Origin of the sequence: Rhizobium sp. 768_B6_N1_8 (assembly GCF_051811225.1) — a bacterium.
Classification (GTDB): Bacteria; Pseudomonadota; Alphaproteobacteria; order Rhizobiales; family Rhizobiaceae; genus Rhizobium.
This window is the reverse complement of sequence record NZ_JBPWPV010000003.1, coordinates 172860-288202: the sequence shown is the minus strand read 5'-3', so window position 1 is coordinate 288202 and position 115343 is coordinate 172860. Positions and strand designations below refer to the sequence as shown.

The window sequence follows — 115343 nt, the reverse complement described above, 5'->3', positions numbered from 1 at the left end:
GATCTCCCGCACGATCCTACCCGTGACCTACCAGAACGACGTCGCCGGACCATCCGGATCGCAATTCGGCCTCGGCGACGTCGTTCAGAGCTTCTTCCTGTCGCCTGCCAAGCCTACCGATGGCGGTCTCATCTGGGGTGCCGGACCCGTCTTCCTGATCCCAACCGCGACCGACGATCTGCTCGGCGGCGAAAAATGGGGCGCAGGGCCGACCATCGTCGCGCTGAAGCAGGACGGCCCCTGGACCTACGGCATCCTCGCCAACCACATCTGGTCGTTCGCCGGCAACGAGGACCGCAACGACATCAATAGCACGTACATGCAGCCCTTCCTTTCCTACACGACGCCGGCGGCATGGACGTTCGCGCTGAACACGGAATCCACATACGACTGGACGGCGCATGATTGGTCGGTGCCGATAAACCTGACCGTCTCGAAGCTGGTCAAGGTGAAGGAGCAGCCCATCAGCTTGGCTGCGGGGCTTCGATATTGGGCGGCGGCTCCGGACGACGGCCCAGAAGGGCTGGGCGTCCGTGTGGGGCTGACGTTCCTGTTTCCAAAATAGGCGTAAAGAGCCGCGGAGACGTCTACGGCGCCTCCTCACGGATCGACGCACAACTTCTTCTGCTACTTCCGCGTACCCTCACCACACGCGGCGAACCGAAAGGATGTTCAAATGCTTACGAAACGTAATTTGCTTCGATCTGCAGCCATGGCAGCGCTCGTCGCGACGACGGCGAAGGCCGCCGACCTCACCTCCCCTTTGATCATTGATCAGGACAATTCCGATTGGCCTAGGCTGTTGGAGGCCAAGGACATCGCTGAGGAAGGCTTCATCTACGGTCTGCCCCTCGTGATGAATTATGCGGTTATGCAGGAATATGCCGTGGACAATAACTCCGGGCAGTTCAAGGCGCCGTTCAACGAAATCAAAAATCTGCACCATGTCGCCACGCCAGAGGATACGGCCGTTATCACACCGAACAGCGACACCCCTTACTCTGTGCTCTGGCTGGATTTGCGCACTGAACCGATGGTTGTCTCGGTGCCTGCGATCGAAAGGGAGCGCTACTACTCGGTCATGCTCATCGACGGAAATACCTACAATTATGGTTATATAGGCACGCGGGCGACTGGGAGCGAGCCTGGCGACTATCTGGTAGTCGGCCCCGATTGGAAGGGTGAATTGCCCAAAGGGGTCAAGAAGGTGTTCCAATCGACCACGCCGTTTACATTGGCGGTCATCCGCACTCAACTCTTCAACTCTGACGACATGCCGAACGTCGAGAAAGTTCAGGCAGGTTACCAGGCACGGCCCCTCTCTGCATTCCTGAAGCAACCCGCACCTTCTGCCGCTCCCAAGGTCGAATTCGTCCCTGCCACAACCGCCGGGATCAAGGATAACTTCTTCGAGTATCTCGACGCGGCCCTGCAGTTCGTGCCCGAGACGGGGAAGGACAAGGCGATCCGTGCGAAACTTGCGAGAATTGGCATCGGGCCCGGCAAGACGTTCGTGTTGAAGGATCTGTCGCTCGAACACAAAGCCGAGATCCTGCTGGGCATGAAGGAGGGTAACGACAAGGTCGACAAATGGCTGGCCAGCGGCAATAAGAGCATCAACGGCTGGAACGTCGGCTCGTTCTTTGGCGACGAGGCCTTCTATAACGGCGATTGGCTGATGCGCGCGGGGGCCGCAAAGGGCGGTATCTATGGCAACGATGCCGTCGAAGCCATGTACCCCTATACCCGAACGGATGCCGCCGGCGAGGCGCTCGACGGCAGCAAGCATAAATACACCATTACCTTCCCATCCGGCCAGTTGCCGCCTGTGAATTCATTTTGGTCCCTTACAATGTACGACGGCAAGAGCCAGCTCCTGGTTAAGAACCCAATCAATCGCTACCTCATAAACTCCCCGATGTTGCCGGGGATGAACAAGAACGCGGACGGCTCACTGACACTGTACATCCAGAAGGGTAGCCCCGGTGCGGACAAGGAATCCAATTGGCTTCCGGCACCGGACGACAAGATCTATCTCGTGATGCGCCTGTACTGGCCGAAGACGGAGGCGCCTTCGATCCTGCCGGCAGGAGAAGGGGCGTGGCAGCCACCCGGCGTGAAGCGGGTCTCGTAGGAGGCGCCGAACGCCGACGGAAAATCTCCCGCAAGCCCACCGGTTCCAACATGTGCAAAGGACGCGCCAGATGGCCCCGACGAAGACGAAGCGGTAGCGTCGCCTTAACTTTGGAGGGGCAGGATTGGCCATGATGGGGCCGGTTTATGCTGCAGTCGACAGGCTGGCCATGCAATTGGAAACACTCTTTGACGTGTCCACACCAACTCGAATAATTTGTTCCACGGACGGCCTCCCTCGATTGAGCTTTCAACGAACTCATTCTGGCACATCGCGATGCCGTTGGGAGCCGTCCACCCCAACAGGCGACACCGAGCCCGATCTTGAAGTCGACCCCTCTCACCTTGCGAAGCCGATGCCAAGACCGGCTGAGACCTGCGCGTCCTTTTCCTTTAGGACTTGAACCATCGTCTCATCGCCATGAATGAGTTCCGGTCACTATAGCGGTGGATGCGCCGCCAAGCGGCGTTCCGCTTGTGGCTGGTCAGTCGGCTACAGTCGTGATCAAGTGATGTGCGCTCAAGGCTGCGCGTGTGTGGCGGCTATGCGGCTGCAAAGGCTGCTGTGAACAGTCTCACCCGGACATGGGCTCTTGAGCTCGCCGAATCCGGTATCACGGTCAACGCGGTTGCGCCGGGTCCGATTGAGATGGAGATGTTCCGTCGCAATAGTCCGGCCGGCAGTGAAGCGGAAGCTCGGTTTCTGTCGATGATCCCCATGCGTCCTCTGGGAAGGCCGGAAGAGATCGCGGCCGCGATCGCGTTCCTGCTCTTAGAGGATGCCGGCTTCATCACCGGGCAGATCCTGTTTGCCGACGGTGGCGGCTCTGTCGGCCGATCGTCCATCTGATGTCTATCCCGTCGAAAGTGAACATCATGAGGCTCCATACCGCACTAAACGCCGCGCGGGCTGCTATCCCAATGACCGCGCTCCTCACGCTGCACCGCCGACGGACGGCTTGGGGAGCGCTGTTTATCTCGCTTCGGGACCACTATTGCAACCTCCAATCAGTTGGTGTTGCGACGACCGCTTGATCTGCCCTATAGTCCCGACTTCAATCCTATCGAAAACGCATTCTCCAAACGGCAAGCTATGTGCGCGCGATGAATGAAATAGTGATGGCATATCGAGTCGATCTTCAGCTTCACGCGATGTGGTCGGAACAGGGTTGTATGTTCAACGCGCGTGAGCTGTCCAATCCTCGACGCGTAAGCCAGGCACGCGATCAAATTCGCGCCTATTATTGGTGACGAGTATCAGTCCCCGCGAACGCGCGTGACCGGCGATCAATTGATCGTACGGTCCGATAGGAGTTCCGCCGCGCGCAAGTTCGGCGCGCAACTGACCGCTATGGCTGGCTGCCATTTGGTCGTATGCCAGCACCTCAAGCCGAGCGGCAAAGCCTTCGATGACAGCTAAGTTCTTTTCTGGAGCCGCCGACTTTTCTGCGCCGTAGATCAGTTCCATCAAGCTGACGGAGCTAATGCAGAGTTGGCCATGGTGGCGGTTGAAGGCCTCTCTCACCTGCTGCGGCCGGTTCTTCACCGTGAAAATACAGATGTTAGTATCCAGCATGTATTTCAGCATTTAAAACGCCTCGCGCTCCTGCGAGGCTGGCTGATCACGCTCATTCATAAAATCCGATGTCGCAGCGTCGCCTTCAAACCAGCTATCCCAAACTTCTCCGGCAGGGGCGATAATCCTCGTGCGTCCGACCGCAACGATGTCCACCCGTTTTACGTCGTCCGGTAAGGCGACGGCTTTTGGTAGCCTAATCGCTTGGCTACGGTTGCTTTGAAACACTGCGCCCTGCTCCATCTTTTTGTCCTCAGCCATATACGGATGCCATATCCCATTTAGGGCGAGCATCGGGATATGTCAATGGGATATACTGTGCAAAATAAGCGGTACTCAATGGACTCGCCTCTCAGACTTATTTGCCTCGACGGGAGCAGAACGTGAGCCAACCCGCCATTGGACGTCTGGCGCAGTCATGGAAGTGAACCAGAAACTCCTTGCCATTCCTTCATCGCGCGAATAGATACTCCAATATGCGCCTGCTCCCTGTCTTGATCGCGACCGACGGGGGACAGTGCCACCGAGGTGCCATCGACATCATGCTCTCGACGGTGATCGGAAACACCAAGTTCTAAACTCTCTGCGCGTTACCGATCGGCATAATGCTCTGCGGCTGTTTACCCGGCTGACCTTCGAGCTGCTGCGCATCAGGCTCCGGAATGGCATCCTTCGCAACCCGCATCACTTTCCCCTCGATCACCTCGTAGCCCGTGAACGGGAAGGCCGGTCTTTGGTCTTGATGGGAGTCGAACCGACGGCACCTAAAATTGCATAATGTTTATGGAAGCCAGGGGTTAATTACTTTCAACCCAGCGGCCTCGGGCGGCATTGCGCAGAACAGCACGGGCTTCAGTGCTCTTGCTTTCCCTTTCGGCGGACCGGATCAGGGAGAAGAGCATCGCCATGTTATTCTTGACGCGGTGATTGAGCTCGTCGAGGAACACCTTCTGGTTCGTTTCGGCGAGTTTCCGATCGCTGATGTCCACCAGCATGTTCAAGATTGCATTCCAATCCCCAATGCCCAAGTTACTCATGGGAATAATATTCTAGTGGATGGCGCAAGAGGCGGTAATCCGGGTCGGCTCATCGTAGCTGCGCCTTGGTGTCAGGTCCCTTCTACTCGGCCGCAATCCTACCAAGCCGGCTCGCCGATTGAATCGTCTCCAAATCATGGAGCTGGACGCTTGGGCAAACCTTCTTGGCGATCTCGGTCAGGTGCTGATGATGCGTCAGATAGATTACCTGCCCACGCCCGGCCATCTCGGTGAACAAACGGAAGGCCTCCTCGGCACGGAAGTCATCGAAGGTTTCCATGATGTCGTCGGCGATGAACGGAATGGGTGCGCGATTGGCAACGAACTCGTGATATCCCGCCACCCGAAGCGCGAGATAGAGCTGGAACCGTGCGCCCTTGGACAGCTCGTCGGCGATCTTCGAACCGCCGTTCGCCGAGACCGCGATCAGGACTTCTCCATCCTTGCCGGGCTGGGCGGCGACACCCGTGTAGGCACCGCGACTGATGGTCCTGAACGCATCCGACGCCCTTGTCATCATCCCGCTTCGATGCCGATCTCGAAAGAGCTTCAGCGCCTGCTCGGCGGCGGTTATCCCCGCGCGAAGTTCGAGGTAGCGCCCGGCGCGTTCTTCGATCTCCAGCAAAATGGTGCGCCGCTGCTCCTCGATTTCCGCGACGACGGAATCGCCGCCTATGGCGTCGAGCGCTTTCTGCATGGTGGAGCGCTCATGGAAGACGTCGTGACATTTTCTGTCCTGGTCTTCGAGGATTGGCGTCAGCAAAGCTAGCTGGCCCTCCAATTCTTCTCTATTCGCCGACGCGAGCCTCTCCTCGACGTCACCGATATCGTTCGCACCACTGATCTCGATGAGTTCTTGCTCGACGTCAGAAATGGAAGTCCGCAGCACCTGCCGCTTCGAGGAAAGCTCGATAAAGGTCTCGACCTCATCCAGCGTGGTACACTCGAAGAACGCTGCCATCTTTCCTATTTGGAGATCGAGTACCTCCTTGGTGACAAGGTATTCGCGCTCTTCTTCTCGCTTCTTGTCGAGATCGCGTCCCAGCTTCTCCCGTTGCTCCCTGCCCCGCTCTGCAACCATGAGACGGTCGGTGATCGTCCGCGTAAGCTCCGTGAGAGAGGCGGATTTCGGGATTTCCAGGCTGTCGCACAATTCGAACACCGAAGCTTCGAACAGAGCGCTATCCTTTTCCATCTTCTGGATTCGATCGACGAGGCTGTCTTTGGCTTCGATTGCCGAAGCTAGTTTTTCGAGAACGTCGAGGATCCCGTTGACTGCATCTACGTCTGGGAGGATCGACGCCTCCCCTAACCAGCAACCGTTGCAGAGCTCGAACCATCTGGCGTCCCATTCCTGCGCGGCTTTCAACGCATCGGTCATCGCACGGGCACGCGCGGCGTTATCCTCCTTCAGTCGCACCAGACGGTCTGCCTGATCCATGGCGAGGTTGAAGGCATCGAGGCCCTCTTCGGCGGCTGCGAACAGCGTTGCCAGATCGGCGTCGCCGCGGGCGGCCAGGCCCGTTGCCTTGATAGCCGCAAGCAACTGTTCCTTCGATTGCTGGGTCCTGTCATGGATTTCCGCGACTTCCTGGTCGATGGCCGATAGATCGTCACGTGCCCTTAGGGCAACGGTCCTTCTACGCAGCCATTCTTCCAGTTCTGAGGGATCAACACCAAATTCGGCACCGGACGAAATCGATGCCAACGTTAGGGACATCTCTGCCCGTAGTTCCGCGAGGGAACGTGCGGCCGCTTCAATGCGCTCGCGGGCAGTTTCGATATCGGAACCTGCGGATGCTCGGCTCAACATCAACTGCGCCAGCTTGCTGGCCTCTGCGAAATGCAGGAGCCGTTGCGAAACGAGGTGATCGTCCGCTCTCATGGCATGCTCAAAAGCGTCAGCCGATTGCGCGTCCATTGCCTGACGATGTGCAACCCATGCCTTTTCACGGGCGGCTCTGCTAGCCGCGACCGAAGGTTCGTCGATCTCCCCTGCCCGAGCGCGGAGGACTTGGATCTCCGCGTCCATCCGTCTGGCGTCCGGCTCAAGGCGCTCAAGTTCGGCGCGCGTTGTCTTCGTCCGCTCCCGACCGTCCTGGTATCGAGTCTTCCAATCGTTCAGCTTTGCGGCCGACGGCACGCTCATTGCCGCCAGGTCGGCCGGACTGCCGCCCCAGGGAGCCAGATGCGCGAGGCTTTCCGACAATACGCCATCCGCGTTCTCGCGCCGCCGCATCAGGGAACGGAACGCGACCTCGTCGCCGGCTTTCGGCAGAGCTTTAACCGTGGCCGCAAGTACTTCGAAAGCCCTGATCCGTGCAGGATCGCGAAACTCCTCGAAGAGCGAAATCCGGTTGCCCTCATCCTGAAGGGCGCGTTCCGAACGGATAAGCTCTTCCTCCGCTGAAGCGCGACGAGCTTCGACCCCGGACCTGGCGCTGATGAGCGATCTGAGTTTGCCGACGGTCGCCGCATCCAGAACCAACCGCGCAGGCGTTTTCTCGTCGGCTTTGCCTAGCTGCAGAAGGAGCGTTTCGACAGAGAGTTCAGCGACCCGGCCAGTAAGCTTCGGGATGTCGACCTGCGCCGTCAGGTATCTGGGTTCGAATGTTTTCGTGAGATCGGCGACGCGGGCCGCGAGGCCAAGAGCGACAGCGTCATCGGCCATCCCGTCAATCTCGTTCTCGATCTCCGCAATAGTACGGGCAACCTCGTCCAGCTTGACGCGGATTTCGATTTCACCCTTGCGGATTGCCGGGAGTTCGATCTTCCACGATTCCGGTGGATCGGACACCGTCTCGAGGGCATCGAGCTGGCCTCGAAGCCCGGTAAGCCTGCGCATCGTCGGAAGCGCTCGTAGGACACGGTTGATCTCGTCAGCCTGGCGCTGGGTGTTCGCACGCTCGGTCAAAGCCTGATTGTAGAGACCGTCGAGGCGCTGCAGTTCAGCCAACCTCTTACGATACTCGGTGGCCTGGAGGTCGAGTTCTTCGCGTTTTTGCTTCAGCTCCGTCAACCGCAGCTTGAGCTCACTCAGTTGGCTGCTGCGTCCCCGAAATTTATAGAAGGTGTCCGCATCCCCGCGGATCGTCAGGAGCTGGCGGCTGAGATCGGAAAGCCCGGCGCTGGCGGAGAAAAGCAATTCGCCCAGGTCTCCCTTGCTTGCCAGAATACTCTCACCACCTTTTTCGAGTGTGATGTCGTCCAGCGAAAACATTGTCGAGAACGCGTCACGATCTATTCCGCCAAGGTCGGCCCGGATCTCCGTATCGGCGAGGCTGCGTTCTTCACGATCGAGCAAACTGTTCTGGGGCCGCTTGATACGGACGAAGTCTCTGTCCTGACCTCCCACATGAACGTTCGTCCCTAAGCGCATCGTATTATAGGGGTGCTGGAACCCGTATTTGGTCGTATTGCCGATCCCGAAGATCAGATCGAGGATGGCGTCGAGCGTGGTCGATTTTCCAGCCTCATTCGGACCGTAAATGACATGGAGGTCTGGAGATCCGACGGGACGCGATCCGAAATCGATGACGGCATCGGTGAACTTCCCGTAACGCGTCAGGTCGAGACGGTTGATGCGCACGCTATTCTCCCTCGCCGCCGCGCAGACGCGCCAAGACCTGCGACGCACCGTCCTTGGCAAATTGCGCCAACAAGTTCTCGAAAGACGCCTCGTCCTTGCCGAAGATCTCGCGGAGCTCGGCCGGGAGCTGGGCCCGCAGTTCGTCGGCGATCGAGCGAACCTCGTCGCGATATTCGGTCGAGCTATGGATCTCGCTGTCGATAATCGCTGCAAGTTCGTCGAGCGCGCTCGGCCGTGCATCTTGCTGTTTGGGCGCAACCGACGACGTCACGACCTTCTCGATCCAGACATTCCCGATCGTCGCACCGCGTGTCTCGAGTTCGGTCCGGAGAAGGTCGGCGTCTCGCCGGATGCGCCACGCGAGTTCGGTGGCTCCGGTTATTTCGACGCGGGCAACCAGTTGGTCGGCGGACACCGCTGAAGAAAGGCTTTCCAGTTTGCCTTTCGCCTCCAGAACCACATCTTTCCAATCAGTCGCCCTGGAGATATCGACGACCAGTCTCTCGAACTGGGCGATGGCGGTTTGGCGTTCTTCGACGACGACGGAGCGGTCATCCCCTATCGTGACGAGGGAGACGGACTTGGGGCCGTCCTCGTTTATGTCGCGCCCTTGAGGGATGCCGGGCATAACGATCGCGGACGATAAATCCTCGACCGCCAACCTTTTGTGAATGTGGCCGAGTGCCCAGTATCGAAAACCCATTTGGCGGAGGTCGGCGACGCTACATGGAGCGTACAGATCGTGCCCCGCCGAGCCGCCAAGGCTGGTGTGCATAATGCCGATGTTCACGGCATCCGGAACAGGCAGCGCATAATGTCGAAGGAGGCTTTCGGGCGCTTGCGGCTTGGCAAAGCTCAGTCCGTGTATCGCAACTGCGAACCGGCCGGGAGCTCGGTCTATGGCAATGGTTTCGGCCACGGAACCGAACAGTTTGACGGAGTCCGGCATAACTAGCTCCGTCGTGATCTTGGAGAGCGCATCGTGGTTGCCGCGAATGATGAACGCGCTGATGCCGGCTTCATGCAGACGCGCAAGCTGCTCGGCCAGAAATCGGGCGGTCTTCATCGACGTCTGATCGCCATCGTAGAGATCGCCGGCGATGACCAACGCGTCTACCCGTTCTTCAAGGCATAGATCGATGATGCGGACAAATGACCGTCGGGTCGCCAATCCAATCAGCTCGGAAAGCTCGGCATTGCGCAGGGCCAGCGTCCGCAGCGGGGAGTCGAGATGAATGTCGGCGGTGTGAATGAATCGATAGACCAAAAGCAGAGCCTCATCTGTTGGTCGATCTTCCTAGCCCTTACAATTTGCCCGCGCCAGCCTTTATTCTCGGTTTGTTCTGGCAATCCCCAAAAAAGCGGGGTGCTATGACGGATGCTCGCACGGCCTCTGCCATCTGGGCCTTGACCTGCTCCATGACTTTTTGTTCGACACCTCTACGCCGATGGCGCGTGAGCATCCTTCACGAGTTCGGCCTTAAGGCATGCGGTTTCCAAACCGAGTTCGATGAACTGGCGAGCATGTCGGGCCAAAGCAACATTGTCGTCCCAAAGGTTTCGCCAGATAGCCGTCTTCAAAGACAGATCTTTGTCAACGATGGCCGTTGAGAAGGATTCGAACGTGACGTAGTCGTCCCATCCGATGGCGACCAGAGCGTCGAAGATGGCGGCAAAATCGATGTTGCCCGTTCCGAGATAACCACGATGGCTTTCGCCGATGTGGACATAGCCGATCTTGTGGGCGGCATTGCGTATTGCCAGTCCGACATCTGCTTCCTCGATATTCATGTGGAAGGTGTCGAGATGCAGGAAGACGTTCGAGGCACCTGTGTCCTTGATGTACGCTAGACCTTGGGCTGCCGTATTGAGCATGTTGCTCTCGAAGCGGTTGACGATTTCGAGATTGAGAGTGACACCGGCTGCCTTCGCACGATCGGCGACCCGTGACAGCGTGGTAACACTCGTTTCCCATCCCTTGCGGGACAACGCATGCTCCTGCTTTCCATGCGAGGAACTCAGTATACCGCCGAGCTTCGTGCCACCTAGATCGCGAACCAACGCAACGGCTCTGTCGAGTATGGCCTCACCGTTGGCGACCACCGACGGATCATCACTGGAGATGTCACCATCGGTCGGAAGACCCATGCTCACCGCGACGTCGAGGCCCAGTTCCCTGATGCGGGATGCGAGCCATTTCACGTCGACCAGCTTTGGATCGAGATAGGAAAATTCCACCAGCTTAAAGCCAAGTTCATGCGATCTGGTAAGTGTACGCTCAAGCTCATCGCGAGACGAGCCAGCACTCCAGACGAACGAGTGGACGCCGATTTTGGACATGACACTAATATCCTGAATTTCATTGAAGCGAAGGCTCGCCGGGCCCGAAGGCGCCGGCGAGCTCCTGGGAGGAAACGTTAGCGGGCTGCGGTCCAGCCCTTGTAATCCTTGACGTTGTCAGCAGTGATCAGCTTCGGGTCGAGCAGGACAGTGTTCTCCGCCGGCTTCTTGCCGTTCAGAACATCGACAGCCATCTTGAGGGCGTCGCCGGCCATGACGTAGGGGTCCTGGGAAGCCGAGGCCTTGATCATGGAATTGCCGCTTGCGAGCGACTTTTCGATATCTGGGGCACCGTCGACGGCAGTGATGAAGAACTCGTTGCGGTTCAGCTGCTTGGCGGCAAGCTCGGCACCGATGCCCGTCGGGTCATTGATGGCAAAGACGGCGTCGATCTTGTCGAAGCGCGTCAGCAGGCCCTGCATGACTGAGAGGCCGCCATCACGCGAGCCCTGACCGTTCTGGTCGTCCGACAGGATCTTGATGTCCGGGCTCTTCGTGAGCACGTTCTTGCAACCCTGCACGCGGTCGAGGATCGAGGACGAAGCAGGGCCGTTGATGATCACGACGTCGCCTTTGCCCTTGAGCTGATCGACGATGTACTGGCACGCCTCTTCACCTGCCTTGATGTTGTTCGTCATGACCGTGACGTCAGCGCCCGGAGCCGAAACGTCGAAGGCGGCAACGATAACGCCTGCAGCCTGGGCCTTCTTGACGGCCGGAGCAATCGCCTTAGCGTCGACGGCGTTCAGCATGATGATGTCAACGCCTGCGGCGATGAAGCTGTCGATCTGCGAAACTTGCTTGTTGAGGTCGTAGTCTGCCGAAACCGAGGTGACCTGTACGTTCGGATTGATTTCCTTGGCGCGATCCTCGATGCCCTTGATGGTCGCAACGAAGAACGGATTGCCAAGCAGACCGACGGAAATGCCGATCTTTTCCAGGTCTTTGGCGGCTGCCGGCAGTGCGATGGCTGCGGCCAGAGCGGTCGCTGCGAGCAGTTTCGAAATCATGCGCATATTTTCCTCCTTATGGCGCTTCCTGCGCCCCGTTATCCGGCAACCCCGGTTCCTCCAGCCGCACGTCAGGTGCGGCTAAGTCCTTTGAGCCTGTAGCGGTCGAGCGCCACGGCCACGATGATGACAAGTCCCTTGACGATGTACTGCCAAATGTCGGAAACGCCGACGAGGATGAGGCCGTTGGACAGCACCGCGATGATGAGTGCGCCGATCAGCGTCCCCCAGATCGACCCGACACCGCCGACGAAGCTGGTTCCGCCGAGAATGACGGCTGCGATCGCGTCGAGCTCGTAGGATTGGCCAAGCTGCAGGCCGTTCGCGGCATACAGACGGGCTGCGGACATCACGCCGCCAAGCCCCGAAAGCAGGCCCGACATCGAGTAGACAAAGAGCAGCACCAGTGGGACCTTGATCCCGGTGAGGCGCGCTGCCTCGACGTTTCCGCCAACAGCGTAGATCCAAGTCCCCAATACCGTGCGCTTCAGGATGAACCATGAGATCAGGATCGTCGCCAGCGCAATGATCGCCAGCCATGGCACGCCGAGGAAACTGCCGTTTCCGATGAAGTCGAATGGCAGGTCGGGATTGAAAACCGTCGTGTCGCCACCGAGCAGTCGGGCGATGCCGCGCATCGCGGTCAGCGAGCCGAGAGTGACGATAAAGGGCGGAAGCTTTAGTGCCGAAATGATCGTGCCGTTAACGACACCACAGGCAAGTCCCACGCCGATCGCAGCCGGAATACCCAGCATGCCGACATCCGGCCAGAGTGACACGATCACGCCAACCATGGCCGAGGCCGCAAGGATAGAACCCACTGACAAGTCAATGCCGCCTGTCAGGATCACAAACGTCATCCCGGCAGCCAAAACCGTATTGATCGATGCCTGCTGCATGACGATCGACAGGTTGTTGACGCTTAGAAAGCGCCCGCTCAACAGATGAAAGCCGATAGCCAGGATGACGAGCACCGGCAACATACCGAGCGCGGTGAGCGTCGATCTGAATCTTGCCTTGCCTGCATTCGACTGGTCGGTTGATGTCGAGGTCATATCTTTATCCCGTCGTCTTTGTTGTCCGGCTTCAGGCGACTTTCGATGCCGATCCGGTGGAGAAGGCCATGATGGCTTCCTGGCTGATTGGCTGATCCGACGTCGCCAGAACTTCGCCCGTGATGCGTCCTTCGCGCATGACCAGGACGCGATCGGCGATGCCGATGATTTCCGGCAAGTCACTCGAAATCACGACTATCGCGATGCCCGCCTGCGCGAGTTCATCGATGATCCGATAAATCTCGGACTTGGCACCCACATCGACGCCGCGGGTCGGCTCGTCGAAAATGATAACCTTGGGCTTCGTCTCGAGGAGACGGGCAATCAGTGCCTTCTGCTGGTTGCCACCCGACAAAGCGCCGACATTGATGCTGGCGCTCGACGTGCGAATGGAGAGTGATTTGATGGCGCGGGCGGCACGCTCCCTGGCGGTGGCAAAATTCAGGATGCCTCCCGGGCCGGCATCCCTGCTGATAACGCCGATATTGATGTTTTCATTGATCGTCATGTCGAGGAAAAGGCCGAGACCCTTCCGGTCCTCTGTGAGATACGCGATCCCTGCATCCATCGCGTCCCGCGGTCCGGCAATAGCCAGTTCCCGGCCCTCCAAAGACACCGTGCCGGCCGTTTTGGGGTCCGCGCCGAAAACGAGGCGCGCTAGTTCCGTCCGACCGGACCCAACCAGGCCCGCGATGCCGAGGACCTCGCCTGCCCTTGCGTCGAACGAGCATCCGTGAACTCGGCGGCCGTCGCCAACATCTTTCACTGAAAGAACCGTCTTGGCCGCCTGCACAGGTGCCCGATGTTCCTTTTTGTAGAAAGTGGAGAGATCGCGACCGACCATCATCGAGACCAGCCGGTCGGCGGACAGTTCTTCGCGCTCGAGCGTGCCGACGTAGGCGCTATCGCGCAAAACGCTGACACGGTCTGCGAGCGTGTAGATCTCTTCCATTCTATGGCTGATGTAGATCACCGCGATGCCACGCGCCTTCAGGCCTGCGATCACTTCGAAAAGCCGTTCTGTCTCCCTGGAGGTCAGCGAGGTCGTCGGCTCGTCCATGACGATGATCCTCGCGTTGGTGGTCAGGGCACGCGCGATCTCCACCATCTGACGTTCGCCCAACGAGAGTGTGGCCACGAGCTGCGACGGTCCGAAGTTTATTCCCAGCTGTTTGAGGATTGGCTCGACACGGGCGCGTGCCGCAGCCTTGTCGACGACACCATAGCGCGACGGCTCGGCACCCAGGAACATGTTCTGTGCAACCGTCAGGTTCGGCGCGAGCGACAGTTCCTGATAAATGACCGCGATGCCATTTGCCTTGGCCTTGATCGGATCGCCGGACACGATCGGCTTTCCCTCGACGAGGACAGCGCCGCCAGGATCCGCAACATAGGCGCCGGACAGAACCTTCATCAGCGTCGACTTCCCGGCGCCGTTTTCACCCATCAAGGCATGGACTTCGCCGGGATAGACGGTCAGCGAGACGTTTGTAAGAGCCTTGGTGCTTGCGAACGTCTTGCTGATATTGCGCATCTGCAGGACGGGTGCTTGCGTTTCGGTGTTTGCCGCGCTCATGCGTGGAACTCCTTCCTTGGATGCGTCGCCTCCGGCCTGTCGATCTCAGCTAGCGTTCGCCACGTGTCGCGGTATGCTTCAAGACCAAAGATCTGCGCCGGCGCTACCTGACTGGTCTCATTTGCGAACGGCTCTAGGCCCATCGTGCCGAAAACAAGAGCCGCGGCACCAAAGGCACTGCCTTCGGCCGTCGCGCTGGTGAAGATCGGCTGGGCGGGCCGCAGCTGGGCGAGTATTTCGGCAAACAACCCGGTCTTGACCAGGCCACCGTCTATGACGATCGCGTTATCGGAGCGTATGAGATCGAGGGACAGACTGGTCATGAGAACGACGTATAGAAGCGCGGCGGCCGCCCTCTCCTCGCCTTCCACCTCCGGTCCCACGAACCGGCCTTCGAAGCCCTGCATCGGGCCGCCGAGCGCGAACGACGGCAATGCGAACACGCCTTTTGCGATTACCCGAGACAGTGCCTCAAGACTCACAGGCTTGTTCCAGCCGCCACTGGCGCGATCGTACTCTCTGCCGCCCATGAAACGGATCGTCGGCGCCGGCTTCCCATCGACCGTAACGTTCGCGAGCATATCCCTATCTTCGTCCAGCGCTTCGAGCGGGCATGCCGAATTGAAGATCACGACCCACGTCCCGGTAGACACGAGGGTGAAGTCCTGGAATCCAACCGAACGATAGTAGTAGAGGGCCGAATTGCTGTCGTGAACGCCATTGTGGACATTGACGGAGCGCGCCTCACCCGTTCCGTCTGTGAGATTCCAATTGCCCAAAACAGCGCCTGCTTTTTCGAAAGCGGGCATCTTCTCACGCCAACCTCGACTATCGACCAGACTGCTGAAATCACCGCGCAGCGGTGCCCAAAGGTGAGAGTGGCAGCCGATGTAAGATACCTCGGACACCTTGCGGCCAGAGAATTTCCACGACCAGAACTGGGGATAGGGAAGAACAGCATCGGCGTGGCTCAGCGCCTCGGGCTTGACGGCCTCCAGCCAAAGCATGTGCCGCCCGTAGTTGAAACCCAGCGGCAGCCTTGGAGAATATGTCTCGGAGAAAGCCGGGATCGACATGTCGATGCGATCCCCCAGCGACGGAGGAGGTTCCTGTTCATAGTCGAGGATCGGATGCACCAGGTGATCCTCCTCAACGAGCGCAAATGTACAGCCATGACCGGAAAAGATGACGTGTCCGACCGAGTGGTCTTCAATCGCACGCGTCAGTGCGGTCTTCATCCATTCGAACAGAGCGGCGTCGTCGAGCACGCGAAAACCTTCGTACTCGCCCCATGACGGCTTCGTTCGCGTCTCCGAAAGTAACGAGCCATCGGCCCCGAACACGAAGAGTTTCGAGTTGGTCTTGCCGAGATCGAAGACCGCGATCGCGTTTGGTGGCGTCATGACTGACCTCCGACCGTCGCGATCACTATCGTAACCCCCGCATCCTCAAGCATTTTTGCTCCGACGTCCGACAATCCGTCGTCGATGACGATCGTGCCGATACGGGAAAGCGGGAGAACGACATTGCGCGGTTGAATCGAGAGTTTGCGGCTATCTGCCAGAAGCACGATTTCGTCCGCACAACCGCTCAACTCCCCAATCGCCTTTGTCAACAACGGGTGCGATTCCAGAAGTCCCTCGCTGCTGATGCCCTGGGTGCCAAGGAAGAACCGGGAGGCGAAGAAGTCGGGCGCGCCGGCCGACGCATCGTGGATAATTCCGGGCTCTCGATACAGCACCCCGCCCGCCAAGGTCAGATGGCAAGTCCCGTGCTCGCCGACATATGCGGCCAAGGGCATGGAGTTCGTGTAGAGGCGGACGTTGCGACGAGCCAATTGCAGACCGAGTTGATAGCAGGTCGATCCTGCATGGACGATTATCGAGTCCCCGTCTCGCACCAGACCCGCGGCCATCTCAGCGATCGCACGCTTTGCATCAACAGCAATGTCGCGGTTTTCGTCATATGGCCGAGCAGAAAGACGCGCCACGGTCGATGACTCGTTAGCGGATATCCCGCCGTAGACCTTTCGAGCAACTCCGATGTCGTGAAGCTTATCGATATCTCTTCGGATTGTCGCAGGGGAAACGCCAAGCCGCTTCTGCAGGTCACGCACGGACGCGAAGGGCCGCTCGCGAAGCATTTCCGCAATCAGGCGATGGCGATCGGAATCGTTCAAGACAGTCCTCCACTGACGCTTCTCCCTGAGCGCTTATGACGAACTATAATCACATCATGTATAGGATCGCAACACGAGAGACGCAAAATCTTCATCGTTGACGATCTGCAATCACATTTATAGGATCGCGCAAAAGTTCGCTCATGAGCCAGCCGAACCGGAAGGCGAGTATCAACGCAGCAGGAGGGAAGATGATATGACCCAACCGGACCCCAGGAATACGAAGCTATTCAAGAGTTTTCTCGGGCTTTCCAGCCAGATTGGCAGCGACATCCTCAAGACGCAGGGCGCAGGCGGCAATACGTCGATCAAGAGCGACGGCGTGATGTGGGTGAAGGCATCGGGCACGTGGCTTTCCAAGGCGGATATTGAAGACATCATGGTCCCAGTTGTCGTCGATCCGCTGGTTGCAGCGCTTCGCAATGGCGACGTACGGGCCGAGAAGTCCACCGATTTCGTTGTTTCCGAACTGAATTCCAGCGGCCTTCGGCCATCGATCGAAACCAGTTTTCACGCGGCACTCAAAAGTCCGGTGGTCGCGCATTATCATTGCGTGAACGCAATTGCTCGGGCCGTTCTTGAAGACCGCGAGGCCATGCTGGCTGAATGCATGAGTGCCGTCTCCGATCTCAGATGGGTGACGATACCGTATAGGCGTCCAGGGACCCCGCTCGCCAGGGAGATCGAAAAAGCCGCCGCTTCGATGCCTGATGTCCTGATCCTGTTCAACCACGGGATCATCGTTTGCGGTGACACGGTTGAGGAAGTCGCCGGTCGTATCCAGCGTGTCTCGAAGGCCCTTTCACGCGAAACCCGGAACAGCGGTCTGGCCGACGTCGATGCGCTGGAACGGATTGCGAAGAATTCCGGCTATCATCCGGCACGCGACAGTGAAAGCCACGCCGTCGCGCTTTCGAATGTCAATCGAGGAATTGCACTTGGCGGCTCGCTTTATCCGGACCACGTCATTTTCCTTGGAACGAAGATAGGCGTGCTTTCAGAGGGGCAAAGCGCGGCCGACCTCGAGGCCGCATCTCACCGCGAAGGTCGTGAAGCTCCGAAAATGCTGATCGTCCCGGACAAGGGAGTACTCTTGTCCAGCACCCTCACTGCAGGTGGCGAGGTTATGGCCCGTTGCCTCTCGGAGGTGGTGGGCCGCATCCCTGAAGAGGCGTCGGTAGTGTATCTTTCGAACGACGACGAATATGAATTGACGCACTGGGAAGCGGAGCAATATCGACAAGCGCTCGACCGAGGTTCGGAAAGGCGGAACGCGTGAGCGCCAAAAATAGCCAACCAGTTGCACTCGGAATCGATATCGGCACGTCCGGCGCTCGGGCCTCGGCTATCGACCGTGCGGGCAATCCGGTCGGCTTCGCCTCCGCACCGTTCCGGTCGCCCGACGAAATGCGTCAACCAGCATGCTGGTGGAATAGGGTGGCAGAGGCAATCGAGCGTCTTGCCCACAAAACAGATCTCTACTCTGTCGAAGGCGTCGCCGTCGACGGAACGTCCGGGACCGTCCTCTCGCTCGATCATGCCGGCGAGCCGACAGGTCAGGTCCTCATGTACAACGATCCCTGCCCTGATCCTGCAATCATCGAAAGCATAGCAAATGAGGCTCCAGCGACCAGCACGGCAGTCGGCGCGAATTCGGGCCTTGCCCGAGCCATCTATTTGTCGCGCCAGGACCGTGCTCACGCCATCGTTCATCAGGCCGACTGGATCCTGATGAAATTGGGTTGCCCAGGGCGGGTCAGTGACGAAAACAACGCACTCAAGACGGGTTTCGATCTGGGAACGGAACGCTGGCCGGATTGGATCGAAGCGGCGGGAGTGGACGTATCCAAGCTGCCCATGGTCTATCGTGCGGGCCAAAAGGTCGCCCCGGTCGAGAGATACCTGCGGGAACTCGGTCTGCCCAAATCCGCTTGGTTCCATGCGGGAACGACCGACGGCTGCGCTTCGTTTCTTGCTACGGGAGCATCGGCCATTGGCGACGCGGTAACCGCCCTCGGATCCACGATTGTGCTCAAGCTTGCATCGGACGCTCCGATCAGCGCGCCCGAATATGGCATATACTCGCACCGTGTCGGGCGGTTTTGGCTTGTTGGTGGCGCTTCGAACAGCGGTGGAAACGTCGTGCGCGCCCTATTCGGCGATGACCGTCTGGACGAACTCACCCAAAAGATCGACCCGGACCGCCAGCTGGATCTGGATTACTATCCGCTTCTGCGACCCGGCGAGCGTTTTCCGATCAACGATCCTCATTACCCGCCCCGGCTCACGCCGCGTCCCGCCGAAGATCACGCATACTTTCAGGCAATCCTTGAAGGCATGACCGAGATCGAGAGGTTGGGTTATCAGCGGTTAAGCGAGTTGGGAGCGCCTGCCGTGACAAGCCTTCGAACGGTTGGGGGCGGAGCGCGAAATCCCGTTTGGACCGCCATGAGGGCGCAGGCTATGGGGGTGGACACTTTGCCTGCGAAATCGGTCGAGGCAGCCGTCGGTACAGCTGCGCTGGTGCTTTCCCGATTGGATGGCGGAAATGCCTGAACCAACGCAGATCACTCTACCTCAACTGACGCCGGCATATGACGTTTTCTTCGTCGACCAGTTCGGGGTACTGAGGGACGACGCCGGTCCCTATGAGGGTGCAATCGCTGCCCTGTCCAAGCTCGCATCGGCGGGCCGGAAGGTCGTTATCCTATCCAATTCAGGCAGAAGCGGCGAATACAATTCCGAGCGGCTCGTTAAGCTCGGCTTCGCCCCTGCAAGCTTCGACTTCTTTGTCACATCGGGAGACGTGGCATTCGATATCCTCTCTCGACCTGAAAACGCCATCCCGAAAAATGCTCGATGCTTGACGATATCCAGCGGTGGAGACACCAATCTCGCCGAACGGCTTGGGCTCATCTCCGCACAAGACGCCGCCGGCGCCGAAATTGTCATCATCTCCGGCAGCGAAACCGAACGGATACCGATGGATGACTACCGCGAAATGCTGCGTCCGGCGGCCGAGAACGGAGTCCCCTGTTACTGTACCAATCCGGACATCCATAAATTGAGCAACGGCTCCATAGCGCCGGGCGCAGGCACCATCGCCAAGCTCTACGAGGGGATGGGCGGTCACGTCACCTGGCTTGGAAAACCGTATCCCGAAATCTACGAACACGCATTGAAGCTCGTAGGCGTCACCGACCGTCGTCGCGTGGTCTGCATCGGCGATAGCATCGATCACGATATTCTTGGTGCGAAGTCGGCTGGATTGGATTCCGTGCTGGTGCGTACCGGGATTCTTGCTGATGTCAGCGATGAGCAGTTAGAAAAACTCTGCGAAAATGCGCGTGCCTACCCAAGGTATATCCTCCAGCATTTTGCATTTTAGTCCCGGACATTGGCGCTGGATTTGCGGCCTTGGAAGGATTGGCGTAGTCCCGAAGGCCGCGCCGCCAGTCCCGCTAACAATTGCTTCGCCGGGCGTTAATGCGGAGGGATTGCGGTTTCGGCGCAACGAGCACCGAAACCATCGCGGCTATACGCGAGGAAGCTTAGAGGGCCAGTTTCCAGTGAACCCGTTGCCGACCTTCAGAAGGCGTGGCAAACCATACCGGGTGCGGACGATATTTGAACGGAGAACAAGATGGCGCGAAACGCACGAGACCCGATCGATGCGGTCGTTGGCGGAAATCTGGCACGTATCCGGAAGACGAAGGGATTAAGCCAATCCGCCATCGCCGAGGCTTTGGGGATTTCGTTTCAGCAGGTGCAAAAGTACGAGAAGGGTTCAAATCGCGTCAGTGCCAGCGTTCTTTACCATCTGTCGCAAGCTCTCAGCGTTTCCATGGACGACTTCTTTAAAGGTGCCGAAACCATCGAGCGGGATACGATCTCGCTACAGGCGACAGGTCGCGCGTACGTCTCCAGCGACCTTGACCGGGTGAAGAATGCTGGCGTCAGGAAAGCCCTGGCTAGCCTCATCAAATCCGTTTCTACAGAATTGGACGACGATCCAGATCGATCCGCATCCGCTTCTCAGTGAGCCCGTCGCCTCTGGTACGGCAAGGCTCGTGCTATGAAACCTCCTCGGCACTATGGCGCGAAAGGCACGAGATGGTCCCACTAGACGTCTGTTCCCAATTCTTTGATCAGCACCTGATTATCCCGTGCAGCATCAATGACGATCCATCCGAGCCGCTCGCATCATCTCGTAGCGTCGAGAAATTGGTCGTAACGCTGCGAGAGATGCTGTTGGATTCTATCGGGCGTAGAAATATTCAAATCCCCTTCCGATGGGCCATTGATCGAAGGGTCCCGCCTGGCTGGTCAGCGGCGAGACCAACCAGTGGCAACCGGACCTCTACCGTATACCACGCGGGTCTATCCCTATCTGAACAACCCCACTTACAACCGGACTACGGACATGGCGGACGACGCCATCAACTATCTCAACCAACTCAACCAGCTCGATCCCACGAAGCCTTTTGCCCTATCGGGAACCTTGGAACGGAGGCTCCGATCCCGAAAGACATCGTCAACGGCGTGACCTGGGAGTTGTTCGACCTGTCCAAGGACTGGACGCAAAACAACGATCTGGCGGCTGCCAATCCCGGCAAGCTAAAGGAGTTGCAGGATTTGTTCTGGATCGAGGCCGCAGAGCACCAGGTCCTGCCTTTGGATGCCTCGGCCTTGACGCGGTTCATTCTCCCGCGACCGAGCATCGTCGCCGGACGCAATGACTTCATCTATACGAAACCGATCGTGGGCGTGCCTCTTGGGACGGCACCGAGCATCCTCAACAAGTACTTTAAGATCACGGCCGATATCGATGTGCCCGCTGGCGGCGGAAACGGCATGCTGGTGACTGCCGGCGGACGCTTCGGGGGATGGGGCTTCTATCTGCTCAAAGGGAAGCCAATCTTTGTCTATGACCTGTTGGACCTCGCCCGGCCAAGGGTTGAGGGCGCAGCCGCAGTGACGCCTGGAAAGCATAAACTAGTCTTCTAGACAGGAAGCCCGCTTCTGCGATTCACGCGTCTTAATTCCCCTTCCCTGATCGGCAAAGTCGTCAAAGGGCCCGATGCGGTGCCTTTTATGGACGAAGATCAGTTTCTGCGGTAGGTTACAAAAGAGATAGTTAATAAAATCTCCGGTGGTCCCGCCCCCCCTCAAAGGCGGGTGAGGAGCAAGTTGTCGTGCAGGATACATTGCCAGCAAGGCGCGATATCGCGCCGGATTCGACGCGCCCACCTCCGGCTCACGATGATGTTCGAGCTCAGCTAAAGCGAATCATCACCAGCCCGCAATTTCCGCATATCGGTCGGAGTGCCGCATTTCTTACCTATGCGGTGGAGGAAACGCTTGCAGGCCGGGCAGACCGGATCAAGGGTTATTCTGTCGCCATTGAGGTCTTCAAGCGCCCCAACGATTTCACGCAGGATGATCCGGTTGTGCGGATCGAGGCCGGAAGGCTCAGGCAGGTGCTTGAGCGCTACTATCTTACCGCAGGTCAACACGATCCGATCCGAATAGACATTCCGAAAGGCGGTTACGTGCCGACCTTTGCCTGGACTTATCCGAGTGCTGACAATTCTGATGCTGAAGACCAAAGTTTGCTGACGGAGCGCGCCGAGTCCCCTTTTCCCGGCTCAAGACGGCATATGTGGGCAGTGGCCCTTGGATTGATCGTGATCGTGGGCGGCGCTGTAGCCCCGGCTGGCTTGACCTCTATTCGATTTGGCTCGATCTGGCCCTTCGCGACTGCTGACATAACCGGAACCGATGGACCGACATTGGTGATCGCTCCTTTTGCCAATCTGGGTGATGGTCCTCAGGCACAACTCTACGCGACGGGCCTGACCGAGGAGCTTCTCGCTGCCCTTCCCCGCTTCAAGGAGATCAAGGTTTTCGGTCGCGAAACGTCCAAATCCTTGCCTCCAGAGGTGGGGACATCGCGGATTCGCGGGGAACTTGGCGCGCGCTTCCTGCTGGCAGGCGGTGTCCGTGTCTCCGGAAGCCGCGTGCGTGTGACGGCACGTCTGCTCGACACGCAGACCGATGAGATCCTCTGGTCGCAGACCTACGACGACGACATCGGCGTCCGCGACCTGTTCACCATTCAGTCCGACGTCGCAAACAAGGTTGCGAGCGCCGTGGCACAGCCCTATGGCATCATGGCGCAGGCCGATGTCTCCAACCCGCCGCCTGATGATCTTGGCATCTACGGCTGCACGCTGAGCTTTTATGCTTACCGTGCTGACTTGAGCGTCGAGCGGCACGGACGGGTTCGAGACTGCCTCGAAAGTGCTGTCGCCCGTTATCCAACCTTTGCGACGGCCTGGGCGATGTTGTCCATCCTCTATCTCGATGAGGATCGTTTCAGGTTCAACCGGAAGCCCATTTCGTCCGCGCCGATAGATCGCAGCTTCCAGGCCGCCCGCCGCGCCGTTCAACTGGATCCCGGTAACACCCGCGCCCTTCAGGCGCTGATGACGACGTTGTTTTTCAGCCAGCGGGTTCCCGAGGCACTTCAGATAGGCGAACGGGCACTGGCGACCAATCCGAACGACACCGAATTGCTAGGAGAGTTTGGTACCCGGCTGGCGATGAGCGGGCAGTGGCAGCGCGGGGCGGCACTGATGGATCGTGCCATTGCTCTCAACCCTGCCGGCGGCGGCTATTATCGCGGAATGCGTGCCCTCGCAGCCTACATGTTGCACGACGACAAGACCGCAGTCATCGAGATCAGGCAGGCGGACCTGCAGACGTTCCCGCTATTCCATGCGGTAGCTGCCGTCATCTACGTCGACGCCGGAATGATCGAAGACGCCCGCAGCGAGGCCGCGCGGTTTAACGAAATGAGACCCGATTTCATTGCGAACATCGTGGCCGAACTCAAGATGCGTAATATTCAGCCACAGGACCGGGCACGGGTGATCGCCGATCTGCGAACGGCCGGACTGCCTGCGATGGGCGAGTTGCAGGCGACGATGTCGCTGCCGATCGACGGCTCCACGGCTCTTCAACCGAGGTAGCGCTGGAGATACCGCCGTCAGGGCAACAGGCACAGAACATACCCGATGTTACACGCGCACGCCGCCGTCACCGTGTAGGTTGGGGTCGCTGATTATCGTTCTTTGATACTCGAGACCCAGCGAGCGACCTCAGTTGTCCGACCAAACCATTTAGAAGGGATTTGTCGATGACCAAAGCACCCCAGCGAGCCTTGCACCCTGCCGTGGCGGCGGCGTCCTCGGCAGCACTCGGCTTGATGATCATCTTGGGATGTGGATCCGTTGCACGTGCCGACGACGCAGACGCCAAGAAGCTCGTTAAAACCATGTCCGACTATCTGGCCGCAGAAAAGGCGATCTCATTTTCGTATGACACCAACCTGGAGGTCGTCACCAGCGACCATCAGAAGTTTCTGCTAGCAAGTTCCGGCAAGATTGAAATGGGCCGGCCGGATAAACTCCGGGTTACCCGGTTTGGTGGGTTCGCCAACGTTGAGTTCACATTCGACGGCAAGACGCTCTGGCTGCTTGGCAAGGACGCCAACCTCTATGCCCAGGCAGAGGTTCCAGGCACGATCGATCACCTGATCGATGAATTGCGGGACAAGCTCCAAAGACCCGTTCCGGGTGCCGATCTTCTGCTCCCGGATGCCTATGAGGAACTGATGCGCGACGTGGTCGACGTCAAGGACCTCGGCAGTGGTGTGATCGGCGGCGTCGAATGCGACCACCTTGCATTCCGCACCAAGGAGGTCGACTGGCAGATATGGATCGCTCAGGGCGATCATCCCTATCCGTGTCGCTATGTCATCACCGCAAGTCAGGTGGATCAGGGCCCGCAATACAGCATCCAGATCAGTGACTGGAAGACAGGTATCGATGTCGTTGCCGACGATTTCGGCTTCAAAAACACCACGAATGCAAAGAAAGTCGACCTGACGAAGCTTGCCGATATTGATGAGCTTCCTGATCACTTTGCCATGGGAGGCACCAAATGACCGTCGCAAGAAAACTGAAACTCCTGCTGTTCGCTGCAGCGATCGCCATGTCTGGCCTCGAACTCGGAAACGGGCTTGCGATTCCGGGACTGAATGGCGTCTTCACGCCAGCAGAGGCCAGGGTCGGCCGCCCGCTGACGCCTGTGAGCGTGGCTGGAGCTGCGCGCCGCACGGTCCGGCGCTGCGCCGTCGGCGTCTATAACTGCTAAAAAACAGGCCCGGCGAACGCATTCGACAAGTGGGAAGCAAAAGCAACTCGGGGAATAGGGTCGATAGTTGCCGGCTATGTTCAGTGGATTCTGCGGTGCGCATTGATCATCGCCCTGTCTGGGTGCGGCGGACATCCGAAGAATGTGATGACGCCCTCCTTAATATCCGCGTTTACCTTGGCGACCTCGATTGAAAAAACGTCGACGACGCATGGGGCGACGTCCCCGTCATCCAGATCCTTGAGATAAGCGTAGCGGCCGACCGGCTTTGCAAACGGAATCGCGAATGCCTGCCTCTTCCCAGGTTTCGATCGCAGCAGCCTCGTATGGTTTCTTTCGCGTCATCGGCCACCCCTTCGGAATGAACAATCTGCCGCTGTCGCGCGAAGTGATGACCAGTATCTCGATCGCGCCTTCAGTCCGCCGAAAACAGAGAGCACCGTATTGTTGTCGGAACGCGGCCGTGAACAGCTTGTCCGGCAAAGTCGCGAGCTTTTGAAGCAAGGTTACAGTCGCGGAGGCTGCCCGGACGTCCTGCCAGACAAGCCGCATCAGGTCGCCGGCGGGTACAACCTCCCCGGCGCGGTCTGTCAAACAGATGAGAATGTCTAACGCTCGTCCCCCAAGGGGAACCGGTACTCCGTCCTTGGTAAGCAAGCGCTGCGAGGCCACGAGGCAATATGGCCCAAAGCGGATTTGACTGTCGTCTGCCCGCTTTACCACAGTCATCAAACTGCTCCGCTACGCGCCAACGAGATTGTTTGCATTCTAGTCCTCAAGCCGAGATTAACCAGCATGCTGTTCTTACCAAAGGTCGATGGCGGCAAAAACCCTCGCCGGCTCACTGGACAGGCCCGTTCTTTGAAAGGATCTGTCGGGCCGCGACGAGGTCAGATGTATCGAACCCTTCCTTGAATTTGGCGTAGACGCGACCGAGCAATTCCTTGGCGTTGCTTTCTCTTCCCATGCATCGCCATAGCCTGGCAAGCGATATGGCCGACCTCAACTCCCAACTGTTGGCAGACTGCCGAACGGACTCCTCCATCGACAGCACCAAAAAAGCTTCGGCCTGCACGAGATCCGGGTCCGGCTGGGCGAGCAGGATCTCTGCTCTTGTCCGATAGATGTCGGGAAGCCAAACGATTTCGCCGATCGCACCGGCAAGCCGGTGGGCTTCCTCAGCAATGGTCTGGGCTTCCGCGAAACGACCGAGATCAGCCAGACCCTTCGCGAGGAAACAGGATACCGACGAGGAAACGATGTTGTAGTTCTCTGCTTTCAACGCCTCAAGAGAGGCTCGCAGCAACACTATTCCTTGCTCGCTCCGCCCAGTCTCCACCATGATCTGGCCGTTTAGGGCAGCCCCGAGTGTCTTGAACGCCTGAAGCGAATATTTATCCGCCTGCGCCAGAAGTATCTCAACGGCGGCAGATGCTTCGTCGAAGTTACCGCACCAACAGAAAACCGGGATGGAATAGGTCAGGGCCACACAATAGGACACATGATGGCTGTATCTGGAAATTTCCCTGATCGTCTGTCGAGCGACCTGCAGGGACTGGTCTGGGTACCCGACGAGCCACAGCGACCGGGCCAGCATGAAGCGCCCGCGCGCTTCCGTGAGCAGGTCGAGTTGAATTGGTGCGGCCTGTGCAGCCAGTTTAAAACCATGCCGGCAGTGCCTGAGAGCGCCCGCTTGGTCGCCCGCCTGATGACACGCCACTCCGAGCATGAGCTCGGCGGCTATCTCGTCCTCTACAACTCCGATTTTCTGGGCGATGACGGCCGCTCGGTTGGCCGCATCGACCGCCGCGCCCGCGTCTCCCCGTCTTGTAAAGAAGATGTTCAGGTCGGTCAAAAGATTCAACTGCCGCCGGTTGTCGCCCAACCGCTCCGCGAGGTTTAGAGCCGTCTCGATCAGGAACTTCGTTTCGTCGCGGTTACCCAGTGTGTACATCGCCGATCGGGCAAGTGCTTCGGACAGGCGCAAGTCCAGTGGCGTGCCCTTTGCATTCGGTTCGATGATAGCGAGTGCCCGCGAACACCACCTTTGACACTCGCCGTACTGCGAGAGGTCCATCAACAGAACCGCGGCGCTGGCGGAAAGATCAACGGCTATAAGTGCGTCCCCACTATCGGAAAAGCACCATGCAAGCGCTTTTCTGATGTTTCCCAAATGTGGGATGAAGGACGACATGGTCCTGGCATCGTGGATCGCACTTTCGACGGAAAGCGACTTCAGGAAATGCCTGAAATAGTTTGCGTGTCTGTGTGAAATGACGTTGACGTCCTCCCGCGACGCAAGTTTGCTTCCCGCGTAAGAGCGAGTGGTGTCGAGCAACCTGTAAAACAGGTAGCCACCGATGGGCGACACGAAAATCAGCGACTTCTCGACCAGCGAGGTGATTACGAGGCTGGTCTGACCAACGGTCCATCCATCCTCGGCTGCTACTCCGTGCGCTGCCTCAACGCTGAACGGACCCGCGAAGACAGACAACCTGAACAGCATCGTCCTCTCGACATCGGAGAGGAGGTTGATGCTCCAGTCAAGCATCGCCTGCAAGGTCTGATGCCTGGGCAATGCGCTACGCCGACCCCGCAGATGAAGTTCGGCACCGTTTGCCAGAAGCTCGGCCGTCCCGCCGATACCAAAGGTGCCAACACGGCTTGCCACAAGCTCAACTGCAAGCGCGATGCCGTCCAAACGGCGGCACATGTCGGAGACTTTCAACACCTCGTCATCCGTTAGCTCGCTGTCGTGGCCACTCGCACTGGCACGTTCCAGGAACAATTGAACCGCAGGAAAACGAACGACTTCTTGTCTGGAGAGGTTTCCTTCCGGCGGAACCTCGAGCGGCCCCAGCAAAAAGATCGTCTCGCCGTCGGCCCGCAGGGCTTCCCGGGAGGTGGCGAGTACATAGACCATCGGCGCATAGGCGTGTATGCGGTCGGCGATCTGCGCGACCGCGACAATCAAGTGCTCGCAACTGTCGAGTACGACCAGGCAATTCTTGGAGGCCACGAACGCGAGGATCGCCGGTTCGGCGTTCGGTCCCTGAACGGCGCACCCGAGAGACGACGCTATCGCGCTCGGCACGTCCGCCTCCTCGGCAACCGAACTGAGATCGACAAAGAAGACGTGATCCTCCCCATATTCTTGCCTCATTTGGTCGGCGACAGCGACCGCAACACTGGACTTCCCGATCCCACCGGCACCTACAATGCTCACGAAGCGCCGCTCCTTGAGACGCTGCCTGACGCTGGTGACGGTCTCTTCTCGTCCGATGAGGGTTTCCAGAGGCGCGGGAAGTTCATGGCGCGTGCCCGGCCGCGATGATGCAACCGGCAACGGGATCGCAACCCTTGCCATTCGGATGAGAGGGGCTACGAAGCAGTAGCCTTGTCCTGCAACGTTGACGATATACCTGTTGCCGCCCTCTCCGTCCGCTAGAGCCCTTCGCAAGATCGAAAGCTGCGTGCGCAAATTGGCCTCTTCGACGACTACGCCCCTCCAGACGAGCTTCATGAGTTCGTGGCGGCTGACAACCTCACCGGCCCGCTCGATCAAACTAATCAAGATGTCCAAGGCGCGAGAACCGAGCCGAATGTCTTCGGCGTTCCTTGTCAGGATTCTCTCATGGATGTTCAGCTCGAACGGCCCGAAACGTACGATGCCGCCCTGGTCGGAGTTCATCACTTCGCGCAAACCCTATGCATCGATTTACAACTATTAACATAGCACGACTCTCAGAAGTGGCGGAGTCGCGCGATGGTGTTCAAAAATCAAAGCGTTTCCGCCAAGAGACGCCAAAACGAGGTATGACATGCCGAGAACAGTTGTTGACGGAGCATCCGTTGAACGGAGTGAGAAGAGTGTTTTCGGCTTTGAATGAGGAAGACAGCCATGATTGAGGAGGTCTCTCCAGCAACGGGGTACCCGCATCGGTCAGCAACCGCCATCAAACCGTCGCACAGTTAGCCCGATGTTCAAACCATCCGAAATCGCGGAGGAACTGCCTGCGCTGGCCATAATCTTGGACCACGAAGGGCAGGCGATCTACTTGAACAGGCACTGGGCACGCGTTACGGGCGAGCACGGTTCCTCCCTGCTCGGCGACCGCTGGAAGTCGTTCCTGCACACAGCTGAGGTTTCCGTTCTCGCGGGCTTGCCCTCCGGTGATGATGACCAAGCGGTCGTACGCGTGCGTACTGTGAAAGGCGAATTTCGTTCTCATCTCTTCAGAGCGTCAAATGTCCACCAGGGTCGCCTCCTTGTCGGAATGGAGGCTCATAGCGTTATCGTATCGAAAATCGCCGGCGAGGAAACGGCCGCCGATTTTGAGCGGACACTCGACCAGGTACCCGCGATGATTTGGCGCGCGAGGCCTGACGGCTTCCTCGACTACGCCAACAAACGATGGCTTGATTTCTGCGGCCTGACCCTCGCTGAGGCCATCGGTTGGGGTTGGCGCGACGGGGTGCATCCCGACGACCGGGAGGGCATAGAGACCTACTGGCGGCGGATGCTCGTCAGCGGCACCGAGGGAAGCTACGAAGCCCGCGTCGGCAATGACAAGATCGGATACCGCTGGTGCCTCAGCATCGGAACGCCTCGATACGACGAGAACGGCGCTATCTCCGCCTGGTACGGAGCGATTTTCGACATCGAGGAGAGAAAGGCGGCAGAGACGTCGCTGCAACTGAGCGAGGCCTATCTCGCGAAGGGGCAGGTACTCAGCAAGATCGGCACCTTCGGCTTCGAGATTTCCACTGAAAGGTTGTTCTGGTCTGACGAAACCTACCGGATACTCGAGTATCACCCGCAAACCCGACCGTCGCTGTCCCTCCTGGTATCGCGTATTCACGAAGACGACCTTTCTGAGTTCGAGCAGTTCCGCGCGGAACTACGCGAGCGCAGGGCGAAGATCGAAGCGACTTTCCGTCTTTCGTTCGATGACGGCAGGATCAAGCATATCCGGGTGCTCGGACAGCTCACCTCCGCCGGGGGAGCCGCCTACACCGCCGTGATCATGGACGTCACCGCCGAGGTCCAGAGCGCCGAGCGCCTCAAGCAGAGCGAGGCGGAGATCGCTCATGTCGCCCGCGTCGCGATGGCCGGAGAACTCACGGCCTCGATCGCGCACGAGGTTAACCAACCTCTCGGCGCTCTGGTCGCCAGCGGCGGAGCGCTGCTACGCTGGATCGAACGCGATGAGCCGGATGTCGAAAAGGCTAAGGCGAACGCCAGACGGATGGTCGGCTATGCCCGACGGGCAAGTGACATCATCGCGCGTGTCCGAACGCTTTTCGAAAAGGGCGGATCGACGTTCGGTAAGGTAGACTGCGTCGAACTCCTATCAGGGGCGCTGTCCTATGTCGAAGCTCCGGCCCGTCGAAGCAAGGTCGAGGTTGATATCGACCTCGCGCACGATTTGCCCAACATCAACGGCGATCCCGTTCAGCTTCAGCAGGTCATCATCAATCTGATAATGAATGCAATACAGGCGCTTTCCCACGACGATTTCAGCAGCCGGATCGTCCGCGTGTCGGCGCGCCTTGACGACGATGAGGTCGTCATTTCGTGCAGCGACAACGGACCCGGCTTTTCCGGCGATGGCGAAGCATTCTTCAAGCCCTTTTACACGACGAAGGAACACGGAATGGGAATGGGTCTCGCCATCTGCAGATCAATCGTCGAGGCGCACAACGGGAAGATAACCGCCAGCCAGAACCCGGCGGGCGGCGCGACTTTCTTTGTCCACCTGCCGATCGTTTCCTCACACTAGGAAAGAAGACTTTCATGGACGCCATACACGGCGAACGTCAGCGCGACAGGCGCACGGTACGGACGGTCAGGACGGATGACGGGCTACCGAACCTCACGCCCTGGCGATGCAAGGCCCTCCGGCAGCAAACACGGCGCAACAATCCTCGAACAACGTTTTGCCGGCGGCTACGCGGCGTGCTTCGAGAACGCAGTCTTACGGGCAGCCCGCGAGGGCGGACACCATCTTTCGGACGACGGTGTTAAAGCCCTCTCCTGGGAGTTTGTATTCCGGCCAGGACGTATAGATCTCCGGAGTAAACATTATGTATAAAATAGATAATATTAAAGCTATGCCAACCTGTACAAGGGTATATACTGGCGAATACAATTGTATTATATCGGTATATTCTTAGAGATTTATATTTAATGCGTCATCTAGGAAGGATGACAATCATCGTATACTTGTGCAACCAAGTGACGTGCGTAGTTACACTTGCGCGTCCATCGAGAGGAATTCAGAAATGAACCGTCTTGCCCACATTGCTATAATCGTCGCCGTTTCAACCATCGGCTTCAGTGGTGTCAGCCACGCCGACAGCCTTACAATGAACGGCGATCCGGAGATCGAGAAAACCTTGCTCACCTACAGCAAGCCTTTCTCGATCATGTATCTCGAAGACTACGACAACTCGAAGTTCGACAATACTTCCGGCACCGACGCCGAAGCTCCGCGCAGCACCGGCGGCATTGAGCATATCCAGGCTTCGATTGCCGCAAACAAGGGGCTCGTCGAACGCCTCCAGAAGCGCGGCGTCCACGTGAGGGATATCGTCAACGCTGAACAGGCGGCCGACGGCAGCATCATGTTCACCGTAAACTGATTTCGACGAATGGCCCGGACGCCAGCACCCGCCCGGGCCATTGTCTTTGATAGGCACGCGCGCAGCTTTGCTCGGCAATTTCTGCAAAGCGCTCCCCGCCGAGCGGTATCTTACACTCGGCGGCCGTTCTCTTTCATAAAAGGCGCCTCGCGATGGATCAGCACACCATTGTTAATTCCGACACCTTGTTTCGCCCTATAAATCTCAACGGTCTCACCTTAAAGAACAGGATTGTCATGGCCCCCATGACGCGCAAGTTCAGTCCGGGTGGCGTTCCGGGTGCCAATGTCGCCGAATACTATCGGCGTCGAGCGGAGGGCGGTGTCGGCCTGATTATCACCGAAGGGACGACGATTGGCCGATTGGCGGCTTCGAATGATGCGGGCATTCCTAATTTTCATGCGCAAGAGAGCCTTGAAGGCTGGGCCCGCGTCGTCTCAGCGGTCCACGCGGCAGGTGGCCGCATTGCACCGCAACTCTGGCATCAGGGCCTTACGCGCAAGCCGGGCACCGGTCCCAACCCGGAAGCACTGTCTGAAGGTCCAACAGGAACTGCTCCGGACACCAGGACGATGAACGATTCTGATATCGCAGATACGATTGATGCTTTTGCGAGCGCTGCTGCCGCTGCCCGTCAGATCGGCTTCGATGCAGTGGAACTTCACGGTGCGCACGGCTATCTGATCGACCAATTTCTTTGGGCAAGCACAAACAAGCGGAAGGACGCCTATGGCGGCGATGCTGTTGAACGGACGCGCTTTGCCGTGGAGGTGGTACGGGGCGTTCGCGCGGCCATAGGGCCGGACTTCCCTTTGATCTTTCGGTATTCGCAATGGAAGATACAGGATTATTCAGCGCGGCTCGCCGAAACGCCGCAGGCGTTGGAGGCGCTTCTTGCTCCCATAGCCGCAGCGGGTATCGACGTGTTCCACGCCTCGACGCGCCGCTTTTACGAGCCGGAATTTCCCGGGTCCGATCTCAACCTCGCGAGTTGGACCAGCAAACTGACTGGGCTCAAAACGATTAGCGTCGGTTCTGTCAGTCTCGCAGGCGAAGACTTCTCCGCGCAATTGCTGGGAAAATCCCAGTTCGCGCCGGTCTCCGGTCTGGAGGAACTCATTCGCCGTATGAACGCCAATGAGTTTGACCTGATTGCAGTCGGTCGTGCGTTGATCGCAAACGCGGACTGGGCAACTCTCGTACGCAGCAACGGACAGAATTGTCTGAACCCCTTCGACAAGAAAATGCTGTCCACGCTCGACTGACGCGGACGCGAAAAATTTCACCACTCGATCCGAAGCAAGGAATACGATCATGAAAACCTATCTCATAAACCATCTTCGCATCCCCAACGATATTCCCAACGAGGCTGGCTTGTCCTACCTGGATCAAGTTGAAGCCACCGTCGCCCCTTTCGGCGGCAGGTGGCTGGCGCAGGGGGCGGCTGAAGTGGTCGAAGGCACATGGCCGGGTTCGGTCGTTCTGATGGAATTTCCAAGCCGAGAGGCCGCGACGTCTTGGTACCGGTCAGAAGAATATCAGGCTATACTTCCGCTGCGGAAGAGCAATGCAATTTCAGACATCATTCTAATCGATGAGATGCCCGAAGATTTTACGATCAAGGGCTTCGTCGCCGGCATTCGTGAAGCGCAGCGGACGGGCTGACTCATTTAGTTCCAGGTCGGTCGATCCGAGGGACAGAAGTCGATCTTATAAGTGTCACCGTTGAGGATGATTGGACATCGATCGTCGGTCAAAGCTCAGGTGGTTTCGATGATGTCCGAGAGGTGGTGTAGCTCGTTCGATCGTCGAGCTTTCCGGTCACGGCCGGGAGCAGGTCAACTTGCGGTGGGCAAGTTGATGAGCGGATCATCGAGGAAAGCTATGTGAACCGCACCGGGTTTGCCGGAGGCCGTTTCGTTTGAGCTATGCGACCATGACTGCTTCGTCTAGCATGGCGTGGTACCGCTATTCGGCTTCGGCTGGCGGTATATTCCCGATGGGCTCCAGAAGTCGTCGGTGGTTGAACATGGGGTAATCGCGGTGTGATCCCCCTGTGACAACCAATGTTCATTGCGGGGTGGTTGCTCCCCGATAAGACAACTTCGCTGTCGTTCTCATCTGCCATTGAAGATCCGGACAACTTCAAACGATCTCGCTCCGTGGGTGCCTGGCTTGGGTTGACAACGAGACGGTATCAATCCGGAGAGATCGATTACGACGGGCATATCTCTCGCCGCGGAGAGAGCCACTTGCGAAGCCTTCTGTACGAGGCGGCAATGGTGATGCTCACGCGACCAAATCCCGAAATGACAGCTGCCTCAAAGATTGGGGCTCAAGCTTCGAGAGCGTCTTGGCATCAAGCGTGCAGCCGTTGCAGTGGCGCGTAAGTTGGCCGTCATCATGCACAGCATGCTAAGCTGTGGCACCCTTCGCGATGGACAAACCGATTTGGTACCGGACCTTTGAATCCGATCGCTTCAGTCAATGTCGAACAAGTCCCGGAACCTGCTAGGCTGCGATCGCAGATATTGCCGTGGAGCGCGCACCTTTGCACCCAGTTGGACGGCCGCGTGCCAAGGCCAGTTCGGTTCGAAGAGAATGGTTCTAGCGAGGGCAATCAAGTCGGCATCGCCGGTGCCAACGATGGCCTCTGCCTGTTGGATCCCGGAAATGAGACCAACCGCGACCACCGGGATGTCTACCGCCGTTTTCACGGCCCGAGCAAAGGGCACTTGATAGCTCGGGCCGGTCGCGATGCGTTGATCCGGGTGCAAGCCGCCGCTGCTGACGTGGATCGCGTCGCAACCGCGTTTTTCGAGCTCCTCGGCGAAGAACAGCGTCTGCTCAAGGTCCCAGCCACCTTCAACCCAATCCGTAGCAGAGACTCGAACCGAGACAGCTCTGTCCGGCGGCATTGCTAGCCTGACCGCGTCGAACACTTCCAGTGGGAATCGGGTTCGGGCGACCAGAGAGCCCCCATATATGTCAGTCCGGTGATTTGAGAGGGGCGATAGGAATTGATGCAGAAGGTACCCATGGGCAGCATGCAGTTGGACGAGATCGAGGCCTAGTTTCGCCGCGCGTTTTGCGGCCGCCACAAATGCGTCACGCACTCGGGCGAGGCCCTGCTTGTCTAGCGCTGCAGGCGGAATAATGTCGGCCATGAAGGGGATCGCAGAGGGTGCTTTCGTCTGCCACCCCAGACCATGGGTTGGAGCGAATTGCCCTCCGCCTAGCCAAGGCACTTCGGTTGACGCTTTCCGACCCGCATGGCTCAATTGAATTCCGATCGGCATATCCGACCAGCGGCGAATACTCTCAAGTGTCAAGCTCATTGCTGCATAGGTCTGCTCGTTCCAGAGGCCGACATCGGCATATGTGATGCGACCTTCGGGAAGGACGGCCGTCGCCTCAATGATAAGCAATGCCGCGCCGGAGAGGGCGAGCTTTCCGAGATGGATGAGATGCCAGTCATTCATACAGCCCTCTTCGGCGGAATACTGGCACATCGGAGCGATGACGATCCGATTTCTCAACAATAGGTTACGTATCGCGAGTGGCTCGAAAAGCGCTGCATTGGCCATTGCTCTAATCTCCACGCTTCTATTCGCACCATTCGCATTTAAACGCATGTCAAGACATCCCGCCGCTTACGACGACTTTGAGCCTACTTGCCGGAAACTTCTGTTGAGACGAGCCGCCGCAAAAGCAACCAATGGCGCGACGCCGAAGACATAGGCCATATCGCGTTCGTCGCTGCAGGGATTGCGACACCAAGATCGGCCAGGAATGGGTTCATGGTCCCATGCTGGCAGACGCGGAGGCCCCAACGCAGAAGCTGCCGAGTGGGAACGCGAACCGCGTGAAGCCGCTCCTGCCACGATCGACGGCATTGCTCCAGTACAGCTCCACAATCGCACACCGAGTTTAATAGGCTTTGGCGAACATGATCACTCCTTTCGGTGCGATAATCGCGCTCCAGTTCCGGGACGGTGGACGGTCGGATCAGGCTCCTTTGCTATGCGACATCAACCGCGGTCACCGTCAACGGCAGCCTGTCGGCAAGATCGCCGACGCGTGCGAGGTAGTTCTGAAAGTGCGGGCTGGCCTTATGGGCCGCGACCGATTTTTGGTCCCGATAGAGTTCATCAAGCAAGAAGCGGGCGGGGTTTTCACTGTCCTGCCAGAGATCGTAGCGAACATTTCCTTCCGCTGACCGCGAGAGCGAGACCATCTCCCGAAGCAGGTCTGCCAGCTCCAGTGTGCGCCCCTCTTTCGCAGTGAGAACGCCATAAACCTTGACGGTTGACATAATCAATTCCTTCCATCCGCACTCGTATGGCCAGCCGTCGTCCGATTCAGGCCCACAATTTGTGCGTAAGGATAAAGAAGCACCACGAGGATGGCGCGCAAAATGCTGTCAAATTCAGTGAAATCAGCGACCTAATCCGGGCGTCGAGCGCTTATGGTTGCTTGATGAACAGTAGAAGATGAATAATCGGCGGACCCGTGTCGCCGCAGACATCGGGAACGGTCAGCCGATCACAACCTCAAATGCCAACCGTTTGAATTAACACGGACGGAATGTGAGGTTGGCTGTCCCTGCACTGCGCCTTCCGTGTCGTATATAGATAGTCCTTTGCGAGCATCAGTCTTGCATTAGAGAGCGACTTGAGGCGCCCCGCTTGACACTTGTCACTTTTCGTACGGCGGTTCATAGTGCCGCGACTTGATCAATCAAGGAAGCCCCTGCGTTTCCGATGCATCGGGCGAGCGCGGACGGCAAGCACGGGAGCTATCTTTCCCACATCACCCGAAGGCGAAGACCATGATGGCAAACGGCTCGAACGGCAGCGTCTTCGGATTTGGACCTTACTCCCTCGACGTCGGCGGCAGAACGCTGAACCGCGGCAACGCGGAGGTCATGCTGGGAAGCCGGGCATTCGATCTGCTCACGGCACTTGTACAGCGCCCCGGCGAGGTGATCTCGCGTCGCGAACTCATGTCTGTCGCCTGGTCAGGCCTGAATGTCGAAGAGTCCAACCTTCGTGTCCAGATGGCACATCTGAGACGGAAACTTGGCTGTGGGGTTGAGGGCACGCGCTACATAACCAGTGTCGCCGGCCGGGGTTATTGTTTCGTCGCGCCTGTCATGGTCAAGTCGGAGCAGATAGATAGCGGAATTGACACAGCTCGAGAGCCTCCAATCGCTCCCCAGCTTGTTGTGGCGGACTCGCCGTTCTTCCGGCCGCAGCGACTGCCGCGTCTCGTCGAGCGCCTCTTCGGACGCGAAGAGAACGGTGCAGAGCTGGAAAAGGCCATCAAGTCCTGGCGGTTTGTGACTGTGGTCGGACCTGGAGGGGTAGGTAAGACTTCGCTGGCTCTTGCCGTAGCCCAGAAGCTCACAGGCTTCGAAACGGTCCATTTTGTCGATCTGAGCACGGTCTTGACACAGGATAGAGTGATCGACGCGGTTGCCGCAGTTGGCGGCCTTAATGTTGTTCCAGGTGTTTCCCCACTGGAGCGCTTCGTCGAGCATGTTGCGAAGCAGCGCAGCCTAGTTGTTCTCGATAATTGCGAGCACGTCATCGATGCGGTTGCCGGCATTATAGAATTCGTCAGAGAACGGGCAGAGGGCACCCATCTCCTCGTCACGAGCCGTGAGGCATTGCGTCTCCCCGGTGAAGCGATCTATCTGTTGCGGCCACTTGGCGTCCCACCGAACGCTGGCCGTCTAACCCCTGAGCAGGCGATCGCATGGCCCTCGGTTGAGCTCTTCATGGATCGAGCGGCCCGAGGCGGATTCCTTGATGCTCTCGATGATCGGAACGCGGCCGTGATCGGGACAATTTGCCGAAGGCTCGATGGCAATCCTCTCGCTATCGAATTGGCTGCAAGTCGTGTGGGATCATATGGGTTGGAGAAGGTCGCCGCCCTGATCGACAATCAGCTTGTCCTTCAATGGAGAGCCAAACGGAATGCCGAGCGACGCCACCAAACGGTCGAAGCGATGCTCGACTGGAGCTATGACCTGTTGACCGAGACAAGTAAGCTCTTCCTGCAACGGCTCTCGGTATTCGCCGGGGACTTCTCTCTCCATGCAGCCCTTGCCGTAGCCAAGGCGAATGACTCGTCGCCCTCAGAGGCGAGCCAAATGATCGACGATCTCGTGGAAAAATCGCTGGTTTCGGCTTTTTCGCCGGAAGGCTCATCGCGCCTAAGACTTCTTGAGATCACGAAGACCTATGCCACGGCGAAGCTCGGCGAAACAGGGACCGGACGCGGAGTTCGCAGAATACACGCGGTCTATTACGTTGAGTGTCTGCGCAAGCTGGCCAGTGATAGAAGCGTTCGGACTGACGCGGAGACTGGCTTCGACGTCCAGTTCGACGTCGACAACGTACTGGCCGCGCTTGATTGGGCCTTCTCGGAGGACGGAGAGCTGCCACTCGCTTTGGAGCTGTGCAAGTTTTCGATACCGATGTTCATGGACCAATGGCGCATGGTCGAATGCACGAAATGGTGCAGGCGGGCTCTTTCGGCCATTCCCGAAAGGCTAACCGGCTCGGACTTGGAACTGCGGCTGCTGGAGGGGTTCGCCACTTCCTCTTTCTATACAAGCCATAATGTCACCGAAACGGACGCCGCCTTCCAAACCGGAATAGAGCTCAGCAAACGGCTTAAGGACCACAGAACCGAATTCCACCTGCGCGCCGGACAGCATTTTCTAGCGTTGAAATCCGGCAGCTATCCGAAGATGCTCGACCTGGCCAAACGCTACGCAGCGGACGCCGAAATAAAAGGAGGGCCGATCGAGCGTGTTGTGGCGCAGTGGCTGCTGGGTTCGTCCTATCAGATGTGCGGCGACCAGAAGCTGTCGCAGGAAGCCTACGATGTCGGTTTCCTGGAGGAGGCGGCACTCGGCCTCGCGCCGCTGGGTCAACTCGATATCGCTCAAAAGGCAGTTGCAAGAATTCTGCATGCACGGATGGTCTGGTTGAGGGGGTCACATAATCGCAGTCTCCAGTTCGTTGAAGAGGCGATCCGCGACGCGCGTCAAGATGTTGGTCCACTGTGCGTCACGCTTGTCGTCGGCGTGGAGGTACTCCTCCTTTGCGGCAAGTTCGATGAGGCGCGACCATATGTGCAGCGGCTGAACACTTTAACACGGCGCTACTCGTTGGCTGGGTTGCACGAAGCTGGTTTGACGATGCGCGATCAGCTTCGCCTTTTCCAAGGACATACGGACCGTGCCATCGATTTATTGAGGGCGCATCTGGATGCCGTGCTCGGCGGCCGCCTCGTGGCGTCTACACTTACTGCCTTGGGCGCGCTTGCCCAAGGCTTGAACAAATTAGGAGCCCACGAAGAAGCCATGACCGCAATAAATGCGGCCTTGGCCGTAGACGAAAACGCCGGCGGCAGTTTCAGGCAGCCAGAGCTTCTGCGGATAAAGGCTATAGTCCTCGCCGATGCGCCCAAACCCCGTCTGGATAAGGCGAACTCGTTGCTGAAGCGGGCCTTGTGCTTGGCGCGGGAACATTCGTCCCTTAGTTGGGAACTTCGGATCGCCACGGACATTGCACGCCTGGGCAAGAGAACGGGGGAAGAGGAGGCCAAACAATCACTCCATGCTCTCCGGGAAATCTTGACTCGGTTCGACGGTGGAGAAGTCAGCGCTGACGTTTCCGCGGCAAGAAATCTGCTCGACGGCAAGGCTTCTGAAGAGGAAAGTGCAGTGGCTCGACCCTCTGCCGAACACGCTCCCCGGCATTAGCCGTCGGCGACGACAGATGTCCGGCTGGGTTGGGCCGCGGCGCGACCGTAGCCCGCACCAAAAGAATAGTACTACAAGTGTAGCGAAAATGCTCCGTAGGCGCGACAAACCGGCAATCTGATCCGTTTCTATGGCCTCTTCTGGAGGCCCATATGTCGACAAGAAAACAGCTCAACGCCACACCTCAAATCCGGCATCCGCAGCTTGTCTCATTGATGGATGAGACGATCGCGCACTCAAAAGAGCCGGAGGCGATACCCTCGTCATCTGTTGAACAGTATGTACTCCGGGATCTGTTGTGCGGACTTGCGCTCATGGGGGCGGCCTTGCACGCCTCGCATGAGGCAATTGCAATGCAGTCGCACATACTGGCATCCGCCGGAGGCAAAAAACCCATACGTGCGGAATTTCTGGGTGGGAGATGGCGGTGGTTGATCCGCTCGAAATTATCCCAACGTTTGTGCCGGAAAAAGAAGACAGTCCCATCCGTGAGCCGGAACCGGCTTGGTGAGATCTCGCGCTGGCGCCAGACGGAAATGCTGCGCGAGGACCGGAGGTCGCGAAGCAGGCGCCGATCCGCCGGCAGGGGTCCATTGCTGTGCGCCCCGGCCGGCGGTCCAAAAATCATAAAATGCCCAAACTTCAATGTGTTCAATGTCGGTCTCTGCGAATGTGACTGAACCAGATTCGGTCCTTTGCTCCTGTCTGAATGCGGCGTCAGCGGCGTCAGCCACTTCACCGCCGCCATCGCAGCCATCCCGTGGCGTCGCAAAGCTTGCCAGAACGAGTTTGCTTTTGGCGACTGCGGTTTTGGAATTGCATTGGCCGAAGTCGCTGTCCCGAAATCAGGCCGAAACATTTGTCCGATTGGGTAGAGCAAGCTGGTGCAGGATGCATCGCATAACAGATATGCACGATGCCACCGGCGGTGCGCCGGCGCGCTTGCCGATGTCCGCCTGTCTTTGTTTCTACACACAAAATTGGGCAGCGGGAGCCCTTCAGCGTGCTGCAGATCGAATGGGTGCCGCAGCTAGCGCGCCGCGGAGGATGGGAAGTTGCTGCCCCGGCAGCAACTTCGGCTGCTGCCGGGGCAGCGTCACGTCAGAACTTCAGCACAGATCGTCCGACGATCTCGTTCTTTCTCAATCGATCGAGATAGGGATTGATTTCCTCGAAGGAGAAGGTCTCGATCGTATGGCGGATCTTGTTCTTGGCGGCCAAAGCCATCACCTCGGCGAGATCGGTGTTGTTGCCCCAGAACGAACCTTGAATGGTCTGTTCACGGGAGACGCGCGGGAAGAGGGGAATGTCGATGCGATCGGCGATGAAGCCGACGTCGACATAGTGACCACTAATCGCAAGTAGTCCGGTTGCGATCTCCACGGTCTCCTTGGCACCCGCGCAATCAATTGCCGCGTCGATATCGCCCTGCCCCGTCGCCGCCTTGAGCTCAGCAACTATATCACCAATGGATTTCCCGTTAATATTGATGATGTCATCAGCCCCGTATTCCTTGGCAAGTGACAGCTTCTCTGGATTACGTGCAAAGGCAACCACCCTCGCCCCGCTCCCAAGCAGCTTTGCATATTGTACCGCATAAGCACCGAGACCGCCAACGCCAAAGACGCCGATAACCCTGTCGGGGCCAAGGACACCGGCGTTGCGAAGCTTCTTGATGGCGCGGTATGGTGTCAATCCAGCGTCGGTGAGCGGCGCTATTTCCTCGAACTTGAGACGCTTGTCGACCTTAATTACGTAGCGGGCGGGAACTGGGATGGATTCTGCGAATCCTCCATATGCACCAAAGCCCGGCCAGCGCACATTGGCGCAGATCTGGGTATTGCCAACAAGGCAATGCCGGCAGGTGCCATCACCCCAGCCGGGCGCCACGACGACGTGATCGCCTTCCTTGATCGCTGACTTCGGCACCAGGCTGCCGACCCTGTCGATGATACCGGTGATCTCGTGTCCCGGAGTGATGGGCCGCGGAATGTCGGCATAGGTGGTGAAGAAACCGTCCACGAGCAGAACGTCTGATCGGCACATTCCGCAGGCCTTGATACTGACCAGAACCTCGTCCGGCTGAATGTCGGGAACCGGCACCTCCTCGAGGACGAGGGGCTTGTTGTATTCGTATAGGCGGGCCGCTTTCATGTCTTTCTCCTCTTAGGTTGGTGGATGTGCATCGGAAGGATTTTTGTCTGGACCTCACGCGATTGCGGCAATGGCGGCTTCGGCAACAGCAATGTCCTGTTCGACGGATCCAGCGCTTGCGCCAACGGCGCCGATGATCCTGTTGTCGCGCACTACAGGGATGCCGCCCCCGAAAATGATCACGTTTCCTCGGTTTGTCTGATGGATGCCGTAGAGCGGCTGCCCGGGCTGGGCGAGCGTTGCGAGATAGGCTGTCGTCTTGTCAAAGAGGCGTGCCGTGACTGCCTTGTTGATCGCCAGCTCGATGCTGCCGATCAGCGCCTCATCCTGACGGACGAAGGCGACCAGATGGCCGCCGGCATCGACGACGGCGATGTTATAGGCGATGCCGAAAGAAACAGCCTTCGCCTCGGCAGCGCGCAGCATCCGCTTCGCCTCTTCAAGTCTGATCGATGCGTTTGTCAGTGGCATCTGGTCCTCGCTTCAAATTCAATGATGTCGAACCTGTCCTAGGAGGGGATGCCGCCGGCGGCGGAGGCACGAAACTCACGGATGACATTGGCAAAAGGCTAACATCCCGGCGCTGTCGCCACCTGTTAAACCTTGAGAATTGAAGGGAATTGTCCTTGGCCTTACCGGAATGAGTTGCAGCAAATTCAAATACTTGCGCCTAACTATGCGTTGCGGCAGGAGAAGCCTCGGCAACACAGATGAGTGCAAATGTCCTAGGTGAAGGAGCCAACCGGCTGTCATGCTTAACCAGCTGGCTCAAATATTTTCCGGTGTTCAGGTTGCTGGCTGGCGAGAATAGCCCCGATAAACCGACCTTATCTCGTCGCGGAAGCTTCTGTTGATGCGATTCACTCCCTTGCCGCGTGCCCCGCCAAGAGGTGTCGCAAAAGCTTCACGCCATGTTCGCTTGCGAAGTGGTCCAGCTCCCGGCGGGTCGAATGTTTACAGCTCCGAAGGACAAGGGGAAAAGACGCCAAACTCGCGAAAGGCGTTTCGGGAAGAAGTGCGGGTGCATTGCGCACAGCCACAAGATGTAGGTCGTTGGTCAGGACGGGTTCCGGATTGAATCTGCTGATCGACGAACTGTCATAGATGACCGCTAGGTCCAGCCTGCCATCACTCAGCCACTCCAGGAGGTGTCCCTGTTGATCCCTCGACGATTTGCATCTGCGTCCCGGGAAAGTCAGTTCGCAATCGCGACATCAACGGAACGGTCAACAACAGTGCAGTCGACGGCATGATGCCCACCGTAATCGCCTTGCCGACGACCCCACTCATTGCTTCCAGTCTAGCGTGCACGCTTGCCAAGGTCGCGGTCACCGACCGTGCAGCTTCAAGTACGACCGCGCCTTCATCGGTTAGGACCACGCCGCGTCCATCGCGATGGAAGATCACAGCGCCGAGTTCGGACTCAATCTCGCGCACAGCCCGGCTGAGGGTCGACTGTGTAACGCCAAGGACGATTGCCGCACTGGAGAGGCTCCCGTGCTCTGCAATCCTGATCAGATACAAACAGGATACGAGATTCATCGGCTAGGTTCCAATCGGTTTATGCTGGTCCCGAATTTAGGGCGCGGAGCTGAGTCCTGTCACGGCGGCGAGCGGACGCGAAATCGCAACGCCAGCACCCCGCCGAAAGGGCGCTGTCCGATCGAATGATCAGCGGATGTCGCGAATGCCTACTTCACCCGATTACATTCTCCGCCACCGGCGTCGCCTGAAAGGTTAATAACAAGCGCCGATCTTAGCACCCATGCGATCGCCACCGGCCGGCATGTCCGAATGGGACTGCGTTTCGAATATCCACTAGAGACGCCGGTCTATCGAGTAAACCGGCTTAAACTTAGCGAATTCTTCCGTCGGCGGGTCGCTAATTCACGCACCGGCCCTGATTGGACGGCGTCGATCTGAGTCTGCATTTGCAATCATCAACGCCGTCTACGGGTCCAGAATATGACTGCCGCCTTAGCGGGCAGGAGTGAAGTGCTACAGGTGCCTAACCAAACGGACGTCCCCTGATGGGGACGTCCCCGCTTATTCTTAGGCAACCTTGGCGCTCAATCCCGCATCTAGCGCCGAGACAAGGGTCTTTGCCAGCTCGTGATCGGAGCGGGGGTTCTGGCCGGTTATCAGTTCCCGGTCGTGAACGACGTAGGGCTGGAAATCCCGTTCGCTGCGGGAGACATTGCCGCCGGCGAGCTGCAGCGCATCGACTACGTGCCACTGCATCTTCGCGTGCAGGATCTCATCCTCGATATATTTCTCTTCCTCATTGGTGAAGATGGTCATCCTGTAGCCCGCATAGGGCCAGCCCTCGGCGGCGGCAGCCTTGGCGGCACCGGTATCGTTGTCCTCCAGTGCCGTGCGGAAAGCCTTCATCTCGGTCAGCGATGAGATCAGGGCAATCGGACCATGGCACAGCAGCGCCGTCGGCTTCGCTCGCATGTGGAAATGTTTCAGTATCGTGCCGAAGTCTGCATCCTGCGACAGGTCGACGATCGGTGCTTGGCCGCCCGGCACAAAGACAGCCGCATATTTGTCAAGGCCGTCGGCGACGACCGACGTGAGGGTGCGCGGATGCTGCATGGCGGGGTCGGTTTCGAAAAAGGCGATCGCCTTTTCGAACGCAGCCTGATTGTTTTCGAAATGCCCGACCGCCCATGACACTTCGTCGATGATCGGCTTGGTGCCGGTCGGCGTTGCCAGCACATAATCATACCCCGCCTCCACGACCGTCATGACCGGAACGACGAGTTCGTTGAGATAAGTGCCGGTCTTGCCGATCACGCCGCCGGCCAGTGGAATGCGATCGGCTGCCGATACGGCGACGAGAATAGTACCCTTGCTCATGGTGCCTCCATGGCGTTTGTGTGACGCCTGCTAGCTGTTGGGTGCAGTTGAAGCGCGGATGGGATCATCCACCTTCACAATCATGATTTCGTAGCGGCGAAGGTGCAGATGACCCTATCTGCCGGTCAATCACCGCCGCCTTATTCTAGAAACGTCGGCAGTGGAGCTGAAGTAAAACCCCGTGAAACGGAGTTAATTCGGACCCCCCTGGGTGATGGTGCTATCACCGGCTTTCGAAGAAATAGCAGCATCGCCCCCGCCTGAATGGTGACGAGATGCCAGTCGTTCATGCAGCCATCCTCGACCCAATACCGGCATATCGGCGCAATCAAGATCCCGTTTCAAAGACGATGAGCCACGATCTCTGTGAACTCGAAAAGATGGGCTCTTGCCACGGTTCGATCTCCATTTATCGCGCAGGCTTTGCGTTATTCTCACGCCGCAGCGAATTGAGGGGCGCGCGGCAGCGTGACGGCAAACACGACCAAGCCAAGAAACGTGAGGACGAACCCTGCCCATACCGCCGAGAGCAGACCGAAACCGGCGGCAATCGCCGCTCCGCCGGCCCAGGCGCCGAAGGCGTTGGCGACGTTGAGCGCCGCAAGGTTCATAGCGCCCATCAGTGTCGGCGCCTCCGGCGCAAAGCTTGTCAGCCGCACCTGAATCGTCGGAATGGCGATCATCATCGTCGTGCCGACGCTGAAGAGACCAATCATCAGAAATGCGACATTGTCGCCCAGCGAAGCAAGGGCTGCCAGCACGATCAAGGCGCTGCCGAAACCGACGATGAGGCCGCGCGACGGATACCTGTCGGCGAGGCGCCCGCCGATAAGATTGCCGGTCGTCATGCCGATGCCGAAAAGGGCGAGCGCCAGCGGGATCCACGCCGGATCGATAAACGCGACATTGGTCACGAACGGCCCGATGAATGTGTAGACGGCAAAGATGCTGGCGACGCCAAGAGCAGCGACGAGCATCATGATCCAGACGGCTCCGCGGCGCAGCGAACTGAGTTCCTGCACGATCGCTCCCCCGTTCAGCGCATCAGTCCGAGGCACCCATGCCCAAAGCGCCATAAGCGCCAGCACGCCGACGCCAGCGACGGCGAAATAGGTGTTACGCCAGCCGAGGTTCTGGCCGAGGAAGGTGGCGAGCGGCGAACCGATAATTGTGGCAACGGTCAGCCCGGTCATCACGAGCGCAAAGGCTTTGCCACCATGTCCGGGTCCGACGATATAGGAAGCGACGACGGCGCCGGCACCGAAATAGGCACCCTGCGGCATACCGCTGATGAAGCGGGCCATGGCGAACATTCCGAGGTTGGCGGCGAGTGCTGAGAGCACGTTGCCGACGATGAACAGGCCGAGCAAGGCAAGAAGCAAGCTCTTTCGGTTCAGCCTAGCGGCAGCGAGCGTGACAAGCGGCGCACCGATCACCACACCGAAGGCATAGGCGGTGATGGCGTTGGTTGCCACCGGTATGCTGATATCAAGACTGTCAGCAAACAGTTGAAGAACGCCCATGCTTGCGAATTCGGATGTGCCGATACAGAAACTCCCAAGCGCCAGCGCAAAGAGCGTGAGGCCGCGCCGCCGGCGTTGTGCCGCATCCGTACAATGGATCGCGACCGCCGTGCATTGAGGTTCAAAAGCTTTCTGAAACATGTTCCTCTTCGAGCTCCTCTGTTCGACCTAAGGGTGGGGATCGAGGGCAGCGAACCTTCGCCGGAGTTTCCCCTTGGTGCCACAACCAGGCCCGTTGCGGCCGCTCATAGTAGCGATGCTTCGGGCCGCATGGGGTTAAGCGTGGTAAAACTTCGAGAATTTTCTGCGTGACCTGGCAGAGGCTGCCCCAATCGAATGAAGCTTCGAGCTTAAGGGGACGGTCGAGGATTTCGGTGCGAGTGGCGAACCGGTGACGGCAAGGTAGCTCTTGGGACGCGGCAATGCGCGACGGAACGCCACGATTCCTTCATCGGCATAGAGTTCATGGTGCCAAGGCGCAGCTATTCCTTCTCATATTTTAGCGAAGGCTGCCGGGATCGCAGGCCGAGTACCGCCGAAGCTGGTATATTCGACCGACCGATCAGCTGTCACGCGAACGAGAGCGGGCGAATTCACCGGAAACTACAGCGCTTAACTCTCTCTCCGGAGAATCCGACGCTAGATTGAACGGGCATCGCCGAACGACATCTGCGCCCTAGCGCATGGGCGCAGAGCTCCGCGCTTATCAAGGCAAATCATAAACAACGACATCGAGGCCCCCCATGATTGAAGTCGTCCAAGCATTCGATCGGTCGCCAATTGCCGAACTTCCAAGCGACGATGCGGCCGCACTCGAACGAAAGTTGAGCACCGCCCAGCACCTGTTTAAAGATCGACCCAACTGGCTGAAGCCCTATCGTCGTATCGAGATACTTCATCGGCTCGCCGCTCTGGTTCAGGACAAACGCGCAGATTTCGGCCGATTGATTGCCCGCGAAGGCGGCAAGCCTCTCACCGATGCGCTTATCGAGACTGATCGCGCCATCGATGGGATCCGCTACGCCGCGAATGAGCTGCGGACATGGGCCGGTCGGGAAATCCCGATGGGCCTGACGGCGGTAAGCGTCAACCGCCGCGCCTGGACTGTTCCGGAGCCAATCGGCGTCGTTGCCGCTGTTTCGGCCTTCAACCACCCCTTGAACCTCGTCGTTCACCAGATCGCGCCGGCAATTGCCAGCGGCTGCCCGGTCATCGTCAAGCCGGCAACGGCGACGCCGCTCAGTTGCGTCGAACTGGTCAAACTGGTGCATGAGGCGGGCTTACCCGATGGCTGGGTGCAGACCTTCCTGCCCGAGGATCGCGCCCTCTCGGAAGCTTTCGCAACCGATTCCCGGATCGCATTCCTGAGCTTCATCGGTTCGGCAAAAGTTGGCTGGCAGCTTCGCTCGAAGCTTGCGCCCGGTGCGCGCTGCGCGCTCGAACATGGTGGCGTGGCGCCGCTGATCGTCGACAGGAGTGTCGATCTCGACCGGATCATCGAACCGATAGCAAAGGGCGGCTATTACCACGCGGGCCAGGTCTGCGTATCAGTGCAGCGCATCTATGTGCACACGGACATTGAACAGACATTTATCGAGAAGTTCGCTGCCCACGTCGCGGCGTTAAGAACTGGCGATCCGACATTGCCTGAAACCGAGGTTGGGCCGCTGATCACGCCGAAGGAGGCTGACCGAGTTGCAGGCTGGATTAAGGAGGCTGTCTCGGCAGGTGCAAGAGAGTTTGGCGGTGGGCGTGTCAGCGAGACGACTTTGAAGCCATCGGTTCTTGTCCGGCCGCCGAAGGACGCCAAGGTTTCAACTCTCGAGGTCTTCGGGCCACTCACTTGCATCTTCCCCTTCGAAACCCTGGATGAAGCCATCGCGGAAGCCAACGCGCTGCCGGTCGCCTTCCAATCGAGCATTTTCACGCAAGATCTCGCGGCAGCCTTCTATGCTGCCGAACGTCTCGACGCCTCTGCGGTCATGATCAACGATCACACAGCGTTCCGCACCGACTGGATGCCGTTTGCCGGACGCCGTGAATCCGGCTACGGCATCGGCGGCATCCCTTATACGATGAAGGAGATGACAGCAGAAAAAATGCTTGTATTCAAACTGTAATGATCGGACGAGAGAGTGCTTCGTCCATCCACCGCCGTCGCTTCCTCTCCAACAAATGCGACGATGATGGACCGCGCTGGCCTAACGCTGAGTGTTGTACCCCAGAGAAGTTACCGGTCTCAAAGGTTTCAAGGTCACAGAGACGAAGACAGGCATGAGCACTTCGTTATTGCAACGATCACGTCGTCCTGGCGTAAGCCTCCTCATTGTCCATGTCTGAAGTCGCGTCGGAGCGGCACTCTCGAACGAACGCCGATAAGGCCGCTTGAAATTTCCGAAGTTCCTCATAAAAGGGAAGGTGTCCCGATTCCGCGATCACCGTAGCGGCTGGAACTGACCGCACCAGAAGCCCGCTGGCCCCAGGTGTGCGGGCCCAGTCGGGACTGCCACTCAGAATCAGTGTCGGCGGGAGCGTTCAATTCACCGCGCGTTACGAACTTTAACGCCTATTTTGCGACGAACGATCTACGCTTCAACTGCGGGGTGTGCACGAGCACAAGTCGATGGCCTTGCCTTCATGCAACAGGCGCCTCGACCTCGCGCGCGAACCCGACATGAACAAAGCAGATGAAAAAGGAGAAGACGATATGGCATCCGTCGTTGAAAGAATTGCGCTTCCCATTTCGCCCGACCACGTGTGGAAACTGATCGGCGGGTTTGGTTCACTCCCCGACTGGCTTCCCTTTATTTCGAGCCTTGAACTCCACGACGGCGGCCGCATCCGCCGCTTTTCAACGGTGGAGGGCGCGCAATTTTCGGAAAGGCTTATAAGATTTGATCAGGCCAAACGCAGCTACACCTACGAACTTGTCGAGGCGCCAATTCCGGTCGGCACCTATCGTTCGACACTGGGCGTCACGCAGAGCGATGCGGACAGCGGGTCCGTGGTGGAGTGGTCGGGTGAATTCAAACCAGTCGGTGTGACTGAAGCAGAGGCAGTCTCTGTGGTATCCGGTATCTACCGGAACGGCTTGAAATCCCTCGCGCAGCAATTTGGCGTGGGGAGGTCGTCCGAAGCCGCCGACATTGAATTGAGGACCGCTAACTAAGCTCGCCGCGCGCTTCCTTCGTCAGGGCGGGTTTCCGTTTGAAACCGGCCCGGGCCGCGAGAACGGGTGTCGGCCAGGAAGATGGGCGCGGCCAATATTACATGACCCAATCCGGACCCGACACGATCGCACGGGCGGCACGGGAACAGTCGAAGCCTACGGTAGGTCGGCAGGAGCTGGATGACGCTCTCGAGGAAATCCGCGATTATGTCGTGCCTAACGACGGTGAGTAGTTGGATGTCGATGTCTGGCTCGAGAGAACGGTCAGCGTCAGCTAAGCGGTCAGATGGTGGAAGATTTCGCAGGTTGCCTCGGGGCGATCGCAAAGCAGCTTTCCAAATAGATAGGTGTGCGCTTTCGTCTGCGATTCCCAATTCCGGCCATCCAGCATGCCTCTGTCCTAGACACGCCAATCAGTATCGATCCGCCCTTCCTCCGCCTTGTGAAAGTACTGCGAGCAGACCAACCACCCTTTCAGGGGCCTCAACAGGACGATGCAGGCAGCGAGGGTCAGCGGCAAAGTGACCACAAGGTGAACCCATAACGGGGCGTCGAAGGTCAACTGGAGCCAGAGAGCGAATGCGAGCGCAGGAACCGCGACGATACTCATGGCGAAGAATGCTGGTCCGTCAGCTGGGTCCGCGAAGGAATAATCCAGGCCGCAAACCTCGCAACCGGGAGCCAGCGACAGAAGGCCGTTGAATAGATGACCGCGCTGACACCGCGGGCATAGTCCTTTGATGCCTGTCAGCGCGGGATTTTTGGTTTCATCGTACTCGCTGGTCATCCTCGGACCTTTGCAATGCGCCGACCAGTCATACCGCTTCTGATTTAGGCGGCAACACCGAGGCGAACTCGTCACGAGCCGTTGGGTTCCCGTCGATCATCTCGTAGACGGCCTTTGATCTGCCGAGCGTAGTCATTAGCGAAGGTGGCCCCGAAAAGGGTTCGCCACCAATGTGCCAGCCGTCCGTATGTAGTTCCTCGATCAGAACCCAGGTCACCGACCTGAACGCCTCGGAACCTTCGAATTTCACCATGACGTCTGTGATCGCCTTCGCCAAGGCATGTTTCTGGGTGCTGGTGAAGACGCCGTCGACCAGTTTGATGTTCACGAAAGGCATGGATATCTCCTGTAAGATTGAATGCGGAGGGCAACGATCACACTTTCGAGGCCTGTCAATGAACCTCGACGACAAGCTTCCCGTTTGCCTTGCGATTCTCCAAAAGTTCATGAGCGTCGGAGGCCGTCGCCAGGGTGAATTTCCTCGGATCGACCCGCGGCGAGACCTTTCCAGCTTCCACCAGCTTCGTCGCCTCTCGCATGATGTCGCCGTGATGTTCTCGTCCCTCGCCGGTTAGAAGAGGGATCAGCGTGAATACGCCGGAGTAGGTTGCAGACTTGAATGACAACGGAGCTAGCGCGTGTGTCCCCCAACCGAGGCAGCTCACGACATGACCAAACCGTCCGACGGCTTTGAAAGCGATGTCCAGCCCCGGACCGCCAACCGTGTCGTAGACAACATTGAAACCTCTTCCGTCGGAATGCTTCGCAACGTAGCTGTCGACGTCATCTGAGGCGTAGTCGATCGGCGTTGCCCCGAGACGATCTCAACCGGACCGCAAAGAGCATCAAACGCAATCTGCAAGAGCGCATTGATTCCGCAGTCGAAGTGCTAAATGAAGAAGATCTCGCAAGGGTCGCCATCATGTTAGATGCATTGGCCGCTGCTCGGTCTTAGGCTCTGTAGCGATCAAGATGGTCGCCTTGAACGGATCTGAACCGCCGCCTCTCTGATTGCGAACCACTTTAAGTTTGGCGCTTTGATATTACTGAGCTTTTGAGGCTATCTCGACATGCAGACCGTGCATCAACGGCGTTTACTATCACTTTGACAAGGACGGCTATGCGCAGAGCCGCAGCCCGGCGTTCCGCGTCGTCGATACGCGTGACTTCAAACCTTAGTATTTGATGTCTCGTCCTGTTTGACGTCCTTTTTGCTTGGTGGCGCGTTTATCCTGCCGGCATGCAGCATTGCTTTGGTCATTGGCCGCGCGGCAGTCCTGCTTTGTATCCCGCGCGCCCTGGCGGGTGTCTTGGCGGATATCACGCGCAGATTTGCGCTGCTGTCCCTGCTCTGTCGCGACGGACATTACTGGCATGCCCAAGAGGAATATTGCAGCCATCGAGGCAGCGGTGAAAGACTTGAGTCCGAACATGGTCCGTCTCCCGTTGAGAGGCCATAACTATAGCCTTGATGCTCTCAGTGGCGGCGTGAATGCCGCCACTGTCACAGGTTCTGCTACATTTTAGAGACCGCTTCCATGGCGTCTGCCAGCGTAGAGCCGGTGTTGCTCTTGCAATAGGCGGCGACCTTCTCCGCGTTGGCGTGAGCCTTTTCGCCGTCGATCATCGCACTGCCAGCTTTTCCGTGAACGTACCCGTTCACCCACATGGCCACGCCGATGGTTTTGGCGGCAGACATGTCGCCAACTTCCTTACAGGTAACCTTTGACATGTCCACTTCCGCGGCCAAGGCCTGGCCTGCCAAGCCAAGACCTGCAAATGCTATTGCGATTGAAACTAGGCGCATCATAGTCGTCCTCCCAAACACCCTTGCCCCTTACCAGAGCGAGGGTTCGTGTGTGCAGTGATATGTTTGGAAACCACAAGGGGCCGCGGTCAACTCTGATCGCGGCAGGTCGCAATTTAGAAACAACTAATAATAGCACGATACGTTGAAGGATACACGTAGTTTTTAATATGCGAAGGATGCCTCGCCTTCTCGGTAAACCACGCGGCCTGCTCAGGCGCCACCGAACGGTGCAAGCACTACCGTGATGGCGACCCGCCACGGTCAGCAAAGGTGGCGAGATCTTGTTCACGATGCGCAAGAAAATATCGATGAGACCTTTCAAAGGTTTGTTCTTCTCTGGCGTGCTGGCCCGCCCAGAAGGCGAGGTCGCGCTCTCGGAGGATTGGAAAGCTCGAAGTGCCCGGTGCTGCAATTCTTAAGGCAAGGCGCCCGGTTCGTTTGCGGCATTAACTGCACCGGCGCGGGAAGAAGGCTGCGAAGGGCAAGGCCGAAGATGCCATTCCCGTCTTCCAACGTCGTGAACATCATGGACGCGCTGCGCAAGTCGGTAGAGGCCGACCTCAAGAGTAAAAGGGCTTCATGACGGGCCACCCAGTTGTGCGAGCGGAAGTGCATCGTCGTAACAAACAAGAAACGCTCTTCGCAGGGCTCGGCCTTAGGGGAAATTTCGGCTCTTCACCTTCAACGTATCAATGTGAAGATCCCGCACATATCCCGAGCGGGAGACTATGCCGAGCCTGTAAAGCACGCGATTTTCCGATAAATCCTGACAGCAAGCTCGGTATATTTTTCAACTGCCACGCCCTAAGAGCCGTCACCGATCTCCGCGAACGCGCTTCCCTGAGGTGCTCCCCGATTATGGCTTAGCAGGAGATGGGATTTTCCGGGGCTATAAGCGCCTCATCACGCTCCTCTCCGTCGGCGATGTGGCGAGAATGCGCCTCAAGGAGGCGTACAGCGTGCGGACTTGTTCGAACAAGTTTCATGCTTTCTCCCCGTAGCCGGATATCGGCTTGATACCCTCGGCGCCAAGATGGCCCACATGATCGAGAACATCGGCGCAACAATAGACATCTTCGGATTGCTGAACTGAATGCGTTCAGTCGCGACCGTGCAAAGCCAAGGCGAAAGATGCCGCGATGCCAGCGCAAGTTTACTCGGACCCAGAAGTCCTAGTGAAATCGCGACCATGACCGAACGCTTATGCGAGGTGGCAAATTCCAAAAGTTTGGAGATACTTTCTTTTTAGGATAGTCTAATATTTTATCTTTCTTATTTGTCGATTACATATACGATTGCGTTCGGACGCGATGATTGGAATGGAGGTTCCAAATATCCAGATCCGCCATCGGCGGTATGCCAATCGGTCAGAGAGTGCCCGAAGGATTTCACGACCGCCTTGCATTTGGATATTTTACTGACGCCGATTTTTTCGGGTCATCCCGTTGGGTCACGCAGATCATTGCGGCGGCCACAGAACAATTCAGCCTGCACACCAAAAGGGGATATCAATGAGAAGCTTCGTGACACTTATCGCGACAATGTCAGTGGCGCTTTCGTTTGCGATGGCAGCCTACGGACAAAATCCCGTTCCCAGCGCCAGTGATGTGCTCGTCAAATACGGGGAGGTTGAGGACTGGACCGTCTATACCAATCAAACCCGCGGAGATTGCCTCATCGTGCGCGACTTCGGTTCAGGTTCGGTGCAGATGGGCGTTACCGCAAATCAGGACGTCGGATATCTCGGCGTGTTCTCGAAGGCTGATATCGGCCTTCAGAACGGGACCAAATCGGAAATCTTCGTCTCCATCGCCGGCCATCTCTATAGTGGTGTCGCCACCAGCACCCATGGAGAACTCAAGGGCGGATATTCGGGCGGCTACATCCTGACGAACAGCCCGGAATTCAAACGCGCCGTCGCGAAGAAATATGAACTGATCGTGTTTCCGGAAACCAAGGGAACCTTCGTCGTCGATCTGAAGGGAACTTACAAGGCAATGGAACTGGGCCGGAAGTGCCTCAAGCATTGACCTTGATGTAGAAAGACCTGTCCGTAAACTCGGGAGACTACGTCGTGTTGCCGCCTACCCCGGCAGCGGCAAGACCCGCGTGATCCTCGCAAAGCTTCTTGGGCTTGCAGATACCGTCGACAAATCCCCCCGATTTATCGGTTGCATAACCTACACAAATGCGGCCGTGGATGAGATTGAATCCTGTAGAGGGCTGCGTGCGCCCCGACCACGAGGAGTTTGCGCAGGTGCCGGTTGCCCATTTTGGAAATGGAACCCAGCCTTGGTTTGCCACCGGTCGAATGCTGCGTGGGGACAAGGCCCAACCAGGCTGCGAACTCACGTCCGCCTTAGAACAGCTTTGGGTCTGAGACGCTGGCCGAAAGGCAAGTAGCGATGACGGGGCCAATTCCGGGAACGGTCGCAAGCCGAATACTGACATCGTTGTTGCGATGGGCGGCAAGGAGCGCCTTGTCTAGCTTTGCAATCTGCCCCTCGATCTCTGTCCGTCAGGTGGATTTCAAAGAGCCGTACGAGCCCGATGGTTAGCTCCCACCCCCAATTGCCATTCTTTTTCAATGGCTTCTGCACCAGTGGATGACTTGGCCGGACAAGCGCCTCCGCCATCGCGTTCTGAGAATGCAACCTTGGTTTCGAGCCACAAGATTAGTTGCCGCACTTCTTGCCGTGTGAGCAATACTGCAGTCACGTCCACTTCCGCCGGCAGCCCACTCTTGGTATCGACGACATTGAAAAGGCCGTAAGCTGCCGGGACGCAGACGTATCTAGGTTTTTTTTCGATTGTGACATCGCTCGCCCCTGGGTTTTCCACCTTCAAATATGTGGACCGCTACGTTTGTTCGTGGAAATTTTGCCGACCCGATAGTCGCTCGGAGCTCGGTTTTCTCTGAAGGCTATCAGCCCCGCGTGCAACGGGCATTGAGCGAGATCAAAATAAGAACTCCCCGTTCTTGATCGCTATCAATGCAAGACACTCGCGATTTTGGTTGATTGTAGGAGGGCAAGATCCCTCCGATCGGAGATTCCAGCAGAAGAGTTCACCTGATGCGTTGGAACCAATGGTACAGCTTCAATAGCTACATCCGATCCTCGCTGTGGATCGTTCCATTTATCGCTCTCGTGCTTTACGTCGGTGCAATCCGTTACGCGTACCTGTTCGATGCCTGGATCCTGTGGGCAGATGTTTGGCCTTGGGGCGTCGAGGGAACCCAACGCATGTTGGAGACGATCATCACAATGACGCTAACCTTTGTTGTATTTACCTTTGGTTCGCTACTTGTGGCAATTCAGGTCGCGGGAGGTCAGTTAACACCCAGGATCATCGCAACGGCGCTTCTGAGCGATAATGCCATCCGCTTTACGGTCGGCCTTTTCATATTCACGCTGCTTTTTGCAACGGGGGCCCTCGCAAGGCTCGTCACCACCGTTCCACACGGCATATCCGGAATTGCCGGGATGCTGGGCTTTTGTTCCATTGCCGCGTTTCTTTACCTTATCGACTATGCCGCGCGCCTGCTGCGACCGGTCAGCATCATCCTGAAGGTAGGTGAAAAGGGCCATCGCGTCATCAAAGATGTTTACCGCCAGGGTGCTAAGCATGAAGATACGCATGGAGGCGTTTTCGTTCTGTCTGACGTGCCCGACCGCATCGTGTACCACAAGGCGAATCCGGCGATCGTGGTGGCCGTCAATCTGAACGCCCTCGTCGCGCTCGGCGAGGATAAGAACTGCGTTATCGAGCTTGTCCCAAGAGTGGGTGACTTCGTCGGGACGGACGAGGCGCTGTTTCGGCTGTTTGGCCCAACACTGCCACGCGACCGGGCGCTGAAGGCCCTTGTGGCCTTCGGACCAGAGCGAACCCTCGAGCAGGATTCGACATTTGCTTTTCGAATCATTGTGGATATCGCCATCAAGGCTCTCTCAAAGGCGATCAACGATCCAACGACGGCAGTTCTCGCCATAGACCAGCTTCAGCGCCTTCTCTGCTTTGTCGGCAGTAGGCAGCTTCTCGGGGAGGAAATTCGCAGCAAGTCAGGAAAGTTGCGGCTTATCCGCAAGACACCGAACTGGGAGGACTTCGTAGAGCTGACCTTCAGCGAGATACGATTGTATGGCGCGGAAAACTTCCAGATCGCGCGGCGATTGCGCGCCGTGATCGAATACGCCCTGCAAGTATTGCCGGATGACCGACATCGAGCGCTGCTTAACGAACTAGACCTGCTCGACCGGATGCTGGAGCAAATCTACGTCCTTCCGGAGGACCTGATACTTGCACGAACACCAGACACCCAAGGCTTGGGTGGCGCGGGCGGGAGGTCGAATCTTGCCACCGCCGGTCTCGATCCGCCTTTGCGCCATACGTCGAGCCATTAGGAGCACTGCCCCTATCGACTCGGCGGAGGTGCCAAGTTTGGATAGGGGGTGTTTTGGCAACGTCCACGCATGAATCGACAATGAAAAGTCGTCACGGCTGAAAACAAAGGTAACCGGTGTTCTAGCCCCACGTTGTCCTGTCCTTCCTGATCTGTGATCGCTTTTCCATGGACGAGCAACGGGAGTTTCTCCATGGAGAGAGCATTGGTGCAGGGATCGAATTTCAACGGTTACCGCCTATGAGTGTTTGGTCGCAAGCAGCGGGATTGATCTGCATACCATGCCGCATAAGCACAATTCCGCCCGCCGCCATCACATCGGCAAAATGAACTTCAAGGTGACGAACTGGGCGGAGTACGAGGCAGGCCTTCGCCCGCGGGGCAGCCTGACGCTTTGAATGAGCGCGGAAGCTCTGTCGTTATGGCAGGTGTGCATAAAAGTCCTCCTGTATAGATCGCTGGCGACATAGAGGTCGACAGTCAATTGTCGATATGCCCGACTTGATCATCCTTCGTTCGACCGGGATGCATCGCTTTTAGCTGTCTGCTGGTCGCTCATAGAATGGTAACGGGCCTGCGACTCTTCGGTTTCCATTTTCACGCGAAGGTCCTCTGAAGAAAAGCGAGTGCCTTCTGAGCCACCAGGACGCGGATGGTCGTTATTGCCCGCATAAGCAGGTTTTGGATCTCGGAAGTCGAGAGGCGATCGACCTCGTTGGCGGCCCGCACGAGTTCGGAAACAAAGGATGGAACACTCCAAGGAAACGATTTAGCCAGAGAGTTCAATCCTTAGCATGGACGCTGGGCAGTCTCGACTATGGGAGGGATCATCCCGGCAGAAGGAGCCGCCTCATCAGCGGCTCCCAGCCCAATCAATTGATCGACGACCACTGACTACGGACGTCGTCCGCGCTCTTGGTCAGATGAACGTGTTTATCGATGTGATCCACCCAATCCAAAGGAATTAGATGATGCTGACCATCGTCGGAATCCGACTTTGTGAGCTTAATCCGAGACGAGCCGTCCATATGGTCGACGGTGCCAACGTGGGTGCCGTCTGCGCCGATCACTTCCATATGTTCGCGAACCTGTTCTGCAGAAATCATTGGAAATTCGTAAGCGCGATTTTCGATGCGCATTGACGGCAGCAAGACCGATGAACGTGCGCGCATTGGTAGCGAGATCCGGCTCTATCCGGCCGCAGTAGTCTTGGAGAAGTTGAACGGCAGCAGGTCGCCGATTTCGGCCGCTTCGCCCCGCTGCGGCAACTCTGTGAGTACGTGGCGCAGCCAGGCGAGCGGGTCGACGCCGCAGGCACGGCAAGTCAGCATGAGACTGTAGATCACGGCGCTGGCCCTGGCTCCGTCAGCGGTATCGCTGAACAGCCACGATTTTCTTCCGGTGGCAAAAACTCTGATCTCGCGTTCCAAAATGTTGTTATCGATCGGCATCCTGCCGTCGCTGGTGTAGCGTGTCAGGTAATCCCATTGGTTCAGGGTGTAGGACACGGCGTCGCCGAGCTTTGTATCCGGCACGACCTTTGGCGCGATATTGTCGAGCCACACCTTCAGAGCATTCAGAACAGGCAGGCTGTGCTGTTGGCGGAAACGGCGAATGCAGTCAGCCGTCGTCTCCCCGGCATCTGGGGTTTTGTCTCTTGCCTGCTTTTCGATCCGGTAGAGCTGCTCGAAGAACCGGAGCGCCTGTTCCGGCGGTCCGCCTCCATTCTTCCTGGTTTTGAGGGCCTCGACGAAGCGGCGCCGGGAATGGGCCATGCACCCGACATGGGTTGCACCATCCAATGTGCGCCAGGCGGTGTAGCCATCGCTCACCAATATACCGCGATAATCACCCAGGAAGGTCTGCGGATAAATCTGACCGCGGCCAGGCTGGTAGTCGAGAAGCACGATTGGCTCGTCACTATCCTCGCCGCTGCGGTAGGCCCACATATATGACGTGCTGGTGGCTTGCTTGTCCTTTTCCTTCAGGACTTGGACCGTCGTCTCATCGCCATGAATGAGAGGCTGCGATCGCAACCGCAGTTTCAGGGCATCATAGATGCGGTGCAGATGCTTCTCGCTTGAGCCGATCACCCAGTGAGCGAGAGCGCCGCGGCTGATCGGAACACCGGCCCGCTCGAATGTTTGCGCCACGCGGTAAAGCGGCGTGCCATCGACGTATTTGTGGACCAGCGCGAAGGCCAGCGTCGAAGCAGTGGCGATGCTGCCCGGCAGAGGCTGCTTCGGCATAGGCGCGATCACAACGGGCGTGTTGATCCCGGTGCGGTCGCAATGGCGGCAGGCATACTTGAACCGGACGTTCTGCAGGACCTTTGCCTTGACCTCGATATGAAGCTGTTCGCTAACAGCCTCGCCCATGCGATGCATTTGACTATCGCAGCAGGGACATGACTTCTGATCCTCGGGCAGGTCATACTCGACACGCTCGCGCGGTAGGTCTTCCGGCAGAGGCCTGCGTCCACGCTTCTTTCCCGTCTGACCTTCTACCGCTGGCAGGCCGGTGTCCGGAAGCTCGACAACATCGCCTTCCTCGCTGCCATCTTCGATCGCAGCCTCTTCGGCCTCGTTGAAGAGGCGATCAACGTGCTTTTCGCTGCGGGGTGCAAAGCGATGCAGCTTTGCAAGCGCCAGCTCCTCCTCAAGCTTTACGACTCGCTGCGAGAGCGCTTCCTTCTCGGCTTTGAGCGCGGCGATTTCGGCGGCACTTGTCTTCGGTTAACCGCTTCAGGACCAGCACGAACCCGGACCGATCAAAGAACAGCAGCTTCACCCGGTCACGCCGGCGGTTGCAGAAGGCAAACACTGCAGGAGCAAACGGGTCCAGCGCCATCGTCTCCTGGACCAGGACAGCAAGGCTGTTGATGCCGGCCCGAAAGTCGATCGGCTCGCGATGCAGGTAGACCTTGAGATCAGCGCCAAGTCTGAACATGACCCAGAGCTCCGATTATTGCCGTCAATGCGTTGAGATCGCTGCACTCCAGCGTCAATCTCACACCATTCGGCAGTGACGCACTCACCTTTGCTGGAGAGGTCAGCGGGCCGCTTCTCTCCGTCGTCGGCAATCGCTCTTCGCGATCCGTGGCAGGCATCTCAATGTCGAACTCGCTGCTCGGGGCGGCGATCTGAACGGGAATAAACGCAGATGACGAAGACGGCGATAATGGATGGGCCTGGGTGTGTTTCCTGATCCATTTCCAAACGAGGTTCGCGTTGACCCCGTGTTCGCGCGCAAGTTTCGATACCGATGCGCCAGGTTCAAGGCAGGCCGCAACTAGGCGATCTTTCGAACCTGGATCGAAGCGGCGCCTTCCATTCCGACCAACCAGCCGCACGGCGAGTTTTTGACCTTCATCCATCACTTGGTGTCCACCTCTTTTAGGTGGACCCCTTGTATGGGGATTCTGTTGTCAAGGGGGCTTGGCACCGGTTTCGCGGCAAAGCGGTTAGGATCGCCACCACAGAACGGTTGTTTTGCCGGCTGTGCGTTGATCCGCAAGCATCAAATTCGAGGGAGCCTGCCTTTGGGCGCTTCGCATTGCGCCGCAACCTTGTATTCGGTAGGTCTTAGATAGGACCGTGAGCGTCCGGCGAACGCATTTTCGTCTGGTCGAGCGGGCGGCTATGGGATGCGCTTTGCCTCATCAGCCATGACACGCTCTATCATCTCGGGATCGCATTGTTCATCGACAAGGAACTTGCGGATACCACCATCCCAGGTCCGTATGTCGGCGAGCAGAGCTTGAAGATCGTCAATTCCGTTTTCGGTCAGGCCTTTTGTGCCATCTTCACTGCCATCACGGACATACACCAATTCGCCCTCGGCGATGTTGTCCGAGTTGGCGGTGATTTCCTCGATCAGTTCGAGGTTCTCGCCGATCATGCCGGCGACTTCTTTAAGCGTGTAGATGAACCGCGATCGTGCCATCACGCAGCCTCGTATCGGTCTTTCGCCGGCGCCCACTGCCAGGGTAGCAGTTCCGCAAGTCGATCCTTGGGGTGCCCCTGGATTCTGGTCAGGACGTCTGTGAGATAGGCCTCCGGATTATGGCCATGGAGTTTGGCAGTCTCGATAATGGTCAGGATGTTGGCGATGCGCTCACCACCCTTGTCCGACCCGGCGAAGAGCCAATTTTTTCTTCCGATTCCAAGCGGTCTCATAGCGCGCTCGGCTATGTTGTTGTCGATCTCAACACGGCCATCGTCGATGTAAACGCTCAACGCTGCCCACCGCGAGAGGGCATATCGCATCGCTTCAGCAAGCTTCTGCTTCTGTGGCAGTGTCGGGAGAGTCGCTTCGATCCAGACCTTCAACTCTCCCAGTATGGGCTTGGCATGTTGTTGGCGCAGTTTGCGTCGCTCGTCAGCCGACATGCCGCGGATGCGATCCTCGACATCGTAAAGCACGCCTATGCGGGTCAGCTCTTCGTCTGCGATCGGTGACGGCTTCAGCTTGATCACGTCATGGAACTTGCGGCGCACATGCGCCATGCAGGCGGCCTCGATGATCTGGTTGCCGTAAAGCTTCTTGTAGCCGCCATAGCCATCGGCATGCATCACACCGCTGAAGTTTGCGAGATGGACAGCCGGATGCACGCCCTTGCGGTCGGGGCTATAGTAATAGGCGATCGCGCCGGGAGTGGGATCTTGGTAACCGCTTCCATCGAAGACATAGACCCAGACCCTGCCGGTTTTCGTCTTCCCGCGCCCAGGGTCGAGAACATCGACCGGGGTATCGTCCGTATGTATTCGGTCGACCGCGGCGATATGCGCTCTGATCAGCAAGATGAGAGGAGCCAGTAGAACGGAGACGCGGCCGACCCAGTCCGCCATGACAGAGCGGGAGATGTCTATGCCCAGCCGGTCGTACATCTCGGATAGGCGGTAGAGGGGGATGTGATCATCGAATTTGGCGACCATGATATGGGCCAGCAATCCTGGTCCGGGCTTGCCGCGCTCGATCGGCAGGGTCGGCATTTCGCCTGCCACTGTCGTGTCGCACTCCCTGCAGATCATGCGCTTTTCGACATTGCGGACAATCTTTATGGACGCAGGCACGTGCTCCAACACCTGGACTACCCTTTCGGCGGCCTTCAAAAACGATGTGCCACCACAGGTCGGGCAATTGCAGGGCGCCGCATAGACCAGCTCTTCAGTTGGAAGACCATCGGGCAATGGCTTGCGCTTCGGCTTGTCCGGCGCGTCATCCAACTCCGGCAGAGGAGCTTTCCCGGAGCGCATCTCAGCCTCCGCACGGGAGGCCTCGATCTCCTCCAGCATCAGCTCAAACTGCTCGATCTTCCGGTCGATCTTTTCCGAAGAAGCGCCATGCTGCCGATGGCGGAGCAGCTCCAACTGCGCGCGCAGGAGCCCGATAATGGAGTCTCGCTTGCTGACTTCGGCTTCCTGGCTCTCAAGTTTCGCCGCCTGTTCCGCGACGAGTGCGCGCAAAACAGATAGCTCGTCCTGACTGTCCAGCGGCGTTGTTTCCATACCCGCAAATGTAGCCGATTTGCGCCAAAAACGCCAGTATTTTGCCCCGGATCTCCCTGCAAAATATAGCTTTTATCCCGTTCGACCGGGAGCGGAAGTCCACGCCGGGCGGCGCCAGTCGATCCCTTCCACAAGCATCGAAAGCTGCGCTGCGTCAGGTGCGCAACGCCTTCCTTCGCCGTCGGCCAGGGAAAGTATCCGCGCTCAAGGACCTTGTACCTTGTCCCAGAATGCAGCCACGACCAGCGCAGAGCAGCAGCTAGTGCTGGTTACACATCAGTTTCATCCTCTTTTCGGACGGCAGCTGCGCTGCGTTGGCAAGCGAAGTAACTTGCAGGGCGACCGTCTGCTGCTGCAGACCGACGATGGCGCCATATGGCCGCTTCCTCCTCAATGGACTGATCTTGTAAGCATCGATCCAGAAGTTGTCGTGAGCAACGGGCGCGCGCTGTTGCTCGTTACGAACTTGATGGATCTAGCCAGCATGGTGGAACACCTTTGCGGCAGGTTGGCAACGCGGCCGCGCGCGGAGTGTAAGGATAATTATGCCGCAAATGTAAAGGAGATTATGCCGCATGAGGATCTAGAATGAGCTGTTATAGCTGTTTTGTCGGCCTAAATACGGACTTCAGATGTGATCTCATCCTTGATATAACCGAGATATGCGGCATAATTGCAATTACATTCTTACTCGATCTCATATCTGGAGCCTGCAATGCCCGCGAAGTACGGCGGCAAGCGATCAAAGATGGACGCCCTCATCGACGAGGGCACCTTCAATCCAAATTCCGAGAAGGTGCGCGATCCAAAGTTTCGCGGCAGCGAGTTCTTCGATCCGCATGACGCGGTCCAGGTCAAATACGAGATGCTGCGACGCGTCTCCGTCGACAACGTCTCGGTAACAGACGCTTCCGACGAGTATGGTGTTTCCAGAAGCCATCGGCATGCTGATCGCCGAGCAGATGACGCCGGCAGCCGTCGAACTGGCAATCGAAGTCCGCAAGGAGATCGAAGCGCGACATGAAGAAGCGGACCGGCTGCGCTGTCGCGCGATCGAGCGGGCCCAAACGGAAGCCGATCTCGCCCAGCGCCGTTTCATGCTCGTCGACCCCAATAACCGTCTCGTTGCCGACACGCTCGAAGGCGAATGGAACGGAAAGCTCCGCATCTTGGCTAACGCCCGCGAAGAGCGCGAGCGCGGCCGGGAGCACGATCAATTCATCCTCGATAAGGCCGTACACGAGCGGTTGATCGCAATGACGGCGGACTTCAAACAGCTCTGGACCAGCCCTGAGACCCCCAACCGCGAACGAAAGCGGCTGCTTGCCCACATCATTGAGGACGTCACCCTCCTCAAACTACCCAAGAGAGGCACCACCAAGGCTCATATTCGCTTCAAGGGCGGCAAAACCCAGACGCTCGTCACCATCAGCCCAAGATCTCCCAGCCAGCAGGTCAAGACGAACCCCGACATCATCGTGTTGATCGATAAACTCCTCGATGATCATATCTTTTCCGAGATCGCAGAGATTCTCAACAATCAGGGATACCGTCCCGGCTCGGTGACGCGCCGCGACCAGCGCAACGCCCGCTTCACAACCAAACGCGTCACCTATCTCGTTCGCGAGTACAAGCTGAGATCACGCTATGACCGCCTCCGGGATCGTGGGATGTTGACAAAAAAGGAGGCGGCTGCACACCTCAATATCCATGAGCATACCCTCGCCAGATGGGCTGAACATGGCCTCGTCACCAGCCATGCCTACAACGGACACTATTACCTGTACGAGCTTCCAAAGACAGATTTACCGCAAAAGCAATGCAGTCGATGGAACCAACTCGTTGATCGCGTCGCCGCGCTTAACCAGTGCGAAAGCCAAGCCAAAACCTTCAACTGAAGCCAGAAGAGTGATGCAGTATGAATTCAAATCGTTGTAAAACAGGCAGAACCCTTGGCCATCCCACCATAAAAGCTTGATCCGGTCGGCGCGTTTCCCGCGGAATCCGAAGATTGCGCCGGAGCCCGGCGCCTCCTTGATCCCCGTCTCAACCAGCGCCGACAGACCATCAATGCCGCGCCGCATATCCGTCACTCCGCAGGCCAGATAGACCCGCACATTCCCGGAAGGCCCGATCATGCCGCCTCCACGCAAGCGACCAGCGACGATAGCACCTCGAGATCCATGTCCGCTGCAATTCTCAGCAAGCGGCCATTCCTCAGCACAATTTCAACGTCTTTCCATCGAGACCGAGCGCCGCTCCTCTTGGAGCCGTCACTTAAGCTCTCAGAGCCCCCGACAAGCGACACCGGGACGAACGATACGGTCTCTGAAGGTTTCAATTCGGGTGGCAAAAGCTTCCTTCGCCAGGCGTAAATCTGCTGCGGAAGAACGTCGTGCCGACGTGCCACATCCGAAACGTTGCCATCCGCGCTGAACGCTTCGCGCAATATCGAAAGCTTCTGTTCTGTCGACCACCGCCGCTGTCGCTCCGTACCCGTCAGGATCTCAACCTTGGCCATTCATACCCTGTTACGTCACAAATGAATCATCTGTGACGTAACTTGCGCCAATTATGCACACGACCAAAACCGGCTCACCGGACGCTCACGATAGGACGGCTTCATGTTGCGACGCTGATGAAGAAGATGGGCATTGAGGCGCGCCTGTCGCCCCCTCAAGGAGTTGGTCCTTCCACTGCTTGATCTGAGCGTTGTTTCGGTATCGAAGGTCTGAACCCTTGCACGACGCGGCTCTACGAGCACGGTCAACCTTACATGCGGTCGCCGCTCACAACGGCTGCACCAAAATCCCGCTTTCGGCGGGCAGGGCTCAGCAAGACGAGACCATTCTTGAAAAAAGAACGTCCACATTCACCCCTTGACCGGAAGACGCCGGATCAGGCTTACTTCAACCCGCTGACACCGATGATGGTGGCGGCATAATCTAGGCGGAAATTCACTTAGCGAAACGTCGCAAGCTGTTCAGGCAAACCGAGCCACCTCTGGTTACCCGTTCGCCTAGCTGCGCCGTGATCGCATCGGTATAGGTTCGGTGGGCGTCGTTGTTGTTGCTCATGTCGTCTGCCATCCTTGTTCCTGCCCTGCCCTTTCAATGCAATGCCTGTACCGCGCAGCGCCGCCATAAGCGGCGGCACATATCTTGCAGACTTACTGATGTGTTAGTTCGTCAGGGACCAAGTGTAATGGAATGGAACACTTCGGCCGAGTTTTCGCCGGTTGCCGTTATCTTCGAGGATAGGAACGAGTGTGTGATAGTCCGGACGGCCAAAGAGGCTGCCAACGTTCTGATGAGGAGTTTCCCGCTGGACGACGGAGAGGAGTTTCTTGCTGCCGTGAGAGCCTGCCTCGATGTCATGGCTGGGAAGCTTGAGCCGGAAAAGCTCAGACAGGCAATCATACGTGCCGCTGAGGAAGCAGGCGTTACGACCGTCGCCGTTCTTCATTGATAACTTTCTGCCGACGAAGAATGGCTTTTTGGCCCCGACGAGCACAGGTATATCTTTTGAGAGGTCCGAAGTTATGAGCAAACGTCGATGGGAAGCGCCTGTGCTGGTTGCCTGCAGGCGCACCGGAAAGACGTTCATCATCGCGACGACTGAGGAAGCGCTGAACACTCTGTTGAACGCGTGGCCGGTCTCGACTGGCAAGGCATTTCTCCAGGCGCTACAGACTTGCGCTGATGTCGACGCAGGACTGCGAACACCGGAGGAGGCTCGTGATTTCTTCATAGCCGCCGCACAGGAGGCGTACGTTCCAATCGAAATGGCCACAAGCGGGCAACCCCGCTAGCCGATCAGCTGGGCGCGCTGGCACGACGGGACAACTGATTATATTACGATCAGCCTGACAGGCTTGATTGTAGGAGGGCCCGGTCAACACTCTTCCGCTTGAAAACTGACCTCGCGAAATTATCTCGAGTCCTGATTTCGAATAATGGTGGATCGAATGATTGAACGTCACATACGCGGGCGCGATCACCCGATGACTTCGGAAGACCTCGCCATATGCCGGCGCGTGCTGGATGCCGTGATGGCAGAATTTCAGCTTGACCAGGATGGCGAGGAGGCGGCGCATATCGCCGCTGTTATCATCGAACTGTTCCGTGAGGGCGTCCACAACTTCGACCACTTGAAAGTCTTGGCCTTTGCAGCCAAAAGCTAAGGCTAACCGGAACTTTTAGGCATCGCGTCAGTTAGGGCGGCATGGACCGCGCGGCGAATGCACGTCCCGTTTGACCCTTCAATCGCTTCGGCTGCGCGATCCTACGTTCCTCAGAAAAGCTTGCCCGCTTCGGCGGGCTTCTTTTTGCTGCATCCCCTTGGAACCAACCGATCGCCTGTGAGTCTAATAGCTGGGTCGCGCGGCGAACCATCCTCGTTGCGATTCTTCACGGTCTTCGCCTTGCGGTCCACTCCCTGTTAATTCCCCCAGAAACTAGCCCGCTTCGGCGGGCTCCTTTTTGGCGGACGGAGGCGGCCTTGATGAGTAGCCGGTTCTTTGCCTGGCGACTACCAATTTCAGGGGGCGAAATTTCGCTCACCACATGTGGCGGTTAGACCATCTCCCGAGGCCGCGCTGTTCTTCTGGCGAACAGGAGGCAATCACGAATTGGTTCCATATCGCAATACAGCTCGACAGTACGCATTGGCTTGTCATTTTCATCCACGAGAACGGCATCGTTCCAACTGTGATGGACAGTAACGATTTCATCGACGTCATCCTGGATCAGGCCAAGAGCGCGACGGTGTGACCGGCGACATATGTCACGCGGTTTTCACTTGATGACGGGAAGCGCGCGCCTACCTCTGTTAGCGCTTTTCGCTCGATACGAGCGTCGTGGTCAACCAGCTAATGGATAGTCATGCCAATTAACGATTCGGACAGAATATTGTTTAACCGCGTTTGGTCTCTCGGCGCCAAAGTGGTGAGAGAAAATCGCATTTCCGTACTGATGGACGTCGCGCTCAGCACTCCTACTTTAGAACAGTACCAGGACGGCCGCGGTCAGCGGATGACTGATATGATCAAAGTAGTCCAACTGGGTATCTCGCAACTTAGCAGCGGGGAACTCGATGAATCTGATCAGACACAGACGGCTCCTCCGTCCTCGCGTCATGTCGCCAGCCGTCGATGATCGGGCGGTGGAGTGCAGTGTGCTCGGTTTGGGCGACAGAACACATCGCATTAGAATGCCCTACCTTACCGTTGCTCGTCCGTTCATCAACCGTTCCTACGTCTTTTGGATGAAGATGAGGCGGTCCAGTGACCTCCGTCACATCGCTGGGGTTCAAAATTCGCGCGATGTGACGGAGGTCACTGGACCATTCAGCCGCCGCGTGTGGGTTTCGCCCGCTGATGCTGCAAACGATGATGGGGCGGTGGCGATACATGGTTCAGCCGAATTTGCTCGCCTAGATACGTCGAATGTGACCTAGTGACGCGCTTGGTCCGTTTGGTACCTGTTCCGGCATCTGAGCTTTTTGGAGCCCGCTTCTTTCACCCTTAGCGGGCTCCTTCTTTCAGCATCGCGTGATGATGGGGCGGTGGCTGTGACCGAAGCCTTACAACCCGCCGGGGCTTTACGATAGGCATACCTTCCTTGGACAGGAAGAACTCACTGCTTTTGGTGATCACCACTTGGCCGTTTTGCGTCGGAGAGACTGACGTCCCATGGACCAGCTCTCCATTATGAACGAGGAAAACCTCTGCGCGCCAATGCAGCCGCAGAGGTCTGAATATCAGCTGATATACCTTAATGTGACGCCCTCCAATCGCTTAGAGGTTGGACCAGGCGATGAGGGTGATGGGTGTCCTTAGAATTTAGAATTCACGAAAACCAAACTTACAATTATTCCTTGTATGGAGGGGCATGAGCAAGTTTTCGGTTATCGTCCTGCTTTCTTCATCCGCATCCTTCTTGGGCGCGGGCGGTTACACGCTTTTGCCTCGATCGCTCAACGACCCTGTCTGCAATATTAAAGGCAACATCTCGATCGGCTCGGGCGAGAAGATCTACCACCTCAAAGGCTAGGAATATTACGCTGACACCATCATCCGCTACGAATACGGGGAGCGGTGGTTTTGCTCCGAACAAGAAGCCCGCGCTGCCGGATGGCGCCGTGCTGGTAGATGAAGCGTCCCCCACCGTTTGATGATGGGGCGGTGGGGTGGGTGTGCACTGATCGTCCTCGTTGTCCTGCGATTTCCCCGATGTTATTCACTCCACAAAGTTCATTGGAAGTGACGAGATGAATAGCGAGACCGAGGAAGAAGCGTTCGATCGAATGGCGAAAGAGTTGAAGGCAGAAAAAGCGATTAAAAACCGACAGGGATCCGTCATCCTTGCGGATCGAGCGGATGCAGGCTGACGCGATGGACGTTCTCCGCAAGCGAGTCCTCGACCTCCGGTGTCTCGCCACGGCTGATCACGCAGGGGATGCCCGATGTCTTCGACAGACGCTTCTGCGACACGAGCAGTGCCAGCGCCCGGTAGCGGCGGCCGCCGGCCGGGATGCGGTAGAGGCCGGTCTCGTTGCCGTTGTCGTCGAGTTCGGGGCGAACACTGAGGCTGCTCAAAAGACCCCGACGCAATGTCTTCGGCAAGCTCCTCGATCGAGACACCCGCCTTGATCTTGCGGACATTCGCCTGGCTGAGCACCAGCTTGTTGAAGGGAATGTCGCAGGCGGTAGCGAGAGTGATTTTCCGGGTGGCGTAAGCCATGTCGCTTTCTCCATGACGGACCGGGCGGAGCCTCTCTCCAACCCTTCCAACCCGTCACAGCTTTCCCGTCCCTCCTCTCACTCTCGTTCTACCCACCAAGGCTCGCCTTCGCTTCCATCGCCAACGCGTTCTCCACGGCTGATGAGGGACATCCGATGATACGATCAGAGCTCCACCGTTCCACACACCACTGTGCAGAGCCTGGCACTCGATCCGAAGGATCGATCAAACACACAAAGCAGCGTATCGGAGCTTTCAGCATAGCGGCGGCGCCCGAGCGCCGGAAAGCGGGAATTCGCGTCACACGAGGATGTGAGGAAGGGCAGCTGCAGGAGCGTCAGCGGAAACGGTCCGAAGGAGATGCGGGACCGACTGCCCCACGACCGAGTGTTCCGCTTGCGGTCCGATTTCGCCGGCAGTCGCAATCCTCGCGAAGATGGTCGGCTCCTTCCCTCACCTGCCCGGCCGCACCAGCGACCGGGCGATATCGATGATGTCGTCGCGTGAGGCCGTCGGATCCTCCCGGTTCCAGGCGACACCAAGCCCGATCTTGAAATCGATCCCCCTCACCTTCTTCAGTTCAAACCCGCGGTTCGGCAGATCCTGCGTCCATTCCGGCACGAAGCCGATGCCAAGACCGGCTGAGACCAGCGACACCAGTGAGAACGTGTCGTCGCATGTATAGGCGACATTGTCGGTCAGATCGTGCTCCTCGAATTTTTCGGCGAAATAGCGCTCGCTGTAGGAGAGGTTCTGCCGCGAGAAGGAGATGATCTTCTCATTGCGCAGATCCTCGATGTCGATCTCGCTCTTCAGCGATAGCGGGCTCTCCCTGGCAACCGCCAGGAGATAGCGTTCGTGAGCAATCGAGAAGAAGCGAAGCGAGCCGATATTCTCCACCGGCCGGATGAAGCCGAGATTGATGCGGCCTGCCTCGATATGGCGGATGATGTCATCGGTGGTGCCGCTTTCGATATGCAGGCGGATATCGGGATATTTGCGGGCAATGCGAGACAGGAAGGATGGCAGCACGCCGATCGTGGCCGGATAGACGGTGCCGATCGCAATCCTGCGCGCCGTCTTGCCAGCCACAGACCGGGCGATCTCGGTCGACAGGTCGACTTCGCTGAGGATCCTGACCGACCGCTCGTAGAATGCCGCCCCTGCCCGCGTCAGCTCCACCCGCCGTGTCGTGCGCAGGAAGAGCTGCACGCCGAGTTCCTTCTCGAGCGCCATCACCTGGTTCGACAGTGCCGGCTGGGCGATATGCACCTTGGCCGCCGCCCTGCCGAAATGCAGCTCCTCGGCCACCGCAACGAAGTAGGATAGCTGGCGTAATTCCATGATCCGTCTTTCCTGACGACAAAGGATTTGCCTCCCGCCATAGACGAGAGCTAGCTATTCTAATTTTCGAGAATCACGCATGACGTGAATGATCGTTCGAGACCAAGATATGTAGAGAAAATCGCCACGTCAAGGCGATTTCGATAGGAGAAGGCGATTTTGTTGCCCGTTCAATGCAAGATGGCACGGACCGCTCTAGACATGAGTGTGAAGGATCTTGCTGCTTCAGCAAGCGTGTCAACGAACACGCTTGTCCGTTTCGAACGAGGCGAGGAGTTAAAGCCGAGAACTATCTCAGCCATTCGTTCGGCACTAGAGAGTGCTGGCATCATCTTCATTGACGGGGATTACGAAGGAACCGGTGGCCCGGGTATTCGTCTCAAGACTCCAACAGCCTAACGCTACATTGATCACCAGGACGGAAGTCTGCACGCCTTGAAGGGAGTAGAACCAACGACCCTCTCCTTAAATACTCCCCGCGCAACGCTTCCCTTTGGTGAGGCAGGATCTTAGGCTTCCGGGAATGGACGATATGGGGCTGGTTGCTTGCTTTCCGCTTTTGCCCCACATGCGAATGTGAAAACCTCCGATGCGGTAGGAGCGGCCGGAGCCGCCATCCCACGCCTGCTCGTTTCTAACCATTGATCGCGCTGTCCACTAGGCGCTATGCACGCTCAATCCACTCTAGCGGGTGGGACACCCATGCCCTGATATCGGCGCCCTTAAAGAGGTCTCCTTCAACACACCGAGGGCACTAACTGCCTGATTTACATTTGGAATATAAAGTATAGCTTTAGTTTATCCCACCAAGGTAGAATCGGAAGCGCCGTCAGGGTGTTACCTGACCCTCACGTTTTCCTATGACATCCGTACTCATAATAAACTGAGATCATCTAAGCTTGGGCTGTCCCGGAAAATTGATCAAAGGCAGTGGAGACAGTCAGCCCAGAGAATGCGAGGCCAAGGCATAGACAACCGGGCCGCCGTCCAGCCCCGTGCCGTAAACCGCCTCTTCCCGGGTCACCATGGTCATTACTGTATTATGGACACCGAGGCCGCATTGCTGGACGAAGGATGCAAAGGCGCCGCTGTCGAAATGCGTGTCGATACGCAGGAAGCCACCGACATGGGCAGCGACATGCGGGTGGGTAACGCGGATCGCATCCGCATCGCAGGTGGCAACGACCGGGCCGACGACATGCCCGCGCCCGAAACGGCGGCGCATCGAATAGGCACGCAGCCTGTCACCCTCGTAAAGACCATAGGTGATGGAACTATCGAACAGCCGCAGGAGGTGCTGGCGGCGAGCCGCACCGAAAGCCGGTGCGTCGAGCGCGATGATCGCCACCAGATCGCCGCGATCGAGCCGCCGCAGGGCAAGCCCGGCCTCGATGGGCGCAATCGGCGCCGGCGCAAGCGCGGTTCCCTGGCACTGATAGACCGTGCCCTTGGGAATGAAGCCGAGTGAGACATAAAGCCGCCGGGCTTCGAGCGTGGAGTTCAGCCGGAGACAGTCGTGACCGCAATCGGTCATGATCCGCTGCATCAGCCATTTGGCCGCGCCATTGGCCTGCAGCCTGGGTGAGGTGACCAGCATTCCGAAGGTAGCGAAGCTTTCGCCATGGGGAAACCACATGGCGGAGGCGCCGACCCGGCCGATTTCGTCCAGCGCGACATAGCCCTTGCCGATGTCGAGCAGATGCTGCCAGTCGGCAGCTCGGTGCGGCCAACCGACGGAAATCGACAGGGCCTGCAACTGCGACATCTCGACATTCGCAACGTCGGCGAAGTGCATCTCGAAATTATCGACATTCAATGTCCGAGGCAGATTGCTATCCATCATTCACCCAGCCGAGACGGCACACCCTATTCCGGATCCTGCGCCCGGATATCCCGATGGTCATCCTAACCACCATTCAGCGAAACATTTCACTGCTGAAGCGCGATGCAGCACAAGATTTGACCGTATCCCTTCCGCTTTCGGCAGCCATTTCATCTGCATCGCTCTAACCTTGATCCTTGAGATTGGTTCACCTGCTCTACGCTAGCCCGGTTTGCGGAGGCAAGTTCACACTGTCTGGAGGCAGAAACGATGGCGATGCGCGCCCTGGACATTCTGGAAAAGCTGGTCGGCTTTCCGTCCGTCGTCGGTACGCCGAATGGCGAGATCGTCGAATGGATCGCCGACTATCTCAAATCCTTCGGTATCCGGGCGCATGTCCTGCCCGGTCCGGAAGGCGACAGAGCGAATGTCTTTGCGACGATCGGACCGGATGACAGACCGGGTTACATCCTCTCCGGCCACATGGATGTCGTGCCTGCCGCCGAGGCGGGATGGAACAGCGATCCCTTCCGCATGCGGATCGAGGACGACAGGATTTACGGCCGCGGCACGACCGACATGAAGGGATTTCTGGCGGCCGTTCTTGCTTCCGTGCCGACAATGGTCTCCAGGCCGCTTTCCCGTCCCATCCATCTCGCTTTCTCCTATGACGAGGAATCCGGTTGCCGCGGCGTGCCGCATCTGCTGACCCGCCTGCCCGATCTTTGCACGTCTCCCCTTGGCGCCATCATCGGCGAGCCGAGCGGAATGAAGGCAATCCTCGCGCATAAGGGCAAAGCCGCTGCCAGGTTGACGCTAAAAGGCCGTTCCGGCCACTCTTCCCGGCCGGATCTCGGCCTCAATGCGATCCATGCCATGACAGAAGTGCAGCAGGCTGCCGTTACCGCGGCCGAAACGCTGACCCGAGGCCCGTTCGAGGCGGAATTCGAACCGCCCTATTCGTCGCTCTCGATCGGCAGGATCATGGGCGGCCAGGCCGTCAACATCATTCCCGAGCTTTGCAGCATCGAACTGGAGGCACGCGCAATCTCTTCCGCCGACCCGGAAACCCTGCTCCAGCCGGTGCGCGTCGCAGCCGAAAAGCTGGCGGCAAAGGGTTTCGACGTCGATTGGCAGATCTTGAGCAGCTATCCGGCGCTGCTTCTGCCTCCCACATCGCCGCTTGCCGGCCTCCTGCAGGATCTGACGGGATTAGCGCCGCTCGCCGCCGTCAGCTATGGAACCGAGGCCGGCCTTTACCAGCGGGCGGGCGTGGATGCGATCATCTGCGGGCCCGGCGACATTGCGCGGGCACACAAGCCGAACGAGTTCATCGAGACCGGCGAACTCGCCGCCTGCCAGGCAATGATCGATGCCCTCGGCGACAGGTGCCGTGCCGAAACCTGACGCCCAGAACCGGAGCACAGAATGACATTCCTCTTCAACTCGGACACGGCCCGCGGCCGGGTCTTTCGCGACGTCTTCGCCCGCGAACTGCCGGGCCTGCCGTTTTCCATGGATGCCGCTTCGGTCGATCCGGACGCCGTCCGCTACATCATCACCTGGACGGTGCCTTCCGATCTGGCCCGCTACCGCAACCTGGAAGTGATCTTTTCGATCGGCGCCGGCGTTGATCAGTTTCAGGCAGCCAAGATCCCCGATCATATCCGGATCGTGAGGATGATCGAGGACGGCATCATCCGCATGATGCAGGAATATGTCACGCTCGGCGTGCTGGCCCTGCACCGCAACCTGCCCGTCTATATCCAGCAGAAAAAGACCGAGCTTTGGCAGTCCCTACCGCCGGTGCAGGCCAGCGACCGCCGGGTCGGCATATTGGGACTCGGCAGCCTGGCCCAGGCATCTTTTGACCGATTGAAGCCTTTCGGCTTTCCGCTTGCCGGCTGGAGCCGCTCGGCCCGCGAGATCGATGGGGTGCGCTGTTTCAGTGGTCCGGCCGGCCTGACGGCGATGCTGGCCGAAACTGATATCCTGATCTGCCTTCTTCCCCTCACCGACGAGACCCGCGGCTTCCTCAATGCCGATCTTTTCCGTCAGCTGCCGAAAGGCGCCGGCCTCGTTCAGGTGGGGCGCGGACCACAGCTGGATCACCAGGCGCTTCGGCATGCACTCGATAACGGGCATCTGTCCGGCGCCGTCATTGACGTCACGGACCCGCAGCCTCTGCCGCCCGGTCATCCGCTCTGGCGACATGAGCGGATCATCATCACGCCCTATACCGCCAGCGTCACCCAACCCCAGACCGCAGCCCTTGCCGTCGCGGACAATTTAAAGCGCCTTCGCGCCGGGCTCGATCCAGTCGGCCTCGTCGATCGCCAACGCGGCTATTGAACACTCAACCCCAAAGGAACAGCAATGTCGCTTCTCAAGACCATCGAACACGATCCGTCCTTCGCGCCGCGGGAGGACAAGCCGACAGCCGAACGGCTGATCTCCGGCAGCCCGGAATTCAAGACCTGGGCACAGGACGAGTCCCATGACGAACTCGTCCGCACCGGCGTCTGGGAGGCAACACCCGGCCTCACCCATTCGATCAAGGGAACCACCTTCGAATTCTGCCACATCATTTCGGGCGTCGTGGAAATCACGCCGAAGGATGGCGAGCCGGTGACCTACAAGGCAGGCGACAGCTTCGTCATGAAGCCGGGCTTCGTCGGCACCTGGAAGACAATCGAAACGGTACGCAAGATCTACCTCGTCGTGACGCCCGAGGCGTGATCCGGCGGCTTGCCAAACAATACGTCGTATGGCGCGGCTAAAACGGATTTTTTAGCCGCGCCAATTCCCTCTACCGGATCACGCAGATGCGCCGATACGGTAGCATTCCCGTCAGATGACCGGAGATGGACCGATGAGCCTGAGTTTCGATCCCGACAGCCTTCCATTGCCGATGGGGCATTTCATCGACGGCCGACTCCTGGCCGCCGAGGGCAGCATTCCGATGCATCGGCCCTCCGATGGCAAGGCTTATGCCGATTGTCCGATCGCCGGCGCCGATCTGGTCGATCAGGCCGTACAGACGGCCAAAAAGGCCCTGAAGGACAGCAATTGGGGCGGAATTCGCCCGCGCGAGCGATTGAAGGCATTGCATCGCTGGGCGGATCTGATCGAACAGAACGCCGTGGAGCTCGCAAAACTGGAGGCAGTCTCCTCGACGCGACCTGTCGGCCATCTGGTCGATGGCGACATCAGTATTTCGGCCGAACAGATCCGCTTCTTCGCGGAATTCGCCGACAAGGAAGGGAGCGCTCTCGTTCCGACCGATGACGGCAACCTCGGCATGATCATGACCGAGCCTTATGGCGTCGTCGGCGCCATCACGCCCTGGAATTTCCCGATCAACATGGCCGCCTGGAAGCTCGGCCCGGCGCTTGCGGCCGGCAATGCGGTCGTGCTGAAACCGTCCGAGATGACACCCTTCTCGACGCTTCGACTGGCGCAGCTTGCCGTAGATGCCGGCATTCCGGCCGGTCTGATCAATATCGTGCTTGGCGACGGCATGACGACCGGCAATGCGATGACCGGCCATCCGGATATCGCCAAGGTCAGCTTCACCGGCTCCACTCGCGCCGGCTCGGCGATCATGGAAAACATCGCCCGTACCGGTATCAAGCCGATGACGCTGGAGCTTGGTGGCAAGAGCCCGCAGCTCGTTTTTGCCGATGCCGATATCGACAAGGCCGCCGCGGCGGTGACCGCAAGTATCACCGGCAATGCCGGTCAGGCCTGTGTCGCCGGATCACGCCTGATCGTTGAGAAAAGCGTCGCACCCCAGTTGATCGAGGCCATCTTGAAGAAGATGGTCGGCATCGTTCCAGGCCCGACCTGGGATGCGGCGAGCCAGTATTCGCCGATCATTTCCGAGAGGCAGCGCCAGCGGATCGACGACATTATCGGCGCCTCGGTTTCCGCCGGTGCCGAATGCCTGACGGGCGGGCGTTCCATGGACGTGCCGGGATTTTTCTATTCGCCAACGCTGATTGCCGGCATCGACCAGAATTCTCCTGCCGTCATCGAGGAAATCTTCGGACCCGTGCTGACGCTCCAGACCTTCGAAGACGAAGACGAGGGAATGAGCCTTGCCGACCATCCGAGTTATGGACTTGCCGCCGGCCTCTTTACCAGCGACCTGTCGCGCGCCATTCGCCTGACGCGAAGGCTGCAGGCCGGTACGATCTGGGTCAACCGCTACGGCCGCTCGCGCGACCACATCCTGCCGACCGGCGGCTACAAGCAGTCCGGCATCGGCAAGGATCTCGGACGGGAGGCTTTCCAGGCCAACCGCAAGAGCAAAAGCGTCCTGATCAGCCTTTGAGGATTTTGAAAACATGACAACACATAAGATTGCCCTCATCCCTGGCGACGGGATCGGCCACGACATGGTTTCCGCGGCATGGTCCGTGCTGGAGAAAGCCGCCGGCGCGCATGGCTTCGGCCTCGAAGGCACGAATTTTCCGTGGTCCTGCGCCTTCTACAAGGAAACCGGCGCGATGATGCCGGCAGACGGGATCGAGACGCTGCGCAGCTTCGACGCCATCCTGCTTGGCGCCGTCGGTTGGCCCGCGGAAGTGCCGGATTCGGTCTCGCTGCACGGCCTGCTCCTGCCGATCCGCAAGAGTTTTGTCCAGTATGCGAATATCCGCCCGCACCGGCTGCTTTCCGGCGTCGAAGGACCGCTTAAGGCAACCGCTTTCGACATTCTCTGCATCCGCGAAAACACCGAGGGCGAATATTCCGGCGCCGGCGGCCGCATTCACCAGGGCAGCACGGACGAAGTGGCGGTCGAAACCTCGATCTTCACCCGCAAGGGCGTCGAACGCATCCTGCGCTTCGCCTTCGAGCAGGCACGCACACGGCGCAAGAAACTGGCCTCGGTCACCAAGTCGAACGCCCAAAAGTATTCGATGGTGTTTTGGGATGATGTGACGAAGCAGCTTTCGGCCGAATATCCCGATGTCGAGGTCACCAGCTATCACATCGACGCCATGGCGGCGCGCATGGTGATGGCGCCGGAAACGCTTGACGTGATCGTCGCCTCCAACCTGTTTGGCGATATCCTGACTGATCTCGGCGCGGCGATCCAGGGCGGCCTTGGTTTTGCAGCCTCGGCCAATATCAATCCGGAGCGCAATGCGCCGTCGATGTTCGAGCCGGTACATGGTTCGGCGCCGGATATCGCCCATCTCGGCATCGCCAACCCGATCGCCACCGTCTGGTCCGGCGCGATGATGCTCGATCATCTTGGCGAACAGGATGCTGCCGCCGCCGTCATGAAGGCGATCGAGACCGTGACCGCCGGCGGCATCGGCACGGTTCCCGGCAAGGACAAGACGGACGCCATCACCGCAGCACTGCTCGCTGCGCTCTGAACACGAGGAACGGATCCATGCAGAATTTGAAACTCGCCTCCCTGTTCCGCCAGCAAGGCCTGATCGGCGGCAACTGGCTTGCCGCCGGTTCCGGCAAGACGGTTGATGTTCTCGATCCCGCCAGCCAGACGGTGATCGGCACCGTGCCCGACATGGGCGGTGACGAGACCCGCGCGGCGATCGAGGCGGCCAACAGGGCCTATCCGGCATGGAAGAAGAAGACCCATGCCGAGCGCGCCGCGCTGCTCGAAACCTGGTACGGCCTGATGCACGAGTATCTGGAAGATCTCGCGCTGATCCTGACGACCGAGCAAGGCAAGCCGCTCGACGAGGCGCGCGGTGAAATCCGGTATGGCGCCTCCTTCGTCAAATGGTTCGCGGAAGAGGCGCGCCGCATCGGCGGCTCGACCGTTCCCTCGCCAACGCCCGACCGCCGCATCATCGTTCTGAAGGAACCGGTCGGCGTCTGCGGCATCATCACGCCCTGGAACTTTCCGAATGCGATGATCACACGGAAAATCGCGCCGGCGCTCGCAGCCGGATGTACAGTGGTGGTGAAACCCTCGGAATTCACACCCTATTCGGCGCTGGCGCTCGGCGTCCTCGCTGAGATGGCGGGCATTCCCGCCGGCGTCATCAATATCGTCACAGGCATGCCGAAGGAAATCGGCAACGAGATCATGGCCAATACGACGGTCAGAAAAATCTCGTTTACTGGTTCGACGCCGGTCGGTTCGCTGCTGATGCACGGGGCTGCCGACAGCATCAAGCGGCTGTCGCTCGAACTCGGCGGCAATGCGCCCTTCATCGTTTTCGACGATGCTGATCTCGATCTTGCGATCGAAGGCGCGATCATCTCGAAGTTCCGCAATGGCGGCCAGACCTGCGTCTGCGCCAACCGAATCCTCGTGCAGGCCGGCGTCTATGACCGGTTTGCCGAAAAGCTGACGGCGCGCGTCAATGCCATGAAGGTCGGTCCGGGCACGGAAGCCGGCGTTTCGATCGGCCCGATGATCAACGGTGCCGCGATCGCCAAGATCAACCGCCATGTCGAGGACGCGGTCGCCAAGGGCGCCAAAATCGTGACGGCGAAACCGAACCTGCCGGCAGGCAGCCAGTATACGGCTCCAGTCGTGTTGACCGGCGCCACGACCGACATGCAGCTTGCCAGCGAAGAAACCTTCGGCCCGGTCGCCCCCCTCTTCCGCTTCGAGACGGAGGAAGAAGCGATCGCGATTGCCAACGGCACTCCGTTCGGCCTTGCCGCCTATTTCTACACGGAAAGCCTGAAGCGCGCGTGGCGTGTTGGCGAGGCACTGGAATTCGGCATGGTCGGGCTGAATACCGGTCTGATCTCGACCGAGGTCGCGCCCTTCGGCGGCGTCAAGCAATCGGGTCTTGGACGCGAAGGCTCGCAGCTTGGGATCGAAGAATATCTGGAAGTGAAGACGTTTCATATGGGCGGGCTCAACTGAGCCTGCCTTCGAAGAGATAAATGAAAAGCAGGGGCTGCGATCACAGCCCCTGCCTTTTTGTTTCAGATGATGACGGCTGTTCCCGTTACTGAACCTTGTCGAGCATCTTGTAATAGAGCCCGACGAACGGCAGGAACCAGGGTTTGCCGAAATGGCCCGGCACGGCCGGCCAGTCGAGCCCCTTCACCGGATTGCGGTCCGGACGGCCGAGGATCGCGTCGGCGATCGTCATGCCGAGATGGGTAGAAAGCTGCGCCCCGTGACCGGAATAGCCCATCGCGTACCAGAGCCCGTCATGAAAACCGGCGCGCGGATAACGGTCCTTGGTGATATCGACCAGACCGCCCCAGCAATAATCGATCTCGACATGCACAAGCTGCGGAAAGATCCGAATCAGACTTTCACGCAGAATGGCGCCGCTCTTGGCGTCCGAGCGCTGGTCCGAGGTCGCCGAAAAGCGCGCCCGGCCACCGAAGATCAGCCGATTGTCCGGCGAAAGCCGCCAGTAATTGCCGATATTCATGCTGTTGACGCAGGTGCGCTTGCCCGGCATCGTCGCCGCGACCTCTTCATCGGTCAGCGGCCGCGTGGCGATGATGAAACTGCCGACGGCCATGATCCGGCGGCGGAAATAACCGAAATTCGGCGTCGTATAGGCGCCGCTCGCCATCAGCACATTGTCGGCAGTGACCGAACCCTTGGCGGTCTTCAGCACATGCCGGCCGGCTGATTTCGAGATGTCGGTGACGGTCGCCTTTTCGACGATGACGGCACCGCGCCGCTTGGCCGCCTCGGCGAGGCCGACGACATAACGCCCCATGTGCATCATCGCACTCTTCTTTGACAACATGGCGCCGTGGAAGGACGAACCGATCTCGTCTTTGAGATCGGCAGGCGACAGAAGCGCCGTGTCCGGATCGACCTCCGCATGCACGGCCTCGAAATTCTTCGCCAATCCCTCGAAATGCTGCGGCTTGGAAGCAAGCTTCAGCTTGCCGGCACGGCGGAAATTGCAGTCTATGCCTTCTTCTGCAATGATCGCTTCCAGCGTCTCGATCGAAGCGTCGAGCGCCTTGTAGAGCGCGATTGCCCGCTCCTTGCCGAGCTCCTGCTTCGCCGACAGGTAGTTGTGGGCGAGGCCATTGTTCAGGTGTCCGCCATTGCGGCCGGATGCGCCGAAACCGACCATCTCCGCCTCCAGCACCATGACTTTGGCACCGGCCATCGCCAGCTGTCGTGCCGCACCGAGCCCGGTGAAGCCGCCGCCGACCACCGCGACATCGTAGTGACCTTCGATCGGCCCTTCGACGGCGCCTGTAAAACGGGGCGCCGTATCATGCCAGTAGGAGACGTATTTCATCGGCTTGCGCCTTTCCGTTAGAGACCGACGACGCCAGCAAGGCCGGAAATATCGGCGATTTCCGTATAGCCATAATAGGGATTGGCCGGCTCGTGGCCACGGTTGACCCAGACCTTGTTCTTGATGCCGAGATCATGTGCCGACATCAGGTCATAGCGGAAGGACGAGGAGCAATGAAGAATGTCTTCCGGGCCGCAGCCGAGCATGTCGAACATGTATTCGAAGGCCTGGAAGCGCGGCTTGTAGGCATTCGCCTGCTCGGCGGTGTAGACGGCATGGAAGGGTGCGCCGAGCTTTGCGACGTTGGACGGGATCTGGTCGTTCATCGCGTTGGAAAGGATGACGAGCGGAATTTCCTTGGCGACCTTGGCAAGACCGGCCGGAACGTCGGAATGCGGCCCCCAGGTCGGCACGCGCTCATAAACCATCCTGGCATCCTCGTCCTGGAAGACAACGCCATTGCGCTTGCAGGTTCGCTCCAGAGAGTTGTGGACGACTTCGGCGTAAGGCTTCCAGGCACCCATGATCTCGTCAAGCCGGTAGGCCGCAAAGTTCTTGATGAATTCCAGCATGGCCGGTTCTTCGAGACCATCACCGTAGAGATCGCGGGCGGCTTCGGCCATCTGGAATTTGATGAGCGTGCCGTGGCAGTCGAAGGTAATGTATTTCGGGCGGAATGTCGTCATGCGCTTCGTCCTTGCGTGATGGCCCGTCGAGCCTTGCTGGTGATGACACGATCATAAGGCCGCTTCCGGCATCATCGCCGACTGATTTGCAGGAATCCGGAGCAGAAAGTTTCGTATCACGGCGCCGGTTTGGCATTTGCTTGCAGATCTGGCCCTCAGGAACGGCTTTCGGAAGGGCTTATCCAGGCCCTGTTCGCGGTCGCACGGCATAAGATGCGGTCCCGCCCTGCTGCTTTGGCGAAAGATACCGCCACCGATACCGCCTTCGGATAATCTTCCGGTCCCTTCACCTCGAAACTTGCGGCAGAAAAGGGAGAGCATCGTCCATGCAAGTCGGGGACATCGAAACCAGAGCCTTCGGAGGCGAGCACCTAAATGGCGCGGTCCGTCTTTCGCGCGAAGCTGGCTGGCCCCATCGCCTGGAAGATTGGCAGGTCGTGCTTGATGTCAGCAAAGGCGTCGTGGCATTGGACGAGACCGGAAAGGTCGTCGGCACCACATTGATGACGCCCTATGGCGATGACTGCGCCACGATCAATATGGTGATCGTGGATGCCAGCATGCGCGGCCGTGGCGTCGGCCGCCGGCTGATGGACGAGGCACTTCGCCTTGGTGGTGCACGCCCCCTCCGGCTCATCGCAACCGCTGACGGCTTGTCGCTTTACGAAAAGCTCGGCTTCCGCGAGACCGGCCACGTGTTCCAACATCAGGGAGTGGTGGGCCAGGTCCCGCATCCGGCCCATGTTGAGGCTGCAACGGCGGCTGATCTGGCTGAAATGATGGCCATCGACCGGGATGCTTTTGGCGCCGACCGTTCTTCGCTGATTTCCAAACTTGCCGAAATCGGGGAATTCGCCGTGATCCGCCGTGACGGCAGGATCACTGGCTTTGCCTGCATCCGTGCCTTCGGGCGGGGCGAGGTTATCGGGCCTGTCGCAGCGACCACGATTGAAGATGCCATGGCGCTTGTCGCGCATTTCATGAGCGGCAGGACCGGAGCCTTCCTCAGGCTCGATACCGGCAATGCCGACCTTGCCGCATGGCTTTCCGAACATTCGCTCGCTCACGTCGGCGGCGGCGTCGCAATGGCGCGCCCTGCACCGACACGCGCCCGTATCTCGACCTTCACCACTTTCGCACTGGCCAACCAGGCCCTCGGCTGATCCGGAGAAAATCATGCTCAGCAATTCGCTCATCGAACTCGATCGCGCCCATCTGGTCCATCCCGTCGCGTCCTATCGCGGCCATGAGCAGCAGGGCGTTCGCGTTCTCTCGTCCGCCAAGGGTGCCACCGTCACCGATGCACAGGGTCGCCAGCTGGTCGACGGTTTTGCCGGCCTCTGGTGCGTCAACGCGGGTTATGGCCACGATTCCATCGTCGAAGCTGCAGCGCGCCAGATGCGCGAGCTTCCCTATGCGACCGCCTATTTCGGCCTTGGCTCCGAATCCGCCATCCGGCTTGCAGCAGAACTTGCCGAACGGGCGCCGGGCGATCTCGACCATGTTTATTTCACGCTTGGCGGTTCGGACGCCGTCGACAGCACGATCCGATTCATTCGCTATTACTGGTTTGCCAAGGGCCAGACGCAGCGCGACCAGTTCATTTCTGTCGAACAGGGGTATCATGGTTCTTCGACTGTCGGCGCCGGCCTCACCGCCTTGCCGAACTTCCACGCCGGTTTCGGCATTCCCTTCGACTGGCAGCATAAGATTCCGTCGCCTTACCCTTATCGCAACCCGGTTGGCCAGGATCCGCAGGCAATCATCAACGCATCGCTTGCCGCGCTGAAGGCAAAGATCGAGACCGTTGGTGCCGATCGGATCGCAGCCTTCTACATGGAGCCGATCCAGGGTTCCGGCGGCGTCATCGTTCCGCCGAAGGGCTGGATGAAGGCCATCCGCAACCTCTGCAAGGAATACGGGATCCTGTTCGTCGCAGACGAAGTGATCACCGGTTTCGGCCGCACCGGGCCGCTGTTTGCCTGCACCGAAGACGACGTTGTTCCCGATTTCATGACGACGGCCAAGGGCCTGACCTCGGGTTACGTGCCGATGGGCGCGGTCTTCATGGCCGACCACGTGTATCAGGTCATCGCCGATGGTGCCGGCGCATCGGCAGTCGGGCACGGCTACACCTATTCTGCCCATCCTGTCAGTGCAGCCGTTGGCCTCGAAGTGCTGAAACTCTACGAAGGCGGCCTGCTTGAAAATGGCATCAAGGCCGGGGCGCGGTTGATGGCCGGCCTCGAAAGCCTGAAGGACCACCCTCTTGTCGGCGATGTCAGGGGTCGCGGCATGCTGGCGGCAGTCGAACTCGTGACTGACAAAGCCGCCAAGACGCCCCTTCCTGCGGAATCAGTGCCGGCCCGCCGAGTCTTCGACCGCGCCTGGGACAACGGGCTGATCATCCGCGCCTTCGCCAATGGCATCCTCGGTTACGCGCCACCACTCTGCTGCACGGAAGCCGATATCGACGCAATCATCAACCGAACCAGGAAGACGCTGGACCAGACGCTGGAAGATCCGGATGTCCGCAAGGCGGTGAAGGCCTGAATTCCGGCCCCGGTGCTGCCGGCCGAAATACCGTCGGCAGCCCGAATTCGGAATTTTGTGCCGGTCCACCCACCCGATTCGGCGAAAACCGTTCCGCCGAACTGTCAGTATTCTAGTTAACAAGACCTAGAAGCCCCGAAAATTCGGGATTTTCTGCAAAAATGCCCAAGGTCGGGAACAGCATATTCTTTCGCAGGCAGCCTTCGAGACCGCCCCGCGACATCAACTGGGGATATGGAATTGACGAAATCTCTACCGGAATTCAGATACATGAGCTTCGACGTGGTCGGAACGCTCATCGATTTCGAGGACGGTCTGACGACCTGCCTGCAGGGCATTGCTGCCGAAGCGAATGTCAAGATCGACAGCGAGGAGGCGCTCTCCCTCTACCGCGCCGCCCGATATTCGGAAAATGCCGATCTCTTTCCGGATGATCTTGTGCGTGTCTATCTGGCAATCGCGCCAAAGCTCGGACTGCCTGCAGACGAGACCTATGGCATACGCCTCAGGGATTCCGCCAAAACCTGGAAGGCTTTCCCGGACAGTGCCGCGGCCATGGCCGATCTCGCGAAGAACTACCGCCTGGTCGCCATGACGAATGCACGTCGCTGGGCCTTCGAGTATTTTTCCAAGGCGCTGGGCAATCCTTTCTATGCCGCCTTCACCGCCGACGATACCGGTACGGAAAAGCCGGATCCGGCCTTCTTCCACAAGGTGTTCGACTTCGTCTCAAAGGACGGCGGTAGCAAGGACGATATCCTGCATGTCGCGCAGAGCCAGTATCACGACATCGGCGTTTCCCGCGAACTCGGCGTGACGAACTGCTGGATCGAGCGCCGCCACGCACAGAAGGGTTACGGCGGCACGATCGAGCCGGCTGAGTTCACCAAGCCCGACTACCACTTCACCTCGATGGCCGGACTGGCCCAAGCCGTGAGGAACGCCCGCGACTGACTGACTCAATTTTCGGTTTTCAAAGCATCGGGCCAAACCACGAAGAGGGTTGCCCGCCAACAAGCGAAAAGGGGAATGACATGAACGACAAGATCACCAACTGGACCGCGTCGGACGACGCCATGATCGAGAATGCCATTCGCCGGGGCGCAAGCCGCCGCGAACTGCTGAGGATGATGCTGGCGGGCGGCATTGCCGCATCCGCTGGCGGCCTCATCCTCGGCCGCGCCTCTAACGCGGTTGCCGCAACTCCGAAATCCGGTGGCGCTCTCAAGGCGGCCGGCTGGTCGTCTTCGACCGCCGACACGCTCGACCCGGCCAAGGCTTCGCTGTCGACCGACTATGTCCGCTGCTGCGCCATCTACAACCGCCTGACCTTCCTCGATCAGGCCGGCACCGTGCAGATGGAACTCGCCGAAAGCATCAAGAGCGGCGACGCCAAGGTCTGGACCGTCAAGCTACGTTCCGGCGTTACCTTCCACGACGGCAAGACGCTGTCCTCGAAGGACGTCGTCTTCTCGCTGAAGCGGCATCTCGACCCGGCCGTCGGCTCGAAGGTCAATGCGATCGCCAAGCAGATCACTGACGTCAAGGATCTCGACCCCCTGACGGTCGAAATCACGCTTGCCAACCCGAATGCCGACCTGCCGACCATTCTGTCGCAGCATCATTTCATGATCGTTCAGGACGGCACGACCGACTTCTCCAAGGGCATCGGCACCGGCGCCTTCAAGATGGAAACCTTCCAGCCCGGCGTGAAGTCGATCTTCACGAAGAACCCGAACTACTTCAAGGGCGGCGCCCACGTCGACTCGTTCGAATTCTTCGCCATCAGTGACGACAATGCCCGCGTCAACGCCCTGCTTTCGGGCGACATTCATCTCGCCGCGTCGATCAAGCCGCGTTCGATGAAGCTCGTCGAAAGCCAGCCGGGCTTCGCGCTGTCGCAGACGACCTCCGGCAACTATACCGACCTCAACATCCGCCTCGACCTCGCCCCAGGCGACAAGGCCGATTTCGTGGCCGGCATGAAATACCTGATCAACCGCCAGCAGATCCAGAAATCGGTCCTGCGCGGTCTTGCCGAAATCGCCAACGACCAGCCGGTCTCGCCGGCCAGCGCCTATCACAATGCCGACTTGAAGCCGAAGGGCTATGACCCGGACAAGGCGAAGTTCCACTTCCAGAAGGCCGGTCTTCTCGGCCAGTCCATTCCGATGATCACGTCGGAAGCACCGACCTCGGCCGTGGAAATGGCGACGATCGTACAGCAGTCGGGTGCCGAGATCGGCATGAAGTTCGACGTCCAGCGCGTGCCTTCGGACGGCTACTGGTCGAACTACTGGCTGAAGGCACCGGTTCACTTCGGCAATATCAACCCGCGTCCGACGCCGGACATCCTCTTCTCGCTCCTCTACGCATCCAACGCGCCGTGGAACGAAAGCCAGTACAAGTCGGAAAAATTCGATAAGATGCTGGTCGAAGCACGCGGTCTCCTCGACGAGACCAAGCGCAAGGAGATCTACAACCAGATGCAGGTGATGATTTCGGAGGAAGCCGGCACCGTCATCCCCGTCTATATCTCGAACGTGGATGCGATCTCGGCGAAACTGAAGGGCCTTGAAGCCAATCCGCTCGGCGGCATGATGGGTTACGCCTTCGCCGAATACGTCTGGCTCGAAGCGTAAGGCCGATTGCCGGCGGCAGGGGGAGAACATTTCTCCTGCCGCCTTGCTGCGCCTGACAGCACCATTCCCGTTCTTGCGGGCGTGGTGCCGGCGAATTCGAACTCTTCAGGCAGGGAAATAATATTGCGCACCTATGTCCTCGGACTCATCGCGAATAGGCTCGGAAGCTCCGCCCTGACGCTGCTGATCGTGTCCTTCGCGGTCTTTTTCGCGACGGCCATGCTGCCGGGCGATACCGCGACGATCCTGCTAGGCCAGGCCGCCACTCCAGAAGCCGTTGCTGGCCTCAGGGCGGCAATGCATCTCGACGAGCCCGCCTTCTTCCGTTTCGCGCGCTGGCTGTTCGGACTGCTGCAGGGAGATCTGGGGACATCCTACGTCAACAACGTGCCTGTGGCCGAACTGATCGGCGCGCGTTTCGTCAACACGATGCGCCTTGCCGGCATCGTCACCCTGATCGCCGTGCCGCTTTCGCTGGTACTCGGCATCACCTCCGCCATGTTCCGAGGCTCGGTTTATGACCGGATCGTCACCATCCTGACGATCGGCGTCATCTCCGTGCCGGAATTCATGATCGCGACTTCGGCCGTTCTTCTGTTTTCCGTCTATCTCAAATGGCTGCCGGCCCTTTCCTTCGCGGGTGACGTCGCCTCCTTCTGGCAGGTGCTAAAGATCTACGCCATGCCGGTCATCACGCTGACCTTCGTCGTTTCGGCCCAGATGATCCGCATGACCCGCGCCGCCGTGATCGACACGATCAACACGCCCTATGTCGAGGCGGCTATCCTAAAAGGCGCCTCGCGCTGGCGCGCCGTGATCATTCACGCGCTGCCCAACGCGGTCGGGCCGATCGCCAATGCGATCGCACTTGCTTTGTCCTATCTCGTCGGCGGCGTCATCATCGTCGAGACGATCTTCAACTATCCCGGCATCGCCAAGCTGATGGTCGACGGCGTCTCTACCCGCGACCTGCCGCTCATCCAGTCCTGCGCCATCATCTTTTGCATCGGTTATCTCGCGCTCATCACCTTTGCCGATATCGTTGCAATCCTGGCCAATCCGAGGGTGCGCTGACCATGACCACATCCACGACCATGCCCCGCCGCTTGAGCTATCGGTTCAGCTGGGTCGGAAGAATCGGCCTTGCGATCATTCTCTTCTGGGCGGTGATCGCCTTCCTCGCACCGCATATCATTCCTTATCCGGTCGGCGAGATCATCGATGAAGACTATTTCGGCCCGATGAGCGGCAAGCTCCCGCTGGGCTCCGATTATCTCGGCCGGGACATGCTCTCGCGCATCATCATGGGTGCGCGCTACACGGTCGGCATCTCGCTTGCCGCCGTGTGCATTGCCTGTTTCACCGGCGGTGCGCTCGGCATGGCGGCTGCCGTCGTCGGCGGCTGGTTCGATACGGTCTTGAGCCGTTTCCTTGATGCCCTGAACTCCATACCGAGCAAGCTTTCCGGCCTCGTCATCGCCGCTGCCGTCGGATCGTCGCTCAGCGTCCTTATCGTCATGCTGGGCGTGATCTACATACCGGGCGCGTACCGTTTCGCCCGCTCCCTGGCGGTAAACATCAACACGATGGATTACATCACCGTTGCCCGCACCCGCGGCGAAGGCATTTCCTATGTCGTGTTCTCGGAGATCCTGCCAAACATTATCGGGCCGCTGCTTGCCGATTTCGGAATCCGCTTCGTCTTCATCGTCCTGCTTCTTTCCGGCCTGTCCTTCCTCGGGCTCGGCGTGCAGCCGCCCTATGCGGATTGGGGTGCGCTGGTTCACGAGAATATCGGCGGTCTACCCTTCGGCGCGCCGGCTGTCATCGTCCCTTCGCTGGCGATCGCGAGCCTCACCATCAGCGTCAACCTGCTGATCGACAATCTGCCCAAGAAGATTCGCGATCGGAGCGCGTGAATGCAAAATCTCGTTGAAATCCGCGATCTCAAGGTAGAGGCGATCACTGATGCGGGCCGCCGCATCGAGATCATCAAGGGTGTCGATCTCGAGATCGCACCGGGCGAAATCGTCGCACTGATCGGCGAAAGCGGATCGGGCAAGACGACAATCGCGCTGACGGTGATGGGTTATGCCCGCCCTGGCTGCAGGATATCGGCCGGCACCGTGACGGTGGCCGGCAAGAATATGGTGGCGCTCAGCGAAGGCCAGCGCGCCAAGATGCGCGGCCTCGACGTGTCCTATGTGCCGCAATCGGCGGCGGCTGCCTTCAATCCAGCGAAGCGGATCATCGATCAGGTCATCGAAGTCACCCGCATCCACAAGCTGATGTCGCCGGCGGAAGCGAAAGAAAAGGCGATCGCGCTGTTCAAGGCGCTATCGCTGCCGGATTCCGACGGCATCGGTAACCGTTATCCACACCAGGTGTCCGGTGGCCAGTTACAGCGCCTTGCTGCCGCTATGGCGCTGATCTCGGATCCTAAACTCGTCATTTTCGACGAACCGACCACTGCGCTCGACGTGACGACCCAGATCGAGGTGCTGCGCGCCTTCAAGGCCGTGATGAAGAAGAGCGGCATTGCCGGCGTCTACGTCTCGCACGATCTCGCGGTCGTCGCCCAGATCGCCGACCGCATCGTCGTCCTGCGCGGCGGCGAGGTCCAGGAAGTCGCAACCACGGCCGAGCTTCTGGCCGGTGCCAAACATCCCTATACGCGCGAACTCCTGTCGGCTTTCGAACCGAAGGCGCGCGGCGAAAGCGTGGCGGCGGCGCCGGAAAGCCGGCCGCTCCTGCAGGTCAATGGCCTGATCGCCGGCTACGGCCCACTTCAGGCGGACGGCCTGCCGCTCGTCAAGGCGGTGCAGGAAGCGAGCCTCGTGCTGGAACGCGGCCGCAATCTCGGGATCATCGGCGAATCCGGCTGCGGGAAATCCACGCTCGCGCGCTCGATCGCCGGCATCCTGCCGGCCTCGGCCGGCAATCTGACCCTAGAGGGGCATGAACTTGCCCGCTCCGCCCGCCAGAGAAGCCGCGAGCAGCTGCGCGAGCTGCAGATCGTCTTCCAGCACGCGGACACGTCACTCAATCCGGCCAAGTCGATCGAGGAAATTCTCGGCCGGCCGCTAAAATTTTATCACGGCATGAAGGGCAAGGCGCGTGATGCGCGGGTCGACGAACTGCTGGATATGGTGCGCCTGCCGAAGGCGCTGCGCAGCCGCACACCGGCCGAACTTTCGGGCGGCCAGAAACAGCGCGTCAATTTTGCCCGTGCACTTGCGGCCGAACCGAAACTGATCGTCTGCGACGAAATCACGTCCGCACTCGATACCGTGGTTGCCGCCGCTGTCATCGATCTCCTGAAGGAGATGCAGCGCGAGCTTTCACTCTCCTACATCTTCATCAGCCACGATCTGTCTGTCGTCGAGGCCATCTGCGACGAGATCGTCGTGATGTATAACGGCCGCAAGGTCGAGGAGATCACACCAGCCATCTCGAAAGTGCCGCAGCATCCCTATTCGAAACTGCTGTTCTCATCCGTACCAAAGCTCGATCCCGGCTGGCTCGATCGCCTGGAACGGGATCCGGAACTGGTAAAGACCTATGTGCAGGGCTGAGGCGGCGTAAGCCGTCTCACTGTAACGGGGAGCTTGTTGTCGGTCAGACCGGGAACAGGCTGGTCAGCGGCATATGCGCCTTGACGATCGGCGACTTTAAAACGACGAAACTGAAGTATTTGTCGATGCCGATATCCATGTCGGTCAGCCGTTCCATGATCGTCTGGTATTCGCCGATGCCGGCAGTGACGAATTTCAGCATGTAGTCGTACCCGCCCGAAACCAGGTGGCATTCGATCACCTGATCGACCCGCTCGACGGCTGCGAGAAACCGGGCAAAATCGATTTGCCGGTGGTTCTTCAGCGTGACTTCGGTGAAAACTGTCAGCGTCTGGCCGAGCTTGCCAATATTGATCTGCGCCGAATATCCTTCGATATATCCTTCCTGCTGCAGCTTCTTGACGCGCATCAGACAGGGGCTCGGGGATAGATTGACCAGCTCGGCCAACTCGACATTGGTGATGCGGCCGTTCTTCTGCAACTCGTAGAGGATCTTGATGTCAATACGATCGAGCTTCATCTGCTGACACCTTCCAAGGCACCCGGCGGCTTGCAGCATTTTATGCCGCAAATTTTCGAGATTAACTTTAACACTCTGGCTTCTCTTGTCTATTTCATTCTGCGTAGAGACGCTCAGCACAATAAGCTGGATGCATGCCCATCGTCGGAATCTTGTGCTGCCCGGCCAGGATGTGCGGTAACCACGGCGTCGGCAGCGCCCTTATGCTGATACATCGACCCGGTTGCGTCCCAGGAGATTGAACATCATGCCAGCACCGCTCACGCTCGTGGAAACTGACGCGGGATTGCCGCGCTCCGCCGACGCGGTGGTCATCGGCGCCGGTATCGTCGGCGTTTTCACGGCCTATTATCTCGCGAGACGCGGCCTGAAGGTGGTGCTGATCGAAAAGGGTCGGGTCGGCGCAGAACAGTCGAGTCGGAACTGGGGCTGGTGCCGTCAGCAGAACCGCGATGCGCGCGAACTTCCTATGGCGACCAAAAGCCTGGATCTCTGGGATCGTTTTGCTGCCGAAAGCGGCGAGGATACCGGCTTCCGGCGCTGCGGCCTGCTTTACCTGAGCGACAGCGAGGAAGAACTGGCCGGCTGGGCGCGCTGGCGCGATTTCGCCCGCACCGTCGGCGTCACGACCCATATGCTCGACAGTGCCGAGGCAAGCGCCCGCGGCAAGGCGACAGGCCGAACCTGGAAGGGCGGCGTCTTCTCGCCAACGGACGGCACCGCGGACCCGGCCAATGCCGCACCGGCCGTGGCAAGGGCGATAATCAAGCTCGGCGGCGCGGTGATCCAGAACTGCGCAGCACGTGGCATCGAGGCCGAAGGCGGCAGACTTTCGGCTGTCGTCACCGAACACGGCACCATCAAAACCAAGGTTGCGATCCTCTCCGGCGGCGCCTGGGCTTCGTCCTTCTGCCGCCAGCTCGGCATCCGTTTCCCGCAGGCCTCGATCCGCTCCTCCATTCTCTCCGTCGGCCCCGGCGACGGAGAGCTACCGGACGCGCTTCACACGGCGCGCGTTTCGGTGACCCGTCGCGGCGGTGGCGGCCATACGCTGGCAATCAGCGGCCGTGGCCGGGTCGACCTGACGCCCCAGAACATCCGTTTTGCGGGACAATTCCTGCCGATGTTCATGCACCGCTGGCGCAGCCTCTCACCGGGCGGTATCGAAGGGTTCCGCAGCGGCCACGAAACGCTCGCTCGCTGGCGGCTGGACCGGCCGACGCCCATGGAGCAGATGCGCATCCTCGATCCGGCCGTCGACGACGGAACGATCAGGCTGGTACACCAGCGCGCCATCGAGCTTCTGCCGGCGATCGGCACACGCCGCATCACTGCGCGCTGGGCGGGTTACATCGATTCCACCCCCGATGGCGTGCCGGCGATCGGCGAAGTGGCGAATGTGCCCGGCTTCATCCTGGCTGCCGGTTTCAGCGGCCATGGTTTCGGCATCGGGTCGGGCGCCGGCCACCTGATTGCCGATATCGTCACCGCGGCAGCCGAGCCGATCGTCGATCCCGTGCCCTACCATCCGAAACGCTTCGAAAGCTCCTCCTGGGGCAAGGTCGCCGACTTCTGAATTGCAATTCTGCGCGCTAGAGTGCCGGGGAGATCGCGACATAAGCCAAGGGAATACTCATGCAGGCACGCCAGCTCGAGGTTTTTTGCATGCTGATGCGCACCGGAACGGTGACCGGCGCAGCTGCCATGCTCAATATATCGCAGCCAGCGCTAAGCCAGATCCTGCTGCATGCCGAGGACCAGCTGGGTTTCAAGCTTTTCAGCCGGGTACGCGGCAAGCTAGTGCCGACCCGGGAGGCGGAAGAGCTTTATCCGGAGTGTGAGCGGATATTTTCCGAACTCAGCGCCCTTCGCCGCCGCACGACAGACATGCGTTTCGGGCGCACCGGGCTGATCCGGGTGGCCGCTTCCGCACCCCCGGCGATGTCGATCATCCCCAAGGCCCTTTTCTCGTTCCGCGCCTCGCATCCCGAGATCGTCGTTCGCTCGCTGATCGCGCCACTCGTCAACGTCGTCGACATGATCCGCGACGGTGACGCGCCGCTCGGTATTGTGATGAACAACGCGGCACGGCCGGGAATTGATGTCGAGACGCTCGGGCACGCGGAACTCGTCTGCATCATTCCCGAGAACCACCGCTTCGCTGAACTGGAGCGTATCGGCTTTGCCGACCTGCAGAACGAGATGCTGATCTCCTATCGCGCCGGCACCCTGCCCGGCCGATTACTGGTGAGTGCCGCCGCTGCCGAAAGGCAGATTTTCAATCCGGCGATCGAGATCGACATTTCCATCACCGCCCTCCCTTTCGTACGCGACGGTTTCGGCGTCGCCATCGTCGATGGGCTCTTGCCCTGGGAACAGTTTCCGGGCCTGGTCCGCCGGCCGCTGCAGCAGAGGATTTCCGTGCCGATCGCGCTTCTGACGAGCCGCGACCGGCCGCTGACCGGAAGCCATATCGACATGCGCGACAACCTTCGCGAGGCCTGTGCGGCGGTCCTGAAGGCGATAGAGACGGAGGCCTGAGCCTTCAGATCAGGAGTCGCGAACCCAGGCGCCTATCGGTAAAGGTCTTGCGGGCGCCTGTTCGCGAAGCCGTCCAGCATCACAGACTTCGATGCCGGCCTTGTCGGCGATCAGCTCCGCTCCAGCGATCTGGCAATAACGCCCCTGGCAACGCCCCATGCCGACGCGCGCCAACGACTTGGCCCGGTTGGCCTCCGCCCCGCCATAAGAAACGCTCTCGCGCAACTGCCCCGCCGTCACGCCTTCGCAGCGACAGACGACCGTCTCGTCGGGGACGGCGCGAACGATGTGTCGCGGCCAGGGAAAGGCCCGCGCCATGCCACGGGCAAAACGCTCGAGGCGATCCAGCCGGCACAGATCCGATGCCGCATCCGGTGCGGGCAGGCCCATATCCGCAAGGCAGGCGGTCGCCGCAAGATGGCCGGCCACCTCGGCTCCATCGGCGCCTAGAATGCGCAGACCGTCACCGGCGAGGTAAAGCCTCTCGGCCGCCCTGCCCATACGATCGGTGCGCGGCAGCCATTGCGACCAGCTCTGATCATAGTCGAATGTGCAACCGGCCAGCCCTGCCAGATGCGTCTCTGCGCGCAGATGCCAGCCGAGCCCGACCATATCGCATTCCGTGACCTGCGCCCTGCCCCGCGCATCACGCCAATGCATGGCGACGGGGCCTTGCTCATCGCTTTCGATGCGGTCGAGCTTTACGCCGGCATGATAGAGCCGTCCTAGCTTCACACGCATCAGCAGGCCGCGCAAAACGAGGCCCGGTCTTGCCAGCATGCCCGGCAGGCCGGCCATCTGGTCGCGCAGCGAGGATGTATCGAGAATGACTGAGATATCGGCGCCGGCCTTCAGCAATTGCGTCGCAACCAGCGTCAGCAGCGGGCCGGAACCGGCAAGAACGATTTTGTCGCCCAGCGCGACACCTTGCGCCTTCAGGGCGATCTGCGTTGCGCCCAGACTATAGACGCCGGGCGCCTGCCAACCGGGGATCGGCACCAGACGGTCCATCGCTCCGGTCGCCAGGATGAGGCGGTCATAGGTGAAATCCTTGCGACCATCGGGCGTCAACGCCTGCAGCAGATTGCCTGCGGTCGCCAGAACGGAGCTTTGCGAGTGATACTCGATCTCTCGGGCGGCAACCATTCGGTCGAACACCGTATGCAGCGCCACCGCCTTGTGTGCCTCAGATCCGTAAAGCTGTTTGGGCGGCCGCGTAAAACCCTGTGGTGGGCGCCGGTAGATCTGACCGCCGCCTTTCAGGCCTTCATCGATGACGACGGGTTTGATACCGGCCTTGACCAGAAGCTCGGCGGCACGGATCCCGGCCGGGCCGGCGCCGACGATCACGACCTTTTCTACGTTAGGAGGTGTCATCGCCATCCCTCCGGCGGGGCGGTCCGCAATTGCATGCCGTCGGCAATCAAGGTCGAACAGGCCCGCAGCCTGCCGCCATCCTCGTACCAGAGCCAGCAGTCCTGACAGGCCCCCATCAGACAGAAGCCCGCGCGTTTTTCCGGGCCGAATTCCGATTGCCTGACGGCGGGAGCCGAGACCAGCACGGCGGTCAGGACGGTATCGCCGGAGAGCGCCTGGCAATCGGCGCCATCCAGCCTGAACCGGACCAGCGGCCTGCCCTTTTCCGTAAGGCGTACAATTCGCCCTCCTCGCCGGGCAGGCTGCAGATCCGCTGTCATTCGGCGGCTTCCTTGCGTGCGAGCGAAGGTTCCGGCATTTCCTTGAAACGCTCCCGGACGTCTGCGAAGGCGGCAGCCACGCCTTCCGGTCCGACGCGGCCCTTCATGCGACGAAAGATTTCCGTCTTGGTGAAAAAGCGCCAGTGGATGGGAATGCCGGCCAGAAGCTCGGTCAGCAGATCATAGGCTGCCGGCGTCCACTGCGCCTCGTAGCCATCCCGCTCGGCACCGTAATGGAAATGCGCCTTCGGCAGCGCGCGTGCGATCCTCACCTTTTCCGTTTCCGCCTCATCCACCACGCCGTCACGGATGATAACACCATATTCGCGCTCGGCGGCCTCCGCGGAAACGTAGCCGCGGGCAACGTCCTGTTCCACACGCCAGGTCTCGCGTTCGATCGGGTTGCCACGCCCTCCGCCGCCAGCGGAGCGGATTTCCAGCACGTCGCCGGGCTGCAGGATCGCCGTATCGATATTGCCGAGCCGCTTGAAATCGTCGCGGCCGGGGTTGAGCACCATGTCCGAAAGGCCGGCGGCCCGGCCGCCGAGCGTGCCCCAGGGGCGGAAGAAGCTTCGATCGCGGTTGCGGGCGGTGATACGGCTGCCTGGCGAAAAGACCCGGAAGGCCATTTCGGTGGCAAGCCCGCCGCGCCAGCGACCGGGGCCACCGCTATCCTTGGCTAGACCGTATTTGACGAATTCGATCGGCACTTCGGTCTCAGTGATCTCGATCGGCGTGTTCTTGAGATAGGCCGCATCGGCGCCGGAACCGTTCGTGCCGTCGCGATAAGGCATGCCGCCACCACCACCAACGACGGGGTTCACGGCTGCGATGATGGTGCGGCCGCTGCGTTCGTCGGTGGTCATGACGTTGACGATGCAGTTATTGCCGGCCGGTGCAGCCGGAAGCTTTTCCGGAACCGCCTGGTTGAAGGCGCCGAAGATGACCGAACGCAGGCGCGCGCAGGTCAGCGAACGCATGCCAACGGCGGCGGGCGCGATCGGGTTCAACACGCTGCCCTTTGGCGTGATGCAGGTGAACGGCCGGGTCAGGCCGGTATTCAGCAGGATTCTCGGGTTCAGGGTGTAAAGAACGTAATAGACGCCGACCAGCAGCATCGTGTGGCGTGGATCACCGCCCGAGGGCACGTTGAGCGAGGAGCCGAGCTGCGGGTCCGAGCCGGTGAAATCCAGCAAAGCCTCGTCGCCGCGGATCGTCAGCGTCAGCTTCAGGCGGCAGGGATTGGCTTCGACAGAATCCTCGTCGGCATAATCGACGAATTCCCAGGTCCCGTCAGGCATGGAACGCAGAAGATCGCGCGCCTGCGCTTCGGCATGGTCAAGCAGAACTTCGGTGCCTTCCAGGAAAGCGTCCTTGCCGAACTTTTCCACCATGGCGAGGATTTTTCGCTCGCCAGTGTTGAGCGCTCCGACCAGCGCCTTCATGTCACCAATGTTGAGCTCAGGCTTGCGGACGTTGGTCGTCATGATTTTGAGGATCTGTTCGTCGAAGACGCCTTCGTTGACGAGCTTCATCGGCGGGAAACGGATGCCCTCCTGATGGATCTCCGTCAGTGCTCGCGACAGTGAGGCGGGCACTGCGCCGCCCATGTCGGTATTGTGGATATGGCCACCCGTCCAGCCGATGATCTCGCCCTCGTAGAAGACCGGCTTCCACAAATGGGTGTCCGGCGCATGGGTGGCGACGAAGCAGGAATAGGGATCGTTGGTGAAGGCGACGTCACCCGGCTTGTAATCGTCGATCATCTCGATCGCGCGGGTATAGGTGAGGCCCGGATACCAGGTGGCGCCGAGCCCCATCGGCACGCCAAAAGTCTCGCCCTTTCGGTTGATCAGCATGACGGTAAAATCTTCCGTCTCCTTGACGAAGGCGGAATGGGCGGTGCGCTGCAGCGTATAGGCCATGTTTTCGGCGGCAGCGCGGGTGTGGTTGGCGAACACCTGAAGGTTCAAGAGATCGAACATGAGCTGTTACTCCGAAAAGGTGAGATGCAGGTTCAGGTGGCTATCGACTTCGACATGCGCGCCGCCGGGAATGGCAAAGGTCGTGTCTTCCTGGGCGACCACCGCTGGGCCGGCAAAACGGCTGCCGGGGCGAAGGCGCTCACGTGGGTAAAGCCCAATCCATTCGAAATCCTTGCCGGTGAAGACCGGGATCTCCCGTTCCGGATCAACGGTCTCGCCGCCTTCGCGGGCGTCGACCGGAAATTTCAGTGCCGGGCCGGCGCCGATTGCCGAGAGGCGCAGGTTGACGATCTCGATCGCGCCATCGGGATCGTGGAAATCGTAGAGCCTTGCATGCATGGCATGAAACGCTTCCTCGATTGCGCCGAGTTTTCCTTCGCTGATCCAGGCCGCCTGGACCGGCACTTCGATTTCAAAGCTCTGGCCGAGATACCGCATGTCGGCAGAGACGTTCAGCGTCGCGGCGCCCGCATGTCCCTGCTTAGAAAGCCAGTTGCGACCCTCGACGGCAAGCTCGTCCAGCGCAGCGCGCAATTGCGGCGCAGCCTCATCCGAGAGATGGGTGAACACGGTGCGGATGAAATCGCCGCGCAGGTCGGCGACGAGACCGCCCAGCGCCGAAACGACGCCCGGCCGTGGCGGGCCGATAACCTTCGCCATCTTGAATTCGCGGGCGAGGAAAGCGCCGAGCATCGGGCCGCCGCCGCCGAATGGCATCAGGGTGAATTCGCGCAGATCGACACCGGCACGTGAGGCGAGCTTCTCGACCTCGACGAACATTTCCGAGGTGGCAATGTCGAGAATGGCCTGGGCGGCTTCTTCCGCCGTGCGGCCGATCTTGTCGGCGAGGCGCGTGACAGCGGCGCGGGCGAGCGCCACGTCGATCTGCAGCTGTCCATAGGCCATCTGGCTGTGACCGAGCCAGCCGCAAACGGCCATGGCGTCGGTGACTGTCGCCTGCGTACCGCCCCGGCCGTAACAGGCCGGTCCGGGCGTGGAGCCAGCAGATTCCGGGCCAACCCTTAGCACGCCCTGCGCATCGACGCTGGCGATCGAACCGCCGCCGATGCCGATCGAGCTTACCGAGACCGATGGAATATGCAGCGGGAATTCGCCGATCAGTTCGCCGGTGCCGAATTGCGGCTCGCCGTCGATGATCAGCGCGAAGTCGGCCGAGGTACCACCGATATCGAGCGTAAGGATATGTTTTTCGCCGGCGCGGCGGGCGAGCCAGGCAGCGCCGATGACGCCCGAGGCGGTGCCCGAAAGCAGCATCTGCACGCAGGAGCGCTTGCCTTCGTCGGCATTCATGACGCCGCCATTCGACTTGGTCAGTAGCGCCGGCGCCGTGACGCCGCGTGACAGCAGCTTTTCTTCGAGCGCCGTCAGATAACCGGAAACGCGCGGATGGACGTAACCGTTGAGGATGGCCGTGGTCGTGCGCTCGTATTCGCGGATGACCGGCCAGACCTCGCAGGAGGTGAAGACGAAGAGTTCCGGCGCGATCCGGGCGATCTCCTGCTTGACCGCCGCCTCATGGGCGTCGTTGCGCCAGGAATGCAGAAAGGAGATGATGATGCCGGCGGCACCATTGGCCTTTGCCTTTTCGACAGCGGTCGCGACGACGGCGAGATCTGGTGCCTGGGCCTCGCCACCGTCTGCCCGCAGGCGGGCTGGAATGCCGAATATCATGTCGCGGGCAATCAGCTGGTCGGGCCGCGCGCAGAACAACGAATAGACATCCGGCATTCTCAGCCGCGCCAGTTCGATCACGTCTTCGAAACCGGCATTGGTCATCAGCGCCAGCGAGACGCCGCGGCGCTGGATGACCGTGTTGATGCCGACCGTCGTGCCATGCACGAAGCGGCTGACAGCCGAAGGTTCGAGCCCTTCGCGTTCGGCCAGAAGCGTCAGGCCGGTCATCAGCTCTGCGCCCGGATCGTCCGGTGTCGTCAGAACCTTGAGCGACGCGACACGGCCTGAGCGCGTTTCGAGCGCGCAGAAATCGATGAAGGTTCCGCCGATATCGACGCCGATCTTCCAGTCCTGCTGATCGTGGCCGCCTTTGCTATGCGAGGCCGCATTGTCCATGTGTTCAAGTCCCTTGCTGATCTATGTCATGAAGCTGACATGGATTGGGGAGCCCGGTCCAAGAGCGAAAATACAGGATCCCATAAGTGGCGCTTATGCCTTGTTGAGCGCAGTCCATAAGTGGGACTTATGGGCGGTCGAAATCCTCGACTTTGACACTCAGTGCGCGGACCTGAATGGTAGCCCTCATGACAGATATCGGGGGCAGCCCAATGGATGTGATCGTGCTGGGTGGCGGTCTGATGGGAAGCGCTTCGGCCTATTTTCTGGCCAAGCGCGGCATGAATGTGACGCTGATAGAACGGAACCGCGTCGGCAGCGGAGCAACGGTTGCCTCCTTCGGCAATATCCGCCGTAGCGGCCGTTACCTGCCGCAGCTTCCGCTCGCCCGGCGTTCCCTGGACATCTGGAACAAGGCCCATGAAATGCTGGGGCGGGATGTGGAGTTCCGCGCGACTGGCCATGTCCGGCTGGTGTTTACCGAAAAGGGGCAGGAGGAAATGCGGACGTTTTCCGCCGCTGCCCGACCTTGGGGGCTCGATCTTGAAGAACTGACGCAGAAGGAGCTGCATGCCCGCTTTCCCCTTCTCGGGCCGGAGGCAATCGGCGCATCTTTTTCGCCGCAGGATGGCAGTGGCAATCCGCGGCTGATCGCGCCGGCCTTTGCCGATGCAGCAAGACGCCACGGCGCCAGGATTGTCGAGGAGGTCGACGTGAAGGCGGTCCGCAAGAGCGCTTACGGTTTCGAGGTGGAAACCTCCGGCGGCATTCATGCCGCCGCCAACCTGCTGAATACCGCCGGCGCCTGGGGCGCACAGGTATCGGCGCAATTCGGTGAAACCGTCTCGATCCGCGCCAGAGGTCCGCAGATGGGCGTGACGGAACCGCTGCCGCATCGCATGCTGCCGGTTGTCGGCGTCTGGGCGCATGATCACGGCGGCGGCTACCTTCGCCAGGTCGAGCGCGGCAATATCGTTTTCGGCGGCGGTGCCGAGCGCACCGAGGTCTCGCTCGATACCGGCCTTGCCAAGGCGGACCCAACCCGCTTGCCAGGCCAATTGCGTTCTCTCCTGCCAATCCTGCCTGCACTCGCCAATGTGTCCGTTATCCGCACCTGGTCAGGTTGCGAAGGCTATGTCGAGGACGGGCTTCCGGTCATGGGCGCTTCCGCGACGACGCCGGGCCTTTTCCATGCCTTCGGCTTTTGCGGTCACGGGTTTCAGCTCGGCCCAGGCGTCGGCGACGTGATGGCCGAACTGATCGCGGGCGGCAAAACGGAGACACCGATCGACGATTTCCGGATCGGGCGGTTCAAATCGACTTGTTCGCCTTGAAAGGGATCGAACCGCCGCCCCTTGCTATGATTCGTCTAACCAACTGATTCTTATACCTTTTGATGCATAAAATCGTTATTTTGGAACATCCGCTGCTTCTGGTTCCGTCATTAGCTGCCGCCCATGGCGGCTCAGCGCGCAAATAGTTGTATGTGATCTGCTCCTGCTCAAAGTCATGCTAGGGGCACGATGAAACAATCAGCTTTTCTACCCGACCATCCCTCTGGAACGATTGTAAGCTTCATGCTACATATCCCGCCAATCTGTAGTGCGAAGGTGGCAAAATGCCGACACCTCATAACCCTCCGGCCGCTGTGCGGCGCGCGCTGCGCAAACTGGGCGCAGACATCCACGACGCACGTCGACGTCGCCGCCTGCCTATGGCGGTAGTAGCCGAACGCGCCTTCACCTCACGCTCAACGCTTCAAAAGATCGAGGCCGGCGACACCAATGTCAGCATCGGCATCTATGCAGGCGTCCTCCAGGCACTCGGCCTGCTAGATGGGCTGAGCCAAGTCGCCGACATCAGTAACGACAGCGTCGGCCAGTCTCTGGCCAGTGCGGAGTTGCCCAAGCACGCTCACCCAAAGCGATCGCCGGGATCGCCACGCGATGGCTGATTTTGAAGTTCATCTCGACCTTCACGGCCGCACACGTCCGATCGGACTGGCGCGGAGCAATCGCCTCCGTGGTGCCGAAACGATAATGTTTGAGTATGACCGTGCCTGGCTTGAGGATCCCGACCGCTTCTCGCTGGAGCCCGCTCTAGCTCTGAGCCGGGGAGCGTTCGCCCCACCCGCTGGCCTCGCAACCTTTGGCTCTATTGGCGACTCAGCACCCGATACCTGGGGCCGACGCCTCATGCAACGGTCCGAAAGGCGCATGGCTGAGCGCGATGGCCGGGCCGTTCGCACACTGGCCGAAAGCGACTATCTGCTTGGCGTCGCCGACGAGACACGGCTCGGCGCGCTTCGTTTCCGCTGGGTCGGCGACGAGGAATTCCAGGCGCCGATCCGTGCCGGCGTCCCCGCCCTCATCGAGCTCGGCCGCCTGCTGCAGATCACCGAACGTATTCTGCGCGATGAGGAAACCGACGAAGACCTCCAACTTATCTTCGCGCCTGGCTCCTCGCTTGGTGGAGCGCGCCCGAAGGCTTCTGTTATCGATCAACATGGCCATCTCTCGATCGCCAAGTTTCCTAAGGAAACCGACGACTACAGCATGGAGACATGGGAAGAGGTCGCTCTGCAACTGGCTGAACAAGCCGGCATTGTCACGCCCCTCCATGAGCTCATCAACGTCGCCGGCAAGAAGGTCATGCTCTCGCGTCGCTTCGACCGCGATGGTGCTGTCCGGATCCCCTTCCTGTCCGCGATGGCGATGATGGGCGCAAAGGACGGCGAGCGTGGTAGCTATCCGGAGATGGTAGACGCCTTGGCCGAACACGGCGCGCAGGGAAAGACCGATGCGCATGCGCTTTATCGCCGTGTCGCCTTCAATGTGCTGATTTCCAACGTCGATGACCACCTGAGAAATCACGGCTTTCTGTGGCTCGGCAAAGCGGGCTGGTCGCTGTCCCCTGCCTATGACCTCAATCCAGTGCCTACCGACGTCAGGGCGCGCGTCCTGACGACCAACATAGATCTTGATGAAGGCACCTGCTCCCTTGATCTGCTGGAAGAAACTGCCGGGTTCTTCGCCCTCACGCTCGCCCAGGCTCGCGCGATCATTAAGGAAGTCGCGACCTCCACCGCAACGTGGCGCGAGACCGCAAAGGCGGCTGGTGCGCGGTCAGCCGAGATCAACCGTATGGCCAGTGCGTTTGAGCACGATGATTTGCAGCGAGCGCTAGCCCTATGACGAGAACCTTCCTCCACAGTTTCGATCCGCCCTCGGCCGGCCCGATCACCGGCGCGACCGTTGACCTCGATATCGCGGACATCGAGGATGCTAGCATTCGCTCAGTGCTTCAGACCCCGGGTGCCGCATATGGCGCTAAAGGTCGCTCTATCAGGGCTATTCGGCCGCTTCGTCGCACGCGCCTATCCAGAGCGCTACTTCAACCTCTCGATCTTTTGCGCATCTCGGCAGTCAGACCATAGATCTGGATCGGCGACGGAGGCACTGTAACGTTACCGGGGCATGGATCAAAATCTGGGATCTGGCGGCATGACCAGATCTGCACGTGATCCTCTCTATCGTCATCACCGGTTTCCGGCGGAGGTGATTGCCCATGCCGTATGGCTCTATTTCCGGTTTCCGCTCAGCCTACGAATGGTCGAGGATATGCTGGCAGCCCGTGGTGTCATCGTCTCTCACCAAACCGTAAGACTGTGGGCCGAGAAATTCGGCAGACAATTCGCCAATGCCATCCGGAAGCGCTCGGTCGGCAGGCTCGGCGACCAATGGTACCTCGACGAGGTCGTCATCACCATTCGGGGAAAGAAACACTGGCTCTGGCGCGCCGTGGATCAGGATGGTTTCGTCCTCGACGTTCTGGCCCAAAGCCGCCGCAATGCCAAGGCTGCAAAACGTTTGATGCGCAAGCTTCTGAAAGGGCAAGGTTCCAGCCCGCGCGTTATGATCGCCGACGAGCTTCGATCCTATGGTGCGGCGAAGCGGGAGATCATGCCTGGCGTCGAGCATCGTTCGCACAAGGGCTTGAACAATCGGGTGGAGAATTCTCATCAACCCGTCCGACGGCGTGAGCGGATCATGAAACGCTTCAAGTCACCACGACGGCTTCAGCGCTTCGTCTCGATCCATGATCCAATCGCCAACCTCTTCCAAATTCCCCGCCACGAGATCCCATCTCACCACTATCGCGAGCTGCGAGAGGCCGCGATGCAGATGTGGAACGAGATCGCCCATCTGCAGGTCGCTTGATCACCGACATCGTGCCGTAACTTTGACCCGAGGCAGATAACTTTACAATGCCTCACCGCGGCATCGACAGTAACCTTCATAACGGCGCTTCTGGCAAGATTGAAAAAATCGTCCGCCGATTTGTAGCGTAATCTGGAATCAATGTTCATTAATTAGTTGGCGGTCGAGTTCGCTTAGGAAGGCCGCCACACATGGCAGCCGATCAACCCGAAAGCCTATGAACTACGGGACGCGCGAGGAACGAGGAATATTGTACGGGCAAGCATATCCCCAGGATGATCCAGGGACTGTCAAAGCCAATGCGACTCCCGGCCGAACGACGCCCAGCGCTGCAGTAACAGCTTGCGTCACTCCTTTAAGTGCCGCCGTTTCGGAATGGCAACGCTCCCCGTGCAGGCGACCGTAAAACGTTAGCGTATGTGTTGCATTAACTACACAACTCTCCGAAAACGAGCGTGAATCGGATCAAAGCAAGCACTACCTGTCGATGTATCGCGCCGAAATCTGCTATGATGCTATCGAGCCGATGATTGGCCTCGCTCTCTGAGCTTTTTCCATGACATCGATAATTTGCCGATGTGCGACAAGCACAGGCGAAATCAATTGTAGCGACATGGCCTCACACCTGATTGAACTCTTTGCACTTTCAATGGGACAATTTTTGAAAAGCGGCACGAGCCGCGGCATTCGGATGACCGCCCCGGTTCTGGTATCCATTGCCTCGGCCAATTCGTCTTTTGCGCAATCCCCAGTTCCTGCGGAACGGGCGCCGGCGCAAGCGGCGCCGGCGATAAAGTCGCAGAAATTCGAGGACTGGTATTATCGCTGCACGGGGTCTGGAGACGCCGAGGTCTGCGAAGTCGCCCAGGTCGCGCAAGTCGCCAAAGATGGCAAGCCCGTCAATGTCCTGACGCTGGCGATATCGGCGCCGCCGGCCGGGCCGGCCGACAAGGGCAAGTCGCGGCTGGTGCTGACCGCTCTCCTGCCGCTCAATGTCTTCCTGCCCTCCGGCCTGGCTATCAAGGCAGACGGCAAACCCGTCGCCAAGCTCGATTACCGCAATTGCAACCAGAGCGGATGCTGGGCGCAGCTGGTGCTCGATACCAAGACGGCTGCGGCGCTGAAGAAGGGCTCGTCCGCCGAAGGGCTGGTGCGGCTGATGAACGGCCAGGACGTCAATATCCGCTTCTCGTTGAAAGGGCTGAAGCCGGCCCTCGACCAACTTCAGTCCGTTCCTGCTAAGTAGCCGAATTTCACTCATGACCACAGAAATTCGATACCTCCTGGTTGCCGGCGCTGCCCTCGCGGTGGCGATCGCCCACGCCCACGCGCAAACGCCGGCCGACGACTTCAACCGCCGCCAGGAGGAGCAATCGCAGACGCAGCGGCTGGATGCCCTTCGCCGCGCGACACCGGGCGGCAGCGCAGAGACGGAAAACGGCGCTTTGCCCGCCGGCGGCGGGAATGGCGCCTGCTTCGACATCACCCGGGTCGAGATCGATGGGGCGAAGCTGCTCTCGGCGCAGGAGATCGGCAAAGTGACGGCGCCTTACGGCAATCGCTGCGTCGGCCTCTCCGAGATTAATGCGGTGCTCAGAGACGTCACGCATCTCTATATCGATCATGGTTATGTCACCTCCAGGGCCTATGTGCCGCAGCAGGATATCGCCAAGACCAGGATTCTCCGACTACTCGTCGTCGAAGGCACGCTTTCCGACATCTATCTCAACGGCCAAAAAGTCGCCGGTAACGGTTCGCTGGCGACCGCCTTTCCCGGCCTGATCGGCCGCGTAGCCAATATCCGCGATATCGAGCAGGGGCTCGACCAGATGAACCGGCTGCAGGCCAACGACGCCAAATCCGCCATGCTGCCCGGCCCCAAGGACGGAACGTCCATCCTGAACATCGAAAACCAGCCTGGCCGACCCTGGCATGTCTCCCTCGGAAACAACAATCTCGGGCAGGAGAGCACCGGTTTTTCCCGCAGCTCGGCATCGCTCGGTTTCGACGACGTGCTCGGCATCAACGATCAGTGGGCGTTCTCCTACGAGCACAGCGGCCCTGACTATCCCTGGCACGATGACGGCAGGGGATTTAGCAACAGCTATTCCGGCAGCCTCAGCGTTCCCTATGGCTACTCGACCTTTTCGCTGAACGGCTCCTGGTATCAGTATGAAAGCACCGTTGAGGGAAACTTCTCTTCGCTCGAAACCTCCGGCAATTCCGGGCAGGCCGGTTTTGGCATCGACCGGGTCGTCTTCCGCGACAAGGATTCGATCACGACCGCACGCAGCAGCCTGACCTACAAGCAGACGGACAACTTCCTGCTCGGCAATCTGATCGAGGTCGGCAGCCGCCGCTATACGGTCGGCGATCTCGGCATTTCCCATTCAAGGCGGATGTTGGGCGGGATCTGGGTGTTCGATGTCAGCTACGACAAGGGGCTCGGCCTCTTCGATGCCGTCAAGGCGGGAGAGCCCGGGGCAGGGGACGCAGATCCGCGATTTTCGAAATTCAACGCGACCGTCAGTGTGACCCAGCCGTTTGAGGTCGCCAGCCAGCAGTTCGAACTGACCTCGCTCATCAGCGGCCAATATTCCCCCGACAATCTGCTCGGCGCAGAACAAATCTCTCTCGGTAGCTACAGCAATGTCCGCGGCACGCGCGAAAGCGTGCTTTTCGGCAATAACGGCGTCTTCACGCACAACGAGTTCGTCTGGAGGACCAAGTCCAACGAAAACGGCGGCCCGGCCGCGCAGGCGTTTGGTGAACTGCGGCCCTATGTCGGCTTCGATTACGGCCACGTCTATACGCAGAAGCGGTTCGACATAGCTGGCGGCGATCTCGCCAGCTGGACCGCCGGCATCCGCACGGTCGGCGGCAGTGCCAGTGTTGACCTCGGCTATTCCGACATCGTTGCAAGCAGCCTCGACCATGTCGGCGGCGGCCTCTTTTATTTCAGCGCATCCACTCATTGGTAACGAAAGCAGAACAATGACCACCCGCAGCATTTTCACGAACAAGCCCGCCAAAACCCTTTCAACATCGACGGCGCTGATCCTTGCATTGTCCGTGGCTCTCGCCGGCTGTGCCGGCCGAGAGGCGCATCCGGTCGCTTCGACCAATCCGACCGACAGCGCCTTCGATTGCGCCGGCATCACGCGTGAATTCGAGGCGAACGAGCGGCAGATCACGTCGACGGTGAAGGAGCGGACAGATGCGCAAGGCAAGAACATCGTCCTTGGGGCGACCGGTGTGCTGCTGTTTCTGCCGGCACTGTTTTTCATGGACCCGAAATCGCCTGAGAAGGTCGAGATCGACGCGTTGCGCAACCGGAACAATGTCCTGACGAGTATCGCCAAATCGAAGGGGTGCCCGGCGCCGAAGTCCCAACTGACCGAGCTCTACAAACATCTCGACAGCAAGCCCAAGCCGGCCTCGTCGTCCGACAGCCGAAACTGAGTTCTGCAGACCAATCGAACTGAAAAAATCCTGGAGTTGTATATGCGTATCGTGCGTTTTCTGACCCTTCTCCTGCTGGCGGCGACGTTGGCGTCCTGCGTTACCACGAGAACAGACCCACGGCTGATCGCCGCCCTTCAGCAGACGTCCGTGCACGAGATCCGGATCGAGCTGGCTCCGGACGTCAAGACATTCGGTTTCGGCGACAAGCCGGACCAGCAGGTCCAAGAGGCGGTTCACACCCTTCAGACTGCGATGACGAAGGAACTGATGGGCGTGCCGGGCGGCCCCAACCGGGGCAGGCTGGTCGTCACGCTGCATGTGTTTGACGTCACCACCAAGCAGGCCCGGATCATCGGTGGCCATGACAGCATGATCGATGGGACCGTCCGGCTGGAGGACGCCAAGACAGGACAATTGATCGCCGAAGCGCAAAACATCCATGGTGAAGATCTCTCCATGCGCGGAAGCGGCTACGGCGTGATCGTCGCAGTCGCCATCAACGCGGCGACGACAGCAGGAGATCCCGACATCATGGCGCAGCGACTGTCCAAGTCCTTCACCCGCAACGTGAAGACCTGGCTCACCCAGAAATAAGGCCTGCGCTGAGCACTCATATTGTCGAAGGGATGGCGACAGGGCCTCGCCACGGTTTGAACCCTCTGTCCCAATCGAGACGAGAAATTTCGTATGCCCAAAAGAGCTTTTGCGGCTGCGGGATTGAGCATCATAGCCGGGCTGCTGGCGTCGTGCGGCGGGACAACGGATCCTGCCATAGTCGCCAGCGAAAGAGTGGCAAAATCTACCGAGATCCTCAACAAAAGGAAACAGAAAGGCGCGCTGATCCTTGTACGCTTTCTTTATCCCGGCTTGTTCGGTCCCGTCCGAAGCAACGGTCAGATTCGTCTTCGCAAGCTCATCGACGGCGAACCTGACAAGGTGGCCGCTTCTGAAGATGTCTACAGCGGTTTCAAATGGCTTCTGCCCGAGCAAAGCAAGCCGACGGACATAAGTGGCAATCTCCTCAACCCTGTCCGCAACGCGAAGGAGTACGAACGCGTCTTCGATCCGATCGCGCCTGGCACTTATGTCGTGACCTACGCTTCCTGCCAAATATCTCGCCGAACGGAACCACAACGCTTGAGGCAGGCGGCGACCATGACGGCCTGCTCAGCTATATCAGCGCACTGGAAGGTGCGAGCACGATCACCATTGGCGGGGCCAGATTGTCGACGCCGGCTATTTCCGCGTCCAGAGGACGAAATCTCACCCCGTCGTGGTCGGTCAAGAAGCAAGCGCGGCCGAACGCGAGGTCATGAGGGAAGTGCTTTCGAGAGCCTATTCCTCCATCACGTTCAAGAAGTTCGGGGAATAAGCAAGCTGGAGATCTGATGGACGCGCCAAATCGCGTCCATTTTGTTCGGATTGCATTTACCTCAAGCACAGGCGGAAGTTGACGGTGACCAATGGTTATGGTCTCGGTCATTTTGAACAATTACAACTGCAGCGAGATTTTATCCGCTGCGCGGCTTCGGGCGGCGGATAACACACGATGGGCAATAGACTAGGCAAATCGACGGTGACAACACATCACGTTGCCGGTGCCGATAGAAGATCCGTTCGCAGGTTCGCGCATTTTGCCCGCCAATCGCTTGCTCTCCTGCTGAGCAGCCTGCTCATGCTTCAGCCGATGCTTGCCAATGCCCAGTCGGTCTCGGCGAGCAGCACGGCTGCTGGCGCAAACCAGCCAGGCGTCGGCACGGCGCCGAACGGCGTGCCGCTCATCGACATCGTCACGCCGAACAGCCAGGGCCTGTCGCACAACAAATACGACAATTTCAACGTCGGCATGCCGGGCCTCATCCTCAACAATTTCAAGGGTGAGATCGGCAACTCCAATCTCGGCGGCGTCACGCCCGGCAATCCCAATCTCAACACATCCGGTCCGGCCACGGTCATTCTCAACGAAGTCACCAGCGGCAACCGCTCGGCGTTGAACGGGCCGACCGAGGTGTTCGGCGGACGCGCCGACGTGATAATCGCCAACCCGAACGGCATCACCTGTGACGGCTGCGGCTTCATCAACACGCCGCATGCGACGCTGACCACCGGCGTCCCCAATGTCGGCGGAGACGGCACGCTGAAGGGATTCACGGTCAACGGCGGCGATGTGACGATCGGACCGAATGGCGGCAATTTTGCCGCCAGGCCTGGCGCAGTCGACCTCTTCGACATCGTCTCGCGCGCCGTCACCGTCAATGGTCCGGTCTACGGCAAGGACCTTCGCGTCACGGCCGGCCGCAATCAGTTCGATTATGCCACCGGCAACGCCACCCCACTTGCGGCCACGTCTGGCACGCCGGAATATGCGATCGACGGTTCGGCGCTCGGCGCCATGCAGGCCGGTCGCATCAAGATGGTGGTGACCGAGCGGGGCGCAGGCGTGCGCATGCGCGGCGACATGGCCGCCAATGCCGGCGAGCTGTCGCTGTCGGCCGACGGCAAGATCTCGCTCGGCAACGTCTCCGGCCAGCAGGGCGTCTCGATCTCCTCGAAGGCGAAGGTGACGGCCGCCAAGATCACTTCGAAGGCAAAGGTCGCCGTACAGGCGGATCAGGGTATCGCCGTCGATACCGTCGCTGCCGATGACGACATCCTGCTTTCGAGCGGCAGTGGCCTGTTGAGTGTCGGCGGCGAGGTGAATGGTGCTGCCAATGTCCTAATGTCGTCGGCTGCCGGTATCGCGGCCGGCGGTGCTGTGGCCGGCAATGCACTCACTCTAGCGGCCTCCTCTGGTGACATCGCGGTCGCAGGGGCGGGAAAGAGCATCGGCACTCTCACCCTCATTGCCACGTCGGGCGCGATCTCGGCTGCCTCGCTTGTCAGCAGCGACGATATCGCACTTACGGCGGGCGCCGATATCGGCATTTCCAGCGATATTCTAGCGCAGGGCAACGTCACCGCTTCGGGCCGCTCGATCTCGGCTGGATCCGTCGTCTCCGGCCTCGACGCCGCCGCCACCAATGCGGCGACAAACGGCAGTACGATTCTCGGTAGCGCCGGCGACATCCGGCTTGTTGCCGGCGGTGGCGCGATCGATATCGCTGGGCTCCTGTCTGCCGGCGATACTTCTGTCACGGCGGCTGCGCTGACGGCCGATTCCGTGACCGCGCACGGCGCCATCATCATCGACGCCGCCGCTGACGTCAGCGGCCAGATCCTCAGCGCCGGCCACGTGTCGATCAGCGGTAGTGCGATTTCGGCCGAGGCGATTGTTTCTGGACTCGACTTCGCCGCCACGGCGGCTTCGCCGGGCGGCGCTGCCGTCGTCGGCCCGTCGGGCGATCTGACGCTGGATGCAGGCGTCAACGGAAGCGTCGATGTCGACACGCTCATTGCCGCAGGCGCTTTTCTCGTCGATGCCCGCCGTTTCCAGGCAAACAATATAAGCGGTCACGGAAAGGTTTCCATCAACGCGGATACCTCGATCGGCGGCCAGCTCCTTGCCGCGGGCGACGTTTTGATCACGGGGCCGGCGATACGGGCCGGAGGCATCGCCTCCGGCGTCGATTTCGCCGCTACTGCCCAGTCGGCCAATGGTAGCCTTGTGCTGCAACAGGCCGGCAGTACGAGCCTTGTCGCCACAAGCGGGTCGATCATCATCGACTCCGCGCTGATGAGCAGCGGCAATCTCTCGGCCGATGCGAGCCAGAACATCGCCTATAGCAAGCTCCAGAGCCTCAGCAGCGCCGATCTCGCCGCCTCTGGCCAGATCAGCTACGGCAATCCCACCAGCACCGTCGGCAACCTGACGCTCACCACCACCAATATCGACCTGTCCAACGGCGGGGCCGGCAACATCGCCGCGGGCGGCACGCTGACGCTCAACGCCGATAGCGCCAACCTCAGCAACAACAGCATCACCCTCGGGGGCCTCGCCCTCAATCTGACCGGTGCGGCCGATCTAAGCGGCACCAGGATCAATGCGGTCACTAATGCCGGCGGTTCGGGCGACATCACCGTCAAAGCTTCCGGCCTCTCCACGTCGTACAGTACCGCACTGCTCGCCACAAACGACCTGGCGCTGACATTACCGGCGCTGACCAATGCCGGGCAATTGGTCGCCGGTAACGATCTGACACTCAATGTTGCCGGCGATGTCACCAACAGCACCACGGGCCTTGCCTATGCCGGTAACGATGCCGGCCTCTTCGTCGGCGGCGTGCTCACCAATGATCAGGGCGCAATCATAGCCGGCCATGACCTCGAAATTGCCGGCGCCGCGTCCGGCCAGAGAAACACGGGAGTGACCAATATTTCCGGCCTGATGCAGGCCGGAAACGACACGTCGATCCTGACGGCCAATCTGACCAATAGGCGGGCCGCCACACCGCAATGGACGACGGGGACCCTTGTTTCCTCGGGCGTCGTCAGCGGCTTCACGCTCAATTCCGTCGCCGCCGGCCTGCCGTTCGGCTATCTCGAGACGCGCGATCAGAACATGTACCAGCTCTATGCTGGTGTCGATCCGGCGTTGTGGCAGGACTATGAACCGCTGCTCTGGTCGAAAGCGACGCTTGCGGATGGCACGGTCTACCATGCCTGGACGTGGATATCGGGCAACGGACCGACGAAGGTTCAGCCGATCTTCGACTGGATCATGGACCGCGTTCCAAAGGACGCGAACGGCAATCCTGTTGTTGATCCCAACAACCCGTCGCGATACTTCATCATCGACGAGGTGAACTCCGGCGGCTCGGACACCAGCACTACCTATACGTGGGATTGGTCGTCCCATCTCAGCCAGTCGGTCTACGAGGACCGGTTGGTGGGGTCACTCAGTCCGGAAGCGACGATCTGGTCGAGCCGCAACCTCACCATCGACGCCACGAATCTGACCAATTCCTTCAGCTCGATCGAGGCCGGCGGCAATGCTTCCCTGCGAGGTTCGACACTCACCAATACCGGCGTCACCCTCTTTCGCACGACGACGACGACCTGCAGTGCGCAGGGCGCCTGTACAGCCTATGACGCCAACGGCAATGCCAATCCCTCGAAAAATATCGCCAACGGCTCGTCGATCGTCAGCTCGGTCCAGGCGATCGGCGGTGTATCGGCCAACATCAAGGCGGGCGGCGCCCTCTCTGTGAATTTCGGCAGCGTCAGCAACACGTCCGCAGCCGGCTCGATGGCCGGCGGCGCCAGTGTGGCGGCGGCAGGAACTCCCGGTAATCCGCTCTCGGCGCTGTCAGGCCTGACCGCCGGCGGTGCACTGTTCAACGTCAATGCCGGCCTCGGCGGAGGTAACCCGCTTACCGGCCTCGGCAACATCGCCGAACGTATCCGGGTCGACGGCGCAGCCCTTGAGGCCGCCGCCAAACCGCAATCGGGCGGCGTCGGCGGGAACATACCCCATCAGATATTCCTGTTCGAAACCCGCGGTGACTTCCTCGATGTCAGCAAATTCTACGGCTCCGGCTATTTCATGGACCGCATCGGCTACATGCCGGAGACGACGGTTCCGTTTTTGGGTGACGCCTATTTCGAGAACCAGCTGATCGACACGCAGTTGCGGCAGCTCGTCGGCGAAGGGCTGGGCAGAAGCACCTTCCTCGCCGGTAGTGACGCCATCGAACAGATGAAGACGCTCCTCGAAAAAGGTGCCGACTATGCAAAGGATCACGGCTTGGCCGTCGGCCAAGGCCTCACGCCTGAGCAGGCGGCCGCACTGACCGAGTCGATCGTCCTCTATCAGTGGCAGACTGTCAACGGCGTGCAGGTGCTCGCGCCCGTCGTTTATGTTGCCGCCGCCGACCGGCAGAAGATGACCGGTGCCGGCGCCGCCATGGCGGGCGGCTCGGTCGACATGAATGTCGGCAATCTCGAAAATACCGGCCTCATCGCGTCGGCTGGCGGCCTTGCTGTCTCCGGCAGCTCCATCCAGGGCAGCGGCACGTTCCTGTCGCGCGGCGATACGGCGCTCAATGCCACCAACGGCATCACGCTGGCGGCCCAGACGATGACGATCGGCGGCCAGAACGTCGTCAATACCAATGCAGGCGTCATGGCAGGAGGCGCTCTCCAGCTCGCCGGCGGTAGTGGCGATCTGGGGCTGAAGGGCGTCAAGGTCAATGCCGGCGGCTCAGCCCAACTCTCCGGCACCAACGTCGTGCTTGGATCAGTCAAAGCCGACAATTCAGGCCAGCAAAATGCAACCGCCACGCAGGTCAACGCCAGCGGCAATCTCGCCATTACCGCCGCCAACAATGTCGACGTCATCGGCTCGTCGGCGAAGGCGGGCGGCGACCTCTCGGTCAAGGCAACGAATGGCGCGGTCAACGTCGTCTCGACCGACGTGGTGCGCAAGACCGACGATGGCTATACGAAGGTCACGGGCACGGACCAGCAGGGTTCGCAGCTTTCCGCTGGTGGAAATATGCTGATGAACGGCAACCAGGGCATCCTGCTGTCGGGCTCGCAGCTTTCGGCGACCGCCGATGTGGGGCTGACTTCGGACGGCGGCGACATCAATATCTCGACGTCGCAGAGCCAGACGGACGCCACTTTCGGCAAGGGTAGATCGTCTTCCGTCAGCCATACCGGCTCCGAGATTAAAGCGGGCGGCGACATCGTTGCCAAATCCGGCAACGACCTCAACATCATCGGCAGCGGCCTGACAGCCGGGGGCGCAGTCGGCCTGCAGGCAACGGGCGACGTGACGGTGGCCGAGGCGACGGATTCGGCGACCCGCGACACCAGAGGCAGCACGAAGTCGGGCGGGTTCCTCGGCTCGAGGGAGACTACTTCCAGCCATCTCGAAACTACAACGGCCGTCGGCTCGGCTATTAACGGGAAGGACGGGGTCGCGATTGCCTCGGGCGGGGACACGATCGTGTCGGCTTCGAAGGTGACGGCCGGCGACGAGGATCATGAAGCCGACCTCGCCATCCAGGCAGGCGGCAATCTCATCGTTACCTCGGGCAAGGATACTGAGACCGCCCATGACACCGCCAAGCGTTCGGGATTCCTGTCCAAGGGCAGCAGCACATACGATGCCTACAATGAAGAGACGGTCGGCTCGCAGCTGAACGCCAGCGGCGACGTCAATCTCGACGCCGGCAAAGCGGTTATCATTGCCGGCTCGAAGATCGGTGCCGACGGGTCGATCAACGTCGCGGCCGACAGCGTTTCGATCGTCGGGGGGCAGGAGACGCATGAAGCCGAACGCCAGAGCAAGAAATCCGGAATTGGCGTCGGTTCCGGCGGCGGTTTCTTATCGATTTATGGCAACCATGAGAAAAACGGCGCGCAATCATCGACGTTCAATGTCGGCTCGGCACTTTCAGCCGGTGAAGACGTCACTCTCACTGCTCGCAAGACTGATCTGAACATCATGGGGTCCTCGGTCGAGGCCGAGAACGATATCAACCTGTCGGCCGCACGCGACGTCAATGTGACGCCAGGTGGGGAGAGCTTCTCCGAATCGAAAGAGGACAAGAAGTCCGGCTTCGGGCTGTCCTTCTCCGCCGGAAATGGCGGCTTCTCAGTCGGTATCGGTGCGCAGACGACCAAGGACAGCTCGGCGCAGCAATCCGACACCAATGGAGTGGCGATGCTGACGGCCGGTCACGACCTGAACATCTCCGCAGGAAACAACGTTAATCTGCAGGCGGTTCAGGCCTCGGCCGAACGGGACGTCAATCTCATTGCCGGCAATGATATCAATCTCCTCTCGGCTCAGGATCGGACAAATTACGAGGAGGTGCACGAAAAGACTTTCGCCGGTGTGACGCTCTCCGTCACCAGCCAGCTAGGAAGCGCTGCCCAGAGTATCATGAATTCGGCAGAGCGCCTGTCGGATTCGGGCGGCGTCAACGCTCTGACGAACACGGCGATCGCCGGCCTCGGTTTCTATCAAGCCTACAAGGACCTCCAAGGCGTCTATGACGGTTTGACCAGTAAGGACCCCAAGATCGGAACCGGGCTTTCCTTCGGGATCGGCATCAGCGCCGGTATCAGCCATCAGGAAAGCAGTTCCGTATCTTCCTCCGCAACACCTGTCGTTACAAGTATCAGGGCCGGCAGTTCCATTTCTTTGGAGGCCGAAAACGGCTCCATCACCAGCGATGGCGCGCAGATCGCGGCAGGCTACGACAAATACGGCCTGCCAGATCTCTCTGGCGATCCGGTAGCCGGAGACATTTTCCTGTCGGCCAAGAATGGCGACATCAATCTCAATTCCGCCATCGGCACATCGGACTCGACTGATTCGAATAGTTCCTGGAGTGCTGGCATCGGCGTCAAATTCGGCTGTACGACGAAGAACGGCTGTGGCGGCTCCAGCTTCGGCGTCAGTGGCTCCTATGGCAAGGGCGGCTCAGACACGACCGCGGTTACCCACACCAACACACATCTCAACGGCACCGGTAATGTCAATATCGTCACCAATGACCTGACATTGAAGGGGGCGACCGTTGCCGGCAACTCGGTCACCGTCGACGCGCGCTCGCTGACGATCGAAAGCCAGGTGGACACCGCCAAGGCCAATGCCGATCAACTCAATCTCTCTGGCCAGATCGGCTTCGGCGCTTCCGGGCTATCTGGCGCGACGCAGAAGGCCAGCGGAAATGCAGCTGTCGTCTCCGAACAGTCCGGCATCCATGCCGGCACCGGCGGCCTCGACATCGATGTCAGCGGCCAGACCTCGCTGGTTGGAGGTCTTATCACCAGCGAAGCGAATGCCGATCGGAACAGCCTCTCGAGCGGCACTTTGACTGTCACGGATGTCGATACGCATTCCAAGTGGAAAGCCGAGACCTATGGCGGCTCGATCGGCGCCGGCGGACTGTCCATCGCACCGCCGATCCAGGTCGGCGAGAGCGAAACGGGCAAGGCCTATTCGGCCATCGGCGCCAACATCGGCATCACTATCACCGATCCGGAGCATCAGAGCCAGGATATCGGAACGATCCGCCGCGATACGGAAAACACCAACACATCACTGCCTGGCCTACCGGACCTCCAGAACATCCTGCGTGATCAGTACAAGACGCAGGCCGACCTGCAGGCGGCTCAAAAGACGATGGCGACTTTGGTCGGCGATATTGCTTCCGAATTGTACAAGCAGGCGACCACTGAGGCCGAACGCGACTTTTGGTCTGAAGGTGGGCAGGGCCGAGCGCTGCTGCATGCCATCGGTGGAGGAATCCTCGGCGGTGTTAACGGTTGGGAAGGAGCACTTAAAAGTGCTTTGGGTGGCGCGGCGACGACCTTAATGGCTCCGGCCATTAGAGAGCTCGTCAAGGGCATGCTCAAGGGTACCAAATATGAAGGAACGCCGGAAGGCGACGCACTCGCTAAGCTGATCGGCGCGACCCTTGCGGCTGGCGTTGGCGGAGCTGTGGGTGGCGGTGAAGGCGCTGCCTACGGTGCAGCTAACTATCAGTTCAACTATCTCTATCACGATGAGAAGGCAGCTAAGCTGAAGGCTGAAAGTAGCCTTGCTGCGTGTAAGGCAAAACCAGAATCCTGCACTCAAGCGGAGAAGACGAATCTCCAGGCAGAGATCAATCGATACGAAGCTCTGGATGAATTGAGTGACGCGTACGTAGAGTATGCTTGCACATACGGTGGTCGCCTGATGTGCCTCAGTGCATTGCAGGACACTTACAAAGCCGCCCTCAGCTATGAAGCTGGTCATGCGGGCTATGCCGATCAGGATGCATATAACGCGTATCTTCTTCAGCAGGGCATTGATCCCAATCAGATGGCTGCGGAAGCCTGGGAGATCTACGCACTACGTCAATCGCTAAGTGACACCATTGGCCAGCGCGACGCCCAAGACCTGCAGATCACGCTGAATGGTCTCGGCTTGGGGGCG

General features: G+C 59.2%; 94 protein-coding genes and 9 pseudogenes (2 of these 103 cut by a window edge). 58 read left to right on the top strand and 45 right to left on the bottom strand.

The window, feature by feature from the left end; genetic code table 11:
• The 3 genes from AB8B33_RS35915 to AB8B33_RS35905 form a co-directional block, all read left to right on the top strand.
• Nucleotides 1-565, top strand: the 3' portion of a protein-coding gene (locus AB8B33_RS35915; RefSeq protein ID WP_439019320.1) for a transporter. The gene continues 191 nt to the left of window position 1, outside the view; the window shows 565 of its 756 coding nt (coding positions 192-756); its start codon lies off the left edge, out of view; it ends in the stop codon at nt 563-565.
• Nucleotides 566-676: 111 nt separating this feature from the next.
• The gene (locus tag AB8B33_RS35910) at nt 677-2134 is read left to right on the top strand and encodes a DUF1254 domain-containing protein (protein ID WP_439019135.1); all 1458 of its coding nucleotides are present in this window, start codon (nt 677-679) and stop codon (nt 2132-2134) included.
• A 513-nt stretch (nt 2135-2647) separates the two neighbouring features.
• The gene (locus AB8B33_RS35905; RefSeq protein ID WP_439019134.1) at nt 2648-2983 is read left to right on the top strand and encodes an SDR family oxidoreductase; all 336 of its coding nucleotides are present in this window, start codon (nt 2648-2650) and stop codon (nt 2981-2983) included.
• 327 nt (nt 2984-3310) lie between these two features.
• Here the strand turns inward: AB8B33_RS35905 and vapC are convergent, their stop codons facing one another.
• The 11 genes from vapC to AB8B33_RS35850 all read right to left on the bottom strand — a co-directional run bounded on the left by vapC (nt 3311) and on the right by AB8B33_RS35850 (nt 16495).
• A complete protein-coding gene (gene vapC / locus AB8B33_RS35900) occupies nt 3311-3721 on the bottom strand; it encodes a type II toxin-antitoxin system tRNA(fMet)-specific endonuclease VapC (protein ID WP_439019133.1) in 411 nt (136 codons plus the stop codon).
• On the bottom strand, nt 3722-3952 hold the full coding sequence (gene vapB, locus AB8B33_RS35895; protein WP_439019319.1) for a type II toxin-antitoxin system VapB family antitoxin: 231 nt from the start codon (nt 3950-3952) through the stop codon (nt 3722-3724). It abuts the gene before it with no gap.
• A 554-nt stretch (nt 3953-4506) separates the two neighbouring features.
• Complete coding sequence (locus AB8B33_RS35890; protein ID WP_439019132.1) at nt 4507-4704, bottom strand: histidine kinase dimerization/phosphoacceptor domain -containing protein; 198 nt, start codon at nt 4702-4704, stop codon at nt 4507-4509.
• A 124-nt stretch (nt 4705-4828) separates the two neighbouring features.
• On the bottom strand, nt 4829-8335 hold the full coding sequence (locus tag AB8B33_RS35885) for an AAA family ATPase (protein WP_439019131.1): 3507 nt from the start codon (nt 8333-8335) through the stop codon (nt 4829-4831).
• Between the two features lies 1 nt (nt 8336).
• Nucleotides 8337-9602 carry a metallophosphoesterase family protein gene (locus tag AB8B33_RS35880; protein ID WP_439019130.1) on the bottom strand — a complete coding sequence of 422 codons (1266 nt, stop codon included), beginning with the start codon at nt 9600-9602 and terminating at the stop codon, nt 8337-8339.
• 173 nt (nt 9603-9775) lie between these two features.
• On the bottom strand, nt 9776-10675 hold the full coding sequence (locus tag AB8B33_RS35875; protein WP_439019129.1) for a sugar phosphate isomerase/epimerase family protein: 900 nt from the start codon (nt 10673-10675) through the stop codon (nt 9776-9778).
• A gap of 77 nt (nt 10676-10752) precedes the next feature.
• Entirely contained in the window at nt 10753-11691 is a 939-nt protein-coding gene (locus AB8B33_RS35870; RefSeq protein ID WP_439019127.1) for an ABC transporter substrate-binding protein, read from the bottom strand.
• A gap of 65 nt (nt 11692-11756) precedes the next feature.
• Nucleotides 11757-12740: an ABC transporter permease subunit gene (locus AB8B33_RS35865; RefSeq protein WP_439019126.1), complete on the bottom strand. Its 984-nt coding sequence runs from the start codon at nt 12738-12740 to the stop codon at nt 11757-11759.
• A gap of 31 nt (nt 12741-12771) precedes the next feature.
• Nucleotides 12772-14316: a sugar ABC transporter ATP-binding protein gene (locus AB8B33_RS35860; protein WP_439019125.1), complete on the bottom strand. Its 1545-nt coding sequence runs from the start codon at nt 14314-14316 to the stop codon at nt 12772-12774.
• The gene (locus AB8B33_RS35855) at nt 14313-15719 is read right to left on the bottom strand and encodes an FGGY-family carbohydrate kinase (RefSeq protein WP_439019124.1); all 1407 of its coding nucleotides are present in this window, start codon (nt 15717-15719) and stop codon (nt 14313-14315) included. Before AB8B33_RS35855 ends, AB8B33_RS35860 begins: the two co-directional genes overlap by 4 nt.
• Nucleotides 15716-16495: a DeoR/GlpR family DNA-binding transcription regulator gene (locus tag AB8B33_RS35850; RefSeq protein WP_439019123.1), complete on the bottom strand. Its 780-nt coding sequence runs from the start codon at nt 16493-16495 to the stop codon at nt 15716-15718. Before AB8B33_RS35850 ends, AB8B33_RS35855 begins: the two co-directional genes overlap by 4 nt.
• Nucleotides 16496-16592: 97 nt before the next feature.
• Here AB8B33_RS35850 and AB8B33_RS35845 point away from each other — a divergent pair, with 97 nt between their 5' ends.
• From AB8B33_RS35845 to AB8B33_RS35810, 8 genes are all read left to right on the top strand, one after another.
• Nucleotides 16593-17774, top strand: coding sequence for a class II aldolase/adducin family protein (locus tag AB8B33_RS35845; RefSeq protein WP_439019122.1), 1182 nt, complete (start codon nt 16593-16595; stop codon nt 17772-17774).
• A complete protein-coding gene (locus AB8B33_RS35840) occupies nt 17771-19051 on the top strand; it encodes an FGGY-family carbohydrate kinase (RefSeq protein WP_439019121.1) in 1281 nt (426 codons plus the stop codon). Before AB8B33_RS35845 ends, AB8B33_RS35840 begins: the two co-directional genes overlap by 4 nt.
• Nucleotides 19044-19883 (top strand): TIGR01459 family HAD-type hydrolase, encoded by an 840-nt coding sequence (locus tag AB8B33_RS35835; protein ID WP_439019120.1) that lies wholly within the window; start codon nt 19044-19046, stop codon nt 19881-19883. Before AB8B33_RS35840 ends, AB8B33_RS35835 begins: the two co-directional genes overlap by 8 nt.
• A 255-nt stretch (nt 19884-20138) precedes the next feature.
• On the top strand, nt 20139-20537 hold the full coding sequence (locus AB8B33_RS35830; protein ID WP_439019119.1) for a helix-turn-helix domain-containing protein: 399 nt from the start codon (nt 20139-20141) through the stop codon (nt 20535-20537).
• 500 nt (nt 20538-21037) lie between these two features.
• Nucleotides 21038-21502 carry a hypothetical protein gene (locus AB8B33_RS35825; RefSeq protein WP_439019118.1) on the top strand — a complete coding sequence of 155 codons (465 nt, stop codon included), beginning with the start codon at nt 21038-21040 and terminating at the stop codon, nt 21500-21502.
• Between the two features lie 188 nt (nt 21503-21690).
• The gene (locus AB8B33_RS35820; protein ID WP_439019117.1) at nt 21691-23529 is read left to right on the top strand and encodes an adenylate cyclase; all 1839 of its coding nucleotides are present in this window, start codon (nt 21691-21693) and stop codon (nt 23527-23529) included.
• Between the two features lie 167 nt (nt 23530-23696).
• Nucleotides 23697-24506: a DUF2092 domain-containing protein gene (locus AB8B33_RS35815; RefSeq protein WP_439019116.1), complete on the top strand. Its 810-nt coding sequence runs from the start codon at nt 23697-23699 to the stop codon at nt 24504-24506.
• Nucleotides 24503-24715, top strand: a complete 213-nt coding sequence (locus AB8B33_RS35810; RefSeq protein ID WP_439019115.1) for a hypothetical protein — start codon at nt 24503-24505, stop codon at nt 24713-24715. The genes AB8B33_RS35815 and AB8B33_RS35810 overlap by 4 nt, the downstream gene beginning before the upstream one ends.
• A gap of 155 nt (nt 24716-24870) precedes the next feature.
• On the opposite strand, the pseudogene AB8B33_RS35805 reads toward AB8B33_RS35810, so the two are convergent.
• Together AB8B33_RS35805 and AB8B33_RS35800 are read right to left on the bottom strand one after the other, a co-directional pair.
• A pseudogene (locus tag AB8B33_RS35805) lies at nt 24871-25267 on the bottom strand (NUDIX hydrolase); the annotation flags it as partial.
• Nucleotides 25268-25556: 289 nt separating this feature from the next.
• Complete coding sequence (locus tag AB8B33_RS35800; RefSeq protein ID WP_439019114.1) at nt 25557-28406, bottom strand: ATP-binding protein; 2850 nt, start codon at nt 28404-28406, stop codon at nt 25557-25559.
• A 289-nt stretch (nt 28407-28695) separates the two neighbouring features.
• Between AB8B33_RS35800 and AB8B33_RS35795 the strand changes: the two genes are divergently transcribed.
• The 5 genes and pseudogenes from AB8B33_RS35795 to AB8B33_RS35775 form a co-directional block, all read left to right on the top strand.
• Nucleotides 28696-30498, top strand: a complete 1803-nt coding sequence (locus tag AB8B33_RS35795; protein ID WP_439019113.1) for a PAS domain-containing sensor histidine kinase — start codon at nt 28696-28698, stop codon at nt 30496-30498.
• Between the two features lie 502 nt (nt 30499-31000).
• Entirely contained in the window at nt 31001-31360 is a 360-nt protein-coding gene (locus AB8B33_RS35790) for a hypothetical protein (protein WP_439019112.1), read from the top strand.
• Nucleotides 31361-31512: 152 nt separating this feature from the next.
• Nucleotides 31513-32625 carry an NADH:flavin oxidoreductase gene (locus AB8B33_RS35785; protein ID WP_439019111.1) on the top strand — a complete coding sequence of 371 codons (1113 nt, stop codon included), beginning with the start codon at nt 31513-31515 and terminating at the stop codon, nt 32623-32625.
• Nucleotides 32626-32674: 49 nt separating this feature from the next.
• Nucleotides 32675-33025 carry a DUF1330 domain-containing protein gene (locus AB8B33_RS35780; protein ID WP_439019110.1) on the top strand — a complete coding sequence of 117 codons (351 nt, stop codon included), beginning with the start codon at nt 32675-32677 and terminating at the stop codon, nt 33023-33025.
• Between the two features lie 449 nt (nt 33026-33474).
• Nucleotides 33475-33829 (top strand): annotated as a pseudogene (locus AB8B33_RS35775) (transposase); the annotation flags it as partial.
• Between the two features lie 11 nt (nt 33830-33840).
• Here AB8B33_RS35775 and AB8B33_RS35770 read toward each other — a convergent pair.
• Nucleotides 33841-34947, bottom strand: a complete 1107-nt coding sequence (locus tag AB8B33_RS35770; RefSeq protein ID WP_439019109.1) for an NADH:flavin oxidoreductase/NADH oxidase — start codon at nt 34945-34947, stop codon at nt 33841-33843.
• A gap of 434 nt (nt 34948-35381) precedes the next feature.
• Nucleotides 35382-35675, bottom strand: a complete 294-nt coding sequence (locus AB8B33_RS35765) for a putative quinol monooxygenase (RefSeq protein WP_439019108.1) — start codon at nt 35673-35675, stop codon at nt 35382-35384.
• Nucleotides 35676-36191: 516 nt separating this feature from the next.
• Here AB8B33_RS35765 and AB8B33_RS35760 point away from each other — a divergent pair.
• The gene (locus AB8B33_RS35760; protein WP_439019107.1) at nt 36192-39140 is read left to right on the top strand and encodes a winged helix-turn-helix domain-containing protein; all 2949 of its coding nucleotides are present in this window, start codon (nt 36192-36194) and stop codon (nt 39138-39140) included.
• A 1101-nt stretch (nt 39141-40241) separates the two neighbouring features.
• Here the strand turns inward: AB8B33_RS35760 and AB8B33_RS35755 are convergent.
• The 6 genes from AB8B33_RS35755 to AB8B33_RS35730 form a co-directional block, all read right to left on the bottom strand.
• A complete protein-coding gene (locus tag AB8B33_RS35755) occupies nt 40242-41294 on the bottom strand; it encodes an NAD(P)-dependent alcohol dehydrogenase (RefSeq protein WP_439019106.1) in 1053 nt (350 codons plus the stop codon).
• Between the two features lie 54 nt (nt 41295-41348).
• Nucleotides 41349-41765 (bottom strand): GlcG/HbpS family heme-binding protein, encoded by a 417-nt coding sequence (locus AB8B33_RS35750; protein ID WP_439019105.1) that lies wholly within the window; start codon nt 41763-41765, stop codon nt 41349-41351.
• Between the two features lie 389 nt (nt 41766-42154).
• Nucleotides 42155-42400 carry a hypothetical protein gene (locus tag AB8B33_RS35745; protein WP_439019318.1) on the bottom strand — a complete coding sequence of 82 codons (246 nt, stop codon included), beginning with the start codon at nt 42398-42400 and terminating at the stop codon, nt 42155-42157.
• 22 nt (nt 42401-42422) lie between these two features.
• A complete protein-coding gene (locus AB8B33_RS35740) occupies nt 42423-42836 on the bottom strand; it encodes a LysR family transcriptional regulator (protein ID WP_439019104.1) in 414 nt (137 codons plus the stop codon).
• Nucleotides 42837-43346: 510 nt separating this feature from the next.
• On the bottom strand, nt 43347-44156 hold the full coding sequence (locus tag AB8B33_RS35735; RefSeq protein WP_439019103.1) for a type 1 glutamine amidotransferase domain-containing protein: 810 nt from the start codon (nt 44154-44156) through the stop codon (nt 43347-43349).
• A 434-nt stretch (nt 44157-44590) separates the two neighbouring features.
• Nucleotides 44591-45820: an MFS transporter gene (locus AB8B33_RS35730; protein WP_439019102.1), complete on the bottom strand. Its 1230-nt coding sequence runs from the start codon at nt 45818-45820 to the stop codon at nt 44591-44593.
• A gap of 602 nt (nt 45821-46422) precedes the next feature.
• On the opposite strand from AB8B33_RS35730, the gene AB8B33_RS35725 reads away from it, so the two are divergent.
• The 3 genes from AB8B33_RS35725 to AB8B33_RS35715 all read left to right on the top strand — a co-directional run bounded on the left by AB8B33_RS35725 (nt 46423) and on the right by AB8B33_RS35715 (nt 49081).
• Complete coding sequence (locus AB8B33_RS35725) at nt 46423-47799, top strand: aldehyde dehydrogenase family protein (protein ID WP_439019101.1); 1377 nt, start codon at nt 46423-46425, stop codon at nt 47797-47799.
• 554 nt (nt 47800-48353) lie between these two features.
• Entirely contained in the window at nt 48354-48848 is a 495-nt protein-coding gene (locus AB8B33_RS35720; protein WP_439019100.1) for an SRPBCC family protein, read from the top strand.
• A gap of 101 nt (nt 48849-48949) precedes the next feature.
• Nucleotides 48950-49081: a hypothetical protein gene (locus AB8B33_RS35715; protein ID WP_439019099.1), complete on the top strand. Its 132-nt coding sequence runs from the start codon at nt 48950-48952 to the stop codon at nt 49079-49081.
• Between the two features lie 167 nt (nt 49082-49248).
• On the opposite strand, the gene AB8B33_RS35710 is transcribed toward AB8B33_RS35715, so the two are convergent.
• The 5 genes and pseudogenes from AB8B33_RS35710 to AB8B33_RS35690 form a co-directional block, all read right to left on the bottom strand.
• The gene (locus AB8B33_RS35710) at nt 49249-49635 is read right to left on the bottom strand and encodes a DUF983 domain-containing protein (protein WP_439019098.1); all 387 of its coding nucleotides are present in this window, start codon (nt 49633-49635) and stop codon (nt 49249-49251) included.
• 28 nt (nt 49636-49663) lie between these two features.
• On the bottom strand, nt 49664-49972 hold the full coding sequence (locus AB8B33_RS35705) for a tautomerase family protein (RefSeq protein WP_439019097.1): 309 nt from the start codon (nt 49970-49972) through the stop codon (nt 49664-49666).
• A gap of 55 nt (nt 49973-50027) precedes the next feature.
• A pseudogene (locus tag AB8B33_RS35700) lies at nt 50028-50453 on the bottom strand (zinc-binding dehydrogenase); the annotation flags it as partial.
• Nucleotides 50454-50810: 357 nt separating this feature from the next.
• Nucleotides 50811-51068, bottom strand: coding sequence for a hypothetical protein (locus AB8B33_RS35695; protein ID WP_439019096.1), 258 nt, complete (start codon nt 51066-51068; stop codon nt 50811-50813).
• An 83-nt stretch (nt 51069-51151) separates the two neighbouring features.
• Nucleotides 51152-51445, bottom strand: a complete 294-nt coding sequence (locus AB8B33_RS35690) for an HdeA/HdeB family chaperone (protein WP_439019095.1) — start codon at nt 51443-51445, stop codon at nt 51152-51154.
• A 465-nt stretch (nt 51446-51910) separates the two neighbouring features.
• On the opposite strand from AB8B33_RS35690, the pseudogene AB8B33_RS35685 reads away from it, so the two are divergent.
• From AB8B33_RS35685 to AB8B33_RS35675, 3 genes and pseudogenes are all read left to right on the top strand, one after another.
• Nucleotides 51911-52028 (top strand): annotated as a pseudogene (locus tag AB8B33_RS35685) (Ku protein); the annotation flags it as partial.
• A gap of 928 nt (nt 52029-52956) precedes the next feature.
• A complete protein-coding gene (locus AB8B33_RS35680; RefSeq protein ID WP_439019094.1) occupies nt 52957-53475 on the top strand; it encodes a hypothetical protein in 519 nt (172 codons plus the stop codon).
• Nucleotides 53471-53596, top strand: a pseudogene (locus tag AB8B33_RS35675) (hypothetical protein); the annotation flags it as partial. The gene AB8B33_RS35680 and the pseudogene AB8B33_RS35675, both read left to right, overlap by 5 nt.
• Before the next feature lie 55 nt (nt 53597-53651).
• Here the strand turns inward: AB8B33_RS35675 and AB8B33_RS35670 are convergent.
• Nucleotides 53652-53957 (bottom strand): annotated as a pseudogene (locus tag AB8B33_RS35670) (transposase); the annotation flags it as partial.
• Between the two features lie 562 nt (nt 53958-54519).
• Here AB8B33_RS35670 and AB8B33_RS35665 point away from each other — a divergent pair.
• Both AB8B33_RS35665 and AB8B33_RS35660 read left to right on the top strand, forming a co-directional pair.
• Complete coding sequence (locus AB8B33_RS35665; RefSeq protein WP_439019093.1) at nt 54520-55848, top strand: DUF2254 domain-containing protein; 1329 nt, start codon at nt 54520-54522, stop codon at nt 55846-55848.
• 280 nt (nt 55849-56128) lie between these two features.
• Nucleotides 56129-56242 (top strand): annotated as a pseudogene (locus AB8B33_RS35660) (IS5/IS1182 family transposase); the annotation flags it as partial.
• A 477-nt stretch (nt 56243-56719) separates the two neighbouring features.
• On the opposite strand, the gene AB8B33_RS35655 reads toward AB8B33_RS35660, so the two are convergent.
• The 6 genes from AB8B33_RS35655 to tnpC (AB8B33_RS35630) all read right to left on the bottom strand — a co-directional run bounded on the left by AB8B33_RS35655 (nt 56720) and on the right by tnpC (AB8B33_RS35630) (nt 61357).
• Entirely contained in the window at nt 56720-56953 is a 234-nt protein-coding gene (locus AB8B33_RS35655) for a DUF2171 domain-containing protein (RefSeq protein WP_439019317.1), read from the bottom strand.
• Between the two features lie 84 nt (nt 56954-57037).
• Nucleotides 57038-58561: an IS66 family transposase gene (gene tnpC, locus AB8B33_RS35650; RefSeq protein ID WP_439019316.1), complete on the bottom strand. Its 1524-nt coding sequence runs from the start codon at nt 58559-58561 to the stop codon at nt 57038-57040.
• Nucleotides 58506-58796, bottom strand: a complete 291-nt coding sequence (gene tnpB / locus AB8B33_RS35645) for an IS66 family insertion sequence element accessory protein TnpB (protein WP_439019092.1) — start codon at nt 58794-58796, stop codon at nt 58506-58508. The genes tnpC (AB8B33_RS35650) and tnpB (AB8B33_RS35645) overlap by 56 nt, the downstream gene beginning before the upstream one ends.
• On the bottom strand, nt 58777-59226 hold the full coding sequence (gene tnpA, locus AB8B33_RS35640; protein ID WP_439019091.1) for an IS66-like element accessory protein TnpA: 450 nt from the start codon (nt 59224-59226) through the stop codon (nt 58777-58779). Before tnpA (AB8B33_RS35640) ends, tnpB (AB8B33_RS35645) begins: the two co-directional genes overlap by 20 nt.
• Nucleotides 59227-59486: 260 nt before the next feature.
• On the bottom strand, nt 59487-59792 hold the full coding sequence (locus tag AB8B33_RS35635) for a hypothetical protein (protein WP_439019090.1): 306 nt from the start codon (nt 59790-59792) through the stop codon (nt 59487-59489).
• Entirely contained in the window at nt 59792-61357 is a 1566-nt protein-coding gene (tnpC, locus tag AB8B33_RS35630) for an IS66 family transposase (protein ID WP_439019089.1), read from the bottom strand. Before tnpC (AB8B33_RS35630) ends, AB8B33_RS35635 begins: the two co-directional genes overlap by 1 nt.
• Nucleotides 61358-61577: 220 nt before the next feature.
• On the opposite strand from tnpC (AB8B33_RS35630), the gene AB8B33_RS35625 reads away from it, so the two are divergent.
• The 3 genes from AB8B33_RS35625 to AB8B33_RS35615 all read left to right on the top strand — a co-directional run bounded on the left by AB8B33_RS35625 (nt 61578) and on the right by AB8B33_RS35615 (nt 63255).
• Entirely contained in the window at nt 61578-61949 is a 372-nt protein-coding gene (locus AB8B33_RS35625; RefSeq protein WP_439019088.1) for a DUF5372 family protein, read from the top strand.
• Nucleotides 61950-62072: 123 nt separating this feature from the next.
• The gene (locus AB8B33_RS35620) at nt 62073-62381 is read left to right on the top strand and encodes a hypothetical protein (RefSeq protein WP_439019087.1); all 309 of its coding nucleotides are present in this window, start codon (nt 62073-62075) and stop codon (nt 62379-62381) included.
• Complete coding sequence (locus AB8B33_RS35615; RefSeq protein WP_439019086.1) at nt 62302-63255, top strand: hypothetical protein; 954 nt, start codon at nt 62302-62304, stop codon at nt 63253-63255. Before AB8B33_RS35620 ends, AB8B33_RS35615 begins: the two co-directional genes overlap by 80 nt.
• Here AB8B33_RS35615 and tnpB (AB8B33_RS35610) read toward each other — a convergent pair.
• Nucleotides 63163-63495 (bottom strand): IS66 family insertion sequence element accessory protein TnpB, encoded by a 333-nt coding sequence (gene tnpB, locus AB8B33_RS35610; RefSeq protein WP_439019085.1) that lies wholly within the window; start codon nt 63493-63495, stop codon nt 63163-63165. The genes AB8B33_RS35615 and tnpB (AB8B33_RS35610) overlap by 93 nt on opposite strands.
• Entirely contained in the window at nt 63492-63878 is a 387-nt protein-coding gene (gene tnpA / locus AB8B33_RS35605) for an IS66-like element accessory protein TnpA (RefSeq protein WP_439019084.1), read from the bottom strand. Before tnpA (AB8B33_RS35605) ends, tnpB (AB8B33_RS35610) begins: the two co-directional genes overlap by 4 nt.
• A gap of 554 nt (nt 63879-64432) precedes the next feature.
• On the opposite strand from tnpA (AB8B33_RS35605), the gene AB8B33_RS35600 reads away from it, so the two are divergent.
• The 4 genes from AB8B33_RS35600 to AB8B33_RS35585 all read left to right on the top strand — a co-directional run bounded on the left by AB8B33_RS35600 (nt 64433) and on the right by AB8B33_RS35585 (nt 67410).
• The gene (locus AB8B33_RS35600; RefSeq protein ID WP_439019315.1) at nt 64433-64825 is read left to right on the top strand and encodes a DUF982 domain-containing protein; all 393 of its coding nucleotides are present in this window, start codon (nt 64433-64435) and stop codon (nt 64823-64825) included.
• On the top strand, nt 64728-65168 hold the full coding sequence (locus AB8B33_RS35595; protein ID WP_439019083.1) for a DUF982 domain-containing protein: 441 nt from the start codon (nt 64728-64730) through the stop codon (nt 65166-65168). The genes AB8B33_RS35600 and AB8B33_RS35595 overlap by 98 nt, the downstream gene beginning before the upstream one ends.
• A 144-nt stretch (nt 65169-65312) precedes the next feature.
• Complete coding sequence (locus AB8B33_RS35590) at nt 65313-65540, top strand: hypothetical protein (protein WP_439019082.1); 228 nt, start codon at nt 65313-65315, stop codon at nt 65538-65540.
• Nucleotides 65541-67248: 1708 nt separating this feature from the next.
• Nucleotides 67249-67410, top strand: coding sequence for a hypothetical protein (locus tag AB8B33_RS35585; protein WP_439019081.1), 162 nt, complete (start codon nt 67249-67251; stop codon nt 67408-67410).
• A 317-nt stretch (nt 67411-67727) separates the two neighbouring features.
• Here the strand turns inward: AB8B33_RS35585 and AB8B33_RS35580 are convergent.
• Together AB8B33_RS35580 and AB8B33_RS35575 are read right to left on the bottom strand one after the other, a co-directional pair.
• A pseudogene (locus AB8B33_RS35580) lies at nt 67728-68100 on the bottom strand (ParB/Srx family N-terminal domain-containing protein); the annotation flags it as partial.
• Between the two features lie 453 nt (nt 68101-68553).
• Nucleotides 68554-69444 carry a LysR family transcriptional regulator gene (locus AB8B33_RS35575; RefSeq protein ID WP_439019080.1) on the bottom strand — a complete coding sequence of 297 codons (891 nt, stop codon included), beginning with the start codon at nt 69442-69444 and terminating at the stop codon, nt 68554-68556.
• Nucleotides 69445-69624: 180 nt separating this feature from the next.
• On the opposite strand from AB8B33_RS35575, the gene AB8B33_RS35570 reads away from it, so the two are divergent.
• The gene (locus tag AB8B33_RS35570; RefSeq protein WP_439019314.1) at nt 69625-69843 is read left to right on the top strand and encodes a helix-turn-helix domain-containing protein; all 219 of its coding nucleotides are present in this window, start codon (nt 69625-69627) and stop codon (nt 69841-69843) included.
• A gap of 541 nt (nt 69844-70384) precedes the next feature.
• On the opposite strand, the gene AB8B33_RS35565 is transcribed toward AB8B33_RS35570, so the two are convergent.
• Nucleotides 70385-71284: a GNAT family N-acetyltransferase gene (locus tag AB8B33_RS35565; RefSeq protein ID WP_439019079.1), complete on the bottom strand. Its 900-nt coding sequence runs from the start codon at nt 71282-71284 to the stop codon at nt 70385-70387.
• A 258-nt stretch (nt 71285-71542) separates the two neighbouring features.
• Between AB8B33_RS35565 and argE the strand changes: the two genes are divergently transcribed.
• The 6 genes from argE (at nt 71543) to AB8B33_RS35535 (ending at nt 78131) form a co-directional block, all read left to right on the top strand.
• On the top strand, nt 71543-72673 hold the full coding sequence (argE, locus tag AB8B33_RS35560) for an acetylornithine deacetylase (protein ID WP_439019313.1): 1131 nt from the start codon (nt 71543-71545) through the stop codon (nt 72671-72673).
• A gap of 21 nt (nt 72674-72694) precedes the next feature.
• Nucleotides 72695-73618 (top strand): 2-hydroxyacid dehydrogenase, encoded by a 924-nt coding sequence (locus AB8B33_RS35555; protein WP_439019078.1) that lies wholly within the window; start codon nt 72695-72697, stop codon nt 73616-73618.
• A gap of 24 nt (nt 73619-73642) precedes the next feature.
• On the top strand, nt 73643-74005 hold the full coding sequence (locus AB8B33_RS35550) for a cupin domain-containing protein (RefSeq protein WP_439019077.1): 363 nt from the start codon (nt 73643-73645) through the stop codon (nt 74003-74005).
• A gap of 133 nt (nt 74006-74138) precedes the next feature.
• Complete coding sequence (locus AB8B33_RS35545) at nt 74139-75602, top strand: aldehyde dehydrogenase family protein (RefSeq protein WP_439019076.1); 1464 nt, start codon at nt 74139-74141, stop codon at nt 75600-75602.
• A 13-nt stretch (nt 75603-75615) separates the two neighbouring features.
• The gene (locus AB8B33_RS35540; protein ID WP_439019075.1) at nt 75616-76656 is read left to right on the top strand and encodes a tartrate dehydrogenase; all 1041 of its coding nucleotides are present in this window, start codon (nt 75616-75618) and stop codon (nt 76654-76656) included.
• Nucleotides 76657-76673: 17 nt separating this feature from the next.
• Nucleotides 76674-78131 carry an NAD-dependent succinate-semialdehyde dehydrogenase gene (locus AB8B33_RS35535; protein ID WP_439019074.1) on the top strand — a complete coding sequence of 486 codons (1458 nt, stop codon included), beginning with the start codon at nt 76674-76676 and terminating at the stop codon, nt 78129-78131.
• Nucleotides 78132-78216: 85 nt separating this feature from the next.
• Here AB8B33_RS35535 and AB8B33_RS35530 read toward each other — a convergent pair whose 3' ends face one another.
• Both AB8B33_RS35530 and AB8B33_RS35525 read right to left on the bottom strand, forming a co-directional pair.
• Nucleotides 78217-79491: an NAD(P)/FAD-dependent oxidoreductase gene (locus AB8B33_RS35530; RefSeq protein ID WP_439019073.1), complete on the bottom strand. Its 1275-nt coding sequence runs from the start codon at nt 79489-79491 to the stop codon at nt 78217-78219.
• Between the two features lie 17 nt (nt 79492-79508).
• Nucleotides 79509-80177, bottom strand: coding sequence for a haloacid dehalogenase type II (locus AB8B33_RS35525; RefSeq protein ID WP_439019072.1), 669 nt, complete (start codon nt 80175-80177; stop codon nt 79509-79511).
• 326 nt (nt 80178-80503) lie between these two features.
• Here AB8B33_RS35525 and AB8B33_RS35520 point away from each other — a divergent pair, with 326 nt between their 5' ends.
• The 7 genes from AB8B33_RS35520 to AB8B33_RS35490 all read left to right on the top strand — a co-directional run bounded on the left by AB8B33_RS35520 (nt 80504) and on the right by AB8B33_RS35490 (nt 88947).
• A complete protein-coding gene (locus AB8B33_RS35520; protein WP_439019071.1) occupies nt 80504-81340 on the top strand; it encodes a GNAT family N-acetyltransferase in 837 nt (278 codons plus the stop codon).
• Nucleotides 81341-81353: 13 nt separating this feature from the next.
• Nucleotides 81354-82730, top strand: a complete 1377-nt coding sequence (locus AB8B33_RS35515; RefSeq protein WP_439019070.1) for an aspartate aminotransferase family protein — start codon at nt 81354-81356, stop codon at nt 82728-82730.
• 240 nt (nt 82731-82970) lie between these two features.
• Nucleotides 82971-83684, top strand: a complete 714-nt coding sequence (locus tag AB8B33_RS35510) for an HAD-IA family hydrolase (protein ID WP_439019069.1) — start codon at nt 82971-82973, stop codon at nt 83682-83684.
• Nucleotides 83685-83764: 80 nt separating this feature from the next.
• The gene (locus AB8B33_RS35505) at nt 83765-85372 is read left to right on the top strand and encodes an ABC transporter substrate-binding protein (protein ID WP_439019068.1); all 1608 of its coding nucleotides are present in this window, start codon (nt 83765-83767) and stop codon (nt 85370-85372) included.
• Nucleotides 85373-85495: 123 nt separating this feature from the next.
• The gene (locus AB8B33_RS35500; RefSeq protein WP_439019067.1) at nt 85496-86446 is read left to right on the top strand and encodes an ABC transporter permease; all 951 of its coding nucleotides are present in this window, start codon (nt 85496-85498) and stop codon (nt 86444-86446) included.
• Nucleotides 86443-87291, top strand: coding sequence for an ABC transporter permease (locus tag AB8B33_RS35495; RefSeq protein WP_439019312.1), 849 nt, complete (start codon nt 86443-86445; stop codon nt 87289-87291). The genes AB8B33_RS35500 and AB8B33_RS35495 overlap by 4 nt, the downstream gene beginning before the upstream one ends.
• A complete protein-coding gene (locus tag AB8B33_RS35490) occupies nt 87292-88947 on the top strand; it encodes an ABC transporter ATP-binding protein (protein ID WP_439019066.1) in 1656 nt (551 codons plus the stop codon).
• A gap of 43 nt (nt 88948-88990) precedes the next feature.
• Here the strand turns inward: AB8B33_RS35490 and AB8B33_RS35485 are convergent, their stop codons facing one another.
• The gene (locus AB8B33_RS35485; protein WP_007815732.1) at nt 88991-89467 is read right to left on the bottom strand and encodes an Lrp/AsnC family transcriptional regulator; all 477 of its coding nucleotides are present in this window, start codon (nt 89465-89467) and stop codon (nt 88991-88993) included.
• A gap of 247 nt (nt 89468-89714) precedes the next feature.
• Between AB8B33_RS35485 and AB8B33_RS35480 the strand changes: the two genes are divergently transcribed.
• Complete coding sequence (locus AB8B33_RS35480; protein ID WP_439019065.1) at nt 89715-91043, top strand: NAD(P)/FAD-dependent oxidoreductase; 1329 nt, start codon at nt 89715-89717, stop codon at nt 91041-91043.
• Nucleotides 91044-91102: 59 nt separating this feature from the next.
• Complete coding sequence (locus tag AB8B33_RS35475) at nt 91103-92008, top strand: LysR family transcriptional regulator (RefSeq protein ID WP_439019064.1); 906 nt, start codon at nt 91103-91105, stop codon at nt 92006-92008.
• A 9-nt stretch (nt 92009-92017) separates the two neighbouring features.
• Here AB8B33_RS35475 and AB8B33_RS35470 read toward each other — a convergent pair whose 3' ends face one another.
• The 4 genes from AB8B33_RS35470 to AB8B33_RS35455 are packed head-to-tail and all read right to left on the bottom strand — an operon-like array spanning nt 92018 to nt 97781.
• On the bottom strand, nt 92018-93385 hold the full coding sequence (locus tag AB8B33_RS35470; RefSeq protein WP_439019063.1) for an FAD-dependent oxidoreductase: 1368 nt from the start codon (nt 93383-93385) through the stop codon (nt 92018-92020).
• A complete protein-coding gene (locus tag AB8B33_RS35465; RefSeq protein WP_037070992.1) occupies nt 93382-93705 on the bottom strand; it encodes a (2Fe-2S)-binding protein in 324 nt (107 codons plus the stop codon). Before AB8B33_RS35465 ends, AB8B33_RS35470 begins: the two co-directional genes overlap by 4 nt.
• The gene (locus AB8B33_RS35460) at nt 93702-95690 is read right to left on the bottom strand and encodes a hydantoinase B/oxoprolinase family protein (RefSeq protein WP_439019062.1); all 1989 of its coding nucleotides are present in this window, start codon (nt 95688-95690) and stop codon (nt 93702-93704) included. Before AB8B33_RS35460 ends, AB8B33_RS35465 begins: the two co-directional genes overlap by 4 nt.
• Nucleotides 95691-95696: 6 nt before the next feature.
• A complete protein-coding gene (locus tag AB8B33_RS35455) occupies nt 95697-97781 on the bottom strand; it encodes a hydantoinase/oxoprolinase family protein (RefSeq protein WP_439019061.1) in 2085 nt (694 codons plus the stop codon).
• A gap of 212 nt (nt 97782-97993) precedes the next feature.
• Between AB8B33_RS35455 and AB8B33_RS35450 the strand changes: the two genes are divergently transcribed.
• The 10 genes and pseudogenes from AB8B33_RS35450 to AB8B33_RS35405 all read left to right on the top strand — a co-directional run.
• On the top strand, nt 97994-99115 hold the full coding sequence (locus AB8B33_RS35450; protein ID WP_439019311.1) for an NAD(P)/FAD-dependent oxidoreductase: 1122 nt from the start codon (nt 97994-97996) through the stop codon (nt 99113-99115).
• Between the two features lie 284 nt (nt 99116-99399).
• Nucleotides 99400-99735, top strand: coding sequence for a helix-turn-helix domain-containing protein (locus AB8B33_RS35445; protein WP_439019060.1), 336 nt, complete (start codon nt 99400-99402; stop codon nt 99733-99735).
• Nucleotides 99728-100975: a type II toxin-antitoxin system HipA family toxin gene (locus tag AB8B33_RS35440; RefSeq protein ID WP_439019059.1), complete on the top strand. Its 1248-nt coding sequence runs from the start codon at nt 99728-99730 to the stop codon at nt 100973-100975. The genes AB8B33_RS35445 and AB8B33_RS35440 overlap by 8 nt, the downstream gene beginning before the upstream one ends.
• Before the next feature lie 309 nt (nt 100976-101284).
• Nucleotides 101285-102001 carry an IS6 family transposase gene (locus AB8B33_RS35435; RefSeq protein WP_439019058.1) on the top strand — a complete coding sequence of 239 codons (717 nt, stop codon included), beginning with the start codon at nt 101285-101287 and terminating at the stop codon, nt 101999-102001.
• Between the two features lie 649 nt (nt 102002-102650).
• Nucleotides 102651-103247, top strand: a complete 597-nt coding sequence (locus AB8B33_RS35430; RefSeq protein ID WP_439019057.1) for an invasion associated locus B family protein — start codon at nt 102651-102653, stop codon at nt 103245-103247.
• Between the two features lie 13 nt (nt 103248-103260).
• The gene (locus AB8B33_RS35425; RefSeq protein WP_439019056.1) at nt 103261-104982 is read left to right on the top strand and encodes a ShlB/FhaC/HecB family hemolysin secretion/activation protein; all 1722 of its coding nucleotides are present in this window, start codon (nt 103261-103263) and stop codon (nt 104980-104982) included.
• A 13-nt stretch (nt 104983-104995) separates the two neighbouring features.
• The gene (locus tag AB8B33_RS35420; RefSeq protein WP_439019055.1) at nt 104996-105463 is read left to right on the top strand and encodes a hypothetical protein; all 468 of its coding nucleotides are present in this window, start codon (nt 104996-104998) and stop codon (nt 105461-105463) included.
• Between the two features lie 42 nt (nt 105464-105505).
• Nucleotides 105506-106060 (top strand): hypothetical protein, encoded by a 555-nt coding sequence (locus AB8B33_RS35415; RefSeq protein ID WP_439019054.1) that lies wholly within the window; start codon nt 105506-105508, stop codon nt 106058-106060.
• 93 nt (nt 106061-106153) lie between these two features.
• A pseudogene (locus AB8B33_RS35410) lies at nt 106154-106838 on the top strand (hypothetical protein).
• A 177-nt stretch (nt 106839-107015) separates the two neighbouring features.
• Nucleotides 107016-115343, top strand: the 5' portion of a protein-coding gene (locus tag AB8B33_RS35405) for a hemagglutinin repeat-containing protein (protein ID WP_439019053.1). The gene runs 702 nt beyond the window's last position; only the first 8328 of its 9030 coding nucleotides appear in the window; the start codon lies at nt 107016-107018; its stop codon lies beyond the right edge, outside the window.

Excerpts from the sequence above, each read along its gene's own strand:
- AB8B33_RS35910 (WP_439019135.1), top strand. The coding sequence starts at position 677 with ATGCTTACGAAACGTAATTTGCTTCGATCTGCAGCCATGGCAGCGCTC.
- vapC (WP_439019133.1), bottom strand. The coding sequence starts at position 3,721 with ATGCTGAAATACATGCTGGATACTAACATCTGTATTTTCACGGTGAAG.
- vapB (WP_439019319.1), bottom strand. The coding sequence starts at position 3,952 with ATGGAGCAGGGCGCAGTGTTTCAAAGCAACCGTAGCCAAGCGATTAGG.
- AB8B33_RS35890 (WP_439019132.1), bottom strand. The coding sequence starts at position 4,704 with ATGCTGGTGGACATCAGCGATCGGAAACTCGCCGAAACGAACCAGAAG.
- AB8B33_RS35875 (WP_439019129.1), bottom strand. The coding sequence starts at position 10,675 with ATGTCCAAAATCGGCGTCCACTCGTTCGTCTGGAGTGCTGGCTCGTCT.
- AB8B33_RS35870 (WP_439019127.1), bottom strand. The coding sequence starts at position 11,691 with ATGCGCATGATTTCGAAACTGCTCGCAGCGACCGCTCTGGCCGCAGCC.
- AB8B33_RS35865 (WP_439019126.1), bottom strand. The coding sequence starts at position 12,740 with ATGACCTCGACATCAACCGACCAGTCGAATGCAGGCAAGGCAAGATTC.
- AB8B33_RS35860 (WP_439019125.1), bottom strand. The coding sequence starts at position 14,316 with ATGAGCGCGGCAAACACCGAAACGCAAGCACCCGTCCTGCAGATGCGC.
- AB8B33_RS35855 (WP_439019124.1), bottom strand. The coding sequence starts at position 15,719 with ATGACGCCACCAAACGCGATCGCGGTCTTCGATCTCGGCAAGACCAAC.
- AB8B33_RS35835 (WP_439019120.1), top strand. The coding sequence starts at position 19,044 with ATGCCTGAACCAACGCAGATCACTCTACCTCAACTGACGCCGGCATAT.
- AB8B33_RS35830 (WP_439019119.1), top strand. The coding sequence starts at position 20,139 with ATGGCGCGAAACGCACGAGACCCGATCGATGCGGTCGTTGGCGGAAAT.
- AB8B33_RS35815 (WP_439019116.1), top strand. The coding sequence starts at position 23,697 with ATGACCAAAGCACCCCAGCGAGCCTTGCACCCTGCCGTGGCGGCGGCG.
- AB8B33_RS35810 (WP_439019115.1), top strand. The coding sequence starts at position 24,503 with ATGACCGTCGCAAGAAAACTGAAACTCCTGCTGTTCGCTGCAGCGATC.
- AB8B33_RS35800 (WP_439019114.1), bottom strand. The coding sequence starts at position 28,406 with ATGAACTCCGACCAGGGCGGCATCGTACGTTTCGGGCCGTTCGAGCTG.
- AB8B33_RS35795 (WP_439019113.1), top strand. The coding sequence starts at position 28,696 with ATGTTCAAACCATCCGAAATCGCGGAGGAACTGCCTGCGCTGGCCATA.
- AB8B33_RS35790 (WP_439019112.1), top strand. The coding sequence starts at position 31,001 with ATGAACCGTCTTGCCCACATTGCTATAATCGTCGCCGTTTCAACCATC.
- AB8B33_RS35785 (WP_439019111.1), top strand. The coding sequence starts at position 31,513 with ATGGATCAGCACACCATTGTTAATTCCGACACCTTGTTTCGCCCTATA.
- AB8B33_RS35780 (WP_439019110.1), top strand. The coding sequence starts at position 32,675 with ATGAAAACCTATCTCATAAACCATCTTCGCATCCCCAACGATATTCCC.
- AB8B33_RS35770 (WP_439019109.1), bottom strand. The coding sequence starts at position 34,947 with ATGGCCAATGCAGCGCTTTTCGAGCCACTCGCGATACGTAACCTATTG.
- AB8B33_RS35765 (WP_439019108.1), bottom strand. The coding sequence starts at position 35,675 with ATGTCAACCGTCAAGGTTTATGGCGTTCTCACTGCGAAAGAGGGGCGC.
- AB8B33_RS35760 (WP_439019107.1), top strand. The coding sequence starts at position 36,192 with ATGATGGCAAACGGCTCGAACGGCAGCGTCTTCGGATTTGGACCTTAC.
- AB8B33_RS35755 (WP_439019106.1), bottom strand. The coding sequence starts at position 41,294 with ATGAAAGCGGCCCGCCTATACGAATACAACAAGCCCCTCGTCCTCGAG.
- AB8B33_RS35750 (WP_439019105.1), bottom strand. The coding sequence starts at position 41,765 with ATGCCACTGACAAACGCATCGATCAGACTTGAAGAGGCGAAGCGGATG.
- AB8B33_RS35740 (WP_439019104.1), bottom strand. The coding sequence starts at position 42,836 with ATGAATCTCGTATCCTGTTTGTATCTGATCAGGATTGCAGAGCACGGG.
- AB8B33_RS35735 (WP_439019103.1), bottom strand. The coding sequence starts at position 44,156 with ATGAGCAAGGGTACTATTCTCGTCGCCGTATCGGCAGCCGATCGCATT.
- AB8B33_RS35730 (WP_439019102.1), bottom strand. The coding sequence starts at position 45,820 with ATGTTTCAGAAAGCTTTTGAACCTCAATGCACGGCGGTCGCGATCCAT.
- AB8B33_RS35725 (WP_439019101.1), top strand. The coding sequence starts at position 46,423 with ATGATTGAAGTCGTCCAAGCATTCGATCGGTCGCCAATTGCCGAACTT.
- AB8B33_RS35720 (WP_439019100.1), top strand. The coding sequence starts at position 48,354 with ATGAACAAAGCAGATGAAAAAGGAGAAGACGATATGGCATCCGTCGTT.
- AB8B33_RS35715 (WP_439019099.1), top strand. The coding sequence starts at position 48,950 with ATGACCCAATCCGGACCCGACACGATCGCACGGGCGGCACGGGAACAG.
- AB8B33_RS35710 (WP_439019098.1), bottom strand. The coding sequence starts at position 49,635 with ATGACCAGCGAGTACGATGAAACCAAAAATCCCGCGCTGACAGGCATC.
- AB8B33_RS35705 (WP_439019097.1), bottom strand. The coding sequence starts at position 49,972 with ATGCCTTTCGTGAACATCAAACTGGTCGACGGCGTCTTCACCAGCACC.
- AB8B33_RS35695 (WP_439019096.1), bottom strand. The coding sequence starts at position 51,068 with ATGTTCGGACTCAAGTCTTTCACCGCTGCCTCGATGGCTGCAATATTC.
- AB8B33_RS35690 (WP_439019095.1), bottom strand. The coding sequence starts at position 51,445 with ATGATGCGCCTAGTTTCAATCGCAATAGCATTTGCAGGTCTTGGCTTG.
- AB8B33_RS35680 (WP_439019094.1), top strand. The coding sequence starts at position 52,957 with ATGAGAAGCTTCGTGACACTTATCGCGACAATGTCAGTGGCGCTTTCG.
- AB8B33_RS35665 (WP_439019093.1), top strand. The coding sequence starts at position 54,520 with ATGCGTTGGAACCAATGGTACAGCTTCAATAGCTACATCCGATCCTCG.
- AB8B33_RS35655 (WP_439019317.1), bottom strand. The coding sequence starts at position 56,953 with ATGATTTCTGCAGAACAGGTTCGCGAACATATGGAAGTGATCGGCGCA.
- tnpB (WP_439019092.1), bottom strand. The coding sequence starts at position 58,796 with ATGTTCAGACTTGGCGCTGATCTCAAGGTCTACCTGCATCGCGAGCCG.
- AB8B33_RS35635 (WP_439019090.1), bottom strand. The coding sequence starts at position 59,792 with ATGGCACGATCGCGGTTCATCTACACGCTTAAAGAAGTCGCCGGCATG.
- tnpC (WP_439019089.1), bottom strand. The coding sequence starts at position 61,357 with ATGGAAACAACGCCGCTGGACAGTCAGGACGAGCTATCTGTTTTGCGC.
- AB8B33_RS35620 (WP_439019087.1), top strand. The coding sequence starts at position 62,073 with ATGCCCGCGAAGTACGGCGGCAAGCGATCAAAGATGGACGCCCTCATC.
- AB8B33_RS35615 (WP_439019086.1), top strand. The coding sequence starts at position 62,302 with ATGCTGATCGCCGAGCAGATGACGCCGGCAGCCGTCGAACTGGCAATC.
- tnpB (WP_439019085.1), bottom strand. The coding sequence starts at position 63,495 with ATGATCGGGCCTTCCGGGAATGTGCGGGTCTATCTGGCCTGCGGAGTG.
- tnpA (WP_439019084.1), bottom strand. The coding sequence starts at position 63,878 with ATGGCCAAGGTTGAGATCCTGACGGGTACGGAGCGACAGCGGCGGTGG.
- AB8B33_RS35600 (WP_439019315.1), top strand. The coding sequence starts at position 64,433 with ATGTCGTCTGCCATCCTTGTTCCTGCCCTGCCCTTTCAATGCAATGCC.
- AB8B33_RS35595 (WP_439019083.1), top strand. The coding sequence starts at position 64,728 with ATGTCATGGCTGGGAAGCTTGAGCCGGAAAAGCTCAGACAGGCAATCA.
- AB8B33_RS35590 (WP_439019082.1), top strand. The coding sequence starts at position 65,313 with ATGGTGGATCGAATGATTGAACGTCACATACGCGGGCGCGATCACCCG.
- AB8B33_RS35585 (WP_439019081.1), top strand. The coding sequence starts at position 67,249 with ATGAGCAAGTTTTCGGTTATCGTCCTGCTTTCTTCATCCGCATCCTTC.
- AB8B33_RS35575 (WP_439019080.1), bottom strand. The coding sequence starts at position 69,444 with ATGGAATTACGCCAGCTATCCTACTTCGTTGCGGTGGCCGAGGAGCTG.
- AB8B33_RS35570 (WP_439019314.1), top strand. The coding sequence starts at position 69,625 with ATGGCACGGACCGCTCTAGACATGAGTGTGAAGGATCTTGCTGCTTCA.
- AB8B33_RS35565 (WP_439019079.1), bottom strand. The coding sequence starts at position 71,284 with ATGGATAGCAATCTGCCTCGGACATTGAATGTCGATAATTTCGAGATG.
- argE (WP_439019313.1), top strand. The coding sequence starts at position 71,543 with ATGCGCGCCCTGGACATTCTGGAAAAGCTGGTCGGCTTTCCGTCCGTC.
- AB8B33_RS35555 (WP_439019078.1), top strand. The coding sequence starts at position 72,695 with ATGACATTCCTCTTCAACTCGGACACGGCCCGCGGCCGGGTCTTTCGC.
- AB8B33_RS35550 (WP_439019077.1), top strand. The coding sequence starts at position 73,643 with ATGTCGCTTCTCAAGACCATCGAACACGATCCGTCCTTCGCGCCGCGG.
- AB8B33_RS35545 (WP_439019076.1), top strand. The coding sequence starts at position 74,139 with ATGAGCCTGAGTTTCGATCCCGACAGCCTTCCATTGCCGATGGGGCAT.
- AB8B33_RS35540 (WP_439019075.1), top strand. The coding sequence starts at position 75,616 with ATGACAACACATAAGATTGCCCTCATCCCTGGCGACGGGATCGGCCAC.
- AB8B33_RS35535 (WP_439019074.1), top strand. The coding sequence starts at position 76,674 with ATGCAGAATTTGAAACTCGCCTCCCTGTTCCGCCAGCAAGGCCTGATC.
- AB8B33_RS35530 (WP_439019073.1), bottom strand. The coding sequence starts at position 79,491 with ATGAAATACGTCTCCTACTGGCATGATACGGCGCCCCGTTTTACAGGC.
- AB8B33_RS35525 (WP_439019072.1), bottom strand. The coding sequence starts at position 80,177 with ATGACGACATTCCGCCCGAAATACATTACCTTCGACTGCCACGGCACG.
- AB8B33_RS35520 (WP_439019071.1), top strand. The coding sequence starts at position 80,504 with ATGCAAGTCGGGGACATCGAAACCAGAGCCTTCGGAGGCGAGCACCTA.
- AB8B33_RS35515 (WP_439019070.1), top strand. The coding sequence starts at position 81,354 with ATGCTCAGCAATTCGCTCATCGAACTCGATCGCGCCCATCTGGTCCAT.
- AB8B33_RS35505 (WP_439019068.1), top strand. The coding sequence starts at position 83,765 with ATGAACGACAAGATCACCAACTGGACCGCGTCGGACGACGCCATGATC.
- AB8B33_RS35490 (WP_439019066.1), top strand. The coding sequence starts at position 87,292 with ATGCAAAATCTCGTTGAAATCCGCGATCTCAAGGTAGAGGCGATCACT.
- AB8B33_RS35485 (WP_007815732.1), bottom strand. The coding sequence starts at position 89,467 with ATGAAGCTCGATCGTATTGACATCAAGATCCTCTACGAGTTGCAGAAG.
- AB8B33_RS35480 (WP_439019065.1), top strand. The coding sequence starts at position 89,715 with ATGCCAGCACCGCTCACGCTCGTGGAAACTGACGCGGGATTGCCGCGC.
- AB8B33_RS35475 (WP_439019064.1), top strand. The coding sequence starts at position 91,103 with ATGCAGGCACGCCAGCTCGAGGTTTTTTGCATGCTGATGCGCACCGGA.
- AB8B33_RS35470 (WP_439019063.1), bottom strand. The coding sequence starts at position 93,385 with ATGACACCTCCTAACGTAGAAAAGGTCGTGATCGTCGGCGCCGGCCCG.
- AB8B33_RS35465 (WP_037070992.1), bottom strand. The coding sequence starts at position 93,705 with ATGACAGCGGATCTGCAGCCTGCCCGGCGAGGAGGGCGAATTGTACGC.
- AB8B33_RS35460 (WP_439019062.1), bottom strand. The coding sequence starts at position 95,690 with ATGTTCGATCTCTTGAACCTTCAGGTGTTCGCCAACCACACCCGCGCT.
- AB8B33_RS35455 (WP_439019061.1), bottom strand. The coding sequence starts at position 97,781 with ATGGACAATGCGGCCTCGCATAGCAAAGGCGGCCACGATCAGCAGGAC.
- AB8B33_RS35450 (WP_439019311.1), top strand. The coding sequence starts at position 97,994 with ATGGATGTGATCGTGCTGGGTGGCGGTCTGATGGGAAGCGCTTCGGCC.
- AB8B33_RS35445 (WP_439019060.1), top strand. The coding sequence starts at position 99,400 with ATGCCGACACCTCATAACCCTCCGGCCGCTGTGCGGCGCGCGCTGCGC.
- AB8B33_RS35440 (WP_439019059.1), top strand. The coding sequence starts at position 99,728 with ATGGCTGATTTTGAAGTTCATCTCGACCTTCACGGCCGCACACGTCCG.
- AB8B33_RS35435 (WP_439019058.1), top strand. The coding sequence starts at position 101,285 with ATGACCAGATCTGCACGTGATCCTCTCTATCGTCATCACCGGTTTCCG.
- AB8B33_RS35430 (WP_439019057.1), top strand. The coding sequence starts at position 102,651 with ATGGGACAATTTTTGAAAAGCGGCACGAGCCGCGGCATTCGGATGACC.
- AB8B33_RS35425 (WP_439019056.1), top strand. The coding sequence starts at position 103,261 with ATGACCACAGAAATTCGATACCTCCTGGTTGCCGGCGCTGCCCTCGCG.
- AB8B33_RS35420 (WP_439019055.1), top strand. The coding sequence starts at position 104,996 with ATGACCACCCGCAGCATTTTCACGAACAAGCCCGCCAAAACCCTTTCA.
- AB8B33_RS35415 (WP_439019054.1), top strand. The coding sequence starts at position 105,506 with ATGCGTATCGTGCGTTTTCTGACCCTTCTCCTGCTGGCGGCGACGTTG.